This window comes from Burkholderia sp. HAN2018 (genome assembly GCF_024704855.1).
Classification (GTDB): domain Bacteria; phylum Pseudomonadota; class Gammaproteobacteria; order Burkholderiales; family Burkholderiaceae; genus Burkholderia; species Burkholderia cepacia.
The window spans coordinates 1-85714 of sequence record NZ_QOBB01000007.1; the positions used below are offsets into that span (position 1 = coordinate 1).

The 85714-nt window shown below is 66.5% G+C and carries 74 protein-coding genes and 2 pseudogenes; 36 read left to right on the forward strand and 40 right to left on the reverse strand.

All coding sequences use genetic code 11. From position 1 onward, the window contains the following. The 4 genes from DPV74_RS02780 to DPV74_RS02795 form a co-directional block, all read left to right on the forward strand. A partial coding sequence (locus tag DPV74_RS02780; protein ID WP_162922928.1) for an aldehyde dehydrogenase occupies positions 1-1296 on the forward strand: 1296 nt, incomplete at its 5' end. A gap of 130 nt (positions 1297-1426) precedes the next feature. Then, the gene (locus DPV74_RS02785; RefSeq protein ID WP_162922929.1) at positions 1427-2773 is read left to right on the forward strand and encodes an MFS transporter; all 1347 of its coding nucleotides are present in this window, start codon (positions 1427-1429) and stop codon (positions 2771-2773) included. Beyond that, entirely contained in the window at positions 2770-3987 is a 1218-nt protein-coding gene (locus DPV74_RS02790) for a mandelate racemase/muconate lactonizing enzyme family protein (RefSeq protein ID WP_027789906.1), read from the forward strand. Before DPV74_RS02785 ends, DPV74_RS02790 begins: the two co-directional genes overlap by 4 nt. Positions 3988-4002: 15 nt before the next feature. Beyond that, positions 4003-5670, forward strand: a complete 1668-nt coding sequence (locus DPV74_RS02795; RefSeq protein ID WP_119336464.1) for a GMC family oxidoreductase — start codon at positions 4003-4005, stop codon at positions 5668-5670. A gap of 76 nt (positions 5671-5746) precedes the next feature. Here DPV74_RS02795 and DPV74_RS02800 read toward each other — a convergent pair whose 3' ends face one another. Beyond that, positions 5747-6046, reverse strand: coding sequence for a barstar family protein (locus tag DPV74_RS02800; RefSeq protein ID WP_059687231.1), 300 nt, complete (start codon positions 6044-6046; stop codon positions 5747-5749). Positions 6047-6201: 155 nt separating this feature from the next. Continuing rightward, the gene (locus DPV74_RS02805; protein WP_060174205.1) at positions 6202-7095 is read right to left on the reverse strand and encodes a LysR family transcriptional regulator; all 894 of its coding nucleotides are present in this window, start codon (positions 7093-7095) and stop codon (positions 6202-6204) included. Positions 7096-7216: 121 nt separating this feature from the next. Here DPV74_RS02805 and DPV74_RS02810 point away from each other — a divergent pair, with 121 nt between their 5' ends. After that, positions 7217-8248 carry an NAD(P)H-quinone oxidoreductase gene (locus tag DPV74_RS02810; protein ID WP_119336465.1) on the forward strand — a complete coding sequence of 344 codons (1032 nt, stop codon included), beginning with the start codon at positions 7217-7219 and terminating at the stop codon, positions 8246-8248. Between the two features lie 14 nt (positions 8249-8262). Here DPV74_RS02810 and DPV74_RS02815 read toward each other — a convergent pair whose 3' ends face one another. The 3 genes from DPV74_RS02815 to DPV74_RS02825 all read right to left on the reverse strand — a co-directional run bounded on the left by DPV74_RS02815 (position 8263) and on the right by DPV74_RS02825 (position 11172). Further along, a complete protein-coding gene (locus DPV74_RS02815) occupies positions 8263-9084 on the reverse strand; it encodes a glycine betaine/L-proline ABC transporter ATP-binding protein (protein ID WP_051363309.1) in 822 nt (273 codons plus the stop codon). 14 nt (positions 9085-9098) lie between these two features. Continuing rightward, positions 9099-10064: a proline/glycine betaine ABC transporter permease gene (locus DPV74_RS02820; protein WP_021160532.1), complete on the reverse strand. Its 966-nt coding sequence runs from the start codon at positions 10062-10064 to the stop codon at positions 9099-9101. Positions 10065-10134: 70 nt separating this feature from the next. After that, on the reverse strand, positions 10135-11172 hold the full coding sequence (locus DPV74_RS02825) for an ABC transporter substrate-binding protein (protein WP_059696085.1): 1038 nt from the start codon (positions 11170-11172) through the stop codon (positions 10135-10137). 575 nt (positions 11173-11747) lie between these two features. On the opposite strand from DPV74_RS02825, the gene DPV74_RS02830 reads away from it, so the two are divergent. The 3 genes from DPV74_RS02830 (at position 11748) to DPV74_RS02840 (ending at position 15169) form a co-directional block, all read left to right on the forward strand. After that, entirely contained in the window at positions 11748-12899 is a 1152-nt protein-coding gene (locus DPV74_RS02830; protein WP_119336466.1) for a porin, read from the forward strand. A gap of 324 nt (positions 12900-13223) precedes the next feature. Then, positions 13224-14033: an OXA-1043 family class D beta-lactamase gene (blaOXA, locus tag DPV74_RS02835; protein WP_059696219.1), complete on the forward strand. Its 810-nt coding sequence runs from the start codon at positions 13224-13226 to the stop codon at positions 14031-14033. After that, positions 14030-15169 (forward strand): acyltransferase, encoded by a 1140-nt coding sequence (locus DPV74_RS02840; RefSeq protein ID WP_119336467.1) that lies wholly within the window; start codon positions 14030-14032, stop codon positions 15167-15169. The genes blaOXA and DPV74_RS02840 overlap by 4 nt, the downstream gene beginning before the upstream one ends. Before the next feature lie 172 nt (positions 15170-15341). Here DPV74_RS02840 and DPV74_RS02845 read toward each other — a convergent pair whose 3' ends face one another. The 6 genes from DPV74_RS02845 to DPV74_RS02870 all read right to left on the reverse strand — a co-directional run bounded on the left by DPV74_RS02845 (position 15342) and on the right by DPV74_RS02870 (position 22477). Further along, positions 15342-16085, reverse strand: a complete 744-nt coding sequence (locus tag DPV74_RS02845) for a hypothetical protein (RefSeq protein ID WP_119336468.1) — start codon at positions 16083-16085, stop codon at positions 15342-15344. Between the two features lie 33 nt (positions 16086-16118). Further along, positions 16119-17510 (reverse strand): alkaline phosphatase, encoded by a 1392-nt coding sequence (locus DPV74_RS02850; RefSeq protein ID WP_119336469.1) that lies wholly within the window; start codon positions 17508-17510, stop codon positions 16119-16121. Positions 17511-17542: 32 nt separating this feature from the next. Continuing rightward, entirely contained in the window at positions 17543-18982 is a 1440-nt protein-coding gene (locus tag DPV74_RS02855) for an alkaline phosphatase (protein ID WP_119336470.1), read from the reverse strand. Positions 18983-19136: 154 nt separating this feature from the next. Further along, complete coding sequence (locus DPV74_RS02860; protein ID WP_059687240.1) at positions 19137-19727, reverse strand: class I SAM-dependent methyltransferase; 591 nt, start codon at positions 19725-19727, stop codon at positions 19137-19139. Positions 19728-19970: 243 nt separating this feature from the next. Further along, positions 19971-21692, reverse strand: coding sequence for a ubiquinone-dependent pyruvate dehydrogenase (poxB, locus tag DPV74_RS02865; RefSeq protein WP_119336471.1), 1722 nt, complete (start codon positions 21690-21692; stop codon positions 19971-19973). A gap of 257 nt (positions 21693-21949) precedes the next feature. Next, positions 21950-22477 carry an Lrp/AsnC family transcriptional regulator gene (locus DPV74_RS02870; protein ID WP_027789923.1) on the reverse strand — a complete coding sequence of 176 codons (528 nt, stop codon included), beginning with the start codon at positions 22475-22477 and terminating at the stop codon, positions 21950-21952. Between the two features lie 163 nt (positions 22478-22640). On the opposite strand from DPV74_RS02870, the gene mdeB reads away from it, so the two are divergent. Continuing rightward, complete coding sequence (mdeB, locus tag DPV74_RS02875; protein ID WP_119336472.1) at positions 22641-25367, forward strand: alpha-ketoglutarate dehydrogenase; 2727 nt, start codon at positions 22641-22643, stop codon at positions 25365-25367. Between the two features lie 59 nt (positions 25368-25426). Here the strand turns inward: mdeB and DPV74_RS02880 are convergent. Next, a pseudogene (locus tag DPV74_RS02880) lies at positions 25427-25540 on the reverse strand (RES domain-containing protein); the annotation flags it as partial. Positions 25541-25666: 126 nt separating this feature from the next. Beyond that, positions 25667-26167 (reverse strand): Lrp/AsnC family transcriptional regulator, encoded by a 501-nt coding sequence (locus DPV74_RS02885; protein WP_027789925.1) that lies wholly within the window; start codon positions 26165-26167, stop codon positions 25667-25669. A 191-nt stretch (positions 26168-26358) separates the two neighbouring features. Between DPV74_RS02885 and DPV74_RS02890 the strand changes: the two genes are divergently transcribed. Further along, a complete protein-coding gene (locus DPV74_RS02890) occupies positions 26359-27375 on the forward strand; it encodes a 1-aminocyclopropane-1-carboxylate deaminase (protein WP_119336473.1) in 1017 nt (338 codons plus the stop codon). A gap of 368 nt (positions 27376-27743) precedes the next feature. Here DPV74_RS02890 and DPV74_RS02895 read toward each other — a convergent pair whose 3' ends face one another. The 7 genes from DPV74_RS02895 to DPV74_RS02925 form a co-directional block, all read right to left on the reverse strand. Next, complete coding sequence (locus DPV74_RS02895; RefSeq protein ID WP_119336474.1) at positions 27744-30749, reverse strand: hybrid sensor histidine kinase/response regulator; 3006 nt, start codon at positions 30747-30749, stop codon at positions 27744-27746. Between the two features lie 80 nt (positions 30750-30829). Beyond that, positions 30830-31489: a response regulator gene (locus DPV74_RS02900; protein ID WP_059696104.1), complete on the reverse strand. Its 660-nt coding sequence runs from the start codon at positions 31487-31489 to the stop codon at positions 30830-30832. A gap of 338 nt (positions 31490-31827) precedes the next feature. Then, the gene (locus tag DPV74_RS02905) at positions 31828-32016 is read right to left on the reverse strand and encodes a hypothetical protein (RefSeq protein WP_081066157.1); all 189 of its coding nucleotides are present in this window, start codon (positions 32014-32016) and stop codon (positions 31828-31830) included. Positions 32017-32135: 119 nt separating this feature from the next. Beyond that, positions 32136-35213, reverse strand: a complete 3078-nt coding sequence (locus DPV74_RS02910) for an ATP-binding protein (RefSeq protein WP_119336475.1) — start codon at positions 35211-35213, stop codon at positions 32136-32138. 398 nt (positions 35214-35611) lie between these two features. Continuing rightward, entirely contained in the window at positions 35612-36637 is a 1026-nt protein-coding gene (locus tag DPV74_RS02915; RefSeq protein WP_060358856.1) for a hypothetical protein, read from the reverse strand. A 116-nt stretch (positions 36638-36753) separates the two neighbouring features. Then, positions 36754-37581, reverse strand: coding sequence for a hypothetical protein (locus DPV74_RS02920; protein ID WP_027789930.1), 828 nt, complete (start codon positions 37579-37581; stop codon positions 36754-36756). 120 nt (positions 37582-37701) lie between these two features. Continuing rightward, positions 37702-38289, reverse strand: coding sequence for a tetratricopeptide repeat protein (locus tag DPV74_RS02925; protein ID WP_027789931.1), 588 nt, complete (start codon positions 38287-38289; stop codon positions 37702-37704). A gap of 355 nt (positions 38290-38644) precedes the next feature. Between DPV74_RS02925 and DPV74_RS02930 the strand changes: the two genes are divergently transcribed. Genes DPV74_RS02930 through atsR form a run of 3 tightly spaced genes read left to right on the forward strand, consistent with a single transcriptional unit; the run spans position 38645 to position 41887 of the window. After that, entirely contained in the window at positions 38645-39517 is an 873-nt protein-coding gene (locus tag DPV74_RS02930) for a helix-turn-helix domain-containing protein (RefSeq protein WP_027789932.1), read from the forward strand. Between the two features lie 49 nt (positions 39518-39566). Next, positions 39567-40070: a molybdopterin-dependent oxidoreductase gene (locus DPV74_RS02935; protein WP_027789933.1), complete on the forward strand. Its 504-nt coding sequence runs from the start codon at positions 39567-39569 to the stop codon at positions 40068-40070. Then, positions 40067-41887: a hybrid sensor histidine kinase/response regulator AtsR gene (atsR, locus tag DPV74_RS02940; RefSeq protein ID WP_119336476.1), complete on the forward strand. Its 1821-nt coding sequence runs from the start codon at positions 40067-40069 to the stop codon at positions 41885-41887. Before DPV74_RS02935 ends, atsR begins: the two co-directional genes overlap by 4 nt. 65 nt (positions 41888-41952) lie before the next feature. Here atsR and DPV74_RS02945 read toward each other — a convergent pair whose 3' ends face one another. Continuing rightward, positions 41953-42372: a secondary thiamine-phosphate synthase enzyme YjbQ gene (locus DPV74_RS02945; protein ID WP_119336477.1), complete on the reverse strand. Its 420-nt coding sequence runs from the start codon at positions 42370-42372 to the stop codon at positions 41953-41955. Between the two features lie 10 nt (positions 42373-42382). Next, on the reverse strand, positions 42383-42709 hold the full coding sequence (locus DPV74_RS02950; protein ID WP_006485487.1) for a thioredoxin family protein: 327 nt from the start codon (positions 42707-42709) through the stop codon (positions 42383-42385). A gap of 227 nt (positions 42710-42936) precedes the next feature. On the opposite strand from DPV74_RS02950, the gene DPV74_RS02955 reads away from it, so the two are divergent. Then, positions 42937-43638, forward strand: a complete 702-nt coding sequence (locus DPV74_RS02955; protein WP_119336478.1) for a flavin reductase family protein — start codon at positions 42937-42939, stop codon at positions 43636-43638. 145 nt (positions 43639-43783) lie between these two features. Here DPV74_RS02955 and gcvA read toward each other — a convergent pair whose 3' ends face one another. After that, positions 43784-44716 (reverse strand): transcriptional regulator GcvA, encoded by a 933-nt coding sequence (gcvA, locus tag DPV74_RS02960; protein ID WP_059696122.1) that lies wholly within the window; start codon positions 44714-44716, stop codon positions 43784-43786. Between the two features lie 138 nt (positions 44717-44854). Between gcvA and DPV74_RS02965 the strand changes: the two genes are divergently transcribed. Both DPV74_RS02965 and DPV74_RS02970 read left to right on the forward strand, forming a co-directional pair. Further along, entirely contained in the window at positions 44855-46057 is a 1203-nt protein-coding gene (locus DPV74_RS02965) for an MFS transporter (RefSeq protein ID WP_060316183.1), read from the forward strand. Positions 46058-46071: 14 nt separating this feature from the next. Continuing rightward, a complete protein-coding gene (locus DPV74_RS02970; protein ID WP_119336494.1) occupies positions 46072-46968 on the forward strand; it encodes an oxidoreductase in 897 nt (298 codons plus the stop codon). A 186-nt stretch (positions 46969-47154) separates the two neighbouring features. Here DPV74_RS02970 and DPV74_RS02975 read toward each other — a convergent pair whose 3' ends face one another. Next, on the reverse strand, positions 47155-47727 hold the full coding sequence (locus DPV74_RS02975; protein WP_059696124.1) for a YbhB/YbcL family Raf kinase inhibitor-like protein: 573 nt from the start codon (positions 47725-47727) through the stop codon (positions 47155-47157). 472 nt (positions 47728-48199) lie between these two features. On the opposite strand from DPV74_RS02975, the gene DPV74_RS02980 reads away from it, so the two are divergent. From DPV74_RS02980 to DPV74_RS03015, 8 genes are all read left to right on the forward strand, one after another. Then, entirely contained in the window at positions 48200-48532 is a 333-nt protein-coding gene (locus DPV74_RS02980) for a DUF2322 family protein (protein ID WP_060194279.1), read from the forward strand. Between the two features lie 1337 nt (positions 48533-49869). Further along, positions 49870-50469, forward strand: coding sequence for a fimbrial protein (locus DPV74_RS02985; RefSeq protein WP_059696129.1), 600 nt, complete (start codon positions 49870-49872; stop codon positions 50467-50469). 63 nt (positions 50470-50532) lie between these two features. Beyond that, positions 50533-51249, forward strand: coding sequence for a molecular chaperone (locus DPV74_RS02990; protein ID WP_059696131.1), 717 nt, complete (start codon positions 50533-50535; stop codon positions 51247-51249). Between the two features lie 121 nt (positions 51250-51370). Beyond that, positions 51371-53866, forward strand: coding sequence for a fimbria/pilus outer membrane usher protein (locus DPV74_RS02995; RefSeq protein ID WP_119336479.1), 2496 nt, complete (start codon positions 51371-51373; stop codon positions 53864-53866). A gap of 83 nt (positions 53867-53949) precedes the next feature. Beyond that, positions 53950-54957: a fimbrial protein gene (locus DPV74_RS03000; protein WP_240439907.1), complete on the forward strand. Its 1008-nt coding sequence runs from the start codon at positions 53950-53952 to the stop codon at positions 54955-54957. Between the two features lie 249 nt (positions 54958-55206). Next, the gene (locus tag DPV74_RS03005) at positions 55207-55368 is read left to right on the forward strand and encodes a hypothetical protein (protein WP_155687634.1); all 162 of its coding nucleotides are present in this window, start codon (positions 55207-55209) and stop codon (positions 55366-55368) included. 117 nt (positions 55369-55485) lie between these two features. Next, complete coding sequence (locus DPV74_RS03010; RefSeq protein ID WP_059696135.1) at positions 55486-56346, forward strand: PASTA domain-containing protein; 861 nt, start codon at positions 55486-55488, stop codon at positions 56344-56346. Between the two features lie 208 nt (positions 56347-56554). Continuing rightward, positions 56555-57187 (forward strand): LysE family translocator, encoded by a 633-nt coding sequence (locus DPV74_RS03015; protein ID WP_060174186.1) that lies wholly within the window; start codon positions 56555-56557, stop codon positions 57185-57187. Between the two features lie 48 nt (positions 57188-57235). On the opposite strand, the gene DPV74_RS03020 is transcribed toward DPV74_RS03015, so the two are convergent. The 3 genes from DPV74_RS03020 to DPV74_RS03030 all read right to left on the reverse strand — a co-directional run bounded on the left by DPV74_RS03020 (position 57236) and on the right by DPV74_RS03030 (position 59308). After that, positions 57236-57907: a YebB family permuted papain-like enzyme gene (locus tag DPV74_RS03020; protein ID WP_119336480.1), complete on the reverse strand. Its 672-nt coding sequence runs from the start codon at positions 57905-57907 to the stop codon at positions 57236-57238. Between the two features lie 144 nt (positions 57908-58051). After that, entirely contained in the window at positions 58052-58621 is a 570-nt protein-coding gene (locus tag DPV74_RS03025; protein WP_060086065.1) for a hypothetical protein, read from the reverse strand. A 228-nt stretch (positions 58622-58849) separates the two neighbouring features. After that, complete coding sequence (locus tag DPV74_RS03030; RefSeq protein ID WP_006749370.1) at positions 58850-59308, reverse strand: Lrp/AsnC family transcriptional regulator; 459 nt, start codon at positions 59306-59308, stop codon at positions 58850-58852. Positions 59309-59433: 125 nt separating this feature from the next. On the opposite strand from DPV74_RS03030, the gene DPV74_RS03035 reads away from it, so the two are divergent. From DPV74_RS03035 to surE, 3 genes are all read left to right on the forward strand, one after another. Next, on the forward strand, positions 59434-60168 hold the full coding sequence (locus DPV74_RS03035) for an AzlC family ABC transporter permease (protein WP_059696142.1): 735 nt from the start codon (positions 59434-59436) through the stop codon (positions 60166-60168). Then, positions 60161-60469: an AzlD family protein gene (locus DPV74_RS03040; protein WP_059523777.1), complete on the forward strand. Its 309-nt coding sequence runs from the start codon at positions 60161-60163 to the stop codon at positions 60467-60469. The genes DPV74_RS03035 and DPV74_RS03040 overlap by 8 nt, the downstream gene beginning before the upstream one ends. Before the next feature lie 205 nt (positions 60470-60674). Then, the gene (gene surE, locus DPV74_RS03045) at positions 60675-61454 is read left to right on the forward strand and encodes a 5'/3'-nucleotidase SurE (protein WP_060174184.1); all 780 of its coding nucleotides are present in this window, start codon (positions 60675-60677) and stop codon (positions 61452-61454) included. Between the two features lie 289 nt (positions 61455-61743). Here the strand turns inward: surE and DPV74_RS03050 are convergent, their stop codons facing one another. The 8 genes and pseudogenes from DPV74_RS03050 to DPV74_RS03085 all read right to left on the reverse strand — a co-directional run bounded on the left by DPV74_RS03050 (position 61744) and on the right by DPV74_RS03085 (position 72059). Further along, positions 61744-62565 carry an SDR family NAD(P)-dependent oxidoreductase gene (locus DPV74_RS03050; RefSeq protein WP_119336481.1) on the reverse strand — a complete coding sequence of 274 codons (822 nt, stop codon included), beginning with the start codon at positions 62563-62565 and terminating at the stop codon, positions 61744-61746. A 14-nt stretch (positions 62566-62579) separates the two neighbouring features. Continuing rightward, positions 62580-63044: pseudogene (locus tag DPV74_RS03055) on the reverse strand (MFS transporter); the annotation flags it as partial. Between the two features lie 55 nt (positions 63045-63099). Next, positions 63100-65745: a GH92 family glycosyl hydrolase gene (locus DPV74_RS03060; protein ID WP_119336482.1), complete on the reverse strand. Its 2646-nt coding sequence runs from the start codon at positions 65743-65745 to the stop codon at positions 63100-63102. 69 nt (positions 65746-65814) lie between these two features. Continuing rightward, a complete protein-coding gene (locus tag DPV74_RS03065; protein WP_119336483.1) occupies positions 65815-68283 on the reverse strand; it encodes a GH92 family glycosyl hydrolase in 2469 nt (822 codons plus the stop codon). Between the two features lie 328 nt (positions 68284-68611). Then, a complete protein-coding gene (locus tag DPV74_RS03070; protein WP_027789984.1) occupies positions 68612-69079 on the reverse strand; it encodes a cupin domain-containing protein in 468 nt (155 codons plus the stop codon). Positions 69080-69319: 240 nt separating this feature from the next. After that, positions 69320-70672, reverse strand: a complete 1353-nt coding sequence (locus DPV74_RS03075; RefSeq protein WP_119336484.1) for an aminotransferase class V-fold PLP-dependent enzyme — start codon at positions 70670-70672, stop codon at positions 69320-69322. Between the two features lie 25 nt (positions 70673-70697). After that, positions 70698-70997, reverse strand: coding sequence for a helix-turn-helix transcriptional regulator (locus DPV74_RS03080; protein ID WP_021160594.1), 300 nt, complete (start codon positions 70995-70997; stop codon positions 70698-70700). A 174-nt stretch (positions 70998-71171) separates the two neighbouring features. After that, positions 71172-72059: a LysR family transcriptional regulator gene (locus DPV74_RS03085; protein WP_027789986.1), complete on the reverse strand. Its 888-nt coding sequence runs from the start codon at positions 72057-72059 to the stop codon at positions 71172-71174. Positions 72060-72191: 132 nt separating this feature from the next. On the opposite strand from DPV74_RS03085, the gene DPV74_RS03090 reads away from it, so the two are divergent. After that, positions 72192-73229 carry an aldo/keto reductase gene (locus tag DPV74_RS03090; RefSeq protein WP_119336485.1) on the forward strand — a complete coding sequence of 346 codons (1038 nt, stop codon included), beginning with the start codon at positions 72192-72194 and terminating at the stop codon, positions 73227-73229. 34 nt (positions 73230-73263) lie between these two features. On the opposite strand, the gene DPV74_RS03095 is transcribed toward DPV74_RS03090, so the two are convergent. After that, a complete protein-coding gene (locus tag DPV74_RS03095) occupies positions 73264-74928 on the reverse strand; it encodes an ABC transporter ATP-binding protein (protein ID WP_119336486.1) in 1665 nt (554 codons plus the stop codon). 198 nt (positions 74929-75126) lie between these two features. Between DPV74_RS03095 and DPV74_RS03100 the strand changes: the two genes are divergently transcribed. The 3 genes from DPV74_RS03100 (at position 75127) to DPV74_RS03110 (ending at position 77117) form a co-directional block, all read left to right on the forward strand. Continuing rightward, entirely contained in the window at positions 75127-75429 is a 303-nt protein-coding gene (locus DPV74_RS03100) for a helix-turn-helix transcriptional regulator (protein ID WP_048021417.1), read from the forward strand. Between the two features lie 61 nt (positions 75430-75490). Continuing rightward, on the forward strand, positions 75491-76486 hold the full coding sequence (locus DPV74_RS03105; RefSeq protein WP_119336487.1) for a zinc-dependent alcohol dehydrogenase family protein: 996 nt from the start codon (positions 75491-75493) through the stop codon (positions 76484-76486). A gap of 154 nt (positions 76487-76640) precedes the next feature. Further along, positions 76641-77117: a GNAT family N-acetyltransferase gene (locus DPV74_RS03110; protein WP_119336488.1), complete on the forward strand. Its 477-nt coding sequence runs from the start codon at positions 76641-76643 to the stop codon at positions 77115-77117. 186 nt (positions 77118-77303) lie between these two features. Here the strand turns inward: DPV74_RS03110 and DPV74_RS03115 are convergent, their stop codons facing one another. Beyond that, positions 77304-78029, reverse strand: a complete 726-nt coding sequence (locus DPV74_RS03115; protein WP_119336489.1) for a class I SAM-dependent methyltransferase — start codon at positions 78027-78029, stop codon at positions 77304-77306. A 193-nt stretch (positions 78030-78222) separates the two neighbouring features. Here DPV74_RS03115 and DPV74_RS03120 point away from each other — a divergent pair, with 193 nt between their 5' ends. The 5 genes from DPV74_RS03120 to DPV74_RS03140 all read left to right on the forward strand — a co-directional run bounded on the left by DPV74_RS03120 (position 78223) and on the right by DPV74_RS03140 (position 82797). Further along, entirely contained in the window at positions 78223-79230 is a 1008-nt protein-coding gene (locus DPV74_RS03120) for a hypothetical protein (protein ID WP_119336490.1), read from the forward strand. 258 nt (positions 79231-79488) lie between these two features. After that, positions 79489-80076 carry a DUF4410 domain-containing protein gene (locus DPV74_RS03125; RefSeq protein ID WP_027789994.1) on the forward strand — a complete coding sequence of 196 codons (588 nt, stop codon included), beginning with the start codon at positions 79489-79491 and terminating at the stop codon, positions 80074-80076. 738 nt (positions 80077-80814) lie between these two features. Continuing rightward, positions 80815-81624 carry a TlpA disulfide reductase family protein gene (locus tag DPV74_RS03130; protein ID WP_119336491.1) on the forward strand — a complete coding sequence of 270 codons (810 nt, stop codon included), beginning with the start codon at positions 80815-80817 and terminating at the stop codon, positions 81622-81624. A 526-nt stretch (positions 81625-82150) separates the two neighbouring features. Then, complete coding sequence (locus DPV74_RS03135) at positions 82151-82480, forward strand: SymE family type I addiction module toxin (protein ID WP_119336492.1); 330 nt, start codon at positions 82151-82153, stop codon at positions 82478-82480. Next, positions 82477-82797 carry a helix-turn-helix domain-containing protein gene (locus DPV74_RS03140; RefSeq protein WP_027789997.1) on the forward strand — a complete coding sequence of 107 codons (321 nt, stop codon included), beginning with the start codon at positions 82477-82479 and terminating at the stop codon, positions 82795-82797. The genes DPV74_RS03135 and DPV74_RS03140 overlap by 4 nt, the downstream gene beginning before the upstream one ends. A gap of 78 nt (positions 82798-82875) precedes the next feature. On the opposite strand, the gene DPV74_RS03145 is transcribed toward DPV74_RS03140, so the two are convergent. The 3 genes from DPV74_RS03145 to DPV74_RS03155 all read right to left on the reverse strand — a co-directional run. Next, entirely contained in the window at positions 82876-83280 is a 405-nt protein-coding gene (locus tag DPV74_RS03145; RefSeq protein WP_021160608.1) for a hypothetical protein, read from the reverse strand. Between the two features lie 260 nt (positions 83281-83540). Further along, the gene (locus tag DPV74_RS03150; RefSeq protein ID WP_119336493.1) at positions 83541-85133 is read right to left on the reverse strand and encodes a DHA2 family efflux MFS transporter permease subunit; all 1593 of its coding nucleotides are present in this window, start codon (positions 85131-85133) and stop codon (positions 83541-83543) included. Next, positions 85130-85714, reverse strand: a 585-nt coding sequence (locus DPV74_RS03155) for an HlyD family secretion protein (RefSeq protein ID WP_162922930.1), incomplete at its 5' end; no start/stop codon positions are given. The genes DPV74_RS03155 and DPV74_RS03150, both read right to left, overlap by 4 nt.

Sequence of the window (85714 nt, forward strand, 5' to 3'; positions counted from 1 at the left end):
CTCGCCGCCGTCGACGCCGCGGCCGCCGCGCAGAAGGCGTGGCGCAAGCTGCCGAGCGCCGAGCGCGCCGCGTACCTGCACCGCTTCGCCGACGCGCTGACCGCGCGTGCACCCGAGATCGGCGCGGCGCTCGCGCAGGAATCCGGCAAGAGCGTCGAGGACGCGTCGAACGAAGCCGTCTACGCGGGCCAGATCACGCGCTATCACGCCGAGTGGGCACGCCGGATCGAGGGCGAGATCATCCCGAGCGACACGCCCGACGAGAACCTGTTCCTGCAGCGCGAGCCGATCGGCGTCGTCGCGTGCCTGATCCCGTTCAACTATCCCGTCTACACGCTGCTGCGCAAGGTCGCGCCCGCGCTGATCGCCGGCAACACCGTGGTCGTGCGGCCGAGCAACCACACGCCGGTATCCGCGTTCGAGATCGCGAAGGCGGCCGACGATGCGGGCTTCCCGCCGGGCGTCGTCAACCTCCTGACGATGGATCACGCGACGGCCGAAGCGCTGTGCACGCATCCGGCAGTCGGGATGATCACGCTGACCGGCAGCGTGAACGCGGGCCGCAAGGTGCTCGATTACTGCAAGGCGAACATCGCGAAGCCGTCGCTCGAACTCGGCGGCAAGACGCCCGCGATCATCGAGCCCGACGCCGATCTCGAACGCGCGGCCGCCGCGCTCGTCGCGTCGAAGACGACCCATTGCGGCCAGCTCTGCACGGCGATCGAGCGCGTGTACGTGCACGACAGCGTGCACGACCGTTTCGTCGCACTGCTGAAGGAGAAGATGGCGGCCGTGCGCATCGGCGATCGGGCGAAAGACGCCACGCGGATGGGCCCGCTCGTCAGCGGATCGGCGCGCGCGCACATCCACGGGATGGTCGAACGTGCGATCGCGGCAGGCGCGACGCTCGAAACCGGCGGCGCGATCCCCGACGGCCCCGGCTTCTTCTACCCGGCCACGCTGCTCACCGGCGTGCGGCAGGACATGGAGATCGTGCGGGAGGAGACCTTCGGCCCGATCATGCCGGTGCTGCGCTACTCGACGATCGACGAAGCGATCGCGCAGGCGAACGACCACCAGTTCGGCCTGTCGTCGGTGCTCTACACCGAGCGCTACCGCACCGCGATGACCGTCGCGAACGCGATCGAAGCCGGCGAGCTGTACGTGAACCGCACGCCGGCCGATCCGTACCAGGGCTTCCATGCCGGCTGGAAACGTTCGGGCCTCGGCGGCGACGACGGCAAGCACGGGATGCTCGAATTCACGCAGACGCGCCTCGTCGTCATGAAGTACTGACACCGCGATACCCACGTACCGTTTCCGGCGCGCGCACCAACGCACCACGCCGCGCGCCGGCCCTGCCCCGACCAGACCATAAAAAAACTGCAGGCGTCCGCCTCGAGGACGCCTGATGGAGGAAGACATCATGCCGACCCAACCGTCGACGCCCGCCGCGTCGCTCGCGTTGCACGACGACGCTCACGCGTCGCAGCATTCCCGCGCGCAACGCTACCTGCAACTGCTGCTGCTCGTGATTGCCGCGGGCGCGATCTATCCGATGCTGTATCTGCGGCAGGTGTACCAGCCGACGATGCTGCAGTTCTTCCATATCGACGACGTGCAGCTCGGCTACCTGTATTCGTCGCTCGGCACGATCTTCCTCGTCAGCTACCTGCCGAGCGGCTGGCTCGCCGACCGCCTGTCGCCGCGCTGGCTGATCTGCTTCTCGCTGCTCGCGACGGGCGCGCTCGGGCTCGTCTACGCGACCGGGCCGTCGTTCGACACGCTCGTGCTGATCTTCGGCGGCTGGGGGCTGACCACCGGCCTCACGTTCTGGGCCGCCGTGATCAAGCGCGTGAACATGATCGCGGGCCCCGACGAACAGGGCCGCTTCTTCGGGCTGCTCGACGGCGGCCGCGGGCTCGTCGAGGCGCTGCTCGCGACGATCGCGATCACGCTGTTCGCCTACGTGACGCAGGCGCACGGCGGCACCGACGCGGCCGGCTTCAGGCTCGTCGTGCACCTGTACGCGTTCTTCTGCATCGCGCTCGGCGTGCTGCTCGCGCTGGTGAAGGATCCGGCGGGCGCGAGCGACCGTGCGGCCGCCGCGCAGCGCCGCACCGGCAGCGACCGCCGGGGCAACGTGCTGACCGACCTGAAGACGCTCGCGGCGATCCCCGAGCTGTGGCTCGTCGCCGCGATCGTGTTCTGCGGCTACCAGGTGTTCTGGGCGACGTACAGCTTCTCGGCCTATCTGCACGAAGGCAATTTCGGGCTCAGCGCGACGGCGGCCGGCTTCATCACGACGCTCAAGCTGTGGATGCGCCCGATCGGCGGCATCGGCGGCGGCTTCCTCGGCGACCGCGTATCGAAGGTGTCGGTGCTGTTCTGGGCGCTGCTGCTCGCCGCGCTGTCGCTCGTCGGCCTGATCGCCGCGCCCGCGCACAGCCCGCAGGCGATGCTCGTCGCGCTCGTGCTGTTCATCGGCATCCTCACCTACGCGATCCGCGGCCTGTACTGGTCGCTGCTCGACGACTGCAAGGTGCCGACGCATTGCGCCGGCCTCGCGATCGGCCTGATCTCGGTGCTCGGCTATTCGCCCGACGTGTTCGTGCCGCTGATCAATGGCTACGTGACGCAGACCTTCCCGGGCGCGCACGGCTACCAGCTCTATTTCGGCTATATCGCGGCCATCGCGCTCTGCGGTGCGGGCGCGGCCGCCTTCCTCAAATACCGTCTCACCCGCACTCACCGAATCCAGGAGTCCGCATGAAGATCGTTTCGCTCGAAACCCATATCGTCGCCGTGCCGCCGCCGCATGTCGGCGGGATGTACTGGATCTTCGTGAAGCTGAAGACCGACGACGGCATCGAAGGCGTCGGCGAGATCTATTCGGCGACGTTCGGCCCGAAGGCGATGGCCCCGATCATCGACGACGTGTTCGAACGCCACCTGCTGAACCGCGATCCGCATCACGTCGAACGGCTGTTCCGCCAGGCCTATTCGAGCGGCTTCACGCAGCGACCGGATCTCACGATGATGGGTGTCGTCAGCGGCCTCGAAATGGCGTGCTGGGACATCGTCGGCAAGGCCGCCGGCAAGCCCGTGTACGAACTGCTCGGCGGGCAGATCCACGAGCGGCTGCGCTCGTACACGTACCTGTACCCGAAGAACGCGAAAGGCGAATACGACTACGACGATCCCGATCTCGCGGCCGAATGCGCGGCCGAGAACGTGAAGCTCGGCTTCACCGCCGTGAAGTTCGACCCGGCCGGCCCGTATACGGCCTACTCGGGCCACCAGCTGTCGCTGGACGTGCTCGACCGCTGCGAGACGTTTTGCCGCAAGGTGCGCGAAGCCGTCGGCAGCAAGGCCGACCTGCTGTTCGGCACGCACGGGCAGATGGTGCCGTCGTCGGCGATCCGGCTCGCGAAGCGGCTCGAGAAGTACGACCCGCTGTGGTTCGAGGAGCCGGTTCCCCCCGGCCAGGAAGAAGCGATCGCGCAGGTCGCGAAGCACACGTCGATCCCGATCGCGACCGGCGAGCGCCTGACCACCAAGTACGAGTTCCACAAGCTGCTGCAGGCGGGCGGCGCGTCGATCCTGCAGCTGAACGTCGCACGCGTGGGCGGCCTGCTCGAAGCGAAGAAGATCGCGACGCTCGCCGAAGTGCACTACGCGCAGGTCGCACCGCACCTGTACAACGGGCCGGTGGGCGCCGCCGCGAGCATCCAGCTCGCGACCTGCACGCCGAACTTCCTGATCCAGGAAAGCATCATGACGTGGGGCGGTTTCCATGCCGAAGTCGTGAAGACGCCGATCCGCTGGGAGGACGGCTACATCATCCCGTCGAACGAGCCGGGCCTCGGCATCGAGCTCGACATGGACGTCGTGCGGCGCCACACGCCGTACACGGGCGAACGGCTGCACCTGCAGATGGGCGAACACCCCGTCGACGTGAAGGATCTCGCCCCCGCGAAGGGCTGAGCGCAAAGGACAGACATGAGCTACGACTACATCATCGTCGGCGCGGGCTCGGCCGGCTGCATCCTCGCGAACCGCCTGAGCGAATCGGGCCGGCACTCGGTGCTGCTGCTCGAGGCGGGCGAATGCGACGCGTCGTTCTGGTTCAAGGTGCCGGTCGGCTTCACGAAGACCTACTACAACCGCCGCTACAACTGGATGTACTACAGCGAGCCCGAGGCGCAACTCGCCGATCGCAAGCTGTACTGCCCGCGCGGCAAGGTGGTCGGCGGGTCGGGCTCGATCAACGCGATGGTTTACGTGCGCGGCCAGCGCAGCGACTACGACGACTGGGCGGCCGCCGGCAATCCGGGCTGGGCGTACGACGACGTGCTGCCGTACTTCCGCAAGCTCGAAACCCACGCGGCCGGCGCGACCGATCCGCAGCATCACGGCGCGACGGGGCCGATTCACATCACGTCGATGAAGGCCGACGTGCATCCGATCGTCCACGAGTTCCTGAAGGGCTGCGGCGAACTGAACCTGCCGCGCACCGACGACTTCAACGGCGCGCAGTTCGAAGGCGCGGGCATCTACGACCTGAACACGAAGAACGGCGAACGCTGCTCCAGCAGCTTCGCGTACCTGCGTCCCGCGCTGGGCCGCGCGAACCTCACGCTGCGCGCTGGCGTGCTCGTGCGGCGCGTGACCTTCGACGGCACGCGCGCCACCGGCGTGGTCGTCGCGGGCGCGCACGGCGACGAAACGCTCGTCGCCGCGCGCGAGGTGATCCTCGCGGCCGGCGCGGTCGATACGCCGAAGCTGCTGCAGCTGTCGGGCGTCGGCGATCCGGCGCTGCTCGCGCGCCGGCGCGTGCCGCTCGTGCATGCGCTGCCGGCCGTCGGCCGCAACCTGCAGGACCACCTGTGCGTGAGCTTCTACTTCAAGGCGAACCGGCCGACGCTGAACGACGAGATGGGCACGCTGCTCGGCAAGATGAAGATCGGGCTGCGCTACCTGCTGACGAAGCGCGGGCCGCTCGCGATGAGCGTGAACCAGGCCGGCGGCTTCTTCCGCGGCACGGATGACGCGCCGGAACCGAACCTCCAGCTCTACTTCAACCCGCTGTCGTACCGGATTCCGAAGAGCGACCGCGCGAGCATCAAGCCCGAGCCTTACTCGGGCTTCCTGATCGCGTTCAACCCGTGCCGGCCGACGAGCCGCGGCACGATCGAGATCGCGTCGAACCGCGCGGAAGATGCCGCGAAGATCCACGTCAACGCGCTCACCACGCAGAAGGATCTCGACGAAGCCGTGCAGGGCAGCAAGGTGATCCGTGCGCTGATGCGCGCACCGGCGCTGAAGTCGATGACCGTCGAGGAAATCTCGCCGGGGCCGCAGGTCGATTCCGACGAAGCGATGCTGCAGTATTTCCGCGAGCAGTCGGGTTCGATCTACCACCTGTGCGGCTCGTGCGCGATGGGGCCGGACGCGGCGACGTCGGTGGTCGATGCGTCGCTGCGCGTGCACGGGCTGCAGGCGCTGCGGATCGTCGATGCGTCGGTGTTCCCGAACATCACGTCGGGCAACATCAACGCGCCGACAATGATGGTCGCGGAAAAGGGCGCGGATCTGATCCTGGCGGATGCGGGGCACGGCGAAGCGTCTGCCGTGAGCGCAAGCGAACGGGAAACGGTCGCGCATTGAGGCGGCTGCGCTTTCGCCGATTGCCGTTCCGGCAATCGGCTTCACGACGCAACGCGATGCAACGTTAACGCCGCGACTATGCCCAATAGGACAACACGATCAACGGGTCCCCCCCTTCCTTCGTTGCTCGCCAATTGATGAACGCGCTGCACTCGACGAGTGCAGCGAAAATCTCCGGGTTGCGCTCCTTCAACGCTCCCGCATCGTCGATCCGCAGCGACACGATGCCGTGCTCGTAGCAATAGTCGCTCATGCAATCATTCCATGCATCCATGTTCCGGCCGTAGTAACCCGGAAATCCGAATTCGCTCGCGAAGTAGTCGTGAAACTTCGCCCAATCGCCAAGCGCTTTTCCGTCCACACTGAATCGATTCATCGAGTCCTCTCGTTCACCGTAAAATCACTGCCGCCGTTCGTTATTCACGCCCCCAAGGCCGGCTCGCCAGCATCGAACAGGTCACACCCGCCCGGGCCGATCCTGCAGATCGCCGACACGTCGCAGCGTGCCGCATCCCGTCCTCCGATTCACATTCAATCCCCCGCTCTGCCCCGCGCGTCCACCTCGTCGAACACCCGCACGATGTGATCGATCATCGCGCTCATCCGCGCGGTATGCCGCAGGTCCTTGTGCGTGACCATCCAGACTTCATAGGGCCGCGCCGACGTGCGCGCCGGCCACACGCGCACCAGCCCGTCGCGCTCCGCGATCGGCACCGGGAGTTCGGCGAGCCCGAGCCCGGCGCGCGCGGCCGCGCGCAGCATGAGATTCGAATTCAGCCCCGACACGATCCGCCCCGCGCGCACCGGCTCGCCGACCACCGTCAGCGGGCTGCGCGCATTCAGATGCGGCAGGAAGCACACAAGGTCGTGCCCTTCGAAGCCGGTGCCGGGCGCCGGCTCGCCATGCCGCGCAAGATAATCCTCTGACGCGTACAACGCCGTCGGCCATGCTGCGAGCCGGCGCATGAGCAGATCGGGATTGTCGGGCTTGATCGTGCGGATCGCGATGTCCGCCTCGCGCTTGGCCAGGTTCTCCACCTGCGTCGACGTGTTGAGCAGCACGCGCACGTCCGGATGCTCGTCGTGCAGGTTGCGCATCGCGCGCATCACGAATTCGAGCCCGATCGTATCGGTCGTCGTCACGCGCACGTCGCCCGCGAGGCGCCGGTCGACGCCCTGGGTCTGCCGCACCAGATCGATCGCCGACTGTTCCATCTTCTCCACGTTGCGCAGCGCCACCTCGCCCACCGCGGTCGGCACGTACCCGGCCGACGTGCGCAGGAACAGCGTCGCCCCGAGCGCGCGCTCGAGCGCCGCGAGCCGCCTGCCGACCGTCGCCTGGTCGAGCCCGACCGCCCGCGCGGCGCCGCGCAGGCTGCGTTCGCGGTGGATCGCGAGAAAAATCCGTGCGTCGTCCCAGTTCAAGCGCCTTCTCCCGGTGTGATGCAAATTTGCATCTGTGGTCGTGAAAATCGCTGCGCGAATTCATCAAGGCCCAAGCCTATACTTTTTTCACCGATCACTCACCTGTCTTTCCGAGGCAAACATGTCCAAAACGCTCCCCCCCGTTCCCGCCGACATGGCGGCAGTCGAAATCACCCGCCCCGGCGGCCCCGAAGTCCTCGCGACCGCACGTCGCCCCGTGCCGCAGCCGAAAGCCGACGAAGTGCTGATCCGCGTTCACGCCGCCGGCGTGAACGGCCCGGACGTGCTGCAACGCAAGGGGCTCTACAACCCGCCGCCCGGCGCATCCGACATCCCGGGCCTGGAAATCGCGGGCGAAGTCGTCGCGACCGGCGAAGCCGTGCGCGACTTCGCGCCGGGCGACCGGGTCAGCGCGCTGGTGACGGGCGGCGGTTATGCGGAATACGCGGTCGCCCATCACCTCACGACGATGAAGCTGCCGCCCGGCCTCGACATGATCGAAGCCGCGGCGATGCCGGAAACGTTCCTGACGGTCTGGCTGAACCTGGTCCAGCGCGGGCGGCTGCAGGCGGGCGAATCGGTGCTGATCCACGGCGGCGCGTCGGGCATCGGCACCACAGCGACGATGATCGCGAAGGCGATGGGCGCGTCGACCGTCATCACGACGGTCGGCTCGGAAGCACATCGCGCCGCGAGCCTGCGGCTCGGCGCGGATCACGCGGTGCACTACCAGGAAGAAGATTTCGTGGCCGAAGTCGACAGGATCACCGCCGGCAAGGGCGTGGACGTGATCCTCGACATCATCGCGGGCGACTACGTCGCGCGCAATTACCGCGCCGCGGCGATGAACGGGCGGATCCTGCAGGTCAGCGCGCTCGCCGGGCCGGCGAAGGAACTCGACGTGTGGCCGATGATGACCAAGCGCCTCACGCACATCGGCTCGACGCTGCGCTCGCGCACGCCGGAGGAGAAAGGCGCACTCATCGCCGAACTCGAACGGCAACTGTGGCCGCACGTCGCGGCGGGCACGGTCAAGCCGCAGGTGTTCCGCACCTTCGCACTCGACGACGCGCGCGGCGCGCACGTGCTGATCGACTCGGGCGAGCACGTCGGCAAGATCGTGCTGACGACGGCCGCGCACCGCGCGGCCTGACCGGGCAAGACGCGTCAGTTCACGCTCGTGCGCTTCTCGACGAACCGCTTCACGTAATCGTCCGCCGGACGCGACAGGATGTCGTCCGGCGTGCCGACCTGCACGAGCGCGCCGTCACGCAGGATCGCGATCCGGTCGCCGATGCGCAGCGCCTCGTCGAGATCGTGCGTGATGAACACGATCGTCTTCGCAAGCGTCGCCTGCAGTTCGAGCAGCTGATCCTGCATCTCGGTGCGGATCAGCGGATCGAGCGCGGAAAACGCCTCGTCCATCAGCAGCACGTCGGTATCGGCCGCCAGCGCGCGCGCCAGCCCGACACGCTGCCGCATCCCGCCCGACAGCTCGTCCGGGTAATGATCGCCGTAACCGTCGAGCCCGACCTTCGTCAGCCAGTTGCGCGCGGCATCAGCCGCGTCGTGCCGCTTCTCGCCGCGCGTGCGCAGCGCATACGCGGCGTTGTCGAGCACGGTCTGGTGCGGCAGCAGCCCGAAGTTCTGGAACACCATGCTGACCTTGTAGCGGCGCAGCTCGCGCAGCCCGTGCGCGTCGAGCTTGATCACGTCGCTGCCGTCGATCACGATCTCGCCGGCCGTCGGCTCGATCAGCCGGTTGAAGTGCCGCACGAGCGTCGACTTCCCGGAGCCCGACAGCCCCATGATCACGAAGATCTCGCCCGACTCGATGCCGAGGCTCACGTCGTTGAGCCCGACGTTGCAGCCCGTTTCGGCCAGCACGTCGGCCTTGCGCCTGCCCGAGCGCAGCAGGTCGAGCACGCGCGCATGCGCGGCCTGCGGCCCGAACAGCTTGTACACGTGTTTGACGTCGATGGTCGCCATGTCTGCCTCCGTTCCTATGCGCGCGACGATTGCGTCGCCTGATTCGAATCGACGCCCGCCGGCTGCGCCTTGCGCGGCAGCCGGTACGGCACGCGCGACGCGCCCTTCTGCCGGCGCTGCTGCGCGAGCCGGCGGCGCGCGCGCCGCTCCTGGCCGAAGCCCTGGCTGATCCGGTCGATCACGATCGCGAGGATCACGATCGCGAGGCCGGCCTGCGTGCCCTTGCCGACGTCGAGCGTCTGGATGCCCGCGAGCACGTCCTCGCCGAGCCCGCGCGAGCCGATCATCGACGCGATCACGACCATCGACAGCGCCATCATCGTCGTCTGGTTGATGCCGGCCATGATGCTCGGCCGCGCGAGCGGCAGCTGCACGTTGACGAGCAGCTGCCAGCGCGTCGTGCCGAACGCACGCGCGGCCTCCGTCACGTCCGGATCGACCTGGCGGATGCCGAGATCGGTCAGGCGGATCAGCGGCGGCAGCGCATAGATGATCGTCGCGAGAATCGCAGGCACCTTGCCGAGCCCGAACAGCATCAGCACCGGGATCAGGTACACGAAGCTCGGCAGCGTCTGCATCACGTCGAGCACGGGCAGCAGCATCCGCCGCAGCCATGCGCTGCGCGAGGCGAGGATGCCGGCCGGCACGCCGATCGCGACCGACAGCACCGTCGCGACGAGCATCAGCGCGAGTGTCTGCATCAGCTTGTCCCACAGACCGAAGCAGCCGATCGCGTAGAGCAGCAGCATGAAGAGCGCGCCGAGGCCGATGCGGCGCGTCGCATTCCACGCGATCGCGCCGACGACCAGCAGCACGAGCCACGGCGGCGCCACGCGCAGTGCGCCTTCGAGCGGCACGAGCAGGTAGCGCAGCACGAGCACGCTGAAGTGATGGAAGCTGTCGCCGTATTGCGCGACGAAAGTCTCGAGCGCGCTGTTCACCCAGTCGGCGATCGACAGGTGCAGAAAGAAGCCGTTCATGTTGATTCTCCGTCGCGCCGCGAAGGCGCGTGACGGCGGCGGCGGGCGCGGGCCCGCCGCCGCGCGCAGGTTACGCGCCCTTCAGGCTGCCGGCGATCTTCTGCGCGACGTCGGCCGGCACCCATTGCTTCCACATGTCCTGGCGGGTCTTCAGGAACTGCGTGGCCATCGCCGCGCCGTCGATCTTCTTCGTCGTCATCTCGAGGATCGTCTGGTTCAGGAAGTCCATCGGGAAACGCACCTTGCCGAATACGCCGACGAGATCGGGATTCGCATCGGCGAACGGCTTCGACACGCCGACCGTCAGCCGCGACACCATGTACGACGACGCGCACTGGTGCGTGCTGCTCTCGTCGCGCAGCGTCTTCCAGCATGCCTCGTTATAGGCCGGCATCTTCAGCGCGGTGAATCTGTACTTCGCCATCAGTGCGGCCGGGCCCCAGTAATAGAACACGATCGGCGCGCCGCGCTGGTACGCGGACGTGATCGCCGCGTCGAGCGCCGCGCCGGTGCCCGGATGGAAGTTCGTGTACGACTGGTCGAGCTTCAGCACCTTCAGCAGACGCGTGTTCACACGCTCGCAGTCCCAGCCCGTCGGGCAGTTCAGGAAGCGGCCCTTGTCCGGTTCCTCCTCGTCGGCGAACACCTGCCTGAACTTCGGCAGATCGTCGACCGACACGAGCCCGGGCGCGACCGGCTTGATGTTGCGCGCCGGATCGCCCTTCACCACGTAGTCGGGCACGAACCAGCCTTCGGTCGTGCCGCCCGGCAGCGTGTCGCCGATCAGCTTCACGGCGCCCGACGAGACAGCCTTCGCGGTGATCTCGCTGCGGCCCGTCCACTGCTCGGCCCAGATCTGCAGGTCGTTGCGCGCGAGCGCCGTTTCGGTGGCGGCCGTACTGCCCGGCACGACGTCCGTCTTGCAGCCGTAGCCCTTCTCCATGATCTGCCGCAGCACTTCGGTCGCGAACGACCCGCTCTCCCACGTGATGCCCGCGAAATGGACCGTCTTGCCGTCGGCGCACGCGCCGCCGGCCGCGTGGGCCGCGGGCGCGGACAGGATCGCCGCGGCGGCGAGAAGGACCGTTTTCAGTCGTCGAATCTGCATGGTGGGTCGTCTCCAAATCGAATCTGTTGTTTGTGCGTCGCGGCATGCGCGGCGACCGGCGAATCGTGCATCCGGCCACGTCCGGTCAGCCTGCATGTTTCAGCCGCCAATATGTTTAGGGAAACGAGTAATTCCGATCATGGCTATCGGCAGCGCCAATCGATCTCCTGGCGCCCCGCCAGGCCCGCCCGGCGGGCCTCCCGGCCGATCTCCCGCACCTGCGCACGGCCCCGGCCAGGCTGCGTCGCGCCCCGTCCGGCGAGGGCGCGACCGGCGTTGGCGCGCGCCGCCGCGCACACGGTTTCGACTGTCGAAACGGCCGGCCGCGACCCCATCGGCGAACCCGATCCCATCCATCGAAATTACTCGCTTCCGGTTCCTCTTCGGCTTGGGAAGAATGCGCGGTGTCATCGGAGGAGACACGACCCGGCACAGCCGGTCGCCGCGCCGCCGCGCATCGCGCGTTTCCGGCGCCGCGCGCGCTGCGCCGGAAACGCCCCGGATGACGGGACGCGCCTCGCCGGTCGCGCCCACGACAACCGATACAAGAAGCTGGATATCCCGGAGATCTCTCAATGAAAAAGACCCTGACGGCGCTCGCCGTAACGGCAACCTTCGCCGCCCCCGTGTTCGCGCAGAGCAGCGTCACGCTGTACGGCGTGATCGACGAAGGCCTGAACTACACGAACAACGTCGGCACCGGCCACGTCTACGAGATGGCAAGCGGCTACGCGCAGGGCAGCCGCTGGGGCCTGAAGGGCAGCGAGGACCTGGGCGGCGGCATGAAGGCGATCTTCCAGCTCGAAAACGGCTTCGACGTGAACTCCGGCCGGCTCAACCAGGGCGGCCGCATGTTCGGCCGCCAGGCGTACGTCGGCCTGAGCCAGACGCAGTACGGCACGCTGACGTTCGGCCGCCAGTACGACTCCGTCGTCGACTATCTCGCGCCGACCACGGCCAACGGCAACTGGGGCGGCTACCTGCTCGCGCACCCGTTCGACAACGACAACACCGACAACTCGTTCCGCCTCGACAACACGGTGAAGTACGCGAGCCCGAACTTCGGCGGCTTCCAGTTCGGCGGCGCATACAGCTTCAGCAACAGCACGAGCTTCTCGGACAACCGCGCGTACAGCTTCGGCGCGCAATACCAGAACAACGGCCTGCTGATCGGCGCCGCGTACCTGCAGGCGAACCGCCCGGGCAACGGCTCGGCCGGCGCGATCACCGCGAACGACACGAGCTACATCGCGGAGCGCATGCGCGTGTTCGGCGCGGGCATCAACTACACGTTCGGGCCCGCGACGCTCGGCTTCGCGTACACGAACTCGAACTACAAGAACCCGACCGGCAACGGCTACCTCGGCACGCCGGGCGCGATCATCGCACCGGGCGCGACGGTCAGCGCGATCAAGTACCAGAACTTCGAGGTCAACGGTTCGTACCAGATCACGCCGGCGTTCATGGTCGGCGCGCAGTACGTGCTGTCGCTCGAGAAGTACGACGCGTCGACCGGCGACGCGAAACCGAAGATCCACTCGGTCGGGCTGATGGCCGACTACAACCTGTCGAAGCGCACCGACGTGTACGTGCAGGCCGCGTACCAGCACATCGCCGGCGACAAGACGAACTCGATCCTCGACAACGCGTTCATCCCCGGCACCGACGCGCCGTCGTCGACGTCGAACCAGGTGGCCGTGCGTCTCGCGCTGCGCCACAAGTTCTGACGCAACCCGGTTCTCCGTTCTTCACGCGACACCCGCGCCGGTCGGCCCGAGGTGTCTTCACCCGCCCGCACGCGCCAGCCTGCCGGCGGGTTTTTTCATGCGCGCTGCAACGCGCGTGACCGGCCGATGACGCCGGAACGGGCAACGGGAGCGCAATCGTCCCGTCAACCGTGACAGGTCAACGGACGACGATCCGTCGATACACTATGGGCCTGCGCGACGGCCGCCATCCCCGCCTTCCTCGATGCCGGCCGTCGCCTTCATTACGCACGGCCCGCCGCCTTTCGCCCGCGCCGTGCGCCTGCCGCCCCCAAGGAGTGTCACTTGAAGCACTGTCGCCGCGCGCTGTTCACCCTCGCCGCCGGCCTTCTGGCCAGCGCGACTTCCGATGCCCGCCCCGTCTGCACCGTCGTCGCCGACGCCGCCACCGGCCAGGTGCTCGTGCAGCAAGGCGACTGCGCGACCCGCGTCACGCCCGCGTCGACGTTCAAGATCGCCATCAGCCTGATGGGCTTCGATGCGGGCGTCCTGAAGGACGCGCACACACCGACGCTCGAGTTCCACACCGGCTACCCCGACTGGGGCGGCGCGCCGTGGCGCGAGCCGACCGATCCGGCGCGCTGGATGAAGCTGTCGGTGTTCTGGTACTCGCAGCAGGTCACCCAGGCGCTCGGGCAGGCGCGCTTCCAGCAGTACACGACCGCGTTCGGCTACGGCAACGCGGACGCCACCAGTCAGGTGGGCGAACTGAACGGCGTGATGGGCGCATGGGTCAACGCGTCGCTGCGCATCTCGCCGCTCGAACAGGTCGGCTTCATGCGCAAGATCGCGAACCGGACGCTGCCCGTCAGCGCGCACGCGTACGACATGACCGAGCGCATCACGCTGATCGACACGCAGCCCGGCGGCTGGATCGTGCACGGCAAGACGGGCACCGGGTCGCCGGGGCGCAAGTACGATGCGTCGCATGCGTACGGCTGGTTCGTCGGCTGGGCGGCCAAAGGGCCGCGCACGCTCGCGTTCGCGTACCTGATACAGGACGACGAGCGGCAGACGCCGAACGCCGGCCTGCGCGCACGCGACACGTTCCTGGCGACGCTGCCCGCCCTCGCCGAACCGGGCAGGCCGCAATGAGCGCCGGCCCGCGCAACGCGCGGATCGACCTGCTGCGCGGGGTGTCGATCGTGCTCGTCCTGCTGCATCACTTCAACATCCCCTACTCGCTGCGTGAGACGTCGCTCGCGCGCGTATTCGGCTGGGAAACGGTGCATGCGGTGGTGCGCAACGGCAACTACGGCGTGACGATGTTCTTCGCGATCTCGGGCTATCTGATCACGTCGAATGCGCGGCACCGCTGGGGCAACCTCGGCGCGGTCGACGTGCGCGCGTTCTACGTGTCGCGCGTCGCGCGCATCGTCCCGTGCCTGCTCCTGCTGCTCGCGCTCGTCAACGGCCTCGCGGCGGCCGGCGTGCCGATCTTCCGGAACCACGCGCCGGAGGGCGTCGCCGTGTCGTTCTGGCTCGTGAATCTCGCGTCGCTGACGTTCTGGATGAACGTGCTGATCGGCGCATACGGGTGGGTCAACTACGCGCTCGGCGTGCTGTGGTCGCTGTCGGTCGAAGAGGTGTTCTACCTGTCGTTTCCGCTGCTGTGCATCGCGCTGCGCCGCGATGCGCGGCTGGTCGCGTTCTGGGTGGCCGTCGCCGCGATCGGGCCCGTGTACCGCTTCACGCACGCCGGCGACGAAGGCGGGTTCCTCTATGCGTACTTCGCGTCGTTCGACGGGATCGCGATCGGCTGCTGCACCGCGTTGCTGGCCGAGCGCAAAAGCTGGCAGCGGCTCGCCGCGCCGCTCGTGCAGGGGCTCGTCGCGACGGCGATGGCCGCGCTGTATCTGGCCTGGCCGATCGCGGAAAGCCACGTCGCCGGCGTCACCGCGATGGCGCTCGGCACGGCCGTGCTGCTGATCGGCGCGCACGTCAACGGCACGCGCGCGCAGGGCCGCCTGCTCGCGCCGTTGCGCCGGGCCGGCACGCTGAGCTACGAGCTGTACCTGTTTCACCTGATCGTGCTCGGCGGGCTGCGCACGTTCTGGCCGCCGTCGGCCACGCATGGCGACACCCGGCTGCTGTTGCTGATCGCGTATCTGGCGTTGTCGGCGGTGCTGAGCGCGGCGATCGCGCGCGGCTATGCGACACCGCTCGACCGCTTCATCAAGCGGGTCGCGTCGCGGCCGTCAACGCGCGTGCCGGACGGCGCGCGGTTCTAGCGGATCGTCGGCCGCCCCTGCCGGGTGACACGACATCGGAAAGAGAAAAAAGCGGCCAGCGCCCGGCCGTATCGCGATGGCGATACCGGCCGGCCTGACCGCAAACCCCGCGTACGCATCGCACGATCGACCGAAGCCGTCGGGTGATCGGTAGCGTGTCGCCGCCCGCCGGTCAATCCAGATAGTCGGCGTATTCCTTGCGCGCGTAGCGGGCGAGCGTCGTCCACGGCGGCGCCTCGCGCCGCGCGGCCGGCGCCGGTGTCAACGTCAGCTTGCGCACGACGCGGCCGTCGGCACTCCGGTATTCGACCGACAGCGGCGCCTGCAGCGTCTCGCTCCACAGGATCCGGTTCACGCCGCGCGCGCCGGGCGTATCGACCGCCTGCTCGTACCAGAGGGTGCCGGGCGCGTCGCCGCGCTTCGCGACCGCGAGCCGCTTCAGCTGCGACGGCGGCGTGACGTAGTACGCGTTGTCCCACGAGCCGTCGAAGCCCGTGGTTTCGTACTCGGCCGGCGGCACGCTGACGACCGTCCGGTTCGCCGCATCGACGTACTCGATGCGGGCCGTCTTGCCGTCGTAAGTCACATGCCGTGCAGCCGCCTGGAAGTTGAAATGCTTGTGGCCCGCATGGGCGGCCGCCGGCTGCACGCCGGCGCGGCGGCCCGGGCCTGCATCGTGGTCATGATCGTGATCGTCGCCCTGACCGCCGCCGGCCGCCGCGGCGGGCAGCACGCGTTCGACCCACACGTGCCCGTCGCGCCGCACCATCCGTTCGCGATACAGCGTCGTGCGCGTCACGCCGTCGGCCGTCACCGTGCGGCTCTCGTGCAGCAGCACGGCGTCGAGATCGGCCGCTGCACACGCCGGCAGTGCAATCATCCCGCAGGCGAGCGCACCGAGGATCCGGCGTTTCATCGTGCGTTCCTGTTCATCGTGCCATCACCCGCCTCAGAAACCGAACGCCGAGCGCACAAGACCGAACACCTTCGTGTTGTCGATCGTGCCCTTGAACGCCTTCGCATCGGCGCCGTCGGCGAACAGCATCACGTCGCCGCCGCCGTGCGTTTCCGAACCGGCGCTGCCCATCCGCACGCCGACTTCCTGCAGATACGCATCGTTCGTCGCAGTGGCCGAATCGACCGACGCGCGCACGTTCGGCCGGTTCGCGCCGTTGCCGAACACCAGCGTCGTGTAGGTATTGCCGTCGGCGTCCTTGCTCGGCTGGCCGTCGCGATAGTTGCGGCTGATGTCGAGAATCGGGTTGCCGCGCTTCGAGTAGCCGTTGATCGTCATCGTGTGGTCGTGGTCGGCCGTCACGACGATCAGCGTGTTCGACAGGTCGACCTTCGACAGCGCGACGCGGATCGCTTCGTCGAATGCCGCCGTGTCCTCGAGCGCGCGCTTTGCGTTGGTGCCGTGCAGCGCGTGATCGATCCGGCCGCCTTCGACCATCAGGAAATAGCCGTTCGAATTCTTCGACAGCACGTCGATCGCCTTCGACGTCATCTCGGCAAGGCTCGGCTGCGACGGCCCTTCGCCCTTGCCCGCGACGCGGTCCAGTTCGTACTCGAGATGGCTCGTCGAACTGAACAAGCCGACCAGCTTGCCGTTGCCGGCCTGCGCGAGCTGATCCTTCGTCGCGACGACCGTGTAGCCCTTCGCCTTCATCTCGTCGAGCAGGTTGCGCCCGTCGGCGCGGCCGCGCCTGTTGGCCACCGGATCGAACGGCGTCCAGTGGTTGCGGCCGCCGCCCATCAGCACGTCGACGCCGTCGCCGAGCGCCGCGTTGTAGCCCGCGCCGCCCGGCGCCGCCTGCGCGGCGATATCGTATTGCGCGTCGCGATGGCAGATGTGCGAATAGGTCGCGGCAGGCGTCGCGTGCGTGAGTTCGGTCGTCGTGATCGCGCCGACCGCCTTGCCGCGCGCCTTCGCCAGCTCCAGCAGCGTCGCGACCGGCTGGCCGTTGCCCGGCGCGCAGTTGTTGATCGTCTTGTTGCCGTTCGCGTCGCTGCCCGGCGCAACCGCGCGCGTGTCGGACGACATCGACAGCACTTCGTTGTTCATCTTCACGCCGGTCATGTACGCGGCCATCGACGGCGCGCTGTCGGTCGTCTGCGCGTCGTTCGAGAAGGTCTTGATGCGCGCGGTGCGCGCCAGCTTCTCCATCGTCAGTTGTCCCGACTCACCGACCTTGTAGATCCGGCTCGCCGTCACGGTCGTCGGCCCCATGCCGTCGCCGAGAAAGAAAATCACGTTCTTCGCCTGGCCGGCGGCCTGCGCCGCGCCGCATGCGAAACCCGCGACGGCCAGCGCCGCCGCGATGCACTTGATGGTCGACATCCTGTATTCCCCTGTACCCGTATGGTCGGCGCTCACAGCTGCACCGCGTTGCGCACCAGCTCGAAAACCTTGTTGTTCTCGATCACGCCGTGGAACGCATCCGCGCCGCGGCCGATCGCACCGAGGAACACATCGGTGCCGCCGTGCGTCTCGTTGCCCTTCTCCATTCGCACGACCGCCTCCTGGCGATAGTCGTCGGCGCCCGTCACCGCGTCGGTGAGCGCGGTGCCCGCGCGGCTGCCCTGCACGCGGTTCTCGCCGTTGCCGAAGCCGATGATCGTGTATGGCGTGCCGTCCGCGTCCTTCGCGACCGCGCCCGTCTGGTAGTTGCGCAGCACGCCCAGCACGCCGGCCTTGCCCGCCTCGGTCTTGCCGGTGCGCGCCGCATAACCGTTCAGCACCAGCGTGTGGTCGTGGTCGGCCGTGACGACGATCAGCGTGTTCTTCAGGTCGGGATCGGTCTTGCGCACCTTGTCGAGCGTGGCCTTGATCGCGTTGTCGAACGCGACCGTGTCCTGCAGTGCGCGCTTCGCATTGGTGTCGTGCAGCGCGTGGTCGATCCGGCCGCCTTCGACCATCAGGAAATAACCGTTCGGATTCTTCTGCAGCACGTCGAGCGCACGCGTCGCCATGTCGGTGAGGCTCGGCTCCTTCGTCGCGCCGCGATCGAGGTCGTAGCTCATGTGGCTCGACGAGAACAGGCCGACCAGCTTGCCGCTCTTCGTCGCATCGGCGGCCAGCAGGTCGTCGCGGTTCTGCGCGAACGCATAACCCTTCGCCTTCAGCTCGTTGACGAGGTTGCGGCCGTCGGTGCGCTTGCCGCCGCCGTCCTTCGGCACGAAGAATTGCGTGCCGCCGCCGAGCACGACGTCGACGCCGTCGCCCAGCGCGCCGTTGTAGCCCGCGCCGCCCGGCACGAGCTGCGCCGCGATGTCGTTCTCGGCGTCGCGATGGCACACGTGCGCATACGTCGCGGCGGGCGTGGCGTGCGTGACGCGCGTGGTCGTCACGACACCGGTGGCCATGCCCTTCGCCTTCGCGATCTCGAGCAGCGTCGTCGCCGATTTGCCGTTGTTCGCGCCGCAATTGCCGGTCAGGCTCGCGCTCGGTTCGATCGCCTTCGTGTCGGGCGACATCGAGATCACTTCGTTGTTGGTCTTCACGCCGGTCATGTACGCCGACATCGACGGCGCGCTGTCCGTCACCTGCGCATCGTTCGAATAGGTCTTCACGAACGCGGTTTCCGGCAGCGTATCGATCGTGAGCGCGCCGTCTTCACCGACACCGTAGATGCGTGCGGCCGTCAGCGTCGTCATCCCCATGCCGTCGCCGAGGAAGAAGATCACGTTGCGCGCGGCCGTCTGAACGGGCGGCTGGGTGGGCGACGTGCTGGTCGGGCCGTCGTCGCTGCCGCATCCGGCGAGCGCAAAGGCGCCCGCGCACAGCAGCGCCGCCGTTTTGATTCGATTCATGGTGCCGGTTCTCCCCGCCGTTGATGCTTTCGAAATGAAAGGCGATGGTAGGAACCGGATGTGACGTCAATGTGAATGGAAACTGGAAGACATCGAATGGATTATGAAAGGCGACGGCGAGGCGCCACGGCCGGGCGCCGCGCGTGTTGCGGCGTCATTCCGCGTGTTCGGCGGCGATGTTGCGCACGGTCACGATGCGCGCAGGCGGAATGTTCGCCCAGACGATCCGGCTGCCGCAGGCGACAAATGCCGGATCGCCCAGCGGATGCCGCCCGGGCGGCCGCAGGTCGTACGTGAACTGGATCATCACGCCGTCGGCCGACAGCACGCGATGGCACTGGCCGACGATCGCCGTCACGTCCTGGCGCGGCAGCGTGCGCAGCGGCAGGCACGACACGATCGCGTCGACGCGCGCGTCGGGCGGCAGCAGGCGTTCGAGCTGCCGCGCGTCGCCCGACACGATCGAGATGCCCGGAAAACGTCGCCGCAGATGCTGGACGAACGCCGGCGAACGCTCGACCACGACGAGCCGCCGTGGCGCGACGCCGCGTTCGAGCAAGGCCGCGGTGATCGCGCCGGTGCCGCCGCCGAGTTCGACGACCAGCCCGTCGCCGTCCGGCACTGCGTCGGCCATCTCGCGCGCCAGCTGCCGCGAACTCGGGCACAACGCACCCACCGCGGCCGGACGGCCGACCCACTCGCGCACGAACAGTGCCGAGACACGCCACGCGTTCGGCCAGATCATCGGCAGCCCTTGAGCGATTGCGCCGTCGGCAACGACGCGCCGAAGACTTCATGGAACAGGGCTACGGCGACACGGGGCTTCGGCATGCGCATCCTCCTGGACGAATCGGTCCGTCGCGGGAAGCGCGACGATCAAATCGATTCTAGGAAACGCAAACTTAAGGCGACGTGAAGATTGACCCTGATTCCCCTGATCAATTCGTACCGGATCAACCGCCGACGCCCGCCCCGTGCGCGGCGCGTCTCACCGCAGGTTGGTTCTCGCCAGCTCGACGATCTCGTCGCCGCGCCCGCTGAGGATCGCGCGCAGCATGAACAAGCTGAAGCCCTTCGCATGCGCGAGTTCGATCTTCGGCGGCATCGCGAGCTCGTACTTCGACGTGACGACGTCGACGACGGCCGGCCCGTCATGCGCGAACGCCGTGCGCAGCGCTTCCTCGACGTTCTCCGAGTGCTCGACCCGCACGCTGAAGATGCCCGCACCCTTCGCGATCGCCGCGAAATCGGTCGGGCTCAGGTCGACGTTCGTGTCCAGATAGCCGGCCGCCTTCAGCTCCATCGACACGAAGCCGAGCAGGCTGTTGTTGTACACGACGATCTTGACCGGCAGCTTGAGCTGGCGCGCGGTGAGCAGGTCGCCGAGCAGCATCGACAGCCCGCCGTCGCCGGACAGCGACACCACCTGCCGCCCCGGATGCGCGCCCTGCGCACCGAGCGCCTGCGGCATCGCATTCGCCATCGAGCCGTGATTGAACGAACCGTGCAGCTGCCGCTTGCCGTTCATCGTCAGGTAGCGCGCGGCCCACAGCGTCGGCGTGCCGACGTCGGCCGTGAAGATCGCGTCCTCCGCCGCGACTTCGTCGACGATCTTCGTCAGGTATTGCGGATGAATCGCACGGCCCGGCGGCTCGGCCACCGCGAGATCGTCGAGCCCCTTGCGCGCGGCCGCGTAGTGCTTCAGCGCATTCTCGAGGAAACGCCGCTGCGTCTTGCGCGTCAGGCGCGGCAGCAGCGCCGCGATCGTTTCCTTCACGGTGCCGACGAGGCCGAGCGCGAGCGGCGCACGATGGCCGAGCTGCGAGCCTTTCCAGTCGATCTGCGCGACCTTCGCGTTCGACGGATAGAACGGCCGGTACGGGAAATCCGTGCCGAGCATCAGCAGCGTGTCGCACGACTCCATCGCGTGATAGCCCGAGCTGAAGCCGATCAGCCCCGTCATCCCGACGTCGAACGGGTTGTCCCATTCGACGAACTGCTTGCCGCGCAGCGCATGCACGACCGGCGCGCCGAGCGTGTCGGCCAGCGCGACCACCTCGTCGTGCGCGCCCTGCGTGCCGCTGCCGCACAGCAGCGTGACCGCGTCGGACGCGTTGAGCAGCGCCGCGAGCCGGTCGAGATCGGCGTCGGCCGGCAGGATCGACGGCGGCGCCGATTCGCTCCAGGCCGGCGCTTCGTCCGGGCCGTCGCCCAGCGCGATGTCGCCCGGCAGCACGATCACCGCGACGCCGCGCTCGTCGATCGCGGTGCGCATCGCGCGCGCGAGCACGCGCGGGAACTGCGATGCGTTCGTCACGAGTTCCGCGAAATGGCTGCACTCGCGGAACAGCTCCTGCGGATGCGTTTCCTGGAAGTAGCCGAGGCCGATCTCGGTCGACGGGATGTGCGCGGCGATCGCGAGCACCGGCTGATGATTGCGGTGGCAGTCGTAGAGGCCGTTGATCAGGTGCAGGTTGCCGGGGCCGCAACTGCCCGCGCACACCGCGAGCCGCCCGGTCGACGCGGCATCCGCGCCGGCCGCGAACGCGGCGCTTTCCTCGTGCCGCGTATGCATCCAGCGGATCGAGCCGATCTGGCTCAAGCTGAACGACAGGCCGTTCAGGCTGTCGCCCGTCACGCCCCAGATACGCTCGACGCCCGCTGCCGCCAGCGTCTTCGCCAGGTATTCCGCCATCGTCTGTCTAGCCATCATGCCCTCGCTCGTTGATCGGTCGTCACACGATTGATCCGGCAACGGCAGCCGCCGTTGCCGCTGACGGGACGAGCATACGCGATCGTGCCGCGCGGCGTCGTGACGATGCAAGCGCCCTGCACGCCGCTGCGGCAGCGATCCGTCGCGCCGCACGCCGCCCCTTTCGACGGCGTCGGGCAATCGTCGGCGCTTTGTCATGGTTCCGATTGCAGTCGGAAACCGGAAACCGGGCAGGCGCGCCTGCGGCTCCCCGCTCAGCTCCAGTCGGATGCCGCCTCGTCCGGGTCGACGAGCGTCAGTCCGGACGCCGGCAACGGCAGCGCGGTCTTGTAGCGCACCTGCTTCAGCGCGAAGCTCGACCGGATGTTCGATACACCGGGGATCGTCGTCAGTCGCTCGATGATGAAACGCTCGAGCGTGCGCATGTCGGGCATCACGACGCGCAGCAGGTAGTCGGCGTCGCCCGACATCAGGTAGCACTCCATCACCTCGGGCCGCTGCGAGATCGCTTCCTCGAAGCGCTGTAGCGCGTCCTCGACCTGCTTCTCGAGGCTGACCTGGATGAACACGTTGATCCGCAGCCCGAGCGGCTCGGGGTCGAGCAGCGTGACCTGCTGCCGGAACAGCCCGAGCTTCTCCAGCGCGCGCACGCGGTTGAAGCACGGCGTGGCCGACAGGTTCACCGCACGCGCGAGTTCCGCGTTCGTGATCCGCGCGTTCTGCTGCAGCTGGTTCAGGATGCCGATGTCGATGCGGTCGAGCCGCCGCGGGTTTGAACTCATGGTCGAAATATTCCGGAAGAGTGGCCACAACCGGAATATTTACACTATCGGCGCACGAAATCCCAATGAAATCAGACGCATATTTTGCGGATCGGCGGGTAGCATGATCCGACCGATTGCCACTGATGCGCGCCGCTCCGAACCGGCGCGCGGGAGACCTGCGATGACGGACCTGTCGAACGGTATCGATGCCACGCGGCGCGCGGGCGCCGCTCACGCCGACGCCGACCCTGAAGAAACCGCCGAATGGCTGGAGGCGCTCGACGCCGTCGTCGCGCACGTCGGTAAGGAGCGCGCCCAGTACCTGCTCGGCCGGCTCGCCGCGCATGCGCACACCCGCGGGCTCGCGGCGCCGCGCGGCCCGGTCACGCCGTACGTGAACACGATCGCCGCGCACGAGCAGCCGCCCTATCCGGGCGACGCCGATCTCGAGGAACGGCTGTCCGCGGCACTGCGCTGGAACGCGCTCGCGATGGTCGTGCGCGCGAACCGGGCGTACGGCGAGCTCGGCGGCCACATCGCGAGCTACGCGTCGGCATCCGACCTGTTCGAAGTCGGCTTCAACCACTTCTTCCGCGCGGCACCGGCCGGCGCGGGCCATGAAAGCGGCCCCGGCGGCGATCTCGTGTACTTCCAGCCGCATTCGTCGCCGGGCGTCTACGCACGTGCGTATCTCGAAGGCTTTCTCGGAGAAGACCATCTCACGCACTATCGCCGTGAAATCGCCGGGCCCGGGCTGTGTTCGTATCCGCATCCGTGGCTGATGCCCGACTTCTGGCAGTTCCCGACCGGCTCGATGGGCATCGGCCCGATCAACGCGATCTACCAGGCGCGCTTCATGCGCTACCTGCAGCATCGCGGGCTCGCGAACACCGCCGGCCGCACCGTGTGGGGTTTCTTCGGCGACGGCGAGATGGACGAGCCCGAATCGCTCGGCGCGCTGTCGCTCGCCGCCCGCGAGGGGCTCGACAACCTCGTGTTCGTGATCAACTGCAACCTGCAGCGGCTCGACGGCCCGGTGCGCGGCAACGGCCGCGTGATCGACGAACTCGAGGCGCTGTTCGCCGGCGCCGGCTGGAACACGATCAAGGTGCTGTGGGGTTCCGACTGGGATCCGCTGTTCGCGCGCGATCACGCGGGCGCACTCGCGCGCGCGTTCGCCGATACCGTCGACGGCCAGTTCCAGACCTTCTCCGCGAACGACGGCGCGTATAACCGTGCGCGCTTCTTCAGCCGCGACCCGGCGCTCGAGGCGCTCGCCGCGCAGCTCACCGACGCCGAAATCGACCGCCTGCGCCGCGGCGGCCACGATGCACGCAAGCTGCACGCCGCATATGCGCGCGCACTCGCCCATCGCGGCCAGCCGACCGTGATCCTCGCGAAGACGATGAAAGGTTACGGGATGGGTTCGGCCGGCCAGGGCCGGATGACGACCCATCAGCAGAAGAAACTCGACGTCGACGACCTGAAGGCGTTCCGCGACCGCTTCCGGTTGCCGCTGTCGGACGGCGACGTCGAGCAGCTGAAGTTTTACAAGCCAGCGGAAGACAGCCCGGAAATGCGTTACCTGCATGCCCGCCGGGCTGCCCTGGGAGGCTATCTGCCCAGAAGGCGGATGGCGGCATCGAAGGGGCTGACCGTCCCTTCGATGCCGGCCTGGGGTGCGTTCGCGCTGGATGCGGCCGGCCGCGAGATGTCGACGACGATGGCACTCGTGCGCATGCTTGCCGCGTTGATCAAGGATCGCGAGCTCGGCCCGCGCATCGTGCCGATCGTGGCCGACGAAGCACGCACGTTCGGCATGGCGAGCCTGTTCCGGCAGGTCGGCATCTACTCGCCGCTCGGCCAGCGCTACGAACCCGAGGATCTCGGCTCGATGCTCTACTACCGCGAGGACACGCGCGGCCAGATTCTCGAGGAAGGGATTTCGGAAGCCGGCGCGGTGTCGTCGTGGATCGCCGCGGCGACGTCGTACAGCGTGCACGACCTGCCGATGCTGCCGTTCTACATCTACTACTCGATGTTCGGTTTCCAGCGCATCGGCGACCTGATCTGGGCGGCTGCCGACCAGCGCTCGCGCGGCTTCCTCGTCGGCGCGACGTCGGGCCGCACGACGCTCGGCGGCGAGGGCCTGCAGCACCAGGACGGCAGCAGCCATCTCGCGGCGTCGACGATTCCGAACTGCCGCGCGTACGACCCGGCGTTCGCGTACGAAGTCGCGACGATCGTCGATGCCGGCATGCGCGAGATGGTCGAACAGCAGCGCGACGTGTTCTATTACGTGACCGTCATGAACGAGAACTACGCGCAGCCGTCGATGCCCGGCGACGATCCGGCCGCGCGTCGCGAAGGCATCCTGAAGGGGATGCACCGGCTGCCGGCCGAGTCGAACGCGACCGCGCGCGTGCAGTTGCTCGGCGCGGGTGCGATTCTCGGCGAAGTGCTCGCCGCGCAGCGGATCCTGAAGGACGACTGGGGGATCGATGCGGCCGTCTGGAGCGTCACGAGCTTCAGCGAATTGCAGCGCGACGGGATGGAAGCCGAACGGCTGTCACGGCTCGGCGACGGCCCGGTATCGTCGTATGTCACGCGGATGCTCGAAGGCACGCACGGCCCGGTGGTCGCCGCGACCGACTACGTGCGCGCGGTGCCCGAGCTGATCCGCGCCTACGTGCCGCGCCGCTACGTGACGCTCGGCACCGACGGGTTCGGGCGCAGCGACACGCGCGATGCGCTGCGCGCGTTCTTCGAGGTCGATCGCGCGAGCATCGTGCTCGCCGCGCTGAAGGCGCTGGCCGATGACGGGGAACTCGATGCGGCGGTCGTGCGAGACGCACGCGAGCGTCTCGGCAAGACCGCGCCTCCAGGCGTCGCGCCGTGGCAGCGCTGACCGAGTGACGCGACCGGGCAGCAGCCGACGACGATTCGTCGACCAAAGCAATTCTTTGGTCAGCAAAACAGGCGGGGATCCAGCACGAACGCTTCTTTGCCGATCACTTTCACACTTGAAGCAAAATCCGCATGCAGCGGGTTCAGCAGCAAGTCGAAATCGGTCGGGCAAACGTGTGGTTGCTGCCATGGCGACTCCCAAATGGGTTGATTCACATTCCCATTTGATACTCCCAATCGGGAGTTTTCAATCGACCAAACGGCATATCCGTCACCAACGGGAATCGACGGCGCTCCGCGCTACACCGGCAACGCGTGCGTCGACAGAATCTCCTTGAGCACCATGAACGAGCGCACCTGCCGCACGCCGGGCAGGTACAGCAACTGTTCGGCATGCAACCGGTTGAAGCTCTCGTTGTCGCGCGTGCGGACCAGCATGAAGTAGTCGAATTCGCCCGTCACCACGTGACACTCGACACACCCCGACACTTTCTGTGCGGCCTTCTCGAATTCGGCGAACGCCTCCGGCGTCGAGCGATCCAGCACGAAGCCGATCACGACCAGCATCCCGGCACCCAGCGGCTTCGGGTCGAGCAACGCGACGATGCCGCGAATCAATCCCATCTCCTTCAACCGCTCGACGCGCCGCAGACACGCCGGCGCGCTCAGCTTCACCTTCGCGGCGAGGCTCACGTTCGAAATCGACGCATCCTGCTGCAACTGCCGCAGGATCGCCCGGTCGATGCGATCGAGCGCCGGCGCGGCGTCGGCCGGGGATGTGCTACCGCGATCTAATTTCATTGCGCCTCCCATCTGTTTCACGAATCAAAATTATCTCGACTATCCATATCTCATCGATAACGTAGGTCGTCACCATTTATTTCGCAAGCTCATTTCGCGCCGTCCTGCCTATCATTTTTCCATCGGGACACGGCGTGCGAGCAGCACCCGACCGATCCGGTTTCCTGCCCATCTTCCCTCGGAGCTTGTCGATGAACCTGCAACGTTTCCCCCGTTATCCGCTCACGTTCGGCCCGACCCCGATCCAGCCGCTCAAGCGCCTGAGCGCGCATCTCGGCGGCAAGGTCGAGCTGTATGCGAAGCGCGAGGACTGCAACAGCGGCCTCGCATTCGGCGGCAACAAGACGCGCAAGCTCGAATACCTCGTGCCCGACGCGCTCGCGCAAGGTGCCGACACGCTCGTGTCGATCGGCGGCGTGCAGTCGAACCAGACGCGCCAGGTCGCGGCCGTCGCCGCGCATCTCGGGATGAAGTGCGTGCTCGTGCAGGAGCACTGGGTCAACTATGAAGACCCCGTGTACGACCGCGTCGGCAACATCCAGCTGTCGCGGATGATGGGTGCCGACGTCCGGCTCGTCGCCGACGGTTTCGACATCGGCATTCGCCGCAGCTGGGAAGAAGCGATGGAGAACGTCCGGCAGTCGGGCGGCAAGCCGTATCCGATACCGGCCGGGTGTTCCGAGCATCCGCTCGGCGGGCTCGGGTTCGTGGGCTTCGCGGAAGAAGTGCGGGAACAGGAAGCGCAGCTCGGCTTCAAGTTCGATTACATCGTGGTCTGCTCGGTCACGGGCAGCACGCAGGCGGGGATGGTCGTCGGCTTCGCGGCCGACGGACGCGCGGATCGCGTGATCGGCATCGACGCGTCGGCGACGCCCGAGCGCACGCACGAGCAGATCACGCGGATCGCACGGCACACGGCCGAGCTGGTCGGGCTGGGGCGCGATATCGAAACGAAGGACGTGGTGCTCGACACGCGCTATGCCGGGCCGGAATACGGACTCCCGAACGATGGCACGCTGGAGGCGATTCGTCTGTGCGCGCGGCTGGAAGGCATGCTGACCGATCCCGTCTATGAAGGGAAATCGATGCACGGGATGATCGACAAGGTGCGGCGCGGGGAATTCGAGCCGGGGTCGAAGGTGCTGTATGCGCACCTTGGCGGGGTGCCGGCGTTGAGTGCTTACGCGGAGATCTTCCGCAACGGCTGACGGGTGTCCGAAGTCGATCCGGCGCGCGAAGGGCCAATTCCACGCAATGATGCAGCCGCCTCCGGCATCCGCCGGCAGCGCAGTCATGCCGGATAACCGGTTGTCGAGCGCCGTGCCGTTCTGCGCGGCGGCGTGCGGTGCCCGCGTGTCGCCTCGCTTGCGGCGCGGCGGTGTGTCGGCGCGGCGGCTTGTCGGACCGTCGCCGCGCCCATCATGGCGCTCGCGCGTCAGTCCATGAATACGATCGACCGGCGAGCGCGTACCTCTCGACGATCCAGTGCGCACGACTGCGCAGCGTCCGCGGTCGTCGGCCGTCCATGTCGCAAGCCTCTCCCGCCGTCGCGCCGGCAAGCACGGCGCCGTTCCGTTCAGTCGCCGGGCAATCTCGACAGCGCAGCCTCCACCTCCACGCGCATCGCCGGCCATTCCGGCTTGAGCGCATCGACACCGCCCGCGGCCAGCGCACGCTCGCCTCTCGCGCACGCATCGCTCGCGTCTGCGTCGCCGGCCAGCGCGAAGCCGCCTCGCATCGAATGCAGCTCGCCCTTGAGGCAATCGTCGTCGCCGCGCAGCAATGCGGCGTCGATCGTCGCCAGCGAGCGCAGCGTCGCGGCACGCAATTGTTCGCGCATCTCTTCCGTCATCAGCGACACCTGCCGGTCGTCGCGATCGACCGCGTGCAACGCCGTCGCGCCGCGCCCCCCGTGGCGCCGCAGCACCGCATCGAGTGCATCGATCGACAGCGGCTTGAGCACGACCTCCGCGACGCCAGCCTGCGCGCACCGCCGACGGTCCTCTTCGGTCGCGTGCGCGGTCATCGCGATCACGGGTACCGTCGCCCCCTGCTCGCGCAGGAAGTTCGCCAGCGCGAAGCCGTCGAGTTCGGGCATGCCGAGATCGGTCAGCACGACATCGAACGACTGCGAAAAGTACGCACGCATCGCCTCGACGCCGTTCGTGACGATCGTCGCATCGTAGCTCAGCGCATCGAGCTGATCCCGCAACAGCACGCGGCTCGCCGGGTGATCTTCCGCAACGAGCACGCGCAGCGGCACGCCGCCGTCCGGGCGCGTCGGCCACGCTGGCGCCGTGGCGGGTTCGTCGTCGAACGCAACGCGCCATCCGGACGGCGCCCTCGCCAGCGGCAGCGATGCGGTGAAGGTCGTCCCCGCACCCGGTTGGCTGTCGACCGTCAGCGCACCGCTCATCAGGCGCGCGAGACGTCCGCAAAGCGGCAGCCCCAGCCCCGTGCCGCCGAAGCGCCGGTAAATCGACGGATCGGTCTGCACGTACACATCGAACAGCGCCGGTAGCGCTTCCGCAGGAATGCCGATGCCCGTGTCGCGCACCGAGATTTCGACGCCCTGCTGCCTGCCGGAAGCGACGGCCGGCAGCGCGTCGATCGTCACGCTGCCATGCTCGGTGAACTTGATCGCATTACTGACAAGGTTCGACACGATCTGGCGCAGGCGGGTCGGATCGCCGACGTAACCGTCGGCCAGCCCCGGCGCGACACGGCATTCGAGTACGAGCCGTTTCGCTTCGGCGAGCGGACGAAAGATCGCCGCGACGTCGAGCAGCACGGCTCGCAGGTCGAACGGCACGGCTTCCAGCACCATCTGGTTGGATTCGGCCTTCGACAGGTCGAGCACGTCGTTGATCACGCGCAGCAGTGCGTCGGACGACGACATGACCGTCTGCAGCCGACGCTGTTCGGTCGATGGCAATGCCGCACGCGCCATCAATTCGAGATTGCCGACGATCGCGTTCAGCGGCGTGCGAATCTCGTGGCTCATCGTCGCCAGGAAGGTCGACTTCGCCTTGTTCGCGTCGTCCGCGGCTTCGCGTGCCTCGCGCAGCTTGTCCTCGGCCTGCTTGCGCGCGGTGATGTCGGTCAGCGTACAGAGCAGTACATCGACGCCGCGATAGCGGGTACGGACGATGTGCGCGGCAAGGTAGGCCGCCCCGCCATCGGCGCGGTCGACCGACAACTCGTGCGTGACGACGCGCGGCTTCCGACCGCCCGCGATACTGTCGCGGTATGCCTGCCAGATGCGCTTGCCGAGCGACGGCGCCATGCCGGCGCCGCCATAAGCCTGTGCGGCCTCGTTGCGCGCCATCGTGTCGCCGTTGGCCAGCGACAGCAGCATGATGCCGGCCGGCGCCGTGCGAATCAGCGTGCGGTTCAGCGCCTCGCTTTCGATCAGCCGGATCGCGCGGCGGTTGGCAGGGCGCAGCGCGCGCCGGTCGAACATGACGATCGCGAACCACACCGTCCCGATCGCGAGCAACGCGAGACCGGTTGCGATACCCAGGCGGACGGCCACGTCGTCGAACAGGCCGCGCCACGAATACGTCGCGGTCAGCACCTCGCGGAACCCCGGCATGCGGTCGCCGATGACGATACTCGTGCCGACACGGTGTGCGGCGGCCCGCTCGCCACCGGCCGCGCGCGCATAATCGAGCGCGCGGGCGGTCAGCGCGGGGGCCGCCTGCCGGCCGGTCAGGACATTCGTGTGCGAATCGACCAGTGCATAGTCATGGCCGGAGGACGAGGCGCGCAGGATGTCGTCGATCTCCGGCCGCGCGACGACGACAAACCATGCGACCGGCTTGCCCTGGCTGTCCCGCACCGCCTGCGCGAACCGCAGCACGGACCGCCCGAGCAGCGGATCCTGCCGCCGGTCCAGAAAAATCTGCCGATTGCCGGGCGCGGCAGCCGCCGATACAAACTCGGCCGGCGGCTGCAACTGCCGGATCAACGCCTTCACGTCGAAACCGGCCGGCAGCGCGAGCGTCGCCTTCACCAGCGGATACCCGGCCACGATGACGAAGTCGCCGTCCGGATCGATCAGATATCCGCCCATGCCCGGGTCGCCGGGCTGCCTCGGCGGCATGACACCCGTCTTCTCGACCGGCTCGAGAAACGCTGCAAGAAACGGCGCGTAGGCCCCCCCTGGCCGGGGCGACGGATCGGCCGCGAACGCGGCCACCGCCACGCGTCCCGTGTGTCCGAGAACGGCCAGCCTGCCGCGATCGTCGGCAAACCGCTTGAGTGCATCGGACGGCGCGGTCGGCAAGTGCCGGGCCATCAACTCGAGGTTTTCGACATAGCGATTCTGGAGCGCCCTGACCACCTCCATCTCCGCGAGCAGGTCGGCCTTGCGTAGCAGGAACTCGGAACGGTCACGCGCAACCGACTCCTGCAGGTCGAGCTGCGCGACCAGTGCCGCGCAGACCAGCACGAACACCGTGATCGCCACACCGCTTCCGTACAGCAACCATTGCTGCTGGCGTCGCACGCGCCCCGGCTCGAACGGCTTGCGGCCCGCGGCCGCGGCATGCGCAATCAGCGTTTTCAGTTTGGTGGGCATAGGTGTCGTCGAAGTCGTCTCGGCACCGGCACCGCGTCATGCGTTGTCCGGGTCACTCGGTACTGTCCGCCGGGCACCGTTTATGCACCAGCCTCGGGCAAGTCGGGCAGATGGCCCTCGCTCGCGTAGCGAATCAGATCGGCATCGCGAACGATACCGAGCTTCTTCATCGCGCTCGATTTCTGCGAACTGATCGTCTGCTTGCTGCGATGAAGCTGGACGGCGATCTCGCCGACCGTCAGGCCGGCCCCGTAAAGCCGCACGACTTCGATCTCGCGGGCGGTCAGCGTGCGGACACCCGCCGACGGCTGGCAATCCTCCAGCAGCTTCTTGACGAACGGAGACAGATAATTGGCACCGACGAAAGCCGCATGCACCGCGCCGACCAGATGCGAAATCGCATCGGACTTGCTCAGGATGCACCCGACACCCTGCTTCTGGATCGCGAGCAGCACGCTCGGGTTGTCGATCATCGTGATCGTCACGAGGCGAAGTGCCGGGTAGCGACGCTGGAGGAAGGACAGCAGTGAAAGACCGTCGCCATACTTGCCGCCGGGCATGACGTAGTCGACGACGAGCACGTCGCTTTGCTGCTCGTCGAGCATCGCCACGAGATCGGTCGAATTCGAGACAGTGCCGAGCAGCTTGATCGTGCTGCTGCCCGCGAGCGCCTGCGACATTCCGAGTGCGGACGAAGGATGATCGTCCGCCACCATCACTCGCACAAAAAATTCATCCATTTATCTTCTTCTCCCGATACACGCGGCCTGACGTGCCATGTTGTGCGACGCGCCGGGACTTGAATCGGTCCCGCAACACGGTCGCGTCACGGCGTTCGGCGAACCCGGCGGTGCGCAGCGTAATTTTAAGATAATAGACGGGTTCCGCGGCGGCTCTGCGATCCGGCGTGCCGGCCTGTACCCGCCATGATCCGACGCACAAGCCATCACGCACGCAGACGCGCCCGGCGTGACGTTACGGGCCGAACCGTCGAGAGTCCGCCGCCCATGCACGTCCGATCGGCGGCGCCCCCACGCCGTCGATCCATCCCGTCCCGCAAGGCGGCCGAAGCCGCGCCCTAATGCTTGACCGCGGTTTTGTCCTGCTCACCAGACCTGTCATCCGCGGCGTGCTGCCACTCGGTGATGGCCCGCCGCTTCTGCGACGGCGACATCATCATGAATTCGTTCAGCTTCGTCAGGAAATCCCGTCGGGATTTCTCCGGCAACGTCGCGAATCCAAGCAGCAGCCCGAACACCTTTCCCATATAGCGCACTGCCTTACCCTTCCTTCTTCAGTCGAATTCACGCGGCATCGAAGCAATGCGGCGTGTCTGCCTTCCCTGTTCTGACGCAGGCGATCTACGTCGCCGATGCGCCACCATTTCTATCGTCCCGGCCAGTGTGCCGCCGCAGCGGCCATTACGCCCGCAGCTGGCGGCCCGTCCGCCGCGCCCGCGGGCAACACGATCCCGCGCCGCCGCGCGATGCGTACGAGGCCGCGGCGCAGGTCGGCCAGCGTTACCGGCTTGGTCAACACGCACGCGACGTTCGATGCCGCGTAGCGCCGGGCATCGTCGGGCACCAGATGCGATGCCACGACGATCATGTCGCACGGCAAGGCGCGCGCATGTACGGCTTCCGCCAGTTCCCGGGCCGACATGTCGGGCAGGTCGGCACCGAGCAGCAGCACGTCCCACGTGCCGTTTGCGAGCGTGTCGAGCGCCGCGCCGCCGGACGACACGCACCGGACCGTGCAACCGAGCACATCCAGCTGCTCGCGGAAAATCGACCCGTTGACCGCCGCATCGTCGGCCACCAGCACACGCGGCACACGCGCACTGGAGGCCGGCAACAACGGCTGCCAGAAATCGGTCGCGCGCCCCGGCCCGCGCGGCGACTCGGCGGTAGCGACTCGCGCCTGCGCGATCGCCATGCACAGCCCGTTCAGCGAATAACTCGACACGCGGATCGTCCGGCCCGCGACATCCGGCTGCAGCGGGCCGTCCGGCGTAGCCAGCACGACCGGCGTCTCCCCGCCGAGACTGTCGAGCTCTTCGCGCCGCCATTGGTCGGAGTCGCCGAAGAGCACGATCGCGTGTGCACGCGCGAGGCACCCGGCGGCAATCCCGATCGGACTCGGATGCATCGCGACGTCGAAACCCCATGCCCGCAGATGGGGAAATGCAAACGCACGCCACGCGTCCTCCGGCGACACGACGATCAGCGTCTGGCCGGCGCCCGCGCCGGCCGGGGATTTCGGCGCAATGCCCGCGCGCAGCGGCAAGCGCACGGTAAACAGGCTGCCGACGCGCGGCGCGCTGTCGACCGAAATCGTGCCGCCCATCGCCGCGACCAGCCGATCGCACAGCGCGAGCCCGAGCCCCGTGCCGCCGTAGCGCCGCGTGATCGATGCGTCGACCTGCGAGAACGGCTTGAACAGCCTGTTCTGCTGCGCGAAGTCGATCCCGATGCCGGTATCCTCGATGCCGATCGCGATCTCGGGCGCACCACGCGCACTCCGCCCGACCGCCACGCGCGCGACGATACGCCCGTCGCTCGTGAACTTGATCGCGTTGCTCAACAGGTTGCCGACCACCTGTGCGAGCCGCGTCGGATCACCGCGCATCCGCTGCGCGCCGCTCGCATCGATATCGGCGAACAGCGGCAACCCTTTTGCCTTTGCGACCGGTGCGAAGGCCGCGAGCTCGCGTTCGATCACCGCGATCACGTCGAACTCGATCGACTCGACCGACATCGCGCCAGCTTCGATCTTCGAGAAATCGAGCACGTCGCTGACGATCGCGAGCAGCCCTTCGGCCGACGCGCGCAACGTCCGCACGCGGCTCTGCTGCGATGCATCGAGCGCCGTGCGCTCGAGCAGCTCGAGGTTGCCGAGGATCACGTTGAGCGGCGTGCGGATCTCATGGCTCGTCGCGGCGAGAAACGACGACTTGGCCGCATTCGCCGAATCGGCCGCGCGCACGGCTTCCTCGAGCTGGCGAACGAGGCGGCGCTGCGCGCTCGTGTCGGCGAACGTCGCAATCAGCACGTCCTCGCCCTGATAACGTGCGCTGTGCGCGATGACCTCCAGGTGCAGCGGCGCATCGCCGCGTGCATCGAGCATGAGTTCGGTCGTCATCGTCCGGCCTGCCCCGCCGTTCGCGACGAACGCGTCGTACTTCTCGAGTACCTGCGCGGACAGCGCATGGTGATCGCCTTCATGCGGCAGCAGCATCTGCGTGAGCGCGTCGCTCGCGAGCATCACGCGCCGGTCGGACAGCGACACGAGGCCGATGCCGACCGGCGCCATAGCGATCACGCTGCGGCACAGCGCCTCGCTGTCGAACACGCGGGCCGAGCGTGCATACACCGGCACAAGCACGCGCCGGTGAAAGCGCACGAGCAGCAACCACATCACGACGATCGCAACGAGGGTCGACGCCGCGAGCGCGCCGGCCTGCACGCCGATGCCGGCCACCACGTCGCCCCACGACAGCGCATAGGCGATCGTCCAGCCGGTTGCCGCGAGCTTGCTGCTGAACACGATCGCGCCGTCGCGAAAGAGCGGCTCGGCGGACACGGCGCCACGATGCGCGACATCGAGGTTCAACAAGCGCTCGGTGAGTGCGTTCGTGCGTTCGACGTCGGGATCGATCGCGATCAGCCGGTTGTCCGCCGACGTGACGAAGAACGTGCCGGCCAGGGCCCGCCCGGGCAGCCATGACAGCAGGTATTCGGGTGCGTATTCGGTGACCAGCACCGCGAACGGCTGGCCGGCGGCGCGCGCCTCGGCGGCAACGCGGATGCGCACCTGCCCGGTGACGGGGTTGACGTAGGGCGGCAGCCAGCGGACATTCGGCCGACCGTCGTTCGGGGCCGGCGGCGAGCCGTCGAAATCGACGCGCAACGCATCGAGCACGTGCGCACGTGCGCCGGCCGACGCCAGTGCGGGATTGTCGCGCGTCAGGTGCGGCACGAGGCCGAAGACGCCCGTGCGCGTGCTGTAGTGGTAACCCTCGAGCGTGCGCCCGCGATTGAGCGAACTCGCCGCGCAGATGCGCGACAGCAGGAACGACAACGCGAGATAGCGCGCGACCTCGTCGCGCTGCGCCGTTTGCCCCGGCACGCCGACCACGAGCGACGGATACGGCTTGATCGCGAGCTGCTGGCCGTCGGCGAAGAACGTGTGCACGACGTCGGCCGGCGCCGCGCCGATCTCTCGCCAGATGAGTTGCGTATTCGTGACGCCGTTGCGGAACGACGTCTCGGCCACCTGTATCTCGTCCGAGGCTTCCTCGACACCGTTCAGGAAATTGCGCCGCTCGCCGTCCAGATAGCCGTAGACGATCGACGTGATCCCGAGCCCGCAGGCGATCAGGATCAGGATCGTGACGACAATGCCGCCCCCGAACATCGAAATGCTCTGGTAGCGGCGAATGGACTGAAGCGTGCTGTATGACATGACTCGGCGTGACGGAGCCCTGGGCGCGGACCTGCAGCAGATCCCCTGCGGATGGACGTCACGATGGAAACAATCGGGATAGCGATGTCCCGATCATGCCAAACGACACTGCGAAAATCAGGCGTGCATTATCCTTTTAGTACACGTCCTATTTGTTTGAATGATTGTTTTGAACTTGAACGAAACTCGACGGCGGAATCGTGTGTCGCGCACCTGTCCGTCCGGATAGGTTGCTTCATCGAATCGCCGCAGGTACGCCCGAAATGAAATACCGCCGGCAAGCCGGCGGCAAAAGATGCGTCAACGAATCTCGCGACGCACCGAGGCACCCGATTCGACCCGCGCGGAACGACCCGGCAGGATCGCCCGCGCACCGCCGTTGTGCCGGCAGCGCCCGCTCAGTTCTGCGTGAGCGGATTGAGCGTCGTGCACAGGAAGCCCGTGCAGTTCGTCGGCTTGAAATAGAACGATGCCGTCACGATCGGCGGCGTGGTACCGAGCGCGATATCGCTCAGGTAAGCGGAGCCTTGCGCACCGAAACCGTTCGCCTGCTGCACGAAGCTCGCGCCGGTCGACTGGATCGCGGCCGACTGGTAGGTGAAGGTCGGCGATTGCGTCTGGTCCTTCACGTAGACCCACGAGATCGTGCTGCCGAACAGCATCCCGCCCTTCGCGCGATAACCCTTCGCGCCTTCGCTGTTGGCCTGCGCGATGAAGTCGCTGACGTTCGTCGTCGGCGCGAGGGCGTCGTACGTGTAGGTCGCGCCCGACGCATTGTTCTTCATGTACACGTTCGCCTGTACCGAGCCGATCACCATCGGGCCCAGGAACCAGTAGCCCGACTGGCCCTGGCCGTTCGCCTGCGTGAGGAACGCGTTCGGGTCGGCAGGCAGGCCGGTCGTCGTGTACGTGTAGGTGGCCGACGAACCACCATCCTTGCGATACAGGTTGCCGTACGTGAGCGGCCCTTCGTAGCGATAGCCGTTCGTGCCCTGCGTGTTGGCCTGGTTGAGGAAGGTCGTCCAGTCGCCCGGCGTGGATTGCAACTGGTACGTGTAGGTCTGCGCGGTGCCGTCGTTCACGAAGATCGAGCGCGAACCGCCGCTGGATGCGTTGTAGTAATAGTCGCCCAGGTAGCGGTAGCCCTTTGCGCCTTCACTGTTGAGGAGCGTCAGGAAACTCGCCTGATCCGCCGCGGTCGGCTGCGCGTCGTAGCGCCACGTCATCGTGCCGCCGCCCGAACCGCCCGAGCCACCGCTGCCGCCGTTGCCGCCGCTTCCACTACCGCCTGTGCCACCAGTGCCGCCGGTGCCGCCGTTGTTGCTCGTCCCCGATCCGCCGGACGCGGCGGGCGAGGAATTGTCGTCGCCGCCGCAAGCGGTCAGCGCCAGACAAGTCAATGCGATCAATGCAGCGGCTTTCATCGGGGTCACCTCGAAGCAAAAAAGATGAGCGAAGCCGGTACGCGCGGAATCACACCACGCGTACGGACAGTCTCGAATCGGAAATCGGCCCGCGGCGCGCCGCGGGCCCGTCAACGTCAGTTGACCTGCAGCTGGCCGCCGCGGCCGAGGCCGCCCTTGACGTCCTGCGCCTTGTAGCTGCGCAGTGCGACGACCATCTTGTTGTACGCGTCGATGAACGCGACGACCGTCGCCTTGCCTTCCGGCGTCGACGAGAAGCCCGCGAGCGCACCGCCCACGCCGCCGCCGAAGCCGCCCAGCGCGGCACCGTAGTTGGTCGCCGTCGAGCTGCCTTCCGATGCCGCGATCTGCACGGCCGAGCGCACGTCGAACAGCGTCAGCGTGACGACCGATGCCTTCGTCTGCAGGTGGCCGGCCACAGCCGCCACCGCGCTGTTGCCAATCAGCCCGCCGATCATGCTGCCGATGCCGCCGATCGGCGAATCGTTGATGACGATCTGCGGTTCCATGTAGTAGTCGGCCGCGACACGCTGGCCCTTCTGCTGCTTCGAGCCCGCGCGGTATTCGCCCGAGTTGCGCTGCAGCTGCGTGATGCGCGACAGGCGCGCGTCGCTCTTCTGGTTGCCGATCGACGTGATCACGAAGCAGTTCGACTGCTGGACGGCCAGGCGCAGCAGCGGGTCGATCGTCGTCATCTTGGTCGCGCTGCCGAACGGGCCCCACCAGTCGGCATTGCGGCCGTCGTCGACCGCGATCGTGCCGAGCGGCGACGCGCAGCGCTGCAGCCCCGTATCGGCGCCGGCGCTCGTGCCGCCCGCGGCGGCACCGGTCACGCCCGCGTTCTGACCGCCGGGCGTCACCATGCCGCCGCAGCCCGCCACGGACGCGCAAAGCGCTGCGACCAGCGCACCTTGAGTGAGACGTTGGGAAAGGTTGGTCTTCATGTCGTTGTCGATCGATTAGAGTCGTTGTTCGGCTTATGTGTTCGTGCGAACTTCGATAAGCCCCCCGGCTGGCGCGCGATGGTGGTCTCCCCGCTGCTGCCCCCGTTGCTTCAGGCCCGGTCAGTAGTACCAGTACGTCTGCTGCCAGACGCCGTAGTACGGATAGCCCGAGTACCAGTAGCCGTAATAGACGTCACGCCACTGCGTGCGCCATTTCCAGTCTTCTTCGTCTTCCTTCTTGGCCTTGCGTGCAAGGTCGAGCAGCTTCTTCGACTCCTTGTCGCCGCGGCCGGCCGCGATCGACAGCCACTTCTCCGCTTCGCGCGCGTCGGAGCCCATTTCCTCGAGGCCGAACAGGTAGAAACTGCCGAGCGCCTTCTGCGCCTGCAGGTCGCCGCGCTCGGCGGCCTCGCGCATCCACTTGAGGGCCTGGTAGCTGTCCTGGCGCACGCCGTCGCCGCGGAAGTAGCGCAGACCGAGGTCGTACGCGGCCTTCGGCTGGGTCTTCGCGGTTTGCTTCAGCGCGGCGATGCGCGGATCTTCCCGGTCTTCCGAATCGTCCTTTTTCTGATAGGAGACCTGATCTTTCGGGCGGTAAGAACAACCTGTGTCGTCGCAGATCCGCACCGTGTTGCCGGTGACGGACGGATCCTGCGCGCACGCGGCCAACAGCAACAGCAGCCCCGGTGCGAGTAGACGGCGGAACATTGGTACTTTCCTCAAGTTTTATTGGCGCCGCAATTCTTCGAGCCTTTCACCCCCGTGAGCTCGCACCCGGCGGCGCGCGGCGCAACGGATACAATCCGTCGACGCCGACACGCACCCCAAGGCTCTCTCAGGTTCTCTCTTCGAATCGTTCAGTCACCGCTTCATTGTCGCTTTTCGTTGTACCGGCTCCCGCCGGCTGCGATCTCCAAACATGACGCGACAAACAAAGGTGACGTGGTGAGCAATAATAATGGAGAAAAACAGCATGTCAAGGTGATTCGCTTTTTCAAAGTTTGCGTGTCACGTCAGTTTTGATATGCTCTCCCTCGCCAAAACCCCTGGAGACCCCATCGAGATGTCCAACAGCGAGCAGGCCAACGTCGATCTGATCACCGCCAACAAGGTGCGCGACCTACTGAACCGGAACGGCATTCCGCCGCGAAGTCACAACACGACGATCGCGAACGTGCTCGGCCTCAGCTTCTCTGTCGTCACCCGCAAGATGAAGGGCCTGATCCCGTGGAACCTGTCGCAGTTGCAGGACATCGCGACGCATTTCGGCGTGCCGCCCGCGATCCTGCTCGACGACAAGGGCACGCAGCCGGCCGCCGCCGAGATGATCGACGCGACGCTCGTGATCGAGTCACGGCGCTTTCGCTGCCGCGCCGCGATCTCGACCAAGGCCAGCAGCCAGATCGAGACGGACTTCGTCGCACTGCAGTGGCAGGGCGAGTGGCTCATCACCGAGCGTCAGCACGCGCGCGAGGGCCGCACGTATCCGGTCGACGTGATCGAGCTGCGCTCGTCCCAGCCGAACGTGTATGCGGCGCGGATCGCCGTGGTCGACGATTCGCAGGACGTCGCCGAAACCGTATGTGAATATTTCATCGAAAAAGGCGTGAACGCGATCCCGTACTTCGACGGCGCATCGTTCCGCAAGGCACTCGAGGTAGAGGATTTCGACGGTTACATCCTCGACTGGATGCTCGGCGACCAGACCGCCGCCGAACTCGTGCGCGGCATCCGCTCGAGCGAGAACAGCGGCGCGCCGATCTTCCTGCTGACCGGCAAGATCTCGACCGGTGAAGCGAGCGAAGACGAAATCGCGCACATCGTGTCGCACTACAACGCGCGCTGCGAGGAAAAGCCGGTGCGCCTGCCGATCCTGTTCGCCGAAGTGGCGCGCGAACTGAAGATCACGCTGCCGGCCGCGGCCGCCGCGAACTGAGACCGGAAACACAAGCCACCACACCACGCGACAAGACCGAGGGAATGACATGCGAATTCCGACCATCTGGACCAAGAGCCTGCTGACGGCCTGCCTGCTCGGCATGGCCGCCGCGGCGTGGGCCGCCTCGTCGTTCACGTTCACCGTCGACGGCAAGATCGACAGGCACAACCAGCCGGGCAAGACGGCCTACGTCTTCTCCGAACAGGCGCTGATGGCGCTGCCCCAGCACACGATCGTCACGTCGACGAGCTGGACGCCGAAGGCGACCTTCACCGGCCCGCGCCTGTCCGACATCCTGAAGACCGTCGGCGCGCACGGCACGCAGATCGAGTTCCGCTGCATCGACGAGTACACGTTCACGATTCCCGTGTCCGACGCCGATCGCTACGGCGTGATCCTCGCGCGGACGATGAACGGCAAGGTGCTCGACAACGACAACTATGGCCCGCTGTGGATCATGTACCCGCGCGACCAGTATCCCGACGAACTGAAGACGCCGCTCGGCGAAGCCAAGTTCGCGTGGCAGATCATCGGCCTGACGGTGAAATGAAACGCGGGCGATGGAAAAATAGAAAAATCATCCTGGTCCTCGGCTCGCTGTGGATCATGGGGTTCGCCGCGTGGGCGTTCCTGCTGTGGGACCTCCTCGCCACCTCGGTCAACGAGGGCGTACTCGAAGGGCCCCGCGAAGGCGTGTTCTGGACCGCCGCGCAATACCGGAACGTCTATACGCGGTTCGACCGGCAACTGATCCTCTACGCGACGCACGAGGACGACGACTTCAATCACGTCCAGATGCAGCTCGACAGCCTGTCGGTGTCGTTCGGCTTTCTGCAGCGGCCGTCGGAAGTGTCCCAATACTGGCTGCGCATCCCGCGCGCGCGCAACGAGATCGACGCGCTCGGCGAATTCATGACGCGCCTGAAGCGCGACATACCGCCGTTGCGCGATTCGCCGAAGCGCGCACGGCAGGTGATCGACGACGTGAACGCGTACTGGCCGAAGGTCAACGGCCTCGCGAACTATTTCCGCGCGATCGAGATGGCGCAGCGCGACTTCACGTTCCATCAGCTGAAGGAAAAGCAGCGCGCGATCCTGATCCTCGGCATCGTGCTCGGCGTGATCCTGTGCGCGCTGTTCCTGCTGCTGTTCTATACGATGCGCACGCGTGACGACCTGCTCGAACGGCAGGACGCAGCGCTCGACGCGGAACGCAAGGCGTCCGATCGCGCGTTCGAAATGATCGAGGCGAAGAACGCATTCCTCGGGATGGTCAGCCACGAGTTGCGCACGCCGCTGCAGGCGATCTGCGGATCGGTCGAGATCCTCCTCGCGCGAGCGCAGTCGGACGCGAACCTGAAGACGATCCGGCGGCTGCAGAATTCCGCGCTGTCCCTCGAGGCGCTCGTCAAGGACCTGACCGACTACATCAAGCTGCGCTCGACGAAGCGCCTCACCGAGCGGGAAACCGTCGGCATCGCGTCGCTGCTCGCCGAGGTGCTCGACCCGCTGCGCGAGAAGATCGCGGCCAGGCGGATCACGGTCACGCAGCGAGTCGAGCCGCAGCAGCTTGCGATCCGTTCCGATCGCAAGCTGCTGCGTCAGGTGCTGTCGAACCTGATCGAGAACTCGGTCAAGTACACGCTCGGCGGCTCGATCGACGTGTCGATCACGCTCGCCGACGCGCCGGCCGGCCAGCAATTGAAGATCGCCGTGCGCGACACGGGCGCCGGCATCGCGAAACAGCACCTGTCGAAGATCTTCGAGCCGTTCTATCGCGCGAACGACGCGGTCGGGCTGCATGTGGACGGAATCGGCATGGGGCTCGCGGTCGTGCGCGAAATCGTGACGACGCTGCGTGGGCATGTGGACGTGCGCAGCACTGTGGGCGAAGGCAGCGAGTTCGTCGTGACGCTGCCGGCCGAAGTGCCCGGCATCGACACCGCCGGCAATGCGGCCGGCGACGCGCCCGCGCTGCCGCACGCGGCCGCGTACCGCGACCGGCGCGCGCTGGTGGTCGACGACGACGACAACGCACGCGAAACGCTCGGCGCGATGCTGTCGGCGCTCGGCATCGACGTCGATCTGTGCAGCACCGGGCAGGAAGGCGTCGCGCGCTTCGGTGCGAGCCGCTACGACATCGTCGTGCTCGATCTCGAGCTTCCGGACCTGAGCGGTTTCGACGTCGCACGGCGCATGCGCGCGGTGGCGCAACCCGACGACGACGGCCGGCATCCGGCGATCCTCGGTGTCAGTGCATATGAATCGGCTGCGCTGGGCGAAAACAAGCGGGTATTCGACGCATTCCTGCCGAAGCCCGTCCACCTGCGCGAACTCGGCGCGCTCGTCGACAAACTGCTCGCGTAAGCCCGCGATGCCGTGTGCGCACAGGCACCGCATTGCGAGCCGCGCGCGACGTCACCCGTCGAGACTCATTCGCCGATCAAATGCAGCACGATGTCGCGCCGGTGCGCGGCGCGGCGATGCTCGAACAGGTAGATGCCCTGCCACGTGCCGAGCACCATGCGCCCGTGCTCGACCGGGATCGACAGCTGTACCTGCGTGAGCGCCGTGCGCAGATGCGCGGGCATGTCGTCGGGCCCTTCGGTGTCGTGCTCGTAGCGCGTGGCGTCCTCCGGTGCGAGCGTCGCGAAGTAGCGTTCGAGATCGCGCTGCACCGATGGATCCGCATTCTCCTGGATCAGCAGCGACGCCGACGTATGGCGGCAGAACACCGTGAGCAGGCCGGTGCGGATCGCCTGCTGATCGACGAATGCGCGCACCTGCGGCGTGAATTCGACGAGGCCGCCGCCGCGCGTGTCGACGCCGATGTGCGTGAGGGCCTGTTGCATCTCGGCGACCTCAGGCGAGCGCGGCGAAGCCGTCGGCTTCGATCTGCTTCGCGTCGGCCGGACGCACGACGCGCGCGACCTCGACACCGTCGCGCAGGAACACGAGTGTCGGCCACAGCTTGACGCCGAACGAGCGGCCGAGCGGGCGGCCCGGGCCATCCTCGATCTTCAGGTGCCGCACCGCAGGATGCGCGGAGAACGACGCAGTGATCGCGGGCTGCGCGCCTGCGCAGATCCCGCACCAGTTCGCGCCGAATTCGATGACGGTTGCGCCGCCCAGTGCGTCGACTTCCGCGCGCGTCGGTGCATTGGCGGTGTAGCGTTGCTCGGTATCCATCAGGCCCTCGTGTGCGTTGGCGGAACGTGGCCGCGCCCGCGTGCGTGGTGCGGCGGTCGCGGCCTGCGATTTCCTACTCTAGCGGAAAAGCGCGCGTGATGCCGGCCTGCCCATTGCGGCGCCCACGCCGCCTGCGCCCCCTCCGGAATGACACGACAAGATTCGGAGCGCCGCGCCGCCGCGACAGGATCAGCATGCGGACTGATTCGTCACCGAGGGCACCCGCCATGAATGCGCCGCATTGCGTCACCGAACCGAACATCCTCTATTTCGGCACGCCCGTCGTGCTGGTCAGCACGCTGAACGAAAACGGCACGCCCAATCTCGCGCCGATCTCGTCCGCGTTCTGGCTCGGCTGGCGCGGCGTGATCGGCATCGCCGCCAGCTCGCAGACCACCCGCAACCTGCTGCGCACCGGCGAATGCGTGCTGAACCTGCCGTCGTCGGCGCAGGCGGACGCGGTCGACCGGATCGCGCGCACGACGGGCACGCATCCGGTGCCCGACGGGAAGCGGGCAAGAGGTTACGTATTCGAACCCGACAAGTTCGGCACGGCCGGGCTCACCGCAACCGCGTCGCAAACCGTCGCGCCGCCGCGCGCGCTCGAATGCCCGGTGCACATGGAAGCGGTCGTCGCGGCCGCGCACGGGATCGGCGACGAGGCGCCGGACCTGCGCGGCCACATCCGCGTGTTCGAGTTGCGCATCCAGCGTGTGCACGTGCATCCCGACCTGCTGATGGAAGGCCACGCGGACCGCATCGATCCGGACAAATGGTCGCCGCTGATCATGAGCTTCCAGAAGTTCTACGGGCTGGAGCCGCGGCAGGTGCATGCGTCGCGGCTAGCGGAGATTCCCGAGCGCGCGTATCGCAGCCCCGATATCGAGCGTTCGCGTGAAGCAGGCATGTTGACCGGCGCCGGAAGGTAACGAAGCACCCGGCGCAATGGCAGTAAACCCGGCGCGTCGTCGTGTCTCCACCGGCGGTATCGATGCGGCTGCGCCGACCCCGCACCGCCTCGTACTGCCGGCCCCGTGCATCGCCGTGCCGATCGTGCGGATCGACACCGCGAGCCTATCCCGCCTCGCGGCCCGCCATGCGTTCCATCCATTGCTCGAACGCGGACACCGCGGCATCGTCGGCACGATCGGCGTTCGTCACCAGCATGTAGTCGTCAGCACGCCATACGGGCGACGCGATCGGACACACGAGGCGCCCCTCGGCGAGATCGCGCCCGATCAGCGGCAGTGATGCCAGGGCCACGCCGAGCCCCTCGATGGCCGCGCCGAGCTGAAGATTCACATGATCGAATTCGACATGACGCGCGGCGCGCAGATCGGAAGCCCCCGCTTCCTGCAACCAGTGCGACCAGGCGGAGCGCGTCGTGGCCGAATGCAGCAGGGTGTGATGGCGCAGGTCGGCCACGCTCTGTATCGGATGCCGGCGCAGCAATGCGGGATTGCAGGCCGGCACGCGCAGGTCGGGCATCAACGGGCGCGATACGACGCCCGCGCCCTGCTCGGGACCGGAACGAACACCGATATCGAAAGCGTCGGCGACATAGCGCAACTTGCGCGATGTCGTCGACACCCTCACGTCGATGTCGGGGTAGCGCGAATGGAAATCGGCGAGCCGCGGCAGCAGCCAGCACAGCGCAAAGCTCATCGGCACATTCACCCGCACGACGCCCGATATCCGGTGCTTGAACGTGTCGTGGCGTAGCCGCCCCACCGCGGTACCGAGGCGCTCGAACACGTGGCTGACGTCATGCAGCAGCGCGGCCCCTTCGTCGGTCAGCACGACACCGCGCGGACGACGGTCGAACAACGGCAGGCCGAACCAGTCCTCCAGCAGCCGGATCTGCTTGCCTACGGCCCAGTGGGTGACATGCAGTTCCACCGCCGCCCCCGCGAAGCTGCCGTGCCGCGCGACCGCATCGAAAGCGCGCAGCGCATTGAGCGGGGGCAACTCGCCCCGGTGCTTCGCCGTGTCCTGGTTGTCGTTCATGACGTGACTTTTTCTCTCTGTTGACGCGATTTTAGTTCAATTGAAATGGCCGCTGCCTCAACCATAAAATTGACGCATCGAGCGTGAAAGCGATGCCACGAGCGGCTTCCACCGACCGCTCGCACGGAGCGAATGACGATGCGCCTGCCGGTTTTTTCCCCTCCCGCGACGCGGGAGACTGCGCCGCCCCGACGGCGCGTGCTGTGGCTGTCCTGCATTGCGCACGCAATGCACGATGGCTATACGGACATGATCTACGCGTTGCTACCCGTGTGGCAGTCGGAATTCGGGCTCGACTTTGCGGCCCTGGCGATCCTGCGCGGCATCTATGCCGGCACGATGGCGACGCTGCAGTTGTCTGCGGGGCGCCTCGCGCAACACCTGGGCAGCGGCACGACCCTCGCCTTCGGCACACTGCTCGCCGCGCTCGGTTATGCGCTCGCGGGCCTGTCGGGTGGCCTGCTCGGTCTGGGCGTGGCGCTGGCGATTTCGGGCGGCGGATCCAGCACGCAGCATCCGATCGCATCGGGCGCCGTCTCCCGCCTCTATGGACGCGACGCGAGAGGCCCGCTGAGCATCTACAACTTTGCCGGCGATCTGGGGAAATCCGCACTGCCGGCCGCCATTTCGCTGCTCGTGACCATGATGCCGTGGCGTCACGCGCTATGGATCGTCGCCGGATTGGGCTGCGTCGTGGCCGCCGTCATCGCGCTCTGGTTTCCCGCCGTGCCGCGTGGCGCCGGCAAGACGGCGGTCAAAGAACAAGCGTCCGCTCAACGCAGCGGCACCGGGGGAAGCGGATTCCCCACGCTGTTTTCCATCGGCGTGCTCGATACGGCGGTACGCATGGGACTGCTGACATTTCTGCCTTTCCTGCTCAAGGCAAAAGGTGTCTCGCCTCAACTGCTGGGAACGGCGCTTGCACTCGTTTTCACAGGCGGTGCGGCCGGCAAATTCATGTGTGGCTGGCTGGGCGCGCGTCTGGGTATGGTCAGGACGGTGCTGCTCACGGAGGGTGGTACAGCCGTGTGCATCGTCGCGGTGATGTATCTCCCTTTGGCACTTGCCATGGTGCTGCTGCCGATTCTGGGTATGATGCTCAACGGCACTTCGTCGGTGCTGTACGGAACCGTTCCGGAGATGTCCGCACCCGAGCGCACCGAGCGCGCATTCGCGATTTTCTACACAGGGACGATCGCATCCGGCGCGATATCGCCTGTTCTCTACGGTTTCCTGGGCGACAGGATCGGTGTGCATGGCGCCACGTATGCGACCGCGCTGACCGCCGTCGCGATTTTTCCGCTCGCCCTCGCACTGCGCCCGCATCTGGCGGATGACTGAACAGGATGAACACCATGACGAACGCTGACTACCCGACCGTCGCCCTCGTCGGTCCGGGCGCAATCGGAACGACCGTCGCCGCGGCCCTTCATGAAGCCGGCCGCACGCCGGTGATCTGCGGCCGCTCGGCGCACGAACAGTTGAAGCTGCGCTTCGACGGCGGCGAGATCGTCGTGCCCGGGCCCGTACTGACCGATCCGCACGCGGTCGAGGAAAAGTTCGATCTCGTGTTCGTTGCGGTCAAGTCGACGCAGATAGCGAGTGCGGCACCCTGGGTCTCCGCGCTATGCGATGCGAATACCGTCGTCTGCGTGCTGCAAAACGGCGTCGAGCAAAAAGCCGCGTTCGCACCGTATGCGGCCGGCGCCACGGTCGTGCCGTCGGTCGTCTGGTTTCCGGCGCAGCGCGAATCGGGCGCATCGGTGTGGCTGCGGGGCAAGCCTCGGCTCACCCTGCCCGATACGCCGGCGAGCAACGTGGTGGTGTCCGCTTTGCACGGCACGCGCTGCGCGCCGGAGGTGGCGGAGGATTTCATCTCGCTCGCCTGGCGCAAGCTCTTGCAGAACGCAGTGGCGGGACTCATGGTGCTGACCGGTCGCCGCGCCGGCATGTACGCGCGAAGCGACATCACCGAACTGTCGCTCGCCTACCTGCGGGAATGTCTCGAGGTCGCGCGGGCGGAGGGCGCGAAGCTGGGGGATGACGTGCCGCAGGAAATCGTCGATGGATTGCATGGCTTTCCGCCCGATTTAGGTACGTCCATCCTTGCCGACCGACAAGGCAACCATCCGCTCGAATGGGACTGCCGGAACGGCGTCGTGCAGCGCTACGGACGAACGCACGGCATTCCGACGCCGATCAGCGATCTGGTCGTTCCGCTTCTCGCTGCCGCCAGCGATGGGCCGGGCTAGTCGCAAGTAAACCCCAAGGGGATCGGATCGACGCGTGACTCACCGTCTCACCGTTCATGAAATTCGGCCGCAGGTCACCGGCTCGCGCCGCACTGTTTCTCGTCAGCAGCGACGGGCGTTTCGTCAACGGCGTGAACCTGAGTGTCGACGACGGGAGGTCGCCGCGATGACCTCCCGCCAGGACGCTCACTCCGCCGCCCGGTGATACATCGCAACGTAGCGAGCCCGTGCAATCACTTTTCCGTGCATCTGATATGCCACGAGGGCCGGGCTCGACGTGGCGTTCACGTCGATACTTGGAACAGAGAGCGCCGATGCCGTAACGATGTATCGGTGCGACTCCCCCTGAGGCGGGCAAGGCCCACCGTATTTCGCCGCGCCGAAGTCGGTCAGCGTTTCGATGGCCCCCGCAGGCATCCGCTTCGGATCGCCGGAGGCGCCCTTTTCGATCGACGTGTCGGATGCCGGAATATTGACGACGCCCCAATGCATCCAGCCCAGTCCGCCCGTCGGGGCGTCGGGGTCGTGAATGGTCACGACGACGCTCTTCGTTCCGTGAGGAAGATGGGACCACGAAATGCGTGGCGAGACGTTTCCGCCGTGGCAGCCAAATCCGCCGTAGACCTGTTCGTTCTCGAACCGGCCATGGTTCAGGTCATCGACTTTGACGGAGAACGTTCCCGCGACAGCGATGGTCGGCACGATCGACAAGAGCATCGCGGAGCAGAGGGTCGATCGCGGCAAGAAATTGAATGTCATGGTTGCTCCGTTGAAAAGAACGGCGTTTCCGCAGCAGGCAAGAACGATCCAGCCGGACGAAGCGGACGGGTTGCCGGTTTCGTTGCGGCAGATACGTTGGGTTGGAACATGAAACAAGCGTTGTACAACCCGCGCTCAAACAAATTGTAGATTTGGATTCCCGACGTCAGTAGCGTCGCCAACGCGTTCACCGTGTTGTCTTGATGGCAACAATTGACGACCGGCATGTCTTGAAATTGCGATCGCGACTGTCACGCTGAAGCGGCGGCGGCACGAGAAGCAGGCATGCCAAACCGGCCGACTGCACGTCGCGGAGCATTCCCGCGTGCCCGCAATCGGCCGCCGCGCGCGCCTACGATCGGACGATCAGACTCCGTGCAGATCGCCCGGTTGCATCGAAAAGTGCATCGCGGCGAATCAGATAACATACAGGCCGCCACCTTTCCACGATCAAACCGACGGAGTGTTTTCAGTGATTCAACCGACCCCTGTATTCAAGGACAATCTCGCGCAATTGCCGGCCATCGACGGCATCGCGCGCATCGATCTCGTCGACGCGAACGGCGACGTGGTCGCCACCATCGAGAACCAGCCGGGCAAGCAGGGCTCGCTCGCGGTATACAACTATCTGCAGCAGGCATTCGGCACGCTCGACGCGAAAGCGGCCGAGCACGGCCTCGCCGTGTTCGCCGAACATACGGCCGACGCACGCAACCGCCCGGGCGCGCACCCGAACGTCGATCGTCTGCTGGCGATCGTCGACGGCGGCGAAGCGCTGCGCATCGACGTCGTCGCGAAGGGCTGAGCAAGCGGCGGAGCGACGATACCGGGCATCAAGGCGCGGTACGTTCCTGCATCTCGTCGACCGACGGAGGTGTGTGCGGCATCGTCGTTCCGACTGTAGCGCCGCGCCCGGTCTTGCCGGCTTGCCGCGCTGATGTCGCCAAGGACACATCTCTTTCGTCGAGCCCATGCCACGGCCTGCTGCTTGTCGGCATGCTCGATGAAAGGCGCAACCCCACCCATGTCTCGACGCACGCACGCGCTCGCATTTGCACATGCAATAACGGCGCTGCGCACGGGTCATCGTCATCGCGAATCGCTACTCCGATTCAGTCTCCCGGGAAGATCGCTCGCGATACCGGCGCCGAATCGCCCCGCCATCCCTCCTGGGCGGCAAATTCCTTGCAACACATCACATAGCGCCTGCCGCTGAAGCCGCATGCCGTCCCGGCATCGCGAGATGCTGCCGCCGAGCCCCTGCCAGGCAAGGTACAGATGGGTGATGGCCAGTCTTCCTGCTCGTCGCAGAAATAGCGTGGTCGCCCAAGCGAAATATCCGTGGCCCCGGATCGCAGGTCGTCAACACCATTGCTTCCGAAACGACGAGCGCGTAGCCGTCGATTTGATCCATACGGTTCCGGACTGGCGGCACGAGCAACGAGATCACGGCCACGAGGAAGCGCACGGGGCTAGCCGGGCAGTGCTCCCCCGGGGTTGTGCATGACCGGAGGTGGCGCCCCGTGCTGAGGTCGCGCCAACGTCACCATCAAGAAATTCTTGATCCCGTGTCGCCTCTGCCCGAGGCAGCTCAACGCCGCGGATTGCAGATGCCACACGCACGCGTCGACGCGTCCGCCGGCGAGGATGCGTTGTACGCGTCAAATCGATCGAGGCGGGATTCGCGAGTATCTCATTCAACCGGATACGCAACCAGATCGCGTCCATCTCGAATTCACGGACAAAAAACACCGCCCACTTGAATAGGGCTTTATAAAAACAAGTAAAAAGCCTGCGAAAGATGATTTTTCCTCTTCGCCCGACATAAATTTCGGAAAACTCCATCGACGAATTCAAGCCAGTCATATATTCCGGAATACGTCGCCACCGATCGCCCGCCCGTCCTGCCCGTCCTGCCTACCATCTCCGGCATTCGACCGTCTCAATGTCAAATCCCTCTGACAATTAAAGAAATCCCCACCAAACCACCCCCAAAAAATCTTTTTCGTACTTGTACTACGAAATAGTAATACAACTTCGGACACATCCAATTCAAATAAACACCCCCCCAACAGTACCATTGCACCAACTCTTCCAAAGAGTTAACACCCTTCCTTTAAATCACGTTGAAACGGAAACATCATGGCTCTCAACAAAAATATTCTCGCTATCGCCGCGGCAGCGGCCACGTTCGCGGCAGCGGGTTCGGCTATGGCCGCCGACGGCACCATCAACTTCACCGGCGCGATCACGACGGCATCGTGCTCGCTGACGGGCGGCGCAGGCGCCAACGTGTCGCCCGGCGCCGGCGGTCAGAGCATCGCAGTCAACCTCGGCACGGTGAGCGCGGATTCGATCGGCAACACCGTTGGCGGCGGCGTCGCCGCAGGCACGCAGATCAACCTGAACCTCGACTGCGGCAACACCGGCACCGGCCTGACCACGGTCAAGATGAAGTTCGATCCGGCCACGGGTACGGGCCTCGACGGCAAGAACAACAAGCTGCTGAAGGTCTCGGGTGACGCGGAAGGCGTCGGCATCGGTCTGTACGACAGCAACAACAAGTTGCTGAACCTGGCTGCCAACGAAACGTTCGACGCCCCGCTCGTGAAGGGCGGCCCGGACGACGCGCCGACCTACACCGCCGCGCTGAATCTGCGTGCCGGCTATGTCGCGAACGGCGCAGCAATCAAGGCCGGTGTGGCAAACGGCACGCTGCCGTTCACGCTGACCTACGAGTAAGCACCTCTTCGGGCGACGCGACGGGTCACGGTCCCGTCGCCCTTCTCACTTTTCAATTCCATCATGAAACGATCACTCATTGCCGGGCTGGTCGCGGCCAGCTCGCTATTACCCTATTCCGGCGCATCGTTCGCCGGCATCTCGTTGAATGGCACGCGCGTCGTTTACACGGCGCAGAGCAAGGAAGCGTCCGTTCTCGTCAGGAACCCGTCGAAGCAAGACGTGATGATTCAGTCATGGCTGGAATCGGACGACCAGAAAAGCGATCTGCCGTTCGCGATTACGCCTTCGCTGAGTCGCCTTGGCGCCGAAAAGCAGCAAACGCTTCGGATCTTCTACGCCGGCCAGGGTTTGCCGACTGACCGCGAATCCGTGTTCTGGCTCAGCGTGCAGGAAATTCCGCAGAAATCGGATGGCGATAACACGCTGCAAGTCGCGGTGCGCCAGCGCATCAAGCTGTTCTATCGGCCGGCCAACCTCGCCAGCAAGCCCGAGGATGCCGCCAAGCAACTGCAATGGCGCTGGCGCGCGGCGGGTGGCAAGTACGGCATGGAGGTCGTCAACGCCTCCCCATATTACGTATCGCTGGTCAGGGCAACGCTCAATAGCGGCGCGCAAACGCATTCGATCAATACGGAAATGATTCCGCCGCAGTCGACCCGTCAACTCAGCGTCAAGAACTACAACGGCCAATCGCTTGCACCAGGCGCCAAGGTCAACTTCGAGTCGATCAACGACTTCGGCGCGACCGAAGAGAACAACGCAACAGTCTCCAACTGACAACGCATTCCGTCAGCTTCAGCTTCGAGTCGCTCGATATAAATTCGCATTACTAATTTACTGGAGGCGCGCATTCCTGAAATCAGGGCAGGTAGGAACGGCACGCGATCAAGGTCAAGGCATGGATACCACTGAAAAGAAAATCGATTTGCGGGTAGCGGCATGCCAGGGAGCTACCTGTCTGGTGGCGCTGGGAAGTCTCGTTGCGGCAACGACCGTTCAGGCGGCAGAGTTCAACGAACTCTTCCTCAAGAAAGGGGACGCACCTGTCGAGCTCAAATACCTCGAACAGGGTAGTTCCGTACCGCCCGGCACGTACGACGTCGACGTGTCGCTGAACCAGCAGCCCGGCAAGCGCGAATCGATCGTCTTTCAGGCGAACGGCGGCGAGGTCAAGCCCGTCATCACACTCGGCCTGCTCAAGGCGCTCGGCGTGGACTCGCAGCGGCTCGAGCGGGAAAACAGGATTCCGGCCGGCCTGCAAGACGACGCGGTGCTGAATCTCGCGGAGATCGTCGACGGCGCGTCGGCGGATTTCGACGTCGGCACGTTGTCGCTGAACATCAGCATGCCGCAGGCCTACGTGCCGGGCCGGTCGCGCGGCTACGTGGATCCGTCGAAGTGGGACGACGGCGTAGTAGCGGCCTACAGCAACTATCAGGCCAATTTCAGCCATGACTCCGACTCCGGTTACAACAGCTCCTACTATTACCTCGGCCTGCGCAACGGCTTCAACGTCGGCGGCTGGCGGCTCAGGAACGAATCGGCGCTAACCGGGCGCCGCGGCGCGAAGTCGCAGTTCACGTCGAACCGTACCTACGTGCAGCGCGACCTGCGCGGTATCAGAGGCACGCTGTCGGCAGGCGAACTGTATTCGGCCAGCGAAATCTTCGACAGTTTCCGCTTCGTCGGCGTGCAGGTCGGCTCGGACACCGGCATGCTGCCGGACGATGAGGTCGGTTTCGCGCCGGTCGTGCGCGGCATCGCGCAAACCAACGCGGTCGTCGAGGTGCGTCAGAACGGCTACGTGATCTACTCGACCACGGTCACGCCCGGCGCATTCGAGCTGAAGGACATCTATCCGAGCGGCTCCAACGGCGATCTCGAAATCTCTATCACCGAATCCGACGGCAGCGTCCGGCGTTATACGCAGCCCTATTCGTTCCTGCCCGTGATGATCCGGCGCGGCTCGGTTCGCTATTCGTTTTCCGCAGGGCAGTATCGCGGGGTCGGCGAAGTCCGCCCGAAGTTCGCGCAGGGCACGGTGGTGTATGGCCTGTCCGACAACTTCACCGGCTACGGCGGCCTGATCGGCGCACAGAACTATGCCGCGATCGCGCTCGGCGTCGGCTTCAACTCGCGGCTCGGCGGCATTTCGTTCGACATCACGCATAGCCAGTCGAACGCGCCGGGCCGAAAAGCGAACGGGCAGAGCTTCCGGTTCCTGTACTCGAAGACGCTGGCGGCCACCGACACCACGTTCACGATGGTCGGCTATCGGTATTCGACCGACGGCTTCCGTACGCTGAGCCAGCACGTCGACGACATGAGCAACCGGCAAGGCGACGGCGTGCGACGCCAGAAGAGCCGTGTCGACCTGAACATCAACCAGTCGCTCGGTCGCAACGGGTCGGTCTACGCGAGCGTCGGCGAAACGAGCTACTGGAACCGCGGCGGCACGAGCCGCAACATCCAGCTCGGCTACAGCGGCTCGCTGAAGAACCTCAGCTACAGCGTCGCGCTCGCGCGCACGCAGGACACGGGGCCGTTCGGGCGCACCGACAACCAGATTTCGGCGACGGTCTGCATTCCGTTCGGCAGCAGCGCACGCGCGCATCGCGCGTACTCGAACGTCACGGCGTCGACGCGCGGCGACGTGAGCGTCCAGGCAGGCGTATCGGGCTTCCTGAACGACAGGAACACGGTCAACTATTCGGTACAGGGCGACTACCAGAAGGGCAACGGCGGCTCCGGCGGCGTGGGTCTCGGCTGGGATACGCCGATGGCGAAACTGACGTCGAACTACACCCAGTCCGGCCACGGCAAGCACGTCGACGTCGGCGCAACCGGGTCGATCGTCGCGCATCGCGGCGGCGTCACGCTCGGCCAGCCGGTCGGCGAGACGTTCGCGATCGTCGAGGTGCCCGGCGTGAAGGGCGCACGCTTCGCTTCGTCGTCGACGGTCAGCACCGATCGTCGCGGTTATGCGGTGCTGCCTTACGCGCAGCCGTACCGGTACAACTGGCTCAACATCGACACGGAAAGCCTCGGCAACGACACCGAGATCACCGAGAACGCAAAAACGATCGTACCGACGCGCGGCGCAATCGTGAAAGCACGCTTCGCCGCGGAAACGGGCCGCCGCATCCAGTTCGACGTGACGACGACCGACGGCAAGAAGGTGCCGCTCGGCGCAACCGCTTACGACCAGAACGACAAGGTGCTCGGCATGGTCGACAACGCATCGCGCGTGCTCGTTTTCGGCGTGAAGGATCAGGGGCGCCTGTCGATTCGCTGGAGCGAAGGCTCGTGTGAAGGCAATTACGCGCTGCCGCAGCAGAACAAGGCGCTCATGTACGAGCGTGTTGCGATGAGCTGCCGCATGGCCGGCCGGTAACGCGAAGCGGTGATCGTGCACAGATGCTCGGTACATCCTGCAAGCCCGGCGCACACGACAACGAACACTTGAAAGGTATACGAATGCGCAACACGATCTTCTCTGTCATTTTGTTTGGCGCTGCGATCTCGCCGGCCCTTGCCATGTCGGCCTCGGATTGCGAGTGGGGGAACGGAACATCTCTCGCGGGTAATATCGCTATGTACTACGTTAACGGTTACTCCACCCCCGAATTCAATCCATCGGTTCCAATCGGCACCGTACTCGATTCGAGAACAGTCTCCGCATCGGGACTAAGCAATACTCTTTCTTGTAGCCAGATCGCCGATACCCTACTCCACGGACGATTATTCGGAACAGCAGAACCCGTATATAACACTTATCCGACTACCATTCCTGGTGTTGGGGTGCGCATTCGCTTTTCGAATAACAAAAATTGGCTCCCATTCACTGTCAACTGGGGTACATCGATGATCAATATAAGCACCTCATCCTTGATCATCGAATTCGTCAAGGTCGGCCCGATCACTGCAGCGGGAACGTTGAAGGGCGAACTCGCTGGAAGTTATGTGAATGGAACGATTCAATACAGGTCGATCCGCATCCAGGGCGGGATCGAGATCAAGCCGAAGGTGCCGACCTGTTCAGTCGCGACCAAGCAGATCGCCGTCAAGATGAGTCCGACCGGCAACGACTTTTCGTCGAAAGACTTCAGCGGCGTCGGTAGCACTACTCCCGAGCGCGACTTCAGCATTCAGTTGAATTGCACGGGCGGTGACCTAGGCACATCGACCAACGCATACGTGACGCTGACCGACAACTCCAATTCAGGCAACCGCTCGAATCGGCTGTCGCTCACACCGAACTCCGAGGCATCGGGTGTCGCAGTCCAGATTCTGAGAAACGGGTCTCCGCTGAATTTTGGTCCGGATTCCAGCGACGCGTCGAACCCCAATCAGTGGAAAGCCGGAAACATTCCGCAAGGACAGGGGGTATTCACGATTCCGTTGACCGCGCGCTATATCCAGACCGGCACGTTGAAGGGCGGGACGGCAAATGCGGTTGCGACGTTCACGATGAGCTATCAATAGCGGGAAGGCAGCGAACGGCGTGCATGGTGCATGGCACCTGGCTGGGCAGGATCGCTCGAAGCGAGCGTTCGATCGCATCCCGCCTGCCGGTTCGCTCATCGCGCCCTCTGCACGGCCAGTCAGCTCAACGCCCGTTCATGCCGCAAACGGCCTGGGTGTGGCTTGCGCTTCGCAGCACCGCTCGATACACGGCGCAACAGCAAACAACAACAACTGGCCCCTCCAGGAATCCCGGCTACCTCATAACCCGTGGAGCCGCACGCGCACACGTGCCCCGCCGGCCAACGTCCGCTCGTCGCACTCGACACGACCGATCATCCGCTGTCGATTGACCTCCACAACGAGATGCCCGCCGAACGCGCGCAGGCGCTGTTCGAGAAGGTGCTGCATCAGGACAGATCGGCGCACTGACGTCGCCGTCTCGCGCATCGCGCGCCACCGAACCGGGCGTACGCGTGCCCCATCGTGACACCGGCGCGGAAACCCGCGATCATCGCGGTTGCCTGTTCTTTCCTGGAGACCATCCACATGCCTCGCATGACTGTCCAGCTATTTGCCCGCCACGTCGCATCGATCGCGGCATTTGCATGCGTGGCGCTCGGCGGCGCTGCGTCGGCCGAGACGCTGCGGACGGCCTCCGATATCGTCGGCGCGTCGCTGGTGCCGCTTGGCGCGCTGCCGCACTCGCCGGAAAACGGCACGCTCGATGCGTTTTGCGCGCGATATCGTGCGAAGACCACCACCGAGGCCGGCCGCGACGTCGCGAGGCTCGGCTGGATCGTGACGTCGGAAGCGCCGCTCGGCCGCTACACGGTCGTCACGTTCGCGAGCGGGTTCAAGCCGGGGACGAGCGCGATCTGTTTTGCGCGCAACGCAAACATCGGCGTCTTCGACGGCACGACGCTCGTCGCGCTCGGCTACACGGCACGCGCGGCCGGCTGGCAACTCGGCTCGGTCGAGTCGCTGGAAAGCGGTGCGCTGCTCGTCTGGGGCGGCGATGGTCCGTCGGCGCCCGTCGGCGAGCTGCGCGAAGAGCATGGCGGCTTGCGGCTGACCGCGGTCGCCGCGGAGCGCACTTATTGTCACGGCCGTGCGGTCGTGCCCAATGTGTACGGCAAACCACTCGACAAGGCGCGCAAGATCCTGATCTCGCACGGCTGGCAGCCGCTGCGGCCGCACGAGAAGCCGGACCCGCTGGACGGCGCGGCGACGCTCGCGAAGCACGGGATCATCGAAGCCGAAGCGTGCTCGGGCACCGGCATGGGGTATTGCGCGCTGCGATACCGGAGCGCGGCCGGCGTGCTCGGCGTGACGACGGCCGGCGGCGAGCCGGACACGCCGTCGGCGAATACCGTGATCGATTATCAGGTGGCGTGCCGAAAGCAGTAAACGTCACGGAGCGGTGCGTCGGTGCGTGTGTTTGATTCACGCGAGACGGCGCGGGATACCTGCGTCGTTGCATCGAAATCGGAGCAAATCCGTTGCCGGGCGGCTGCGCCGGCACGTCGAATCATCGGCCTTTCGGGCGATTGACCCGCACCGCCCCCCCTCTTAAACTGACCTCCCTTTCACGCCTCCCCGGCACAAAAGGACTTCCATGATCGACCTATCCACGCTCGCGCTGTTCTCCGGCGCGTGTCTCGCGCTGACCGCCACGCCCGGCCCCGACATGCTGCTGATCGCGTCCCGCAGCGTGAGCCAGGGGCGGCGCGCGGGGTTCGCCACGCTCGCGGGCATTCAGGCCGGCACCTACTGCCACGCACTCGCGGCCGCGCTGGGCTTGTCGCAGCTCTTCGTCGCAGTGCCGATCGCGTATGACGCCGTGCGCTTCGCAGGCGCCGCGTATTTGCTGTATCTCGCATGGAAGACGTTCCGTTCGGATGCGACCGCGCTGTCGCCCGTCGCGTCGCCACGCCGCCACTCGACCGCGACGATCTTCCGCCAGGGCCTGACGACGAACCTGCTGAACCCGAAGATGGCGCTGTTCGTGCTCGCGCTGTTTCCGCAGTTCGTGCACCCCGAGCACGGTTCGATCGCCGTGCAGATTCTCGTGCTCGCGACGGTGCTGAACCTGATCGGACTCGCCGTGAACGGCGCGGTCATTCTTTCCGCGAGCCGGCTGAGCCAGCGGATCGGCGCGCGCCGCCGGCCGTCGAAGCTGCCTCAGTATCTGCTTGGGTCGGTATTCGTCGGATTGGCGGCACGGCTTGCGGTGGCGGGGCGGCAGTAGTCGTAACCGCTGCCCGATTCAGGTGCCACCCGAACGGCCACGTTCTGGCTAATTCTCGACACACCCGCGTGTATCCGCCACCACCCGCAACGCGTCGCTCTCGAGCAAGCTCGCCGGCGTCACGGTGCGACGCCGCCACGGAATCCGGCCGAAATACCAGATCCTCCAGAAACCGAGCGGATGATCGGGATTCCGGCGCAGCAGCATGTCGAGGGTCTCGACGTCGCCGAGCACGATCCGCGTCGCATCGCGCACGACTTCGCGCACGAACCGCGAGCAGAACTGCCGGCGCGACGCGAGATTGAAACCCGTGTCGTACACCACACCGGTCCGGCGCATCGCCGCGTCGACAAGCCGCCGCCGCTGCTCTGCATCGAGCGGCTGCTTCAGCCGCGCGATCACGCATGCGCCGCGATCGGAGCGCGCGAGAAACCGCGACATCGTCGTCACGCGCGATAGCGGGAACGTGCTCTCGGCAACGAGCGGTTCCCCGTCGCGCTCGCCGACGACAATGCCCACGTGATTCGTCCATGAACGCGTCGCGTTCGCCACTTCGAGAAACGGCCGCACGGTCACGCGGATGAAGACGATGTCGCCGATCTCGGGCTCGGCCGGCAACGACCGTTCGTTGCGACGAGAAGCGCCGACGGAGAAGAAACGCCGCCAGTCCGCGCCGGGCGAGCGGATCATGAGCGGCTGGCAGCCGGTGTCGACAACCATACTGACCTCGCGCGAGTGATGATGGCGCGAGCATGTCAGCAGCGGCCGGGCGCCGCATCCGCTTCTTGCGCGAGGCCAGGTATTCGCGCCGCCCGGTGGCGGATTTCGATACCGGCGTGAATCAGCGCGCGGGCGCGGCTGCCTTCAGCGCGTCGCGCCCAGCGCCACGCGCAGCCGCTCCATCAATTGCGTGTAGTGGCGCAGCACGTCGTCCCTCGGCACGACATTCGCCGTCGCGAAACGGTCGGACCACGCTGGTTTCCACTCATACGAGCCGTGCACGCTGCGGTCCCCATCGGGCGCCTGGATCAGCGAGCGGATCCGCGCATCGCGGCCCGGGCCCGTATGCATGTCGAACAGCGCATGGATATACGTGTGATACGCGTCGTACACGTCGTCGTCGAACAGGTAGCGGTAGATGTGGAACGTACGGTCGAGCTCGCGCTTCGCGCGGATCACGTCGTCCGGCGAGATGTCCTTCCAGTAGCCGATCCACGTGTAGAAGCACAGCAGCGCATTGAGCTGCGGCGCGACCGCGTCGTACAACGCGAGCCGCTTCTCGATCAATCGCTGGTTGGTCCATTGCACCAGTTCAAGGCGCTTCAGCCGGCGCGCGACGAGCCAGCCGAGACACGCGACCGACAACGGCGTCAGCACGCCCAGCACGAGCTTGACGATTTCCAGCGAATTCCACGGATTGTTGATTGGCTGCATGAATGGCCCGACAAGAAGAAACGCATCCGCGCCGGCGCATGTCCCGGCGCGCAGCGCCGCCCGCCCATTTGCGTCGACATTGACCGTTAGTTGCTTGCGCATCGAACGTCGCGCGACAACACGGGCGACATGCCCGAAGCGGCGCGATGCGTCAGTCTATCGGGCGATTGTCACCGAGCCGTGACCGTTCGTCGACCCGTCGTCGTGAGTCGCCGCGCCCGCGTCGCGTTACGTCGGCAGCGCCGACGTCAGCTTGACCTTCTGCATCGGAATGTCCGTCTTCACGCTCAGCACGCCCGGGATGCGCGTGAGGGTTTCCATCTGGAAGCGCCGGTAGTCGTCGATATCGGCCGCGACGACGCGCAGCAGGAAATCGCAGTCGCCCGCCATCAGGTGGCATTCGACGACTTCCGGCATCTGCTGGACGGCGTCGGCGAAGCGGTTCACCGATTCCGCGTCCTGCCCCTTCAGCCACACGCGCGTGAAGATCGTCAGGCCCTTGCCGACTTTCGCGGGATTCAGCACGGCCACGTATTTCTCGATCACGCCGGCTTCCTCGAGGAGCCGCACGCGCCGCAGGCACGGCGACGGCGACAGTCCGACCTCGTGCGCTAGCTCCACGTTCTGCATGCGGCCGTCGCGCTGGAGCGCGCTCAGGATCCGGCGGTCGATGGCGTCAAGTTTCATTTGGTATCCGATTCCAAGAAATTCCCAAATCGTTCGTTCGATGCCAAATTCTCCGAAAATCATGGCCACAACGCAACCCGATTCGAGTCAAAAAAGCAGACAATTCCTCCCCCGAAGGAGGAGTAATGAGCAGTAGCGTTTCAACGTCGTCAGGGCTTCGCGACAAGCCCGCCTATGTCGCCGAGATGGGTCGCGGATTGCGCGCGGCGCTGCCCGTCATGCTGGGTTTCGTGCCGTTCGCGCTCGTGCTGGGCGCGCAGGCCGCGCAGAAAGGGCTGAGCCTGTTCGAAGTGCCGATGATGACCGGCATGAACTTCGGCGGCGGCTCGGAATTCGCGGCGATCCATCTGTGGACGTCGCCGCCGCACATCGCGCTGATCGTCGCGATGTCGTTCCTCGTGAATTCGCGCCACATCCTGATGGGCGCTGCATTCGAGCCGTATATCCGCCGCCTGCCCCGCCGCCGCGCGTTCTTCGCCCTGTTCTTCATGTGCGACGAAAGCTGGGCGATGTCGCTCGCCGACGCCCGGGCGCGCTCGGCCACCCACATCAGCGTGCCCTATTACGCGGGCATCTGCGTGGGGCTCTACCTGACATGGATCTCGATGACCACGCTCGGCGCGGCGGTCGGCCCGACGATCGGCAACGTCGAGCAGTACGGCTTCGACATGGCGTTCACGGCCGTCTTCCTGGTGCTGCTGCGCGGGATGTGGAAAGGAATGCGCGCGAGCCGCCCGTGGTTCGTGAGCCTCGTCGTCGCGGCGGCCACGCACCTGGCCGTGCCCGGCGCATGGTACGTCGCGGCGGGCGCCTGCGCGGGGCTGATCGCCGCGCTGCTGTGGGAGCCGCGCGATGCCTGATTTCCCGGATGTCAGCACGGTCGCGACGATCGTGCTGATGGCGTCGACGACTTACCTGTCGCGCATCCTCGGCTACGTGCTGCTGCGCAATCGCACGCTGAGCCCGCGCATGGCATCGGTGATGGAGAACGTGCCCGGCTGCGTGCTGATCTCGGTGATCGCGCCGGCCTTCGTGTCGACGCGCCCGGCCGACCTGCTCGCGCTGGCCATTACGCTGATCGCGGCGACACGCCTGTCGATCCTGCCGACCGTCATCGTCGGCGTCGTGTCGGCCGGCCTGCTGCGGTACCTGCTCGGATAAACGCGGGTAACGCGGGTAACGCGGATCCGACCCGCCGCGTGGGCGGTCTGTCGAACCCGAGAACGGGCGCGCAATGCGCCCGTTTTCGCATGCGCGCACGGTGCAAGGCGCCGCGTGGCACGCAGGCGTCGCGACGGGATGCTAGCCTTGCGGGTGTACCCGCGATGCCTTCTCCCCTCATTGCCTACCTGCGAGGATCGTCCCGATGCAAGAAACCCGCCCGCTGTTCGATCGTGTCCTGCTCACCAACGACGACGGATTCGACGCCCCCGGCCTTGAAGTGCTCGAACAGGTCGCCACGCAACTGGCGCGCGAAGTGTGGATCGTCGCGCCGGCGGAAGACCAGAGCGGCACGTCGCATTCGCTGAGCCTGCACGAACCGCTGCGCGTGCATCGCAAGGGCGAGCGCCGCTTCGCGGTGCGCGGCACGCCCGGTGACTGCGTCGCGATCGCGATCAGCCACCTGATGAAGGATGCGCGGCCCGACGTCGTGTTGTCCGGCGTGAATCGCGGCGCGAACCTCGGCACCGAAACGGTGTTCTCCGGCACGGTCGGTGCCGCGATGACGAGCATGCTGGTCGGCGTGCCGGCCATCGCGCTGAGCCAGGCCTTCACCGATCGCAATGCGGTGCCGTGGGGCACCGCGCTTGCGCTCGCGCCGGACGTCATTCGCCGGCTCGTCGCCGCCGGCTGGGACAGCGACGCGTGCCTCAACGTGAATTTCCCGGCACGGCCGGCCGACGACGTGCGCGGCCTGAAGGTGACGAACCAGGGGGCCGGTACGCTGCAGGGCGTCGAGATCGTGTCGGGCCGCGATCCGCGCGAGATCGACTATCACTGGCTGAAGCTGGCCCGCGCGCCGCGCGAGGACGACCCAGATTCGGAAACGGTCGCACTCGGCGAAGGGTATGTCGCCGTCACGCCGCTGAAGTTCGAGCGCACGCACGACCAGGCGCTCGCGCAACTGCGGTCGCGGCTCGGCTGATCCGCGTACGCGGGCAGGAAAGCGGTCGCGGCAATCGCGTGCATGATTCTCGCGCGCGGCTGTCCGGCCGCGACATTGCATCACGACATCACCGCATCGCCACAACACCGCGACGCTGTATCCCCACATCACTTGCATCACTGCATCACCGCATCACCGCATCACCGCATCACCGCACCACCGCATCACCGCATCACCGCATCACCGCATCACCGCATCGCCGCATCACCGCATCGCCGCATCGCCGCATCGCCGCATCACCGCATCGCCGCATCACCGCATCACCGCATCACGTCAGGTTCATCCCCCCGTCGAGCATCACGATCTCGCCCGTCACGTAATCGGACGCGACGAGCATCGCGACCGTCTGCGCGATGTCATCCGGCGCCGCCGCCCGCCGCATCGGCGCGCGCTCGCGCCAGAGCTGCTGCGCGTCCGTCCAGTCGGCCGTGAGCGGCGTATCGACGAGCCCCGGCGCGACCGCATTGACGCGAATCGCCGGCGCGAGCGTGCGGGCGAGCAGCCGCGTCGTGTGATTGAGCGCCGCCTTCGCCGCCGCATAGGGAATCGACGCGCCCTTCGGCCGCACGCCCGCATGCGAACTGACGTTCACGACGCACCCGGCCCGCCCGTGCGACGCCGCCTCGCGCAGCGCGGCCTCCGCTTCGGCGACGAGCCGGAATGGCGCGATCACGTTGATCTCGTGCATCTCGCGCCACACGTCGGGCGTCGCCGCGGCAAGGTCGTCATGCGGAATCACGCGGCTGACGCCCGCATTGTTGACGAGGACGTCGAGCCGCCCGTGCACGGCCAGTGCGTCGTGGATCAGCCGCACGCGTTCGGCATCGTCGGCGAGATCGGCCTGCACGTAGGCCGCGCCGAGTTCGCGCGCCATTGCGCGCCCCACGTCCGCCGAACTGCGCGAATGCAGGATCACCGCATAACCGTCCGCCGCCAGGCGGCGCGCGATCGCCGCGCCGATTCCCGACGTCGATCCGGTGACGAGCGCGACCGGCCGATGCAGCCGCGACGCGCGCGGCTCGGCGAGGGTTTCGGTTTCAGGTTCCGTTTCGGGAATCGGGGCAGAAATCGGCGGAAGCGGCGCGTCCATGTCGGGGAACCCTGTCAGTGGCGTTCCCGCATCATAAGCGCGACGACGTCTCCCAGACGCGAAAGTCACCGCGGCCACCGCGAGGAGCGTTCCGGCGAAGCCGAATCGGTCGGCCATCCAGCCGGCCGGCAACGCGCGGATCGCACAGCCGAGATCGCATCAGAACCGATACACGCTCGGCGAGCGAGCGCGCCCGCCAGCCTGGCCCGGCCGCATCGGACGCATCGGACACGGCGGCAATCAGGCCCGGACAGACCATCGCCGTGCCGAGACCGGGCAACACGCTCGCCACGAGCCGCCAGCGCAACCGCCCCGTCAGCGCGGCCGGCGCACGCCCGGCCGCCCGCACCCGCATCCCGGCGACGATCAGCCCCTTGCTGCCCCAGCAGTCGCGCAGCGGCCCGGTGACGATCCGGCAACTGCCCCACACAGCCGGATAAGACGGCCACAAGGATGCCGATCCGCTCGAAACCGGCGCCGCCGGATGAAGCCAATCGGCCCGCGTCGAGGCGGGCCGCTTGCTGTTGCCTGCTGCTACTTCCCTGCCAACGCCAGCGAAGGTGCGAGCGCGCTGTTCGGATCCTGACCGTTCCACTGGCTGACCCAACCATCGTTCGGCGTCGCCCCCATCACGAAATCGAGCGTGCCGCCGGCCTTCATCTCGTCGTACGTGATGTACGGCCGATGCAGCGGCACGCCGTTCAGGCTCACCGACTGCACATAGCGATTGACCGACGACGGCGCACCGCCGCCGGCCGTGTGCGCCGTCACGGTGAAGCGCCGCGACTTGCCGAACTTCAGCGCACCGCCGTCCCCGCCGCCCGATGCAACCGGGATGTCGATCGTCGCTTCCTCGAACAGCGGCGTGCCAAGGTAGAACACGCCGCCCACCGGATTCAGCGAATAGATGCCGAGCGCGGACAGCACGTACCACGCGGACAGCTGCCCGCAGTCGTCGTTGCCGGGAATGGCCGAATCGCGCACGCGGCGCGGGTCGGCCAGCGCGGCCTTCAGGCTGTCGCCGCTCAGCAACGCGCGATCGCCGGCCGTCAACGTCAGCGAGTACATATCGTCCATCACCGTGCGCACGCGGTCCTGTGTCTTCGACGGCATGCCCGCGACGTCGTACAGGTACGGCAGATGGTTCGCCGGCTCGTTCCCGGCGAAGAACTGGCCGCTGCGGCCGGTCAGGTCCGGAAAGCCCTGGTTGCCGAGGAAGGTCAGCGGGTTGGCCGGATCGAACGTGCGATCGAGCTGCGCGATGAACTGGCTTTTCCCGCCGAGCAACGCAACGAGCCCCGGGAAGTCGTGGAAGATGTTCCACGTATCGATCCACGCATTCGATTCGGAGAAGTCCGTCTTCTCCGCCGCCGTCGGGTCGAAGCCCGCCACCCAGTTGCCCTGCGCATCCTTCGGCTGCGAGAACTTCCAGCCGTTGTTCAGCGTCGGATTGAACACGTTCCGGTAATTCTGGCTGCGCTGCAGGTAGGGCCGGTAGTCGGCCGTGCTCTTGCCCGCCGCCTTGCCGACCGCGGCCGTCGCCCAGTCGTCGAACGCATAGTCCTGCGTCGTCGACACCGATGCGTTGTCGCCCGCATACACGTAGCCGCGCTGGCGGTACTGGTCGAAACCGTGCGCGCTCGCGCCCTGCGTGGTCGTCAACGCGGTCCAGATGTCGTCGATGCCCGCGCTCGTCAGGTGCTTCAGGTACGCATCGGCGATCAGCGGGATCGACGGGTGGCCGGCCATCGTGAAGGTTTCCGTTTGCGCGAGCGGCCACACCGGCAGCTCGCCCTTGCCGTTCTGCCTGAACTGCGTGAGCAGCGACTTGACCCAGCCGTCGACGCGCTCGGGCTGCACCAGCGTCATCAACGGCGACTCGGCACGGAAGGTGTCCCACAGCGAGAACGTCGACGAATAGTCGAAGCCCGGATTCGCGTGCTTGCTCGTCGTCGGCGGCGACGTCGTGCCGTCGTTGGTCGAATCGGTGCCGACGTAGCTGCCGTCCGCGTTGTTGTAGACGGTCGGCGCGAGCATCGTGCGATACAGCGACGTATAGAACATCGTCCGCTGGTCGGCGCTGCCGCCCTTGATCCTGATCCGTCCGAGCGCGTCGGCCCACACGCGTTCGGCCGCGCCGCGCACCTGGTCGAACGACTTCGCACCGACTTCCGCGGCGAGATTGGCCTGTGCATCCGCGAGGCTCGACGGCGAGATGCCGACCTTCACCGTAACCGCGCCGCTGTCGTTACCGTCGGCGAACGTCAGGTAGGCCTTGAAGCCGTCGGCGCTGAACGCGACGTGTTTCGTATCGAACGGCTTCGAGAAACGCGCGACGAAATACGTCGGCTTGTTGTTCGCCCAGTTGTTCGTGATCTCCCAGCCGGCGATCGTCTGCGCGTCGATGACCTGGATCTTGCCGCTCGCAGTCGAGCCGCCGATCGGGTTGTCGATGCTGACGATCATGCTGCGCTTCTGCGCAGCCGCGCTCGGGAAATACGTGTAGCGATGCACGCCCGCGTGCGCGGTGGCCGTCATCTCCGCGAGAATCTTCGCGCCCTTCACGTTCCACGGCGTGTTGCCGCTGCCGACCGGCGCCATCTTCACGCGGTAGTAGCCGGGGCTCGCGGTTTCGTCGTCGTGGCTGAACGACGCGTTGTAGGTGATCGACGCATCGGCGGCCACCTTGGCCAGCGTCGCGGTGTCGACCGGCGCCAGCGTCGGCAGGAACCGCACTTCGCCGCCCGAACCGATGCCGGTGCCCGACAGGTGCGTGTGCGTGAAGCCGGTAATGAGCGGATCGTCGTACTGATAGCCGGACGTGCGATCCCAGTTCCACGGCAGCGTGTGCGCGCCGCCGGTCGTGTCCGGCCCGAGCTGCACCATGCCGAACGGCACGGTCGCGCCCGGGTACACGTGGCCGTGGCCGCGCACGCCGCTGCTCCAGTCCGCGTTGATGTCGAGGTTCGCGGTGCCGATCATCGGATCGACGCTGCGCAGCAGCGACCGCTTGCCCGCGCCGCCGTTCTCGCCCTGGTCGTTCTGATCGCCCTGGCCGTTCTGGTTGCCCTGCGCGTTCGACATCTGCGCGAGCACGCTCGCGTCCGTCGAAGCCTGATCGCCCCCGCACCCCGACAACACGGCAAGGCACCCGATACCCACCACATGACGTAGCTTCATCCGTTCGTCCCTCCCTCTCTCTCTGCGTCGATCCTGTCGGCAAGAACCGCTCGTTGGTCTTCTCGACCGTTACGGCGCGCCGGCCGCCTGCGGGAACGACGGCATCGCGGATGCGTCGGTGCCCCACGTCGCCGCGCTCGCGTCGGCCGTCATCGAATACGACAGCTTTCCGCCCTTCACGATGTGCTCGAACGGCAGCCACGCGGTCGGGTAAGGTGCGCCGTTCAGCTTCAGCGACTTCACGTAGAACGACGCGGCATCGCCCGAACCCGCGCCCGGCGCGACGATGTGCAGCAGGCGGTAGCTGCCGTCCTGCTGGCCGACGCGCACGACGATCTTCTCGAACTGCGGGCTCGACAGCGCAACGCCGCTCACGCCCGGCACGACCGGGTAGAGACCGAGCGCGGCCCACACGTACCAGCCCGAGATCGCGCCGAGATCGTCGTTGCCGGGCAGCCCGGCCGCACCGGTGCCGAACGCGTTCGCGAGCGACGCGTGCAGCACGCGCTGCGTATGCGACGGCGCGCCCGCCCATGCATAGACCCACGGCACGGCCATCGTCACTTCGTTGCCGACGTAGAAATACGGCTGCACGGTGCCGATGTTCAGGTGCGTGAAGAACGTGTCGAGCCGCTTGACGACCGGTGCGGCGCCGCCGGCCTGCGCGACCACGCCGCCGAGATCGTGCGGCACGTACCACGTGTATTGCTCCGAGTTGCCTTCCATGAAGCCGGTGCCGTCGGTGACCCACGCGCCCGCCGACGTCTTCGGCTGGATCGCGTTCCTGTCGAACACGTTCTGCCAGTTGCCGCTCGACTTCAGCAGCGTGCCGGCCGTCGCCGTATCGCCGAGCGCCGTCGCGAAGCGCGACACCGCGAAGTCGCGCACCGCATATTCGAGCGTGTTCGACGCGGTCTGGTTGTCGCCCGGGCCCGACGACGGCACGTAGCCGAGCCGGTCGTAATCCGCGCGGCTGCCCATCACCGGCGTGCCGGCGCATGCGGCGCCCGGCGTCGTGCTGCGCTTCATGATCGACAGCGCGGCCTGCGTGTCGAAGTTCGTCGCGCCGAACGCATGCGCGTTCGCGACGATGATCGAGCCCGCATCGCCGGGCATCACGGCCGTCTCGGTATTGAAGTACGCCCAGCGCGGGAACGCGCCGCACGCTTTTGCATCGAGCACGAGCGACTGCACGATGTCGCTGGTCCGCACCGGATCGAGCAATGCCTGAAGCTGCATGAACGAGCGGTCGATGTCCCAGCCGGAGAAGTTCGCGTACATCGTGCGGCCTTGCTCGACCTGACGGGTCGGCGCGGCCGATGCGCCGTTCGACGCGTAGAAGTCCGGATACTGGCCATTCACGTCGTTGAACACGTTCGGGTGCAGCGACGCGTGATACAGCGCGGTGTAGAACTTCGTCTTGTCGGCGTCGCTGCCGCCCGTGACCTGGATCGCGTTCAGGCGCGCGTTCCACGCGGCGCTCGCCGCGCGGCGTACCTTGTCGAAACGCCAGTTCCGGTTGCCCTGCGCATCGGTGCCCGGATTCTCGGCGAGCAGGTTCGCCTTCGCATTCGCTTCGCTGACGAACGAAATGCCGAGCTTCATCATCACGTCCGGGTGCTTGCGGTCGACATTGAACGTCAACGCCACGGGGCTGTCGTTCGACAGCGCCGGCTTCACCGCGAACGGCTGGCTGAATTCCGCGTAGTAGTAGACGGGCACCGCATGCCCGGCCCAGCAGAATCCGCCGCCCGCGATCGTGCCGGACAACGCGCGGTCGCCGACCTGGCTGATCGTGTCGCCCGTCGAGCCTTGCGCGCGGTTGTTCAGCACGGTCGGATCGATCGCGATCGTCGCCTGCTGGCCCTGCGCGAGTGCCGGATACGTGAAGCGCGCGAAGCCGGTGCGCAGCGTCGTCGTCAGTTCGGCCTTGATGCCGTTGCCGAGCGTGACGCCGTAATAGCCGGCCTGCGCGGTCTCGTTCGCGTGGCTGAAGCTGGCGGGGGTGCCGGCGTCGCCGGGCGCGAGCTGCGGCATCACGTTCAGGTAGCCGCCGTTCGCCCAGCAGCCGGTGCCGCTCAGGTGCAGGATGCTGAATGCGTTGATCGACGTGTCGCCGTACCAGTAGCCGCCGGAGAAGCCGGAGCCGTCGCCTTTGCGGCTGTCGTACTGGGCGGTGGGCGTCATCGGGCTCCACTGCATCATCCCGAACGGGACCGTCGGCCCCGGGAACGTGCCGCCGCCCAGACCCGAGCCGACCGGGTCGGCCGGCTGGTCGGTCGCGTAGTCGGTACCGATCAGCGGATTGACGTACTGAACGACGCGAATGTCGGCGTTCTTCTTCGATGCTGCGTTGTCGTTGTCGTTTCCATTGCCGTTGCCGCTGTTGCCGCTGTTGCCGTCTTCGTTGCCTTGCGACTGTGCCGCGGCCGACAGATTCGAAGCGGCTGCCGACGGCGAATCGCCATCGCCCCCGCACGAAGCCAAGCCAACACAAAGCGCCAGCAGCGCCGCTCCCAACCCCCAGTTCCTCGACATCGCCTGTCTCCGTTTCGTTCTTGAATCAAGCTGCTGGTTCGAACTACTGAGCTTTAAATCAGGAATCTTTTCGTGACTTGTCGCGTACGCGGTCAATCGGTCGAAACTGCCGGACGCGTGTATTTATTTCCGTACCCGGATGCCCGAAAAAGACGCGCCGGCAGGTCGAAATGCCGGCACCCGGGAATGGACAATGCGCACAAGCGTGCCCAAATAAACGTGGTTTCTCTACCCCGTATTTTTACGAATTTTTATTTTGTTTATCTAAACAATAGGTAATTGATTCGGTTTTTTATACGGAATTCGACATTGCGAATGCGATCGGCAATCAGGGCTGTTTCGGCAGCTCGACATAGTCTTCAAGCTCGCCGGCGATATAAAGCCGCTTGCCGATACGCGGGTATTCGCAGACATCGTGTTCGAGCCGCTGCCCGCCGACGAGCAGCTCCAGCGGCGCATCGCCGGTGTTCTGCACCGTATGCGCTTCACCGCCGCGCGGAAAGCCGATGAAATCACCGGGCCCGATTTCACTGACGCGTTCGCCGATCGTGACCGAGCCCGTGCCGGACAGCACGTAGACGAATTCTTCTTCGTACAGATGACGGTGATACTCGGCCGATTCGTGACCGGGCATCAGCGTGAGCAGGTGGATACCGAATTGCGTCAGGCCGGTCAGGTCGCTGAGTTGTCGTTTGAGCCGGACGGCATTGGGATTCAGCGAATGCACCGCGCGCGTCGGTTCCATCTTCGCGATATCGGCGGCCTTCAGCAGTTCCCGGGGAAAGGGAGTCGACATGGGGATCTCGCAAGCGTGAATGCATCGGTTGAACGCTGCGCCGGCGCGGCGCGCGCAGCGGCTATTGTCCGACATTTTCACGCTGGCAGCCGTGGCATCCGCACCGCCGTCGCACACGGCTCACACGCCCCCGTTCGTCGCGCGAGCGCGTCGATGCGAATGGTGCGCGCCGCGCTGCACGTCATCGAATGCACGAAAGTTGCGCCCGCCGACGTGACGGGCGCGGACGCCGCAGGACGCTCAGCGCACGTGCACGCCGCGCAACGCCGTCAGCAACGCGACGAGCCGATCGATGTGCGCATCTTCCGTGCGCCACGACGACACGCTGATCCGGAACGCCCGCCGCCCCTGCCACACGGTCGCGCCGAACCACACGTCGCCCGATGCCTGTGCGGCTTCGAGGATCGCCGCGGTTTCGTCGTCGGTGCCGGCGCGCACGAGCACCTGGTTCAGCACGACGCGGTTCAGCACGTCGTAGCCGGCCGCACGCAGGCCGTCCGCAACCCGCGCCGCCTGCGCGCAATGCCGCTCGACCATCGTCGCCACGCCGGCGCGGCCGAGCGCACGCAACGCAGCCCACACGGGAATGCCGCGCGCGCGCCGCGAGAATTCGAGGTTCAGGTTCTTCTGCGCATCCTGTGCGCCGCTCAGGTAGACGGCATCGCTGTTCATCGCGGTGGCGAGCGCCGCCGCGTCGCGGCAGATCACCATCGCGCCGTCGTACGGCGTGTTGAGCCACTTGTGGCCGTCAGTCGTCCAGCTGTCCGCGCCGTCGATGCCGTCCGTCAGCGCGCGCTTCGACGATGCGCGTGCCCACAGGCCGAACGCGCCGTCCACGTGCACCCATGCGCCGGCCGCCTTCGCGGGCGGAATCAGCGCCGCGAACGGATCGAATTCGCCGGTGTTCACTTCGCCGGCCTGCACGCAGAGGATCGTCATGTCGTCGAGCGGCGGCAACTGGGCGGGGTCGATGCGGCCGTGCGCATCGACCGGCGCGACGACGATGCGCTTCATCCCGAAGCCGAGCACGCGCAGCGCCTTCTTCACCGTGATGTGCGCGAGCGCGGAAATCACGACCTTCACTTCGGGCGCGCCGATCAGGCCGTCCTCGTCGATATCCCAGCCCTTGCGCGAGAGCAGCGCGCGCCGCGCGGCCACCAGCGCGACGAGCGTGCAGGCTGTCGCGCTCGTACCGAACCCGACCGCGCTGCCTTCGGGCAACGCAAGCGCATCGACCACCCAGCGTGCGGCCTGGCGTTCGATCGTCGCCGCGACCGGCGAATTCGCGTACGACGACGCGCACTGGTCCCACGCGAGCATCAGTCGCTCGGCCGCGGCAGCAGCCGGGAGCGCCGCGCCGATCACGAAGCCGAAGTAGTTCGGGCCGTTCGACGCGACCGTCGCGGGGGTGCCGTGCTCGTCGAGCAGGCGCAGCACGTCGTCGGCCGGGCGGCCCGCGTCGGGCAGCGGCTCGTCGAAGGCGGCGAGGCCGGCCAGCGCGGCCGCGTCGGGAAACGCGCGTCGCTCGCCGGTTGCGGCCAGATACGCGTGCGCGCGCCGGTCGGCGTCGGCCAGCAGTGCAAGTTCGTCCATGTCGGTTGCCTCGGGGGAAATGGAATCAGAGTTGCGAGAGATCTTGGCCGAGCTGCTGCAACGCGCCGTCGATCCGCTTGTAGTACGTGAACTTGCCGACGCGGGTCGCCCGCACGAGCCCGGCATCCGCGAGGATGCGCATGTGGCGCGTGGTCGTGGCCGGCGCGATGCCGAGCTTCTCGGTGATGTACGTGCAGCACACGCCGAGCTCGTCGAAGTCGCCGTGCGGCTGCGGCGGGAAATGCTTGCGCGGCTGCTTGAGCCAGCGCATCACGGCCAGACGGCTTTCGTTGGCCAGGGCGCTGATGCGGGTAACGTCGTCCATGGGGTGCGGTTTCGTTTGACGTTTCGAATATTAGCTAAATGACGAAGTGTGGGCAATCGGTTTGAAGGACGATTGCGGCTGGCGATGTGGTGTGCACGGGCGTTGCGTCGACACGCGACGCAAGCGCGGCGGAATCGCTGCTTCAACGTTTCGCGACAGCCCGTGTAATCTGCGTCACGCCGCAGTCAGTGCCTGCGCCAGCCGGTCGATCAGCGCACGCACGCGCGTCGGCTGCGCGGCACGGCCCGGATACACGATCTGCAAGTCGACGTCGCCCGGCGAGAAGTCGCGAAGGATCTCGACGAGCGCGCCGGACGCCAGGTCCTGCTCGACGTCGACCAGCGACTTCAGCGCGACGCCATGCCCCGCGATGCACCACGCCCGCACGAGCGCGCCGTCGTTGGCCACGCGCCGGCCGCGTACCATCACGCGCTTCGGTTCGCCATCGATGCTGAACGGCCATTCGGCATACAGGTCCGGCCCGAAACGCATCACGAGGCAGTCGTGAGAAACGAGATCGTCCGGATGCGTTGGCGTGCCGTGCGCGGCGAGATACGCAGGCGACGCACATACCACGCGCCGCGCGCGGCCGAGCGAGCGGCTGCGCAGCGAACTGTCCGCGAGCGTGCCGCGGCGAATCGCGAAATCGAGCCCCTGCCCGACGAGATCGACGTAACCGTCGCCGAGATGCAGGTCGACCGTCACACCTGGATGCTCTGCCAGGAACGCATCGACGACGGGCACCACGCGCTCGCGACCGAGATCGGCCGGTGCGCTCAGCCGCACGGGCCCCGACAATGTCTGCACACCCAGCCGCACGCGGCTTTCGAGTTCGTCGGCTTCGGCCAGCAGGCGCCGCGCGCCGTCGACGAGCGTGCGGCCCTCGTCGGTCAGGCTGATCGCGCGCGTCGTGCGCGTGAGCAGCGCCGCGCCGTAGTGACGCTCGAGCGCCGTCAGTCGCTCGGACACCGTGGCCGGCGACAGCCCGACCTCGCGGCCCGCCGCAGCCAGCCCGCCCTTCTCCACGATGCGCAGGAACAGCGCGAGATTGTCGAGCAGCATTGTTCGCTCCTTCCGAAGGATATTTTCGAAGCCTGCCCGATTATCCGAAATGTCCGCAAGCGATACAGTGCGGCAACGCTCGATGTCACGGCCGTCCGCCCCGACGCTTCGATCATCCACAGGAAACCCGCCATGGAATACCGCACCCTCGGCCGCTCCGGCCTCAAGGTTCCCGTCCTGAGCTTCGGCGCCGGCACATTCGGCGGCACCGGCCCGCTGTTCAGCGCATGGGGCAACACGGGCGTCGACGAAGCGCGCCGCCTGATCGACATCTGCCTCGAAGCCGGGGTGAACCTGTTCGACACGGCCGACGTGTATTCGGACGGTGAATCCGAGCGCGTGCTCGGCGCCGCGATCAAGGGACGTCGCGACCAGGTGCTGATCTCGACGAAGACGGGCCTGCCGACCGGCGACGGCCCGAACGACGCGGGCACGTCGCGCGCGCGACTGGTCCGTGCGGTCGACCACGCGCTGCGCCGCCTCGACACCGACTACATCGACCTGCTGCAACTTCATGCGTTCGACGCGGGCACGCCGGTCGAGGAAGTGATGTCGACGCTCGACGATCTCGTGCGCGCGGGCAAGCTGCGCTACATCGGCGTGTCGAACTTCGCGGGGTGGCAGATCATGAAGTCGCTGGCGGCGGCGGATCGGCACGGCTGGTCGCGTTACGTCGCGAACCAGGTCTACTACTCGCTCGTCGGCCGCGACTACGAGTGGGACCTGATGCCGCTCGGCGCCGACCAGGGCCTCGGCGCACTCGTGTGGAGCCCGCTCGGCTGGGGCCGGCTCACCGGCAAGATCCGGCGCAACGCGCCGCTGCCCGAAGGCAGCCGCCTGCATGAAACGGCGAGCTACGGGCCGCCGGTCGACGAAGCGCGCCTGTACGACGTGGTCGATGTGCTCGACGCGATCGCGGAGGAAACCGGCAAGACGGTGCCGCAGATCGCGCTGAACTGGCTGCTGCAACGGCCGACCGTGTCGTCGGTGATCATCGGCGCGCGCAACGAGGAACAGTTGCGCCAGAACCTCGGCGCGGCAGGCTGGGCGCTGACCGATGCGCAGGTCGCGAAGCTCGATGCGGCGAGTGCCGTCGAAGCGCCTTATCCGTACTTCCCGTATCGCCGGCAGGCGGCGTTCGCGCGGCTCAATCCGCCGCTGCGCGGGTAAGGGACGGTAGCGGCGACGCGGTTGCGTGCCTGTGTCAGGCCGGCACGCCTGCCCGGCCGAGCCGCACGACCTTGTCGGCCGCGCCGATGACCGAGCGCCGGTGGGTGATCGCGATCACCGTGACATCGCGGGCGAGCAGTCGCACGTGTTCCATGATGTCGCGCTCCGTCGCTTCATCCAGCGCGGAACTCGCCTCGTCGAGAAACAGTACGGTCGGGTTGCCGTACAGCGCCCGGGCGATCGCGATGCGCTGGCGCTCGCCGCCGGACAGCTTCAGCCCGCGCTCGCCCACCGTCGTGCGGAAGCCGTCCGGCAGGCCGTTGATGAACGTCAGGATCGCGGCCCTCGCAGCGGCTTCCCGCAAACGCCGAGCATCGTGCGGCCGGCCGAGCAGAATGTTGTCCTCCAGGCTTTCGTTCAGCAGCACTACGTCCTGCGGCACGACGGCGACCGCACCGTACCAGTCGGCGCGGTCGATGTCCGCGAGATCGACGCCGTCGACGAGAATGCGCCCGCCGGTCGGTTCGATCGACTTCAGCGCCAGCTTGAAGATCGTCGATTTCCCCGCCCCCGTTTCGCCGACGATGAACGTGACGGCCCCGCGCTCGGCGACGAAATCGACATCGGTCACGCCGCGCCCATTGCCGTACGCGTAGCCGACATGATCGAACACCACGCGCCCTTCGCGCGGCACGAACGCCGATGCGTGCGACACCTGCCGCTCCTCGGGTGCCGCCCAGAGCGCCGCGAACGGCACGAGGGCCGCGCGGGAGCGCGCACTCTCGTCGATCGAGCGCGCGAGCATTTCGAACGGCAGGTTCAGTTGCAACAGCAACGTGTTGAACAGCACGATGTCGCCGATCGACAGCGCACCGGCTTCATGGCGCGGCAGCAGCAACCAGAACGTCACCGAGAACTGGACCGCGAGGCAGAGACCCAGCAGCGCGAGATAGCCGACGTGCTGCAGCACGTATGCGCGCCAGCTGTCGCGCTCGACGCGCGCTTTCTCGGAGAAACGTTCGCTCATCCACCGATGGCTGCCGAAATGCCGAAGCGTCTCCATCGCATTGATCGCGCCGCCGACGAAACGCGCATTCTCCTGCCCGGCCTCGATGGCGCGGTCGAGAAACGCGCGCGAGCGCCGCGCGGCAACGATCGCGATCGTCACTGCGACCGCGCCGTAGGCGGCCGTAATGGCCACGACCTCGAAATTGATCAGCGCGCCGAGCGTGGCGAGCGTCAGCACGATCTGAAGCGTGCCGGGGATCAGGTCCATCAGCGCGAGTTGCACGAGCACCGACAGTGCGCGGCTGCCGCGTTCGTTCGCACTCTGGATTTCAGCCGGATTGTGTTCGACGAAGAAGGCCGTGGTCTTCTTCAGGATGCGCTCGAAGAAGCGCGTGCCGGTGATGAATCCGAGATTCTTGGAACTGGTGAAGGACAGGTACTGCACCACGCGTTGCAGCGCGCTGGACAGGCCCAGCAACACCGCATAGAGCACAAAGCCCGGGATCAGCGCATGGAGCACGCCGCGATGCGACAGCGCGTCGATCAGGCGCGAGAACAGATAGGGCGCGGCGACGGCGCTCGCACTCGACAGCACGACGACCGCCGCGACCGTCAGCAGCATCCAGCGATCGGCCTTCCAGTAGGCTCGCAGCACCTCGACAATCGGATTCGGCGCGTGGTGTTCGTTCATGACGCGAAAAACCGGGGGCGACCCGGATGGCGACAGACGGCCGAAAAGTCTAACAGACCGAAAGCAAAGACACGGCGGCGTTCGGGTGGCATGGCGGCAGCAACGCGGGGCCTTCGAAGACCGGTTAGCCCTGGACACTACCAAACGGCGGATGCCCCTCACATTGACATATCGGTAAATCTCGATATACTCCGCGCCATGGAATTGCTCGACATTTTCAAGGCCCTCTCGAACCGGACTCGTCTCGAGATCCTGCAAGGCTTGAAGGATCCCGTGAAAAACTTCCCTCCGCAGGACGAAGGGGACGTGCTCACGGTGGGCGTTTGCGTCAGCAGCATTCAGGAGGGTGTCGGGCTGTCGCAGTCGACGGTGTCCGATTATCTTGCCACGCTGCAACGCGCCGGCCTGGTCGAGGTCAGGCGCATCGGTCAGTGGACCTACTACAAGCGCAACGAAGCAGCCATCAGTGCGCTTGCCAAGGCCATTGGCAAAGAGCTGTAATTTTTTGCCGCATCATATCGATAATTCCCGATATCCCTTTTTATCGAAACGAGGAGTTCCAATGAAAGCGCTCATGCTCAAATCATTTGGCGGCCCGGAATCGTTCGAACTGCGTGACGTACCCAAGCCCGCGCCGCACGCGGGACAAGTTCTGGTCCGCGTCCATGCGACGTCCATCAACCCGCTGGACTATCAGGTCCGGCGTGGCGACTATCCCGACCTGGTGCCGCTGCCGGCCATTACCGGGCATGACGTCTCCGGCGTGGTCGAAGCAGTCGGGCCGGGTGTGACGGCCTTCTCTCCGGGAGACGAAGTCTGGTACACCCCGCAAATCTTCGACGGGCCGGGCAGTTATGCCGAGTACCACGTTGCCGCCGAAAACATCGTCGGGAAGAAGCCGCCGTCACTGAGCCATCTCGAAGCGGCAAGCCTGACCCTGGTCGGCGGGACGGCATGGGAAGCACTGGTCGTGCGCGCGGCGCTGCGCGTGGGCGAAAGCATTCTGGTACACGGTGGCGCGGGAGGCGTCGGCCATGTGGCGATCCAGCTCGCCAAAGCCATCGGCGCGAGGGTGTTCACGACCGTGCGCGCAGCCAACGTCGAATTCGCCCGAAGTCTGGGGGCCGATGAGGTCATCGACTACGAAAAGGACGATTACGTCGACGCCGTCATGCGGACCACGGATGGCCGCGGAGTCGACGTCGTGTTCGACACCATCGGCGGCAACACCTTGTCGCGCAGCCCCGACGCGCTCGCACAGCTTGGCCGCGTCGTCACGATCGTGGACATCGCACAGCCGCAAAACGTCATTCAGGCCTGGGGCAAGAACGCGAGCTATCACTTCGTTTTCACGAGGCAAAACCGCGGCAAGCTGGACGAGTTGAGCGCGTTGGTTGCGCGCGGACAGCTGCGGCCACACGTCGGCGCCGTCTATTCCCTTGCCGATATTCCGCTCGCCCATGCCCGGCTGGAAAGTCCCCGCCACGGTGTTCGAGGAAAGATCGCGATCGCGGTCGAGCCGTCGACTCATCTCGACCGTGTTGCCGCGTCTTCATGAGCCTGTTGCGCGGATGCTCGACCGTTGGCCGTGGCACCATGAAATGTAGTCGTCATGGGCCTACCGATGGTGCCGCGAACGTCCTATCGTAGAAACCTGCGACGCGCCGGCCGGATCGGAGGCGCGCGCCCTTCTCATCGAAAGGTCCGTCAACATGAACGCCAACGAAACAGGACTGACCGTACGCGCGGTCGCTGAAAACGACTACGACCAGTGGCTGCCGCTATGGGACGGCTATAACCGCTTCTACGGCCGCTTCGACGATACGGCCCTGCCGATGCGCATCACGCAGCTCACGTGGTCGCGCTTCTTCGACGGCTACGAGCCCGTCCATGCTTTCGTCGCGGAGCGCGACGGCAAGCTCGTCGGGCTCGTGCATTTCCTGTATCACCGCAGCACGACGCACGCCGGGCCGGTCTGCTACCTGCAGGATCTGTTCACGCTCGACAGCGAGCGCGGCAAGGGCGTCGGCCGCGCGCTGATCGAAGCCGTGTACGACACCGCGCGTGCGCATCGCGCCGAACGCGTGTCCTGGCAAACACACGAATCGAACCACACGGCGATGCGGCTCTACGACACCGTCGCGGAAAAACCCGGGGCCGTGCTCTACCGGAAGGAGCTGTTGCGCTGAAACGGATGAAAACGGGAGTCGGAATGCTGGCCGTTTCACGTCGACAGGCCACAGTCGCCCAGGGGACACAAGATCCGTCATTCCATCGGTTGCTGTATCCCCACGGCTACCAATTCAACGTGTCAATTTGTGTTCTCTTCCGTACAGGCGAACCCATCGTCGTCGCCCGACATTGACCGCCCGCGCTCACCCCACCGGCCGCGCCTTGATCCACAGAAACAGCGGCACGCGCGCCCACTGCTTCAGTTGATCCGTATCGGCGTGGTCGGGCGGCGGCTCGCGCAGCGACACGATCGCGAACCCGGCCGCTTCCAGCGCGTCCATATACGCCTGCAGCGGCAGCGACCAGCCGGCGAAATGCATGGACAGCCCGTCGCGCATTTCCACGCCGTCGAAGTACGCGCGCCCGAAATAGCTGCCCTTCAGCACGAACGGCGCATCGGGTTGCGGCCCCGCGAAGCCGCCGCGATCGCGAAACGGATGCACGAGCGAGATGAACAGCAGCCCGCCCGGCTTCAGCACGCGGCGCGCCTCGTTCAGCGCGCGCTGCATGTCGTCGAGATCCATCAGCACGTTGTATGCCATCACGAGATCGAAGCTGGCCGCGTCGAACGGCAGCGACGCCGCGTCGGCCAGCTCGTAGCGATGCGCGGAATCCGCATGACGGGCGGCGTCGAGCATCGCGGGCACCACGTCGGTCGCGGTCACGTCATAGCCGAGCGCCTTCAGTTCGCGGCTCACGCGGCCTTCGCCGCAGCCGATCTCCAGCGCGCGGCCGGTGTCGCGGCCGATATAGGCCGCGAGCCCCGCGCGGTATTTCCAGAACGCATCGTGCCCGGGCTTGCCGGCCCAGCCGATCCATTGGTCGGCGACCTGTGTCCAGTGTTCGGTGATGGCTTTCGTGTCGGTCATGCGCGCTCCCGCCCGGTGTGCGTCGTTGGCTCAGGATGCGCATGGTAAGCCGATGCGGCGGAACACGCGACCAGGCTGTGCCGCGCGGCCGGTTTCCGTTTCCGGCGACGACGTTCTACAGTGACATAAAACAATCCGCGCCGCCGCGCGTCGCCCCCGCCCGGCGATGCGCACCCGATTCCGAGGACATCCCATGCCGAGCATCCTGGCCGCGCCCGCCAATCTCCCCCCGAGCCACGTCGCGGCGGAAACCCGCATGGTGCACGACGTCGCGACGCTGAAGCCGTCCGACTACCGTTCGGCGGACGGCATGTCGTGGGTCATCTCCACCATCACGCCGGCCGCGGACAGCGGATCGAACGTGACCGGCACGACGTACTTCGACACCGCGAAAGGCCGGACCGTCCCGGTGCCCGACGCGCGGCGTCGCTATGCGAATCGCGGCACGTGGCAGGTCGTCGCGAGCTCGAGCCCTGCCGTGCCCGCCACCGGCCGCTACGACTGGCTGACGCTCGCCTGGCTGCCGATCAACCGGCGGCCGCTGCCGCAAACGCCCGAACACCTGTATTCGCCGTTCATTCGCGGCGGCACGATCGTGTATCGATGGAATCCGGCGGCGGAAGGCGGCGAGCAGTTCGGCAACGTGCGGATGATCTTTCCGGAATGGACGCAGCAGGTGGCCGATGCGTTGCGGTCTGCGCCGGCAGCGTCGCCGGACGGCGCCAGCACGTCGGCCGCACCGTCGGCGCTCGATCGCCTGACAGCGGACACGAACCCGATGGCCGCCGTGCTCGACTTCGGCGACGCACTGCGCGACGAGCCGGTTGAGCGAATCGTCGCGCGGCTGCCGGCGCTGCTGCGTGTGAAGGACCTGCACGAACTGTCGGCGATCGTGTTCCTGTGCCTGTCCGGATCACGCGCAGAAGACCGGCCACGCCTCGCCGAAGCGATCAACGGATCGATCGCGTCGACCGACGACAGCGCACGCCTGCTCGCGATTGCATATGGCGCGTTCGCGGCCGGCCGGGCACGGCCCCATCCGTTCAACGATGCGGGGCAGGCCGCGCGTATCAACGACGTGTTCGGCGCGTTGAAGCGGCGGACCGCGGCGCTCGACGTGCCGGTCGCGGAAGGGTCGCCGTGGTACGAGTTCTTCACGGCATATCGGCTCGGCGGGGCGGCGCCGGGTAACAACCCGTGACGATACGCACGTAGCCGGTGCCGCCGCGGCGGAAGCCAGCCTCCCGCTTGCGCGTGGAACCGGTCGCTCCGGCGAGCCGTGCGCCGTCATCGCCCGTCAAGTGAGCGGCGCAAGTCTGCATCGGCGCCGAAGGCCGCGACGAATCCGGATCAAATGGATTGTTCGATCTATTCGACCATTTGAACCGGATCGCCCTGTGCTAGATTCCCGCCCGGCCATAGAGCCATCTCAAATAACCCGAACTAAAAAGACCAAATCATGAAATCTGTATTCCGTCATGCCGCTCTGGCATTGGTGACGATCGGCTTCCTGTCGGGCTGCGCCAGCAGCGTGACACGCGACGCCAGCGATCCGGCGGGGGCCGCCGTGACCGCATCGACGATGAAATTCGGCACGAAACCCGTGGTCGTGAAGGTCACGCTCGACAATACCGCGCAGGAAGCGTTGAAAGACAACCTGAAGTTCGACGCGAAGAAACTGCAGGAAAAAATCGAAAGCGCACTGGACGCACGCAAGCTGCTGGCAAAAGCGGATTCGACCGATGCAATGCACCTGAACGTCGAAGTCAACGGCATTCGCGTGCGCTCGAGCTTCTCGGCCGTCATGTTCGGCTTCATGGCGGGCAACGATCACGTCGACGGCACCGTGACGCTCGTCGACGCCGACAATCATCAGATCGACCGCTTCAAGGTATCGGCTTCGTACGCGCTCGGCGGCATCGCCGGCGGCATGGACGATACGCGCATGAACTGGTTGTACGAGAAGTTCACCGAGCAGACGCTGACGACGCTCGAACCGGCGGCCGGCGCGCAACAGGCGAACGCCACGCAGACGAAGACGCAGTAATGCCCGACGCCCGGCGGGCCGCGGATGCGCGGCCCGCCGGGCGGCAGCGGTCGCGCTCATCCGCCGGCGACGATGCGGATGTCGCACGCAACGATCGTCGCCGACCGGGGCCTTTCAGCCTGCCCGCCAGTCACCGGCCATGCCCCGCCTCTCACCGCGCGCGGCATTACTGAATCGCCGAACTCCTCAATACGGTCGCAAGCCACGCTTGCGCAAATGCTCAGCCATCAGTCGGCCGATCAGCAACGACGGTTCATATGTGTTGCCCTCATCGGAACCCTGTGCCAGCCACCAACCTGGCGCCACGCGGTGCGCGAGTGACTGCCCGGTGCCCGTATCCGGCCACGATCCCGTTCCATCGAATCAGCCGGCATGAATCGGATCGCGGCCGAGCCCATCCGCCGCCACAACGCATTCACGATTGCATGTGAAACGACGGGAATGCAGCCGCTCGGGGGAACCGACCGTCAGGCAGAGATCCCTTTCGAGACACCGGCGGACACCACGCCAGACCGGCGACCGCATTGTCGACGAGCGATTCGCAACCGATCATCAGACCAGCCTGAACGACCGCGCACTGACCGAACAATGACGGCATCCCGAATATGCACACGCCGCGCCGGGAACCCGCACGCATCGGGCCATGTCGAATCGCATCACGACCGTTGACCGCATCGCCTTCATCGGCCGATCATCGTCCTCCTGCCCCCGCTCGATCAAGTCGCCCCTTTCCTGCTCATGTTAAGCATCGGTCCCTTCTCGATCCGCGTCGTCGCGGTGGCCGTCGCCGCGCTGCTCGCGTGGCTCGTCGCCCGTTTCATCCAGCGCCGCCCGCCGGACGGCCAGCACAAGACCGCATCGAGCCTGATCCTCGATACCTTGCTGCTCGGGCTGATCGCCGCGCGCATCGGCTACGTCGCGCAGTGGTGGCACGAGTACGCCGCCGCGCCTCGCTCGATCGTCGCGCTCGGCGACGGCGGTTTCGACTGGCGCATCGGCCTCGCGGCCGGAATCGTGTTCGCGGGCTGGCGCCTGCGCCGCCTGCCCGCGCTGCGTCGCCCGGTGCTGGCCGGCATGCTCGCGGGCCTCGCCGCGTGGGGCATCGCGCAGGGCACGCTCGCAACGTTGCAGCACGGTGCGCCGCCGCTTGCCGCGTTGCGGCTCGAAGCGCTCGACGCCACGCCAGTGCCTGCGCAACGCTTCGCGGGCAAGCCGGTCGTCGTGAACCTGTGGGCCACGTGGTGCCCGCCGTGTCAGCGCGAAATGCCGATCCTCGCGCAAGCGCAGCAGGATCATCCGGGGATGACGGTGCTGATGGTCAACCAGGGCGAAGACGCGCAAGCGGTGCGCGCGTTCCTCGAACAGAAAGGGCTGCGGTTCGATCACGTGCTGCTCGATCGCACACTGCACGCGATGCAGGCCTACGGTTCGCGCGGGCTGCCGACGACGCTCTTCTTCGACGCGAAAGGCAATCTCGTCGAATCGCACATGGGCGAGATCACCGCCGCGCGGCTGAAGGACGCCGTCGCGGACCGCTTCGGCCAGTAACGCGCGTCGGCCGAAAGGCCGCGGCATCGCTGCGTCACATCCGCGCCTCGACCGCGGCGAGCCGGGCCGGGAGATGAACACGCTGCACGCATGATTCGCTGCCGCCGTGACGGAAAGCACGGCGGCTTCCCGCGCAAGTTCGGGCGGCCCTGCACGACGCCCATGACATCCTCGTGCGACGTGTGGCAGGCGAATCGGAGCATTCGACCGACACGCTTTCTGACATATCGTCAATAAAGTGACGACGCGGCCCGCCGGCGCAATCGCCGGGGAAGCGTTTCGCAGCAAGCCTGCAAGACATCGGTGCGTCCGTCAGTGCAGACGAAGGCGCTCCGGACCGACACCTGATGCCGGCCGATCTCGGCTAGAGTGATTGCACGTTTTCGCCTGGAATGCCATTTCATTTCGCCATGCCAACCATGTGACGGGATGCCGATCGAAATCCACTGCGTAAACGAGCGCGGCCCGCGCGTGCACTACCACGCGCGGGCCGCTGACCACAACCCACTCAGTACAGGAGTCAGTCATGGCTGACGGGAATCATAACGCACCGGTTCGCTTTCACGATTGTTCCATGCCCGCTCGCACGTCTTTTCAGACTCGCCGCATCGTTCCACATCTCAGGCTCGCCGACACGGCACCGCCGGCCCTCCATCTGTGGATAAAGCTGTCCGGCCGCTGGATCGACGCAGCGGGTTTCGAACCCGGGCAGCGCTTGCGGATCGAGGTGATGCACAAGCGGCTGGTGGTCACGCCGATCGAAGAAGCGCCCGGCGACGATATCGGCCAGGATGCCGATCGCTCGACAGGCCAGCCGCGGCCGACGTTCTCGGTGATCACGGGAGGCGCGCAATGAATCGCAACGACTCGCGACAACGTGCCGGCACCTTGCCGGCCGACTTCGGCCTCGATGACGCGGGCGCACTGTCGGCCAAATCCGCGCTCGTCCTGAAGATCAACGCACTGACCGTCTCGCGCGGCCTGAGCGAAGACGAGGCTGCGGCGCTCGCGGAAATGGCCCGGCCCGTCGTCACGCCCGAGCAACGCGAAAGACTCCGGAACGTCTCGCTGGAACTGCTGATGCAGACGCTGGCGTCGCTGGGCCAGCAGGTGGAAATCGTGGTGCGGCCTGCGGGGCCACCGCATTCGGCAGGCATCACGGTTTCAGTCTGACGGTCGGCAAAGGAACGAAGGGGGCGTAGCGGCCGGGCCCGGCCGCCCCGCGTTCCGACGATGCGCCGGACCTGACGGTCAGGGGCGCGACAACACCATCACACGACCCGACACGCGCTGCAGCTTCAGCCAGCCCGTATCGGCCGTAAATTGAAGCTGCTGCAGCGGAAAATCGAACTCCGCGCGCTGCGCGGCGCTGATCACCGCATCGGCGATCCAGCGGATCAGTTCCTTGCCTTCGTCGGTCGTTTGGTGGCCGTTCTGGACACCATAGAAATAGCGGTTCCCGGCGTTGACCTCGTTCTGAACCTGCATCCAGTGCCCCGGCAGGCCCCGCTGCGTCCTGAACAGGTCGGCCACCCGCTGCGTCGTCAGTCCGCGCGCCCACAATGCGCCGTTCACGGCGGGGCGCGCCAGGTTGTGGCGATCGGCTTCCTGGGCTTGCTCCTTGATGTCGCCTTTCAGGGAATCGGGTTTCGTCATGACGCTTTCCTCGCGATGGGCCCGACAAAGGGCCGGTTGAATGGACAAGGACCACGGAGAGGAGGGGCCTGAAGCGCGGATCTGCGCGACCCTGGCGTCCGTGGCCACCACGAACGACAGGCCGGCGACATGCGCCGGCCTGGCTCACGATATCGGCCGCAGGCCGGTCGTCCCGCCTGCGCCGGGTGAACGATACGCCCATTGCAGGAATTCTTCGCCTGTCAGGTATGTCAGGCTTCGATATCGGGCGTCCGTCCCCATCACGCTGTCCTTTTCCCCTTCAACAGGAACGCCGCCGCCGTACATCCAGCCATCGCAACACCCGCGATCAGGAACGTATCGCTGTACGCCATCAACAGCGCCTCACGCATCACGCGCTGGTTCACGAGCGCGAGTGCCAGCTCGTGCACGCCGCCGGTCGCCGAACCCGGCAACGCATCGGCACGCGGCACATGCACGCGCGACAGCAGCCGCACCAGCATCGCCATGCGTTCCTGAAATGCTTCCGAGAACGGCGTCACGGCCTCGCCGATCCGCATCGCATGCAGCTTCTGCCGCTCGACGACGATCTGGCTCGCCACCGCGATGCCGATCGCACCGCCGACGTTGCGCACCATGTTGAACACGCCGGACGCCGAACCGAGCTGCGCCTTCTCGATCCCGTCGACGGCCATCACCGACAGCGCGATCACGACGAGCGACTGCCCGATCCCGCGCACGACGAGCGACGGCACGATCACGTTCGATGCGGCGTCGGCGGTCAGGTGGATGTTCATCAGGCAGCCCGCCGCGACGAGCACGAAGCCGAGCACGATCGTCGCGCGCGGGCTCGTGCGGCGCATCAGCGGCGGCGTCAGGAACGACATCACGAACTGCACGAGCCCGTACGGGATCATCGCGAGGCCGATGTCGCGCGCGCTGTAGCCGTGCAGCTCGGCGAAGTAGTTCGGCACGAGGAACACGACGCCGAACACCACCGCGCCGAACAGGAACTGCATCAGGCTCGCGATCCCGAAGTTGTAACGGCCGAGCAGCCGCAGGTTGATGAACGGCGCCTCGCGCCGCAGCTCGATCGCGACGAACGCGACGAGCCCCGCCACCGCGACGATCGACAGCTCGACGATCAGGTCGGACGCGAACCAGTCCTTGCGCCCGCCCTCCTCCAGCACGATCTGCAGCGCGCTCAAGCCGATCGCCATCGTCGCGATCCCGAACCAGTCGGCCTGGCGCAGCTTCGACAACTGCACGGGCACCGGGCGGATCGCCCACGCGATCGCCGCGATCAGCGCGATCGCGGGCGGAATCTGCAGATAGAAGATCCAGCGCCACGAATACATGTCGGTGAGCCAGCCGCCGAGCGACGGCCCGGCCGCCTGCGCGACGTTGTTCGCGACCGCGAACAGCGCCATCCCGAGCGGATGCTTCGACGGTGGCAGCTCGGTGACGATCAGCTGGAACGACAGCGGAATCAGCACGCCGCCGAACGCGCCCTGCAGCGCGCGCGCGACGATCATCGTCGAAATGGTCGGCGCGACCGAGCACGCGATCGAGAACGCGAGGAACCCCGTTGCGCCGACGAGCAGCACGCGGCGCGCGGAGAACACCTGCACGAGCCAGCCGGTGAGCGGAATCACGACGATCTCGGCAACGAGGTACGCGGTCGAGATCCACGAGCCTTCCTCGAAGCTCGCGCCCAGCGACCCGCGGATGTCGGGCAGCGACGCGTTCGTCACGTGCACGTTCATCCCCGCCATGAAGCAGCCGAACACGCCGCCGAGCACCGCGACCCACGCGCGCAGCGAGACGGCTTCGTCGTGCGCGGCCTGCGCGCCCCGCGATGCCGCGGCCGTCACGATCCGGCTCCCGGCGTGCCGCGCGTATCGACGCGCGCGATCACCGACATGCCGGGCCTCAGCACGAGGCCCGGCGGCGGCGCATCGAGGCGGATCTTCACGGGTACGCGCTGCACGATTTTCGTGAAGTTGCCGGTCGCGTTGTCGGGCGGCAGCAGCGCGAATTCGGCGCCCGAGCCCGGGGCGAGCCCGAGCACGCGGCCGTGCAGCGTGCGGCCCGAGTAGGTATCGACGTCGATCTCGACCGGCTGCCCGTCGCGCATCGCGCCGAGCTGCGTCTCCTTGAAGTTCGCGACGACGTACACGTCGCGCAGCGGCACGACCGCGAGCAACGGCATCCCGACCTCGACGTACTGGCCCGCGCGCACCGCCCGCTGGCCGATCGTGCCGTCGCGTGTCGCGCGGATCACCGTGTGCTCGAGATCGAGTTGCGCCAGCGCGAGCTTCGCGCGCGACGCCGCGAGCCGCGCACGCGCCTGCTCGATCGCGGCCGTGCTTTGCGCACGGCGCCGGCGCAACACCGTCTGCTGGTCGTCCTGCGCGCGCACGACCGCACCGGCGCGCGCCAGTTCCGCGCGCGC

Coding starts and splice junctions, on each gene's coding strand:
- DPV74_RS02785 (WP_162922929.1), top strand. CDS start 1,427: ATGCCGACCCAACCGTCGACGCCCGCCGCGTCGCTCGCGTTGCACGAC.
- DPV74_RS02790 (WP_027789906.1), top strand. CDS start 2,770: ATGAAGATCGTTTCGCTCGAAACCCATATCGTCGCCGTGCCGCCGCCG.
- DPV74_RS02795 (WP_119336464.1), top strand. CDS start 4,003: ATGAGCTACGACTACATCATCGTCGGCGCGGGCTCGGCCGGCTGCATC.
- DPV74_RS02800 (WP_059687231.1), bottom strand. CDS start 6,046: ATGAATCGATTCAGTGTGGACGGAAAAGCGCTTGGCGATTGGGCGAAG.
- DPV74_RS02810 (WP_119336465.1), top strand. CDS start 7,217: ATGTCCAAAACGCTCCCCCCCGTTCCCGCCGACATGGCGGCAGTCGAA.
- DPV74_RS02815 (WP_051363309.1), bottom strand. CDS start 9,084: ATGGCGACCATCGACGTCAAACACGTGTACAAGCTGTTCGGGCCGCAG.
- DPV74_RS02820 (WP_021160532.1), bottom strand. CDS start 10,064: ATGAACGGCTTCTTTCTGCACCTGTCGATCGCCGACTGGGTGAACAGC.
- DPV74_RS02825 (WP_059696085.1), bottom strand. CDS start 11,172: ATGCAGATTCGACGACTGAAAACGGTCCTTCTCGCCGCCGCGGCGATC.
- DPV74_RS02830 (WP_119336466.1), top strand. CDS start 11,748: ATGAAAAAGACCCTGACGGCGCTCGCCGTAACGGCAACCTTCGCCGCC.
- DPV74_RS02840 (WP_119336467.1), top strand. CDS start 14,030: ATGAGCGCCGGCCCGCGCAACGCGCGGATCGACCTGCTGCGCGGGGTG.
- DPV74_RS02845 (WP_119336468.1), bottom strand. CDS start 16,085: ATGAAACGCCGGATCCTCGGTGCGCTCGCCTGCGGGATGATTGCACTG.
- DPV74_RS02850 (WP_119336469.1), bottom strand. CDS start 17,510: ATGTCGACCATCAAGTGCATCGCGGCGGCGCTGGCCGTCGCGGGTTTC.
- DPV74_RS02855 (WP_119336470.1), bottom strand. CDS start 18,982: ATGAATCGAATCAAAACGGCGGCGCTGCTGTGCGCGGGCGCCTTTGCG.
- DPV74_RS02860 (WP_059687240.1), bottom strand. CDS start 19,727: ATGATCTGGCCGAACGCGTGGCGTGTCTCGGCACTGTTCGTGCGCGAG.
- poxB (WP_119336471.1), bottom strand. CDS start 21,692: ATGGCTAGACAGACGATGGCGGAATACCTGGCGAAGACGCTGGCGGCA.
- DPV74_RS02870 (WP_027789923.1), bottom strand. CDS start 22,477: ATGAGTTCAAACCCGCGGCGGCTCGACCGCATCGACATCGGCATCCTG.
- mdeB (WP_119336472.1), top strand. CDS start 22,641: ATGACGGACCTGTCGAACGGTATCGATGCCACGCGGCGCGCGGGCGCC.
- DPV74_RS02885 (WP_027789925.1), bottom strand. CDS start 26,167: ATGAAATTAGATCGCGGTAGCACATCCCCGGCCGACGCCGCGCCGGCG.
- DPV74_RS02890 (WP_119336473.1), top strand. CDS start 26,359: ATGAACCTGCAACGTTTCCCCCGTTATCCGCTCACGTTCGGCCCGACC.
- DPV74_RS02895 (WP_119336474.1), bottom strand. CDS start 30,749: ATGCCCACCAAACTGAAAACGCTGATTGCGCATGCCGCGGCCGCGGGC.
- DPV74_RS02900 (WP_059696104.1), bottom strand. CDS start 31,489: ATGGATGAATTTTTTGTGCGAGTGATGGTGGCGGACGATCATCCTTCG.
- DPV74_RS02905 (WP_081066157.1), bottom strand. CDS start 32,016: ATGGGAAAGGTGTTCGGGCTGCTGCTTGGATTCGCGACGTTGCCGGAG.
- DPV74_RS02910 (WP_119336475.1), bottom strand. CDS start 35,213: ATGTCATACAGCACGCTTCAGTCCATTCGCCGCTACCAGAGCATTTCG.
- DPV74_RS02915 (WP_060358856.1), bottom strand. CDS start 36,637: ATGAAAGCCGCTGCATTGATCGCATTGACTTGTCTGGCGCTGACCGCT.
- DPV74_RS02920 (WP_027789930.1), bottom strand. CDS start 37,581: ATGAAGACCAACCTTTCCCAACGTCTCACTCAAGGTGCGCTGGTCGCA.
- DPV74_RS02925 (WP_027789931.1), bottom strand. CDS start 38,289: ATGTTCCGCCGTCTACTCGCACCGGGGCTGCTGTTGCTGTTGGCCGCG.
- DPV74_RS02930 (WP_027789932.1), top strand. CDS start 38,645: ATGTCCAACAGCGAGCAGGCCAACGTCGATCTGATCACCGCCAACAAG.
- DPV74_RS02935 (WP_027789933.1), top strand. CDS start 39,567: ATGCGAATTCCGACCATCTGGACCAAGAGCCTGCTGACGGCCTGCCTG.
- atsR (WP_119336476.1), top strand. CDS start 40,067: ATGAAACGCGGGCGATGGAAAAATAGAAAAATCATCCTGGTCCTCGGC.
- DPV74_RS02945 (WP_119336477.1), bottom strand. CDS start 42,372: ATGCAACAGGCCCTCACGCACATCGGCGTCGACACGCGCGGCGGCGGC.
- DPV74_RS02950 (WP_006485487.1), bottom strand. CDS start 42,709: ATGGATACCGAGCAACGCTACACCGCCAATGCACCGACGCGCGCGGAA.
- DPV74_RS02955 (WP_119336478.1), top strand. CDS start 42,937: ATGAATGCGCCGCATTGCGTCACCGAACCGAACATCCTCTATTTCGGC.
- gcvA (WP_059696122.1), bottom strand. CDS start 44,716: ATGAACGACAACCAGGACACGGCGAAGCACCGGGGCGAGTTGCCCCCG.
- DPV74_RS02965 (WP_060316183.1), top strand. CDS start 44,855: ATGCGCCTGCCGGTTTTTTCCCCTCCCGCGACGCGGGAGACTGCGCCG.
- DPV74_RS02970 (WP_119336494.1), top strand. CDS start 46,072: ATGACGAACGCTGACTACCCGACCGTCGCCCTCGTCGGTCCGGGCGCA.
- DPV74_RS02975 (WP_059696124.1), bottom strand. CDS start 47,727: ATGACATTCAATTTCTTGCCGCGATCGACCCTCTGCTCCGCGATGCTC.
- DPV74_RS02985 (WP_059696129.1), top strand. CDS start 49,870: ATGGCTCTCAACAAAAATATTCTCGCTATCGCCGCGGCAGCGGCCACG.
- DPV74_RS02990 (WP_059696131.1), top strand. CDS start 50,533: ATGAAACGATCACTCATTGCCGGGCTGGTCGCGGCCAGCTCGCTATTA.
- DPV74_RS02995 (WP_119336479.1), top strand. CDS start 51,371: ATGGATACCACTGAAAAGAAAATCGATTTGCGGGTAGCGGCATGCCAG.
- DPV74_RS03000 (WP_240439907.1), top strand. CDS start 53,950: ATGCGCAACACGATCTTCTCTGTCATTTTGTTTGGCGCTGCGATCTCG.
- DPV74_RS03010 (WP_059696135.1), top strand. CDS start 55,486: ATGCCTCGCATGACTGTCCAGCTATTTGCCCGCCACGTCGCATCGATC.
- DPV74_RS03015 (WP_060174186.1), top strand. CDS start 56,555: ATGATCGACCTATCCACGCTCGCGCTGTTCTCCGGCGCGTGTCTCGCG.
- DPV74_RS03020 (WP_119336480.1), bottom strand. CDS start 57,907: ATGGTTGTCGACACCGGCTGCCAGCCGCTCATGATCCGCTCGCCCGGC.
- DPV74_RS03025 (WP_060086065.1), bottom strand. CDS start 58,621: ATGCAGCCAATCAACAATCCGTGGAATTCGCTGGAAATCGTCAAGCTC.
- DPV74_RS03030 (WP_006749370.1), bottom strand. CDS start 59,308: ATGAAACTTGACGCCATCGACCGCCGGATCCTGAGCGCGCTCCAGCGC.
- DPV74_RS03035 (WP_059696142.1), top strand. CDS start 59,434: ATGAGCAGTAGCGTTTCAACGTCGTCAGGGCTTCGCGACAAGCCCGCC.
- DPV74_RS03040 (WP_059523777.1), top strand. CDS start 60,161: ATGCCTGATTTCCCGGATGTCAGCACGGTCGCGACGATCGTGCTGATG.
- surE (WP_060174184.1), top strand. CDS start 60,675: ATGCAAGAAACCCGCCCGCTGTTCGATCGTGTCCTGCTCACCAACGAC.
- DPV74_RS03050 (WP_119336481.1), bottom strand. CDS start 62,565: ATGGACGCGCCGCTTCCGCCGATTTCTGCCCCGATTCCCGAAACGGAA.
- DPV74_RS03060 (WP_119336482.1), bottom strand. CDS start 65,745: ATGAAGCTACGTCATGTGGTGGGTATCGGGTGCCTTGCCGTGTTGTCG.
- DPV74_RS03065 (WP_119336483.1), bottom strand. CDS start 68,283: ATGTCGAGGAACTGGGGGTTGGGAGCGGCGCTGCTGGCGCTTTGTGTT.
- DPV74_RS03070 (WP_027789984.1), bottom strand. CDS start 69,079: ATGTCGACTCCCTTTCCCCGGGAACTGCTGAAGGCCGCCGATATCGCG.
- DPV74_RS03075 (WP_119336484.1), bottom strand. CDS start 70,672: ATGGACGAACTTGCACTGCTGGCCGACGCCGACCGGCGCGCGCACGCG.
- DPV74_RS03080 (WP_021160594.1), bottom strand. CDS start 70,997: ATGGACGACGTTACCCGCATCAGCGCCCTGGCCAACGAAAGCCGTCTG.
- DPV74_RS03085 (WP_027789986.1), bottom strand. CDS start 72,059: ATGCTGCTCGACAATCTCGCGCTGTTCCTGCGCATCGTGGAGAAGGGC.
- DPV74_RS03090 (WP_119336485.1), top strand. CDS start 72,192: ATGGAATACCGCACCCTCGGCCGCTCCGGCCTCAAGGTTCCCGTCCTG.
- DPV74_RS03095 (WP_119336486.1), bottom strand. CDS start 74,928: ATGAACGAACACCACGCGCCGAATCCGATTGTCGAGGTGCTGCGAGCC.
- DPV74_RS03100 (WP_048021417.1), top strand. CDS start 75,127: ATGGAATTGCTCGACATTTTCAAGGCCCTCTCGAACCGGACTCGTCTC.
- DPV74_RS03105 (WP_119336487.1), top strand. CDS start 75,491: ATGAAAGCGCTCATGCTCAAATCATTTGGCGGCCCGGAATCGTTCGAA.
- DPV74_RS03110 (WP_119336488.1), top strand. CDS start 76,641: ATGAACGCCAACGAAACAGGACTGACCGTACGCGCGGTCGCTGAAAAC.
- DPV74_RS03115 (WP_119336489.1), bottom strand. CDS start 78,029: ATGACCGACACGAAAGCCATCACCGAACACTGGACACAGGTCGCCGAC.
- DPV74_RS03120 (WP_119336490.1), top strand. CDS start 78,223: ATGCCGAGCATCCTGGCCGCGCCCGCCAATCTCCCCCCGAGCCACGTC.
- DPV74_RS03125 (WP_027789994.1), top strand. CDS start 79,489: ATGAAATCTGTATTCCGTCATGCCGCTCTGGCATTGGTGACGATCGGC.
- DPV74_RS03130 (WP_119336491.1), top strand. CDS start 80,815: ATGTTAAGCATCGGTCCCTTCTCGATCCGCGTCGTCGCGGTGGCCGTC.
- DPV74_RS03135 (WP_119336492.1), top strand. CDS start 82,151: ATGGCTGACGGGAATCATAACGCACCGGTTCGCTTTCACGATTGTTCC.
- DPV74_RS03140 (WP_027789997.1), top strand. CDS start 82,477: ATGAATCGCAACGACTCGCGACAACGTGCCGGCACCTTGCCGGCCGAC.
- DPV74_RS03145 (WP_021160608.1), bottom strand. CDS start 83,280: ATGACGAAACCCGATTCCCTGAAAGGCGACATCAAGGAGCAAGCCCAG.